The organism is Thiomonas sp. X19, assembly GCF_900089495.1.
GTDB lineage: Bacteria > Pseudomonadota > Gammaproteobacteria > Burkholderiales > Burkholderiaceae_C > Thiomonas_A.
This window is the reverse complement of sequence record NZ_LT605203.1, coordinates 4,229,806-4,342,066: the sequence shown is the minus strand read 5'-3', so window position 1 is coordinate 4,342,066 and position 112,261 is coordinate 4,229,806. Positions and strand designations below refer to the sequence as shown.

The following is a 112,261-nucleotide window of genomic DNA, read 5'->3' as shown; positions in this document are numbered from 1 at the left end:
ACCATCCTGGTCTCGCCCAGCCGCGTGCAGTACATGGACGTGTCGCCGGCGCAGATCGTCTCGGTGGCTGCATCGCTCGTGCCCTTCCTGGAGCACGACGACGCCAACCGCGCGCTGATGGGCGCCAACATGCAGCGCCAGGCCGTGCCGGTGCTGCGGCCCGAAAAGCCCTTCGTCGGCACCGGGGTCGAGCGCGTCACCGCGGTCGACTCGGGGACTGCCGTCACCGCCTTGCGCGGCGGCGTGGTCGACTATGTCGACAGCGCCCGCATCGTGGTGCGCGTGAACGATGTGGAAACCCTGGCCGGCGAAGTCGGCGTGGACATCTACAACCTCATCAAGTACCAGCGCTCCAACCAGAACACCAATATTCACCAGCGCCCCATCGTCAAGCGTGGCGACATCATCGCCCGCGGCGATGTGGTGGCCGACGGCGCGTCCACCGACCTCGGTGAACTCGCCCTGGGCCAGAACATGCTGGTGGCCTTCATGCCCTGGAGCGGCTACAACTTCGAGGACTCGATCCTGCTGTCCGAACGCGTCGTGGCGGAAGATCGCTACACCTCCATCCACATCGAGGAGTTGAACGCCGTCGCCCGCGACACCAAGCTGGGCTCGGAAGAAATCACCCGTGACATTCCCAATCTGTCGGAAAGCCAACTCGCGCGGCTGGATGAGTCGGGCATCGTCTACATCGGCGCCGAAGTCGAAGCCGGCGACACCCTGGTCGGCAAGGTCACGCCCAAGGGCGAGACCCAGCTCACGCCGGAAGAAAAGCTGCTGCGCGCCATCTTCGGCGAGAAGGCCTCCGACGTGAAGGACACCTCGCTGCGCGTGCCGTCCGGCATGTACGGCACCGTCATCGACGTGCAGGTGTTCACCCGCGAAGGCATTCAGCGCGACAAGCGCGCCCAGCAGATCATCGACGACGAACTCAAACGCTACCGTCTGGACCTGAACGACCAGATGCGCATCGTCGAGGCCGACACGTTCGACCGTATCGGCAAGCTGCTGATCGGCAAGCCAGCCACCGGCGGGCCGAAGAAGCTGACCAAGGGCACCGTGGTCACGGCCGAGTATCTGAAGGAAGTGGACCATTACCACTGGTTCGACATCCGCCCGGCCGACGAAGCCGTGGCGCAGCAGATCGAGCAGCTCAAGGATTCGCTGGAGAAGCGCCGCCACGAGTTCGACCAGATGTTCGAAGAAAAGCGCCGCAAGCTGACCCAGGGCGACGAGCTGCCCTCCGGTGTGCTGAAAATGGTGAAGGTGCACCTCGCCGTGAAGCGCCGCCTGCAGCCTGGCGACAAGATGGCCGGACGTCACGGCAACAAGGGCGTGGTCTCCAAGATCCTGCCCGAGGAAGACATGCCTTACATGGCCGACGGCACGCCGATGGACATCGTGCTCAACCCGCTGGGTGTGCCTTCGCGCATGAACATCGGCCAGATCCTCGAAACCCATCTGGGCTGGGCCGCGCATGGCCTGGGCGACCGCATTGGCGACATGCTGCGCAGCCACGTCAAGGCCACCGAGATGCGCAAGCTGCTGGGCTCGCTCTACAACTTCAGCGGCAAGCAGGAGCAACTCGATCAGTTGTCCGACGCTGAAATCCTGGAGCTGGCCGACAACCTGAAGCAGGGCATGCCTTTCGCCAGCCCGGTGTTCGACGGCGCCTCCGAAAAGGAAATCGACCAACTGCTGCAGATGGCCTATCCGGACGAGGTGGCGCAGCGTCTCAAGCTCACCGCCTCCAAGAAGCAGGCCATGCTGTTCGACGGCCGCACGGGCGATGCGTTCGAGCGCCCCGTCACCATCGGCTACAAGCATGTGCTCAAGCTGCACCACTTGGTGGACGACAAGATGCACGCCCGCTCCACGGGCCCGTACTCGCTGGTGACGCAGCAGCCGCTGGGCGGCAAGGCGCAGTTCGGCGGCCAGCGTTTCGGCGAGATGGAAGTGTGGGCGCTGGAAGCCTATGGCGCGTCTTACGTGCTGCAGGAAATGCTGACGGTGAAGTCCGACGACGTCAACGGCCGCACCAAGGTCTACGAAAGCATCGTCAAGGGCGAGCACTCGATCGAGGCGGGCATGCCCGAGTCGTTCAACGTGTTGATCAAGGAAATCCGCTCGCTGGGTCTGGATATCGAACTTGAGCGCAACTGATCGACTCGCCTCCCGGGCCGGCGTGCCCGGGATCGCACCCCTGATTTGCGCCTTAGCCTTACTGACACACAGGATTTGGAGGTTCGCATGAAAGCCTTACTCGATTTGTTCAAGCAGTTCCAGAAGGACGAGCATTTCGATGCCATCAGCATCGGCCTGGCATCGCCGGAAAAGATTCGTTCCTGGTCGTTCGGGGAAGTGAAGAAGCCCGAGACCATCAATTACCGCACCTTCAAGCCCGAGCGCGACGGCCTGTTCTGCGCCAAGATCTTCGGTCCGATCAAGGACTACGAGTGCTTGTGCGGCAAGTACAAGCGCCTGAAGCATCGCGGCGTCATCTGCGAGAAATGCGGTGTCGAAGTCACGCAGAGCAAGGTGCGCCGCGACCGCATGGGCCACATCGAGCTGGCCTCGCCGGTGGCCCACATCTGGTTCCTGAAGAGCCTGCCCTCGCGTCTGGGCATGATTCTCGACATGCCGCTGCGCGACATCGAACGCGTGCTGTATTTCGAGGCCTATGTCGTCACCGACCCGGGCATGACCCCGCTGACGCGTCGCCAGGTGCTGTCGGAGGACGAGTACACCGCCAAGCGCACCGAGTTCGGTGACGAGTTCGTCGCCTTCATGGGCGCCGAGGGCATTCGCGACCTGCTGGCGCATATGGACCTGGAGCAGGAAACCGGCGAGTTGCGCGGCGACCTGCAGGGCTCGGACACCAAGGTCAAGAAAAACTCCAAGCGCCTGAAGGTGCTGGACGCGTTCCGCAAGACCAACTCCAAGCCCGAGTGGATGGTGCTGACCGTGCTGCCGGTGCTGCCGCCGGACCTGCGCCCGCTGGTTCCGCTGGACGGCGGCCGCTTCGCCACCTCCGACTTGAACGACCTGTACCGCCGCGTCATCAACCGCAACAACCGCCTGCGCCGCCTGCTCGAACTCAAGGCGCCGGAAATCATCGTGCGCAATGAAAAGCGCATGCTGCAGGAAGCGGTCGATTCGCTGCTGGACAACGGCCGCCGCGGCAAGGCCATGGTGGGCCAGAACAAGCGCCCGCTGAAGTCGCTGGCCGACATGATCAAGGGCAAGGGCGGCCGTTTCCGCCAGAACCTGCTGGGCAAGCGCGTCGACTACTCCGGCCGTTCGGTCATTGTCGTCGGCCCCACGCTCAAGCTGCACCAGTGCGGCCTGCCCAAGCTGATGGCGCTGGAACTGTTCAAGCCCTTCATCTTCAACCGCCTGGAAGCCATGGGCGTGGCCACCACCATCAAGGCGGCGAAGAAGGAAGTCGATTCGCAGACCCCCATCGTCTGGGACATCCTGGAAGAGGTCATCCGCGAACATCCGGTGATGCTCAACCGCGCGCCCACGCTGCACCGCCTGGGCATCCAGGCGTTCGAGCCGGTGCTGATCGAGGGCAAGGCCATTCAGTTGCACCCGCTGGTCTGCGCCGCCTTCAACGCCGACTTCGACGGCGACCAGATGGCCGTGCACGTCCCGTTGTCGCTGGAGGCGCAGATGGAAGCCCGCACGCTGATGCTGGCCTCCAACAACGTGCTGTTCCCGGCCAACGGCGAGCCCTCCATCGTGCCGTCGCAAGACGTGGTGCTGGGCCTGTATTACGCCACCCGCGAGCGCATCAACGGCAAGGGCGAAGGCATGGTGTTTGCCGACATCGGCGAAATTCATCGCGCGCTGCAGTCCGGCGACCTTGAAATCACGGCCCGCGTCAGCGTGCGCCTGACCGAGTACGAGCGCGACAAGGCCACCAAGGCCCTGACGCCCAAGACCTCGGTGGTGGAAACCACGGCTGGCCGTGCGCTGCTGTCGGAAATTCTGCCCAAGGGCCTGCCGTTCAGCGTGCTGAACAAGGCGCTGAAAAAGAAGGAAATTTCGCGCCTGATCAACTCCTCGTTCCGCCGCTGCGGCCTGCGCGACACGGTGATCTTCGCCGACAAGCTGCTGCAGTCGGGCTTTGCGCTGGCCACCCGCGCGGGCATTTCCATCAGCGTGGATGACATGCTGATCCCGCAGGAAAAGCACGCCCTGATCGCCCACGCCGAAAAGGAAGTCAAGGAAATCGAGCAGCAGTACGCCTCCGGCCTGGTGACCCAGGGCGAGCGCTACAACAAGGTGGTGGACATCTGGGGCCGCACCGGCGACGAAGTCGGCAAGGCGCTGATGAACCGCCTGGCCACCGAGCCCGTGACCGACCGCCACGGCAAGGAAGGCCGCCAGGAGTCGTTCAATTCCATCTACATGATGGCCGACTCCGGTGCGCGCGGTTCCGCGGCGCAGATTCGCCAGCTCGCCGGCATGCGCGGCCTGATGGCCAAGCCTGACGGCTCCATCATCGAAACCCCCATCACGGCCAACTTCCGTGAAGGCCTGAACGTGCTGCAGTACTTCATCTCCACCCACGGCGCGCGCAAGGGCCTGGCCGATACGGCGTTGAAAACCGCCAACTCCGGCTACCTCACGCGCCGCCTGGTGGACGTGACGCAAGACCTGGTCATCACCGAGCAGGACTGCGGCACCACCCACGGCGTGGCCATGCGTGCCTTGGTCGAAGGCGGCGAGGTCATCGAGTCGCTGCGCGACCGCGTGCTCGGCCGCGTTGCCGCCACCGACGTCACCAGCCCCGAGACGCAGGAAGTCATCATTCCCGCCGGCGACATGCTGGACGAAGACCTGCTCGACATGGTGGAAGCCGCCGGGATCGACGAGATCAAGGTGCGCACTCCGCTCACCTGCGAAACCCGCTACGGCATGTGCGCCAAGTGCTATGGCCGCGACCTCGGCCGTGGCGTGCTGGTGAACACCGGCGAAGCGGTTGGCGTCATCGCCGCGCAGTCCATCGGCGAGCCCGGCACCCAGCTGACGATGCGCACCTTCCACATCGGTGGCGCTGCATCGCGTGCCGCCGTGGCCTCCAGCGTGGAAGCCAAGAGCGCGGGCACGGCACGCTTCACCGCCACCATGCGCTACGTCACCAACTCCAAGGGCGAGCAGGTGGTCATCTCCCGCTCCGGCGAGGTGTTGATCACCGACGACTACGGCCGCGAGCGCGAGCGCCACAAGGTGCCTTACGGCGCCCTGCTGTTCGTCAAGGACGGCTTGGCGATCAAGGCCGGCACGCCGCTGGCCAACTGGGATCCACTCACCCGCCCCATCATCACCGAGTACGCCGGGCGCGTGAAGTTCGAGAACATTGAAGAAGGCGTCACCGTCGCCAAGCAGGTGGACGAGGTCACCGGCCTGTCCACCCTGGTGGTGATCGATCCCAAGCGCCGCGGCTCGGCCAAGGTCATCCGGCCGCAGGTCAAGCTGCTCAACGAACAAGGCCATGAAGTCAAGATTCCCGGCACCGAGCATGCCGTGGCCGTGGGCTTCCAGGTCGGCGCGCTGATTCAAGTGCGCGACGGCCAGGACGTCGGTCCCGGCGAAGTGCTGGCGCGCATCCCGATGGAAGGCCAGAAGACCCGTGACATCACCGGTGGTCTGCCGCGCGTGGCCGAGTTGTTCGAGGCGCGCTCGCCCAAGGACGCCGGCATGCTGGCCGAGATCACCGGAACCGTGTCCTTCGGCAAGGAAACCAAGGGCAAGGTCAGACTGGTCATCACCGACCTCGACGGCCAGAGCCACGAGTTTCTCGTGCCCAAGGAGAAGACCATCCTCGTCCACGAAGGCCAGGTCATCAACAAGGGCGAACTGGTGGTCGACGGCTCGGCCGAGCCGCAAGACATCCTGCGTCTGCTGGGCGTCGAAGCCCTGGCGCGCTACATCGTCGACGAAGTGCAAGACGTCTACCGCCTGCAGGGCGTGAAGATCAACGACAAGCACATCGAAGTGATCGTGCGCCAGATGCTGCGGCGCGTCGAGATCAAGGATTCCGGCGAGAGCGAGTACATCACCGGCGAGCAGGTGGAGCGCTCCGAAGTGCTGCAAACCAACGCCAAGCTCACCGAGCAAGGCAAGGTGCCCGCAACCTTCAACAACATCCTGCTCGGCATCACCAAGGCCAGCCTGTCCACCGACAGCTTCATCTCCGCCGCCTCCTTCCAGGAAACGACACGCGTGCTGACCGAAGCCGCCATCATGGGCAAGCGCGACGAACTGCGCGGCTTGAAGGAAAACGTCATCGTCGGCCGCCTGATTCCCGCAGGCTCCGGCATGGCCTTCCACCAGGCCCGCAAAGCCAAGGAAGTGCTCGACCACGCCGAACGCACCGCCCAAGCCGCCGCCGAACTCCAGGCCCTGGAAGACAGCGGCTCAGCCCAGGCCGGTGAAGAAGCCAGCCTCTGATCCCACCCGGACAAGCGCACCATCACCCGACAAAAGATGCGCCAAGTTCCGATTCAGGGTATACTTACAGGTTCCAGACGCGGGGTGGAGCAGCCTGGTAGCTCGTCGGGCTCATAACCCGAAGGTCGCAAGTTCAAATCTTGCCCCCGCAACCAAGATTTCTTGAATAAAGCCAAGCACTTAGCGGTGCTTGGCTTTTTTGTTGCCCGCTGCTTTTTGGGCCATGGCCCATCGTTGGCCCAAACTTGGCCCGACTCTAGCCCACTGCTTGTTCGATCAACCGATCAAGATGACCTTCGCTTCGCCGAAGGCTTTGGCCCATCAGCCGCAGGAGCTGATGCTTCTAGGTAGGCCTCCAAGGCGAGCCGCACGACATCCGAGCGCGACGGGATTTTTCCCATCTCCGGCAGCAGATCAATACGTTTCTTGTCCAACAGCTCCATCAGGTCCGGAGGCAATCGCACATTGATCTGCAGTCTGTCCATTTGATCTCTTCTCACAAGTGTGGCGAAAGCATAACAGCGTCTACACAAAAGACATTGACATGCCACGCTACTTGTCTACACTGTAGTCATTCGCACTTCGCGATGTAAAGACAGGAGGATCACCATGAGCTTGACTTATTTAACAACGGACGAACTCTCAGGGCGTATCAAGTATGACGCCCGAACGATTCGCGAGCGCCTGAAAGATGCTGTACTTCTGGAGGGGACCCATTACATCCGTCCATTTGGCGGGCGCAAGATCCTTTACATCTGGGAGCGAATCGAAAGCGACATGCGATCGAATTCGACCCTCGAAATCCCGATGGCAAATGGCGGTGTGTGCCATGGGTAGCATCCGAAAGCTACAGGCGACCGGGAAGCTTTTTCTCGACTTCCGCTATCACGGAGGTCGGTGCAGGGAATACACCGTTCTCGACGACACGGCCAACAACCGCAAGAAGCTCGAGCGCCTACTCGAACGCATCGAGCGCGACATCCAACTCGGCCGCTTCGAATACGCGGCCTATTTCCCCAATAGCCGGGCATTGACGGCAACACCCAAGCCTCCGGCTTCGCTGGCAGCAGGAGTGGCCCGCGCTTTGGCCTCTGTGGAGCCGGTCGCAGCACGCCACGCACCCACCCCCACGTTTGCCGATTTCGCCCAGCAATGGATGCAGGAAAACGCCGTGCAATGGCGCCGCTCCTATCAGCGCACGGTGGCCGACATCGTCGCCGTGCACCTTGCTCCGCCTTTTCAGGAGCGGGAGGTCGGAAGCCTCTCGCGCGAAGAACTTCTTGCCTTTCGGTCGAAACTCGCCAAAGTACCCGGCCGAACCAAGCAAACCCTCTCACCACGCCGGATCAACGCCATCATGAATGTGATGCACGCCATCCTGAACGAAGCCTCCGACCGCTATAAGTTTACGTCGCCCTACTACAACATCAAACCCCTGAAGATCGCCAAGAGCGATGTGCAGCCCTTCACCCTGGAGGAAGTGCGCTCGCTCATCCAGAGCGTGCGCGAGGACTTCCGCGACTACTACACCGTGCGCTTTTTCACAGGGCTGCGCACTGGCGAGATCGACGGACTGAAGTGGAAGTACGTGGACTTTTCCCGCCGGCTGATCCTGGTGCGCGAGACCATCGTGGCCGGTGAACCCGACGAAGCCACCAAAACGATTGAGTCCAACCGCGAGGTGCAGATGAGCCAAGTGGTGTTCGACGCCCTGCAGCGGCAATTTCAGCGCACGGGGCCGCTCAAGCTCTGGGTCTTCTGCAATAGCGAAGGCCAGCCACTCGACCACAACAACGTGACCAAGCGGGTCTGGTATCCAATCCTGCGCTTTCTTGGCTTGGATCCCAGGCGACCTTACCAATCACGGCATACGGCGGCGACGCTGTGGCTGGCGGCCGGCGAGAACCCGGAGTGGATCGCCCGGCAGATGGGACATACCTCGACCGAAATGCTGTTCAAGGTCTACAGCCGCTATGCGCCATGCGGCTCATTGCTGGCGCCCAGGCCGTGGGCCGCCAGCGCGTACTTTCGACCCGTGCGCGCGCTTATTGCAACGGCACAAGCTACGCAATCCATGTTGCGCGAAACCGAACCGATGGAAGACAACCCTGCCCAGGATTGGGCATGGTGCGCCGCCAAGGAACTGCTTGCCATGCAACCCAGCTAATCGCGCTGTGTTTCGCCGTGCGCTGAATCCATCCAGCAGCGCACCAGCGCTGCGCAAACCATCCACGGAGTTCCACCATGCACACGCCATTTTTAGTCCTTGCCGCTTCGCTTTTGACCAAGCTTGCGGCCATCTTTTTTGTGATTCTCGTTGCCGAGATTTTCCTGATTTTTTCGCCGTTTGTCTGGGTCTTGGGCACGGCGGCCCACTTGCTTGTGTAGCGCATTGCGCCACACGGTGAATACACACAGCAGCCGCACCCGCGCTGCGTTTTCCAAACCATTGAAAGGTTCAAATCATGAAAAAGCAACTCTCGATTCTTGCTCTTGCCATTGCTTCAACCCTTGCCCTCGCTTCGGCTTCGCACGCTGCGCAGGTATCCGCTGGCGCAGGCTTGACCTACGGCCAAATCGACGGGCTGGGCCTGCACAACGTCAGCGCGTACGGCATCACCGCAGGCGTGGGCGTCACGGGTTCGCCCGCAGGCATTCCGCTTGCCGCAACCGCAAGCATCACCCGCTTGCGCGGCGGTGGCGTAACTGAGCAGCAAGCCGACGCTTCGCTGGCTTATGTGTACAGCCCCCGCGCCGTGCCAGGGCTTGCGCTGATGCCGACTGTGCAAATAGGCCACGACGCCCTGATCGGCGGCGCAGCCACTTCCCACGTTGCTGCGGGCCTTGCAGCCAGCTATCGCCTTGGTCGCACTTCGCCGTGGGCTCTGAGCGCAAGCTACCTGCGCGGCGAGACCATTGACGGCGGCGCGTGCGGGGCATGCGGCACAGGGCCTTATCAGGCGGGCAGCCTGGCGGTGAGCTACGCCCACCCACTCGGCCTGCCTGGCAGTGCCAGCCTTGCTTACCAGCGCACACGCTGGCTTGCGGCAGGCGCGAGCGCCGGCATGGGTGACCAATACGTGCGCTCAAACGAAATGACCGCAGGCTACGAACAGACGTTCTAAGCCCGCTCCAAATTAAGCCCGCCCCATCGTGACGATGCGGCGGCCTTTTGCATGCCCGTGGACAACCGACGTGCAAGCCAAGGTTGCTCGGTTGCCCACCGTCACACCGCGAATTTCGCCGCGCGGTGAATGGATCAAGACCACAGGAGCTTGAACCATGCAACCCAAATTCATCGTCGCCGCTGCGCTTGCCGCAGCACTGCCCATTGCCGCCCACGCCGCCGCGCTGGGCGCTTGATATTTCGACCACGAGCTACCCACCAGGCAGTGGGCGCGGGACTCTCTGAACCAGGACAACCCCGGCCTCGGCATTGAGTACCGTTACAGCCCCGACTGGGGAGCAACCGCAGGCTTCTACAAAAACAGCTACAGCCGCACCAGCGCTTACGCCGCAGCCACCTACACGCCGCTTCACATCAGCCTGCCAGCGGGCTTCACGCTTGCCGCAGGCGGCCTTGCGGGCGTCATCAGCGGCTACACCAGCGCCGACGCGCCAGGCAGGCCATTGCTTGCCGCAGCACTGGTGCAAGTGCGCAGCGCAGGGGGCTACGGCATCAATCTTGTTGCAGTCCCAAACATGGGCCGCAGCGCGGGCTTTGTTGGCCTGCAGCTTGTGGTGCCGCTCGGCTGATTCGCGCGGCGCGGAATGCATGGTGAATACCCACACACAAGGAAAATGATGAAAACCAACCCGATGAGCAGGACCGGCTCTCAACCGCATCGGGGGATCTTCCTGCTCTTGGTCTAGGGCCTCCCTTCCGCGCAAAGGACGGGGAGTCCCACGGCGCTCATCCTGGCATCAAGCGTGCAGTGGAAGCGAAGTTGCGGGTGCGCAAGACCCGCAAGGCTCAAGCACAGCTATGTTTTGTCGCCGCGGGGCAGCATCGTTGCCGTCATTGGGCAGCGTGCGGGTCCCGCTAGGCCTGCCACGAAATCCTCGCATATGCCAGGCAATGCGCCCCTTGCGAGCCTAGCGGAACCGCCCGTCTCGTCAGCGCGGCCAGGCGGGGGTGGGGGGCAAGCTCAGGGCTGAGCGGGCTTGGCCGGGGCCGGGGGTTTGGGGAAATAGTTTTTTTCGGCGAGTGCTTCGTACAGGGGCGGGGTGAAGACGTTGGCGATGCGTGAGGCGAGGAGGGCGGTGGCCATCATGGGGATGACCATGCCGGTGCCGTTGGTCATTTCCATGACGATGACGAAGGCGGTGAGGGGGGACTGGGTGACGGCGGCGAGGTAGCCGGTCATACACAGGGCGATGAGGGCGGGCATGGGCGCCCAGGCGAAGGCGGCGTGGATCCACTGGGCGAGTCCGGCACCGATGGACAGGGAGGGGGAGAACAGGCCGCCGGGGATGCCGGCCATGTAGCTGACGACCATGGCGGCCCATTTGGTGATGGCGTAGCCTTCGCTGAGGGGCGCGGTGCCGTCGAGCAGGTGCCGGGCCTGGTCATAGCCGCTGCCCCAGGTCTGGCCCCCGGTGCCCACGCCCAGCGCTGCGATGGCCAGTCCGATGACCAGCGCATACCGCAGGGGCTTGTGCGCGCGCCAGACCTGCAGGGGCTGTGGCATCCAGACTTCCCATCGCAGCAGCGCCCAGTTGAAGGCGGCGCCCAGCAGGCCGCAGGCGATGGCGGTGAGCACGACCGGCAGGACGAAGGCGATGTGGAAGTTCTGCGGCACGTTGAGTTGGCCGAAGTACAGGTAGTTGCCGGCCAGCGCCAGCGAGGTCAGGCCGGAGAAGACCACGGCGGTGATCATGGTGCCGTTGGTGCGGCTCTCGAAGTCGCGCGCCAGCTCCTCGATGGCGAAGATGATGCCGGCCAGTGGCGTGTTGAAGGCTGCCGACAGCCCCGCAGCGGCTCCTGCGAGCAGGAGTTGGCGCTCCAGGCGCGGGGTGCGATACGGATAAAAGCGACGCGTCTCGGCCATGATGGCCGCGCCGATGTGCACCGTGGGCCCTTCGCGGCCAATGGTCATGCCGCCCAGGAAGCCGAGCAGCGAGACCACGAGCTTGCCGGCGATGACGCGCAGGCCGAAGAGGCGGTGCATGAGGGTGTCGTCGGGTGGGGCGTGCAGGGCGGCGATGACTTGCGGGATGCCGCTGCCCTCGCTGCCGGAGAACCATCGGCGGGTCAGGAACACGGCCAGCACGGTGAAGGCGGGCGTGATGAGAAACGCCAGCCAGGGCCGCCCGGCAATCCAGCCCAGGAAGAGCTCGTAGGCATCGTTGCTCCACTGCGCATACAGCACCGCCACCAGCCCCACCAGCAGCGCGCCGCCCCATGGCAGGCCAAACTGCAGGAACAACCGCCGCGAACGCGTCTTGGCCAGGCGCATCCACGCGCGCTTACGCAATGCGCGGTGGGGCGTTGTGGCCACTTCGAGATGTTGCTCCATGGGTGCGGGCCCTAACGCCATGTTTAGGCCCCGAGCTGGATAATCTGCTTCAGATCGTGGGCAATCTGGTCCGGTGGCGTCGCTTCGGTTCCAATGAGTTGACCGCGTCCTTTTTCATCAAAAACGTAGATCGCTGCGCTGTGCGTCACGGTGTAATTGCCTGCCCGATCCGGCTTGCCATACGAGTATGCCACGTGGTAGCGGCTAGCAAGCGTTTTGATTTGCTGTGGTGACCCCGTGATGCCACGAGCTTCGGGGCTGAAGGCGGTGACGTACGCGCGGAGAACAGGCCCCGTATCGCGATGCGGATCAACGGTGACAAAAAGGATGCGCACGTCCTTGGCTTCCGGGCCGAGGAGTTGGATCGCGCGCGCCATGTGGGCCATGGTCAGCGGGCACACGTCCGGGCAGTGGGTATAGCCAAAATACATGAGGACGACTTTGCCGAGGTAATGACTTGCGGAGATGTGCTGGTGGTCTGCCGTTTGCATATCCCTGAACTGCAGCGGTGCCATCTGGGGCCCAACGTAATCCATATCCCAATGCAGCGGGCGTCGGCTGCAGGCGCCAAGCGTCAAACTCGCTGCAAGCGCAGCAACCCAAACGATGTGATTTTTGATCATGCCAATGCCTTGGACTCCGGTGTGGCAACCGCACAGCACGTGCGACGCGTCGGCGCCTCGCGGGTGCATCCTCTTTTCAGGCGACGCATTCCGCGGCGGCGTCAATGTGCTCGCTTGGTCGGCGGCTGGATAAACAAGGCCACGACGAGCCAGATCAGTGACAGAGCCGCGCATGCCAGAAAGACGCCCTCAACCGACCAGGCCTTTGCAATCCATCCCCCCAACGCGCCACCGGCAAACAGGCCAAGAGATTGTGCGGTGTTATAGACGCCGAGCGCGAGCCCTTTGCGGGCTGGCGGCGCGGTGCGCGACACGAGCGAAGGAATGAGTGCCTCCATAACATTGAATGCCACGAAAAAGAAAAAAAGCGCTGCGATCAGTGGAACAGGCTGCGTATAGCCAAACGCGAACCCCAGCATCGTCAGCACCATGAGGGCTACGGCGCCAATGAAAACCAGGCGCATGTGGCCACGGCTTTCCGCCCAAATGATGCCCGGCACGGCCACGATGAACGAACCCAGTGTCACCGGCAGGTACACCATCCAATGGTGTTGCACCGCGATTCCGGCGCGATGCACCAAGGCGAGCGGCACGACCACGAACATGGCGACCTGGGTGAAGTTGACCACGAAAATGCTGAAATGCAGGCGCAGCAGGGCAGGGGTGAACACCGAGTCGCGTGGCGCCGAGCCGCCAAGCTCTTCCGCGCGCGAGCTCATCGGGACGTCGGGGACCACCCACTTGATCACGGCAATGGCAATCAGCGCCAGAATACCGGTGAGGACAAACATGCCCGGCACGCCCATGACGTGATAGAGCAGCGGAGCGGCGACCAGCGAAACGATGAAGCTCATTCCGATGGTCATCCCGACCATGGCCATCGCCTTGGTGCGGTTCTCGTCTCGCGTGGAGTCCGCGATCATCGCCGAAATGGCGGCAGAAATGGCCCCCGCGCCCTGGACGGCTCGGCCAACGATGATGCCATCGAGCGTGTGCGACGCTCCAGCCATGAAGGAGCCAAGCGCGAAGATCACCATCCCGAACATCATCACCGGCTTGCGTCCAAACCGGTCGCTGGCAATACCGAAAGGAATTTGCAACGCTGCCTGGGTCAGGCCATAAATGCCCAGCGCAAGGCCCACGAGGAGGTGATCGTCGCCGCCGGGGAGGGTTCTCGCATAAATGGCAAAAACCGGAAGGATCAGAAACAGTCCCAGCATACGCAGGCCATAGATGGACGCCAGCGTCATGCTGGACCGGCGTTCCTGCGCAGTCATCGGGGTTCGAGATGTTTTCTTGAGCGATTGGGACGGGTTCGTGGTGGACATCAGACGGGTGGGTTCAGCTGTTTAGTGGCGAGGGCGCACGGCGGCACGCCAATCGGAATTGATTAGCGCGAGCCGAATATTGTTCATTCTTTTCTGGTAACACGTTGCAAGAATTTAAGGCCAATGGTCAACGACCGATCCGCGAGCGAATGCTGGCATTCGACGCAGGTGCGATATTGGCGCGCCATGTCTCATTGGCTTGAGACGGGTGTTTCGCTCAAGCCCTTTCTTGTGTGCCAAACCCCATCCTCACAGGGCTCGGCGTTTGAGAAGGCCAAGGAAATTGCGGTGGCGCGGCACGCTGTGCTCGAAATGCCTGTAGACGAGACGCTTCGTCCAGTCCGTCAGCACGGACCATGCGATCGAGTAGCCCCAGATCAGCGCGATCTCGGGCCAGGAAATCGGCGCAATCAGGCCAAACCCCCAGGCGCACAACAGTGTGGCGGCGAGCTTGGTCAGCACCGCGGACCAGACCATGATGGGTGCCGGGTAGGGCTTGCGCCAATAGGCCTGCCGCGTTCGCGAGACAAATAGCGTGAGGTGCCCAGCCACGGCCATCTTGAGAAAGATGTAGGTCTGCACCTTGGGGATGGGCAGGTGCAACCAGTCCAGCGCCAGGTACAGCATCAAGAAGCTGCCCGCTGTGCCAGTCAGACCCATCACAGTGGACACGGTCAGCACTTGGCGCATGTCCCATCGAACGGGTTGCGGATCGACTGCTGTGCGGTCATAGGCAATCGTCATGATCGGCACATCATTGAAGAAGGCCAGAAGAATGATCATCACCGCGGTGATCGGGTAGAAGTTGTAAGCCAGCATCGCCAGCACCACGAAGACCATAATGCGAATCGTCTCCGTGATGCGGTAGATCGCATAACTGTTCATGCGCTCGAAAATGCGCCGCGCCTCCTCGACGGCCTTGACAATGGTGGACAGGCCCGGGGCGGTGAGGATGAGTGCTGCCGCAGCACGGGCCGCATCGGTCGCGCCGGACACGGCAATCCCCACGTCGGCCTGCTTGAGCGCGGGCGCGTCGTTGACTCCATCGCCCGTCATCGCCACACGATGCCCAGCATCCTGCAGGGCTTTGACAATGCCATATTTGTGCTCGGGAAAAACTTGCGCAAAGCCGTCTGCGGCGACAACCTGATCGGCAAGGCTGATCCCAGGTTGACTTTGCGCACCAAACACCGCGTCTGCAGCCACGATGTTTCGCCCGATGCCGAGTTGCCCCGCAATCTCGCGCGCGATCGCCACGTTGTCCCCGGTCACCATCTTGACCATGAGACCATGCTGCTTTGCATCGCCAATGGTGTGCGCCGAGTCGGCGCGGGGCGGGTCGAACAGTGCCAGAATGCCGTCAAGCTGCCAGGGTCCCTCGGCGACGCGCGTTGCCACGCCGAGGGTTCGAAAGCCCTTGCTTGCCTGTGCATCGATCCACGTCTGAGCCCGGGTTCGCGCCTCGGCATCGGCCTGGACCAGATTCAGCATCACTTGCGGTGCCCCCTTGCTCGCCGTGATGCGTTGGCCTTGCGCATCCACCCATGTTCCCTCGCTGCGCTTGCCCACCGGATCGAAGGGCTTGAAGTGCTGTGCGACGTATCCATCCGGCACGTTCTTGATCGCCAGCGCTGCGTAAATGGCGCTGTCGATTGCATCGCCGTTGTCGCTCTGGCTGGCAAGCGCAGCATGCAGGTTGAGTTCTTCGGCCGTGCCTGCCGTCATCAGGATCGGTTCGCCCAGTGTGAGCCTGTTCTGTGTCAGCGTGCCGGTCTTGTCCGTGCAAAGAACGTCCACGGCCGCCAATTCCTCGATGGATTCCAGGCGCGACACGATGGCCTTTTTCTTCGACAGCGCAAGGGCCCCCAATGCCATGGTGACCGAGAGGACAGCAGGCATGGCCACCGGAATGGAGGCCACGGTGAGGATCAGCGCAAATTGCAGAAGGTCCAGCCAAGGTAGGCCGCGAGCAAGTTCGACCAGCACCAACAAGGCAACCAGGCCAAGACTGACGTAGATCAGATAGTCGCCGATGCTGAGCACGGCTTTCTGGAAATGGGAGATGGAGCCGGCCTTCTGCACCAGTGCGGCCGTTTTCCCCAGATATGTGCGCGCACCGGTGGCGAAGACCAAGCCGACCATTTCGCCTTGCTTGGCAATCGAGCCCGAGTACACAACGTCGCCCGCCTTGCGATCGACGGGCAGCGACTCGCCGGTGAGCGCCGATTGATCGACGCTCAGATAGTCACCCTGCAAGAGCTTGAGGTCTGCCGGCAGGATGTCGCCCAGACGCACGCGTACCAGATCGCCCACGACGAGTTGGGCCGCATCGATCTCGACCCACTGGCCGTCACGTCTCGCGCGGCACTTCAGGGCCAGTTGTTTTTTCAGTGCGTCCAGCGCGCTCGAAGCCTTGTATTCCTGCCAAAACCCCACGGCTGCATTGAACAACAGCAGCAGCACGATGACGGCGAAGTCTGTCCAATGGCGCACGAGTGCCGACAGCAACGCGGCGATTTCGATCATCCATGGAATCGGCCCCCAAAAATAGTGCAGCAGCTTTTTGAGCAGACTCTCCTTTGCCTCGGGGAGGCTGTTCGCGCCGAAACGGCTCAGGCGCTGCTGCGCCTCGTCCTGGCGCAGTCCGTCGAGACTGCTGCCGAGCTGTTGAAGGATGGCTTCCGAAGACAATTTCTCCGCGCCCTTGGCATCAAGCACATCAGTCTGCGGGTCCATCGTGGCCTCCTAAGTTTGGGAAGCGATCCATCGGCGCAAGTTGGATCGCAGTGGCATTGCGTCGTATTTGGCAGCCATGCTCGAAAACAGATCGTCGGCCGGGATGGCGACCCTGGTTGGCGCGACCCAGGTCGGACCGAGCGCACCCCTCGACGGTTCGCTCCAAGAAGCCCTGTGTTCAGGCCGGTGACGAATGCAGCGCCGCTGATTCAACGACTGGCTTATGCTAATCGGCGATGGGATTCTTGGGCTTTTAGCCAAGTCTTGTGGTCTGGAATGCGATTGCCGCAGATCCCGATCAAGGACGCGCGCGCCGGCGTGGCAGATCAAGGCACCAAGCCGCGGCGCACTTGAGCACTTGAGCCATCGTTCTCGATGCCAGGCTCCTGATCACGCTCGTGAACGTCACGCAACAAGACATTTCAGCAATAAAGGTGGGGACGAGCATTGGCTGGTGACCCAACGCCAGCCTTCAAGCCCGCCGCGTGCGGGCTTTTTTATGCGCGCCGCTTGCACATGGAATCTGCGCATTGCGCCCGCCGATGAATGCAGTGAGCAGCCGCATCCCGCGCGCTGCAAAGCTCACTCTCGCGAGGTTACACAATGAGCAAACACAAGAAGTACCAACAGCAGGGTTTCACCCTGATCGAGTTGATGATCGTGATTGCGATCATTGGCATTCTGGCGGCTATCGCCATCCCCATGTATGGCAACTACACCACCCGATCGAACTCTGGAAGGATCAGCCATTCTGGGAGCGCCGAGACGTCGACATCAGTCTCAACGGCATGCGCGTCAAGGTGTTTGACGAAGGCAAGGGTGTGGTGCACGTGGGCATGCCCACGGACAAGATATCCACCATGGCCGTCAAGGCAGCCGATTTGACGGTGCGCCACAAGGGGAGGGAGCTGGACTGGAGCGCAGCCCACAGGCAGCTCGATTCCGTCGTGGGTCGTGTCTACACGGTGTTCAACGCCGAGCAGTGCACGGACCTGAAGATCGAGCCGCTGAAGACGCCCGACAACAAGATCCCGGTCGTCGACCGTGCCGAGCAGTTGATGACGGCGATGCGGGAAGATGGCGTCCGCTTTGCCACCCATCCGCAGCATGCCTTCTACTCGCCCAAGCGCGACGAAGTCTCCCTGCCGCCGCGCGAGTCCTTCAAGTCGGTCGAGGGGTACTACGGCACGGCGTTGCATGAGATCGGTCACGCGACGGGCGCCCAGCAGCGCCTGAACCGTGAAGGCATCACGGGTGGCCACCGCTTCGGCTCCGAGGGCTATGCCAAGGAGGAGCTGCGCGCCGAACTGTTCAGCACCTTCATGGCGGCCGAGACCGGCATTCCCCATGATGAAGAGCAACACAAGGCGTACATCCAGTCCTGGGCCAAGGCCCTGAAAGAGGACAAGAACGAAATCTTCCGGGCAGCGGCGGAAGCCGGCAAGGCGGTGGACTACGTGTTGGGCAAAGAGCAGGACTTGCTGCACAAGATCGATCGCATCTATGGGCAGCTTGTCGGGCCGGATACGGTGGATTTGTCGAAGGCACCTCACGAACTGACCTTTGCCGAGTTCGCTGACATTGCCCATGCGGAAAAGCTCGGGCCGGGCTACGGTCGGCAGTGGGAAGTGTTTTACGGCAGGCAATCCCTGGGCTTTGCTGATGGGCCGGCCATCGAGGGGGCGTACCGCCAGGCACATGAGCGCGAGGTGAACAACGCGCTATATGACAACCGGTCTGGTGCCTTCAGGCCGAACGACGCCGCGCCCAAGACCCTGCCACCGTCGCATGTCCTGGCGGAATACCCGGATCTGCAGACCAAATTTGCAGAGGTCATTGCGCAGAGCCAGCCTGCTGAAGCGAAGCCGATCGCCAACGCGCAGGCACAGGTCGATGCGCCGGCCGTCAGCGGAGACAGTGCGCCCGGTCGATCCTTGTTCTGGCGCAAAGTCAGCAACGTCGAGGATCTCTGCGATGGCTTGGTGACGCTGCCTGGCGCCGGGCAGCAAGCAGCCGCCAGGGTCCGTGTCGTGGAGGACAAGAAACTGTCCTCTTCGGACTACGACAAGTTCACCGCCGACTTCTTTGCCTCCCAGTCCTGGCTGGACGGCAAGGGCGGCATGGACGAGGACGGCACGCGCCACGTCATCCAGGTCACCGCTCAGGATCGGCAGACTCTGCATATCGATCCGCAGGGGCATGACTACGCCCGGTATGTCGGCATTCCTGAGGCGGACGTGCAGCGCGTGATGGGCAGCCGGTCATTCGTTGTGGCGGAGGTGAAGTCCACTCAGACGCTCCAACCGGCTTCGGCAGCCGGCGCCGACATCCCCCAGTTGACTGCTGACTCCCGAAGTCAAGAGCCAGTGCAAGGACAGGACGGCCCGCGCGAGATTCCAGCACAGGTTGCTGAGAAATCACCGAAGGCGCCCCAGCGCCAGTCAACGCGTCGGTCCGCGGGCCGGGGCCGCTGACGCGCCCAGCGTCAGGTTGCGCAAGCAACAGCCGTAGCGTGCAACCGGACTTCCTCCCCGTCCACGGCGGGTTTCCTTGGCCGGCATGCACGCCGTCTGGCCCACGTCACGGGGGACCTTCGATCTGAGGAACGAACACCATGACTTCACCGACAAACGGGCTGTATCACATCCCCAAGGCCCAGAAAGACATCACGCGCTTCGTCTTCGCGGGGCTTGGCCTGTTCGCCATGATCGTGCTGCTGTCCTGCTGGGCAGCGACCGAGTACGCCGCCTGGGCGCTGGGGTTTGTTGCGGCATTGGGCAAGCCGATGCTGGAGCCCGGGGTCTACTTTCCGTTCGACGTCCTGGTGTGGACCTGGAAGTTCAACAGCCTCGACTACGGCACGGCCGTCATGGCAATCTTCGAGCGCGCCCACATCATCATGGGTGTCGGCGGCTTCTTCTCGCTTGTGCTGCCCGTTGCCTTGGCATTCCGGCGCACGCGCAAGGCCGAAAGCGAACGCAATGATCTCCACGGCTCGGCTCACTGGGCGCTGCCAGAGGAGGTGCTCGAGGCCGGCATTCTGCCGACCGACAAGAACAAGGGCGGGGTGCTGTTCGGAGCCTGGGAGCACAGGGGCAAGGTGCAGTACCTGCGCCACAAGGGGCCCGAACACATGATGGTGTTCGCGCCGACCCGGTCCGGCAAGGGTGTGGGGATCGTGATCCCGACCCTGCTGTCCTGGGACAAATCGGTGCTGGTGCTCGACATCAAGGGCGAGAACTGGGCACTGACCAGCGGATTTCGCCACAAGCTTCTCGGCCAGAGAACCCTCAAATTTGACCCGACGAGCACCGATTCCGCACGGTTCAATCCCCTGCAGGAGATCCGCATCGACGGCAATCTGGTCAAGGATGTGCAAAACATCGCCACCATGATCGTCGACCCCAACGGCGAGGGCTTGAAGGATCACTGGGCCAAGACCGGTTTCGACCTCATGACCGGCGTCGTCCTGTTCGTTCTGCTGTGCGAGCCGCCGCAGGGCGAGAACAAGGTCGACCGGTGCATCGCGACCGTGCTGGGCATCCTCTCGGATGGCGGGATCTTCCGGAAGGAGGCCGAGAGCAAGGCCCAGGCGCAGGCCCAGAGCGAAGGCGGCAAAGACGGCGACGTCGTCGAAGGCGCCAGGGCAGTGATTGGCTACATCCGGGACATCGCGCACGCGATGCTCGAGAAGGGAAGGTTGGCCGAGCGGCAGGAAGAGCACGACGCCCGCCACGCGGGGTGGATGGCCGTGGCCCAGGCCATGCAAAGCTGGCTGAACAAACCCGACAACGAGGCCGGCAGCGTCCTGTCCACGGCGCTGTCCTTCCTGTCGCTGTACCGCGACCCGATCGTGGCCGAGAACACCCGGGTTTCGGACTTCTCACTGGAAAGCCTGATGGGAGGAAAAAATCCCGATGGCCACGCCGTGGCCCCGAAGACATCCCTTTACCTGGTCGTCCCGCCTAGCGACAAGGATCGCCTCAAGCCACTGCTGCGCCTGGTCATCAGCCAGGTGGTGCGCAGGCTGACCGAGGGGATGGATTTCGAGATGGGTGGCATGGGCAAGAGCCGATTTCCCCACAAGCTTCTGCTGCTGATCGACGAATTCCCCAGCCTGGGCAAGTTGGAAATCTTCCAGGAGGCCCTGGCTTTCATTGCGGGGTATGGCCTGAAAGCGCTGCTGATCGTGCAGGACCTGACGCAGCTGAACGCCGCCTATGGCAAGGACGAGTCGATCGTCAGCAATTGCCACATCCGCGTGGCCTATGCGCCGAACAAGGTCGAGACGGCCAAGCTGCTGTCCGAGATGGCCGGCCAGGCGACGGTCACGCACACACAGCGCCAGTATTCGGGCAACCGGCTGGCGGTGGTGCTGCAGAACGTCAACACCAATGAGCAGATCGTGCAGCGGCCGCTGTTGACCGCCGACGAATGCATGCGACTGCCGCCGGAGGACGAACTCGTGTTCGTCGCCGGCTTCGCGCCGGTGTACTGCCAGAAGATCAAGTATTACCAGGATCCGGCACTGGCCGAGCGCATCAAGTTCGACCCGAAGAAAGTCCCAACCGGGAGAGGGCAATGACACGTCCCCACTTCCGGCTGGAGCCCATCGTGGATCTGGTCAGCGACGAGACCCTGGGGTTCGAGCTGCTGGCCGGTGCCGATCGGTGCCCGGACTGGACTGATGATGGCTGGCGGACGTGGTACGCCCGCATGGCCGATCTCTTTCGCGACCACATCCCGGCATCCGTCCGCGTTTTCGTCAACGTGGATGCTCACCAGGCCCTTGATCCCGCCATCGTCGAAGGTCTGCTGGCCATCCCGGGCCGGGATCGGCTGGTGGTGGAGTGGACCGAGCACATCCGCCCAGGACTCCACGCCGCGGACTTTTGCGAAGCATCAGCGTGCGCCTTTGCGCGACTGACGCAAGCCGGCTTTGCGCTGGCGATTGACGACGTCGGTTCGGGCTATGACGGCATCGGCCGCGCTCTGCAGGTACGCCCTGCGTTTGCCAAGCTCGATATGTCGCTGACCCATCTTGCCCGGCGTGTCGATCCGCGCTTCCTGCGGGATCTCCATGATCTCTTTGAAGGCGTCGGCGCCCAGGTCATCGCCGAAGGGATCGAATCGGCGGGCGACCTGGAGCGGGTGCGCGCCGCTGGCATTCGCTATGGCCAGGGGTACCACTTCACGCGCGGGATGGAACGCACTGCGATGACGGGCGTGCTCGATGTCTCATGACCTTGTCCGTTCGATCCCGGCGCGGGGCGCATTGCGCATCGGGCGCATCGACCAGCGAGAGCGTGCTCGTGACCTGTCAGCGGCGGGAGGGCGGTGGATGCCGCAGGCCGCACTGCGGCACTCAGGGCTGCAGCTCGTTGAGCGTCACGCCCAGCGCCGATGCGAGGGCTTTGAGAGTCTTGGCCACTCCGGTCCGCTTGCCCGTCTCGATCTGGCTGAGATAGGCCTTGCTGATGCCGGCCTTCTCGGCCAAAGCGTCCTGGGTGAATCCGCGGTATTCGCGCCAGGCCTTGACAGGATGGGTCCCGTCCAGGATGGCATGCGCGACCGCGCCCGGCACCCGGAATCCATCGTCGGCAGCTTTCACGGCATCGAACAGGGCAACGTCATCCAGGCTCTCGGCGGCACGCATGAGCCGCGCAAACAGCTCCATCGGAACCACGGCATATTCCCGCTTCCCGTTGCGTTCGATGAATTGAATCGTGCTCATGGGTATGCACCTCCTCGTGGGGCAACCGCCAGGATCATCACCACCAGGCGGTCATCATGAATCTCGTAAATCACGCGCCAATCGCCGACGCGCAACCGATAGCCAGGGCGCCCCTGCAGCTTCTTCACGTTGTTGTTCGGTCCGTGGGGCGCAGCCGCCAACTGCTCGATCTTTTCGCGCACCGTCGTCGCCAGATTGCGCGGCATGGCTTTGAGGCTCTTGAACGCTTCGCGGCTGTATTCGATCGAGTACATGGGCCAATGTTAGCGGAATGCAAACATTTCTGCAAACTCTATGGCGGTTCCCCGGCGATCAAGGCGACTCCATGAATGCTCGATTGATCCGCCGGGCGAGTCGGCGGCGCACCGCGCACTGGGGGCGCCTGGCGTTGCCGTTTGCCGTGATGGCAGGCTCTGTGCTCGCTGCAGACCTCGCCTTCTGGGGCGGCTGGCGGCTCAACCTCACCGAGAGCGAGCCCCTTGGCTGGTACCGGCTGCATGCTCTGAAGGATGGAGAGACGATCCATCGCGGAGCATGGGTTGAACTCTGCCCGCCCGTGTGGGTGACGCCGCGCGCTTTTCCGTTCTACCTGTCAGGCGACTGCCCGGGCGGCGGCATGCCGATGTTGAAGACCGCGGTCGCCATACCGGGCGATCACGTCGTGGTGAACCTGCGTGGTGTCTGGATCAACGGACGTGAATTGCCCAACAGCGGCCAGCTGCTGCGCTCGGGCAAATATCCGTGGCTGCAGTTGCCCCACCAGCAGAGGAGCTTGACGCTGGGTCCCCGGCATTACTGGGTCTACGGCAGCGGCGCGACGCCGGCGCTTGCCGCCCAGAGCTTCGACAGTCGGTACTGGGGACCGATCACCATCGCTGAGATCCGGCGAGTCGCCGGATAGCGCTGCTTCAGCGCGTGTGCGTCTTCACCCATTCGCGCATGGCTTCATTCACGCGCGTCTGCCAGCCCTTGCCCGTGCCTTTCAGCGCGTCGAGCACATCAGCATCGAAGCGAATCGTGGTTGGAATCTTGGGGCTGGCCAGTCTGGGCCGACCCATCCGTCGCATTTGTGCGAACTCCGCATCCGTGACTTCGTGGGCGTCCGGGTCAGCCGCAATTCCTGCGTTGATCGCTGCGTCTTCTTCGGGGGTGGGCACGATCAGGGTGCGGCCACTCCTAGTTTTGATCGTTTGCTGCATAGAGCTTGACCTCTCTCAAATTCGCCTTGCGCAGGCTGATGATGCGGCGCCCATCGGTGCGATCCGTGAACACCACGCAAAACAGTCGCCCGGTTGCATCAGGAACGAACCCAATCACGCGCAACTCGCCGTACTCGCGCCTGGAGTCAGGCTTGGCGAGCAGCCCGCCCCAGTCCATCCGTTCTGCCAATGACAGGGACAACCCATGTTTGGCCTGGTTGGCGCGGTCTTTGTCTGGGTCGAACGTGATGCGCATGGCACTTATTGTATTAACAAATTCTCTTCGCCGCACTGCGACAACCATCGCCGCCCCCTCCTGCAACCAGACGCGCAATCCAGGTATGCGCGCTGGGTTGCGCATGTCACCCCTCTCGAAAGGAGCTCCTGATGAAACCGATTTTTAAGAGACTCCCGCCCGCCGCCGCACGCCGCATGGCCCTGGCCAGCGCCGTGTTCGTGGCCACGATGGCCGATGCCTTCGCCTCCGGTGCGGGTGGCCTGCCGTGGGACGGTGCCATCTCCACCCTGCAAAACGATCTGACCGGACCGGTGGCCACTGGCATCAGTGTGATCGCCTTCCTTGCGGCCGGCGCGTCCCTGGTGTTCGGTGAAGAGCTCGGCGGCATCGCCAAGAAGGCGCTGTATGTCGTCCTGGGCGTGGCCTTCATTGTCCTGGGAAACAAGTTCCTGGCCGTCCTGGGCCTGACGGGCGCGATGGTGGCGTGAGCGCATGCATTCGACTTCGGCAGGAAACCGGTAAATGCTGAGGTATTGGCCCAAAGGCGCAGGTGGCCGCCCGCCCCCCTGTGATAGTCGACCATTGCCACCGACAGCTGCTCGATTCCGGCGACGATGCTGATTGCATAGCGCAGGAAAGTCAGCCCCGGGGCGGTCGGCGTCACGCCTTTTTTGTTGCGCAGCAGCAGGATGCTGCCGATATGGCCTTCCAGCTCGGCCAGCCGCTTGCTCGCGGCCGGCAGGCTGATTGCCATGTGCTCGGCGCCCAGCGTAAGGCTACCCGCCTCAACAGCGGCAACAAACAGCCGCAGTGTCGTCAGGTCAAAGCGGGCCGGGTTGATCGCGTGTTCCATCGTTTATAGATAAGGCCCCATAAAATATGAACTTTCTGCAAGCTTCTTGATCCATTGACCATGGAAAAAGAAAACGCAAGAAAGCAAACACTGGAGCAACTTCATGAGCGGCGCAAGCAAGTCGTGAGGTTGTACAAGCGGGGCATCAAGATCATGCAGATCGTGGACATGACGGGGCTGAGTTACCCGCCCGTTCGAGCGGCCATCGACTTGTACGAGGCCGGCGGCTGGAGCGCCATCCGACCGACTCGGCGGGGACGCGCCAGAGGCGACGGTCGGGTGCTCAGTCAAGCGCAAGAAGAGACGATCCAGCGCATGATCATTGACACGCGTCCCGAGCAACTCAAGATGGACTTCCATCTGTGGAGCCGCGCTGCGGTGATGCAACTCATTGAACAAGAGTTCGACATCAAACTGCAGGTGCGCAGCGTTGGAAAGTACCTCACCCGCTGGGGCTTTACGCCACAAAAGCCGATCAAGCGAGCCTACGAGCAAAGCCCCGCGGCGGTGCAGGCTTGGCTGGAGGGCGAATACCCCGCCATCGAGCAGCGCGCCAGGGCTGAGGGCGGGGAAATCCACTGGGGAGACGAAACCGCGCTGGTCAACACGGACGTGCGCGGCAGAAGCTTTGCCCCTGCGGGCAAAACACCGGTGGCGATGGCGGTGGGCGGGACGCGCCAGAAGCTCTCGATGATCGCCACGGTGACCAACCAGGGCAAGACCCGCTGGATGATCATCGACGAGGCGTTTGATGCCGACAAGTTGATTGAGTTCTTGCAGGCCTTGATCAAGGATGCGGGCAAGAAGGTATTCCTGATTCTGGACAACCTGAGGGTGCATCACAGCAAGTTGGTGAAGGCTTGGGTGGCCTTGCATCACGCGCAGATCGAGCTGTTTTACCTGCCCAGTTACAGCCCCCAACTCAACCCTGAGGAGAGGCTCAACGCCGATCTCAAACAGGAAATGGGCAAACACGTGCCGGTGCGAACCAAGGCCAAATTACGCGAAGCTGCGAACGACCATATGGCGATGCTGGAACAAAACCCGCAGCGTGTGATGCGCTACTTCCAGGACCGGCGCGTTCGCTACGCTGCTTAATACTTCATAGGGCCGGAGCAATAGTTAACCAATGGTTAAGGATAGGTCAACCACTTTCGAATCGACAACAGGGTTCTCCCCCTAAGCTGCGACCAAATCGGTTGGCGTGGCCACGCACGGCCGGGACCTGAGTCACAACAAAAGGAGGAGATAATGGACGCGAATGAGATGGCGGCGGCGCAGCCCGCCCCGACCCGCTGGAACGCCGGACTGACGGCAATGCATTGGCGGGTGCTCACGGGGGGATTCCTCGGTTGGGTGTTCGATGGCTACGAGGCCATCGCGTTGGTCATGGTCCTGGTGCCGATGCTGCATTCGCTGCTCACGCCGGCGCAGCTGGCCTCGTTTCCGGTGTATGCCGGCACTGCGATCGGCATTACGCTGCTGGGGTGGGGCCTGGGCGGGCTGGTCGGCGGCATACTCGCCGACTACATCGGGCGCAAGCTCTGGTCGGTGTTCCTGTATGCGGTGTTCTCCGGCCTGACCGCGTTCGCCGACAGCTTTGTGACGCTGTGCGCACTGCGCTTTCTCACTGGCCTGGCGCTCGGCAGCGAGTGGAGCACGGGCATCTCGCTGCTTGCCGAGACTTGGCCGCAAAACGCGCGCGCCAAGGGCGCCGGTTTCCTGCAGTCTGGCTTCGGCTGGGGCACTCTCCTGGCCTCGGTGGCCTGGTATGTACTGTCGACCACGCATCCGCTCGGCGCACAGAGTTGGCGCCTGATGTTCATCCTCGGCGCACTGCCGGCGCTGTTCGTCCTGTACCTGCGTCGCGGCATCAACGAGTCGGAGAAGTGGCGCGAAGCGGTGCGCGAGCGTCGCTGGGGTCCCACCGAAGCCAGCACGTGCAGCGGCGACAAGACACCCCGGCGCCCGTTCTCGCTGGCCCAACTATTCCGCGACCCGGTGGCACGCCGACGCACCATCATCACCACGGTGCTGTCGATCGTCACCACTGTGGGTTGGTGGGCCATCTCGAGCTGGCTGCCCATCTACACCATCGGCCTGGCCAAAGCACAGGGCCTGGCTGGTGCCCCGGTGTGGGGAGCGAGGGTGTCGATCTCCTACACGGTGGGAGCGATCGTGGCCTACATGATCGCCGGATTCATCGCCGACGCCATCGGCCGGCGCGTCTTCATATTTCTGACCTTCGTCGGGTGCTTGATCACCACGGTCATCACCTACAGGTTCACCCATACCGTGGGGACGATGATGATCGTGGCTCCGATCAACGGCTTTTTCACCCTCGGATGCGCCTACGTATGGATGGCCATCTACCCGGTCGAGCTGTTCACCGCTACCGTGCGCTCGACGGCTATTAGCGTGGTGTTCAACGCCGCGCGGCTCATCGCCTGGGTGTTTCCCATCATCGCCGGCACGCTGATCCACTCGTTCGGCGGCATCAGCCAGGCCGCGCTGATCATGGGCTCGGTGTACGTGCTGGGTTTGGTGCTGCCGTGGATGCTGCCGGAGACGGTGGAGAGCGGTCTGCCGGATTGAGCGCCTCGCGTTGGCGAAGTCGACGCGGTCCGTCGGTTAATCATTGGTTAAGCATGCGTCGAGGGGTCGGTGCTCGACGCAACTCCCTTTCCGAACGCCTTCCATCATGCAAGAACAAGCCACTGTCGCCGGGCCTGGCGGACCCCTCCCATTGGCTGGCGTCCGCGTCGTCGAGCTCGGCACGCTGATTGCCGGACCCTATGCCGCTGCGCTGCTGGCCCAGTTCGGCGCCGAAGTGATCAAGATTGAGTCGCCCGGGCTCGGTGATCCGCTGCGTTACTGGCGCAAACTGCACCAGGGCACGTCCCTGTGGTGGTACGCGCAAAGCCGCAACAAGAAGTCGCTCACCGTCAATCTCAAGCACCCCGACGGGCAGCGCATCGTGCGTGAACTCGCGGCAACCGCGGACATCGTGATCGAGAATTTCCGCCCCGGCACCCTGGAGCAGTGGGGGCTGGGCTGGGAGGACATGCACCGCATCAACCCGTCGCTGATCATGGTGCGCGTGTCCGGCTACGGCCAGACCGGCCCGTACAAAGACCGCCCGGGGTTCGCCGCCATCGCCGAGTCCATGGGCGGGCTGCGCCACCTGGTCGGCGAGCCCGGGCGTCCCCCTGTGCGCACCGGCGTCAGCCTGGGCGATACCCTGGCCTCGCTGTACGGCGTGATCGGGGCGATGATGGCCATGCACCACCTGAAGGTCAACGGCGGGGGCGGGCAGTTCATCGACGTCGCGCTATACGAAGCCGTGTTCGGGATCATGGAAAGCCTGGTGCCGGAGTATTCCGCCCAGGGCTTCGTGCGCGAGCGCAGCGGCGCCACGCTGCCGGGCATCGCGCCGTCGAACACCTATCTGTGCCGCGACGGCCGCTACGTGATCATCGCCGGCAACGCCGACAGCATCTACCGCCGGCTGATGCACGCCATCGGCCGCAGCGATCTGGCCGACGACCCGCAACTGGCGCGCAACGAGGGCCGCGTGCGCCAGGCCGAGATGCTCGACGAGGCCATCGGCGCGTGGACCGGAGCCCACGACCTTGAGCATGTGCTGCAGGTTCTGGAGGCGGCCGAGGTGCCCAGCGGGCACATCTACACCGCGGCCGACATCCATGCCGACGCGCATTACCGCGCGCGCGAGATGATCGAGCCCCACACGCTGCCCGACGGCCAGCAGGTGGACTTCCCCGGGGTCGTGCCCAAGCTGTCGCAAACCCCCGGCCGCACGCGATGGCTGGGGCCGACGCTGGGCGAGCATACCGAGCAGATTCTCGAGGAACTGGGTTACGGAGCCCAGGCGCGCGGGCACTTGCGCGCCGCGGGTGCAATCTGAAGGAAATCCGACATGCTGCAAGCAACCCAGGGCAAACGCCTGTACATCCAGGAAGTATCGGTGCGCGACGGCTTCCAGATCGAGCCCGTGTTCGTGCCCACCGCCGACAAGATCGCGCTCATCGACCGCCTGTCGCGCAGCGGCCTGGCGAAAATCGAGGTGACTTCCTTTTCATCGCCCAAGGCCATTCCGGCGCTGGCCGACGCGGCCGAGGTGATGGCCGGCATCGTCCGCGTGCCCGGGGTCGAGTACGCCGCGCTGGTGCCCAACGCCAAGGGCGCCGAGCGCGCGCTGGCCTGCCGGGTCGATGAACTCAACATCGTGATGTCGGCCAGCGAGAGCCACAACCGCGCCAACCTGCGCATGGCCCGGGAGCAGTCGCTGGCGCAGTTCGCCGACATCGTCGCGCTGGCGCGCGGGCGCAGCGAGATCAACGCGTCGCTGTCGACCGCCTTCGGCTGCCCGTTCGAGGGAGAAGTCGGACAGGCCGAGGTGCTGCGCCTGGTCGAGCGCATCGCCACCCTGGGCATCCGGCGCCTGACCCTGTGCGACACCACCGGCATGGCCCACCCCGTGCAGGTGCGGCAGCTCTGCGCAGCGGTGATCGCGCGCCATCCGCAGATCATGCTGACCGCACATTTCCACGACACCCGCGGCATGGGCCTGGCCAACGTGCTGGCCGCGCTCGAGGCCGGGGTGGATCGCTTCGACGCCTCGCTGGGCGGCCTCGGCGGATGCCCGTTCGCGCCGGGCGCCAGCGGCAACGTGTGCACCGAGGACATGGTGCACATGCTGCAGGCCATGGGCTACGCCACCGGCGTGGACCTTGGCGCGCTGATCGAATGCTCGCGCACGCTGCCCGGCTTGGTCGGCCACGACGTTCCCGGCCAGGTGGCCAAGGCCGGGCCGTCGAGCCGGCGCTACCCGCTGCCCGAGGGCGCCGGGCAGCCGCGCCTGGCGGGCGCCGCGCCGGTTTGCGGGGCGGCCGCGGCATGAGGGCGCAAACACTGTTCGACAAGCTCTGGCAGCGGCACCTCGTGCCGCTCGCCACGGATGCCGATCCCGAAGCGCCCAGCCTGCTCTACATCGACCGCCACCTGGTGTACGAGGTCACCAGTCCGCAGGCCTTCGAAGGCCTGCGCCTGGGTGGGCGCAAGCCCTGGCGCGCCTCCACGGTGCTGGCAACGGCCGACCACAACGTGCCGACCACGGCACGCGAGCGCGGCGTGGCCGGCATCAGCGACCCGCTGTCGCGCAGGCAGGTCGAGCAACTCGGGCGCAACTGCGCCGAGTTCGGCATCACAGAGTTCGGGCTCGGCGATCGGCGCCAGGGCATCATCCACGTCATCGGCCCCGAACAAGGCGCGACCCTACCCGGAATGACCGTCGTCGCGGGCGACTCGCACACCAGCACCCACGGCGCGTTCGGCGCGCTGGCCTTCGGCATCGGCACGTCCGAGGTCGAGCATGTGCTCGCCACGCAGTGCCTGTCGGTGCGCCGCATGAAGACCATGCTGGTGCGCATCGACCCGGCCCTGCCCTGGGGAGTCAGCGCGAAGGACCTGGCCTTGCACATCATCGGCCGCATCGGCACTGCCGGCGCGACCGGCCATGCGATCGAGTTCGCCGGCGAGGCCATCTCGCGCCTGTCGATGGAAGGCCGCATGACCCTGTGCAACATGGCCATCGAGGCCGGAGCCCGCGTGGGCCTGATCGGCGTCGACGACACCACCATCGACTACCTGAAGGGACGCCCCTACGCGCCTTCCGGAGCGCTGTGGGCGCGCGCCGTCGACGACTGGCGCGGTCTGCGCAGCGACGATGGCGCAGCCTTCGATGCGCGCATCGACATCAACGCCAGCCAGGTGCGACCGATGGCCACCTGGGGCACCTCGCCCGAGATGGTGGTGCCGATCGACGCCCTGGTGCCCGACCCCGCGCGCGAGAGCGACCGCGCCAAAGCCGCCGCTATGACCCGGGCTCTCGCGTACATGGGCCTGCAACCCGGCACACCCATGCGCGACATCGTGCTCGACAAGATTTTCATCGGTTCGTGCACCAACTCGCGCATCGAAGACCTGCGCGCCGCAGCCGCCGTGCTGAACGGCCGCCGCATCGCACCCAACATCCGCCAGGCACTGGCCGTGCCTGGCTCCGGCCTGGTCAAGGCGCAGGCCGAGGCCGAGGGCCTGCACCACGTGTTCCGCAACGCCGGTTTCGCCTGGCGCGACCCGGGCTGTTCCATGTGCCTGGGCATGAACGACGACCGCCTTCAGCCCGGCGAGCGCTGCGCATCCACCTCGAACCGCAATTTCGAAGGCCGGCAGGGCACGCTGGGGCGCAGCCACCTGGTCAGTCCGGCGGTGGCGGCTGCATCGGCGCTGGCCGGCAGGCTGGCCGCACCCGGCCCTTGGAGCCCGCTCTGATGCAAGCCTTCACCGTGCTGGACGGCCTCGTGATGCCGCTGGACCGCGCCAATGTCGACACCGACGCGCTGATTCCCAAGCAATTCATCAAGTCCATCGAACGCTCGGGCTTCGGCCCCAACCTGTTCGACGAATGGCGCTACCTCGATTCCGGCGAGCCCGGCCAGGACCCGGCGCAGCGCCGGCCCAACCCGCAATTCGTGATGAACCAGGCGCGCTACGCCGGCGCGTCGATTCTGCTGGCGCGGGAGAACTTCGGCTGCGGGTCGAGCCGCGAGCACGCGGTCTGGGCGCTCGACAACGCAGGTTTCCGCGCCGTGATCGCCCCGAGCTTCGCCGACATCTTCTTCGGCAACTGCTTCAAGAACGGCGTGCTGCCCATCGTGCTCGACGCGGCGCGGGTCGACGCCCTGTTCCAGCGCGTCGAGGCGCATCCCGGCTGGCGCGCGCGCATCGACCTGAGCGCGCAGACCCTCGCCACGCCGGAGGGCGACGTGTTCGGATTCCCCATCGACGCCCACCGCAAGCACGCCCTGCTCGAAGGGCTCGACGACATCGCCCTCACTCTGGCGCAGGCCCCGCACATCCGCGCCTACGAGCAGCGCCGCCGCGCCAGCGAACCCTGGCTGTTCCAGACCTGACACCCACCACACTCCCCATGCACCCATGAGTCAACTATTCACGGCATTCCGGCTCGGCGAACTCGAGCTGCCCAACCGCATCGTCATCGCCCCGATGTGCCAGTATTCCGCCGAAGACGGCTGCGCCAGCGACTGGCACCTGATGCACCTGGGCCAGCTGGCCATCTCAGGCGCGGGCCTGCTGATCCTCGAGGCCACCGCCGTCGAGCCGGCCGGGCGCATCACGCCGCAGGACCTGGGCCTGTGGTCCGACGCCAACGAGGCCGCGCTGCGCCGCGTGCTGGCCGCGGTGCGGCGGCACGCACCGATTCCGATCGGCGTGCAGCTCTCGCACGCCGGGCGCAAGGCCTCGAGCCGCGCCCCCTGGGAGGGCGGCTCGCTGCTGCGTCCCGACGAAGGCGGCTGGGACTGCGTGGCGCCGTCCGCGGTGCCGCACGGCGACGCTGAGCCGCCGCCGCACGCGCTCGACGCCGCCGGCCTGCAGCGCATCCGCCAGGCCTTCGTCGACGCGGCGAAACGCGCGGTGCGTCTGGGGCTGGATCTGATCGAGCTGCACGCCGCGCACGGCTACCTGCTGCACCAGTTCCTGTCCCCGTTGTCGAACCGTCGCGACGACGCCTACGGCGGCTCGCTGGAAAACCGCATGCGCTTCGTGCTCGAAGTGTTCGACGCGGTGCGCGCGGCCGTGCCCGCGCGCGTGCCCGTCGGCGTGCGCTTGTCGGCCACGGACTGGGTCGACAACGGCTGGGACCCGGCGCAAAGCGCGGCGCTGTGCGCGGCGCTGGAGCCGCGCGGCTGCGCCTACGCCCATGTCTCCAGCGGCGGGCTTTCGCCGCGGCAGGCCATCACCGTCGGCCCGGGCTACCAGGTCGGCTTCGCCGAATCGATCCGGCGCCACGTCAGCATGCCGGTGATCGCGGTGGGCCTCATCACCGAAGCCGAGCAGGCCGAGGCCATCGTTGCCGACGGCCGCGCCGACCTCGTCGCGCTGGCGCGCGCGATGCTTTATGACCCGCGCTGGCCCTGGCACGCTGCGGCGCGCCTGGGCGCACAGGTCACCGCGCCACCGCAGTACTGGCGTTGCCAGCCTTCGGCACACAAGGCCTTGTTCGGTTCGACCCGCGTCGGCCAGCGATGAGTCGACTTGCCGGCCCCGGCTAGGTGGGCGGCATGTGCCGTGTTGTTGTTGAAGTTTTAGAAAGAGGTAGTAGTGTCCGGTTAAATCTCGAACAGATTCAATTGGTTAGCGATCGAGACCAGTTCGGGTTGGGTGCGATCGGGCTGCAAGGCGCATGAAAGCTGGGTTTTCTCGAAAACCGAGACCGACAGAATCTGTAGACATGTGTAGAGCGAGGCATCGAGGTGAAGCTCCTGTTTGATGATGGCAATCAGCACGTAGGTGGCGATGGCACACCAGATTTGCGTTTTCACCGCGTTCTCGCTGGTGCCCAGAAAACGCTTGATCCGCAGATGCTGCTTGATCCATTTGAAGAAGAGTTCGACCTGCCAGCGGCTCTTGTAGAGTGCGGCGATCGTCAAGGCTGGCAGGCTCGTGTTGTTCGTCAGGAAGATCAGCGTCCTGCCCGATTCGGGGTCTTTGAAACGAATGCGGCGCAGATGCTCGGGATAGTCCCGGCTGGCGTAAAAGCCGTTGAAGCGGATGCTCTGATCGCAGATCACCCCCGTGCTGCGGTCGGTGGCAGCCGAGTACACCCGCCGCGCGTCCATGCCCTTCTTGGCTCGCGTGATGAAGAAGGCGCCGGCCTGATGCAGTGCATACAGCCGCGCGAAATCCACGTAGCCCCGGTCCATCACGTAGAACGCTCCAGCCTCCACGGGCAGGACGTCGAGCACGTTGACATCGTGCAGTTTGCCGTCGCTGATGTGAATGAAGGCGGGAATCGCCCCACGCAAGTCCAAGAGCGTGTGCAGCTTGATGGCGGCCTTGGTGGAGCGAAATGGTGCCCAGTCGAACAAGCTCAGGCACAGATCGATGGTGGTGGAGTCCAGCGCGTAGACCGTGGCGTCGAGCCCCAGGTCCGAAGGCTCCTGCGCATACAGCGCCCGTGCCCGGGCGATCAACCGCTGCGCCAGCGCGTGATAGATGCGCCAATCGCGCTGAGTCAACGCATCGGACAGCGTGGAGCGCGCAGGCACAGCTTTGATCCCCATGTGGAACAGCTTGGTCTGGTTGGCCGCCAGACACGCCTCGATGTCGCGCAGCGATTCGCGCCAGGTGAGTTGCGCGAACGCCAGGACGCGAAACACATCGGCGCACCCCAGCGTACGCACACCGGCATCGCCCTGGTGCCGCTCGATGATGCGACCAAACGTCTTCCATGGCACAAACTCCATCACCTGCGCAAACAGCGTCTTGCCGATGTTCATGCATCACCTCGGGTCGTGCAAACCCGTCAGCATCGCAAATCGGCAAACCGAAATTCAAATCGTGGACACCCATGAATCGCTCAAAACCCGCGTCAACATTGGCTCGGCGGCTCGCTGACATCCAATCAACCGGACACTACTGAGAAAGAGACATGATTCCAGTGGATGTGACAAAAGCCGCTCACTGTTTTTGCAGCAGCACCCCCATCAGCCGCGTCCCCCGTCCCGCCAATCGTGTTCAGCAGCGCATTTGCGCCCCTGACGGTGGGCATGGCTGTTGGCGCCGATGCCGATTTGAGCCATGCTCCGGGTTCGCGGTGAGCCGGTAGGAACGCGCTGAAATTCAAGCCTGATGCCGCGCAGCTCGTTTGCCATGGATCGGTCGACGATCGGCATGTAGCTCAATCGGGATCGGCGCCCACAGCCCGATAGTCTGTGCGGCCGTCTGCCGCAGTCCAAGTGACAAGAATTGCATTCACGTACGTGGCGAAGTGACACGAATTGCCCGTGCCAATGCGCTGCTCGACGCCAGCCTCAAAATCGGCAGTGCAGCGCCGCGCCAGGTGTGAAGCTTTGGGTTGCGAGTCTCCGCAAAAAAGCTCGGCGTTTTCCCGCCTCATCAATTCAACGCTTCGGCCGGCACTCGGCTTGCGCACTCCTGGTCTTTTGATTAATGCAAGTAGCACCCATCGCGACGTTGGCACGCGACTGCGGCATCGCTACTGGCGCCCCATGAAGGACGGCCGCACAATGCCAAAACGGAGCGCACTTGGCGCTGCAGATCGCGAGGAGTCAAGCATGAAGCCCGATTTCATGATCCAACGAAAGTTAATGGTTCATCATCAGCTTGCGAAGCGAGGGATCACAGACCCCTTGGTTCTTGAGGCGATGTTGGCCGTTCCGCGTGAGGACTTCGTGCCTGAAGCTCTGCGGGCATTTGCCTACGATGATGCGCCCCTGCAGGGGCCGGAAGACAACCCGTTTTCTCAACCCTATCTAGTAGCGCAGATGATTGCTGCCTTGGAGCTGAAAGGCGGCGAGATCGTGCTGGAGATTGGCGCCGGTGCGGGTTACAGGGCCGCCGTGTTGTCACATATCGCCAAAGATGTCTACTCGGTCGAGCGAGTCGCGCAGCGTGCTGAGAAGGCAGCGACCGCCTTGATCCAGCATGGTTTTCGCAACGTCCATGTTTTGCATGCCGACGGGATACATGGCTGGCCGGACCATGCGCCATTTGATGCAATCTTGGTCGCAGCAGGAAGCTCGTCAATTCCTAAAGCTCTGGAATCACAGCTCCGCATTGGAGGCCGATTGGTGATCCCAATCGGTCGAAGACAGGAGGTTGAAGAGTTTGTCCGCATAACGCGCCTCTCCGAGGGGGAGTTCAAACGCGAAAGCGTTTCCAGTCTTTGATGAATGGATGGGACCCGGTGTCGCCGCTGCAGGAACTTTTGTCATCGGCTTGTTCTTTTTGCCCGAGACACCAAAGATCGCGACATCGACGCAGCGAGTTGATCACAGCGTGGCCAGCGCCGCGGCTGCGGCGTCGGCTCTCAAGGAAGCGCTGGGCCGTCCCGAGTTTCCTTGACCCCAAGGGGGGCGGGTCGGCGAGCCGACTCTGGAGGCGCACAAAAACGGCGCTCCATCAGGGCGCTGTGGGCGGCGAAGGGTTGTCTACGAGGTTCTGGGCGATGAGTTCCACCAGACTGAGAACGGGCTTGTCCCATGCGGTTTGCTCCGCGCCTGCCAGGAAATTGAGTCGGCAACTGCCGCAGGACGTGACGACGGCTTGCGCGCCACTGTTGTCCACCTGCGCCCGTTTGATGGCAAAGGCCTGCGCCCGCAGCGGAGCCGCGCGGTTGATGAGGAAACCGCCTGCGCCGCCGCCGCAGCACCAGTTCATTTCTTCTGTATCGCGTGGTTCGCGCAACTCGGCACCTGTGGCGCGCAGGGCCACACGCGGCTGCTCGAACACGCCGCCGTGGCGGCCAAGTTTGCATGCATCGTGGAACATCAGGGTTTGATGGGCATCGCCGCGCAGCGGCAACTTGCCTTGCTCCACCAACTCGCCGATCAGTTCGGAAATGGCCAAGACACGGAACGGAAGCGGCTCGCCATGCACCTCGGCGCCTTCCCAGCGCAGCGCGGGATAGGCATGGCCGCACTCCGGCACGATGACCATCTCGGCGCCAACCTCAATGGCTTGGCGGATCACGGCTTCGGAAGCCTTTTTCTGCGTTTCTTCCACGCCGGAGAGCAAGCCGAAGTTTGCGGCTTCGTAGCCATTGCTGCGCAGGGTCCAGTCCAGTCCTGCCGCGTTGAGCACGCGCGCCGTGGCTTCAAGGGCGTCCTGGAACAGCAGGATGTCGAGCACCGTGGTGAGCATCAGCACCTTGGCCTTGGGCTTGTCGAGATGCACGGTGACGCCACGGTTGCGCACCACCTCGACGGTTTGGGCAAGGTGGCCGGCGTCCGCACCGAACACCGTGCCGCGCGCGTCTTGCTCACTTTGCACGGCGCGCAGTTCATCCGGCGCGAGTCCGGCGGCGGCAAGGGCTTCCCGCATGACGTTCACGCCGCGGGCGATGTTGATGCCCATCGGGCAGACCATGCTGCAGCGCCCGCACTCGGTGCAACTATCGAAACACAGCGCCTGCCATTCGCGCAGGTCATCGGCGTCCACGTCCTGGGTGAGTGGCTTCCACAGCCAAGACAGGGGCGCAACCTCGCGCCGCCAGATGCGGCGCAGTAGTTCGAGTTTGTGGGTTGGAATGAGATCCGGGTCGTCACTTTGCACGCTGAACTGACAGGCATCTGCGCAATAGCCGCAACGCACGCAGGACTCCAAGTCGACGGCGAGGCTGCGATCCATTTTTTCCAGCATGAACGTCTTGGCGCGCTTGACGCGCTCCGCGTCCGGCATGTCAATCTTGGGCGCCTGCTCCGCCAAGTGGCTGATGGCGTTGCCGAACTGCACATACATCTCACGATTTATCATGCCCGAACTCCCCGGCGCGCCATGAAGGCACCGAACTGGGCGCGGCCCCAAAACCAGCTCACGGTGTGAAACAGCTTACCGAACGGGAACCACACCAGGAGCAGCTCCAGCGCCATGAGGTGAATGGCCAGCCGTGTCGGGTCAGCGGAGTACCCCTGCGCCGCGTAAGCGCTGGAGGGTTGGTCGATCAATGCCATGCCGGTAAAAATCACCAGGAACAGCAAGCCCCAGGAGATGTAGTCGTCGGCGCCCGAAATGCGGCGCAGCGTGGGGTCCATCAGGCGCATAGCGAGGGCCATGAACAGCGAGATGATGGTCACGCCAGCGGCGAGATACATCACAGCATCCGGCAAGGCGGGCCAGGAGACGCCGAGATGACGCTGCAGAAAGGCAATATGCGGCGCATAGCCGAACACGATGAAGGCCAGTCCGACGTGATAGAAGTAGGGGTTGAGCGTGGCCAATGTGGGGCTGGACCGGGTTCCGGCACGCGGCAGCATGTGGCGCACCACCGTCATCCACACGGCGCCCTGCACATGCACGCGGCGGGGCGCGGAAGCCAGAGGCTTGGTCGGGCGGCGGATCAGGCCGACAGTGCGCCACAGTATCCCGATCACGAAGATCAGCACGCTGATGGCCAGAAGCGCGCCGCGCGCCAAGTTCAGCAGTTCCATGAAAAATTCCTTTGCTTTGCAAGGTTTTTCATACTAGGCTAGAGATTCATCAAGCGCAAGCGTGAATTAATTTGCGTATCCATATGCGTTGATGCCAAATAATTCCGCATTGAAGCAGCCGAATGTTGGACTACAGTGCAGCGAAACAAAATGCCAGCACACGTCGGTTTGTACACAGGAGACGCAAATGCATCCTAAAAAATCGGCACCTCAAGGCTTGGAAAGTGCGGCCCCTATCAAGCGCAGATCGATGTTGCTAGGGGTGGGTGGCGTTGCTGCGGCGGCCCTAGGAGGCTGTCGGACTTGAACCCGAGCGAATCCGATTGATCAGTGCGACGCGTTTTTTTTGACAGCGGCGCGCTGATCGAACGCTCTCGATGGTTGGCGAGACACTGTGAGGGCACATGGGGCGGCCTGGGGACTCGGTTTTGGCGTGGTCGGGGCGCACTATTGCCCTCACGCGGCTCGCAGGACGTGCATGCGCTTGATGTTCCAAGCCATGGTCACCAAGCTCCATTCGCCTTGTGCCTTGGCCAGCCCGCGCATGCTCATCTGGCGCCAACCCATCACTTGCTTGATGATGCCGAACACCGGCTCCACTGTCTGCTTGCGCAGGCCGTACAGGGCTCGGCCTGCTTGCGTGCCCAGGCGGTGTGCCATCTGCACGAGCGGATCCGTCGTCTGGGGCTCGGGCACATCGGGTGCAAAGCGCCCCATCACCGGCGTGTGATGCGACTCCCGCTTGAGCGCCAGCAGCGGCTCGATACCCGCGTCGTTGCACGCGATCACGTTGGCTTGGCTGAAGAAGCCGTTGTCCGTGATGAGCGTGTGCACCTCGCCCAGCACCGCGGGTAACGCTTGGATCTGCTGCAGCGTAGGCACAACTTCGCGCTTGTCGTTGGATGCCTGGCTCACATGCTGGGTGATCACCATCATCGTCGCGATGTCCACGCCGGCTTGTGCGTTGTAGCTTTGCTCGAAGCCCCCACCCGACACGGGCATGATGCGCGACTCTTCATCCGTGAGGTTGACCTGATCGCTGCTCCGGGGGCCGGCCTCTGGCGGCTCAGGGTCCTTGCCGCGCGGCTTCTTGCCCGCCTCGCGCTGGGCTTGGCGCTTGGCGGTCTTGGCCTCGTACTCCTGCTGCTCGACCTGATGGCGTTCGCTGGCGCGCTGCTCGATCTTGGCCTTGGCCTGCGCGATTGCGCTCAAGCGATCTGCACGCAGGGCGATCTCCGCCGGCACATCCATGCCGTCGGGTACCGTCGCGCGGTCGCTGTTCTCTGCCAGCGCCAGCAGCGTTTGTACTTCCTGGCGCAGCTGCGCCTCGATCTTGTTGGCATGAGCCCACGACAAGGCCTTGTGCTTGCTGGCGTTGGCGTCGATCTTGGTGCCATCCAGCGCGATGTGTCCGAGCTTGAGCAGCTTCATCTCGCGCGCCAGAACCAGCACCTGCACGAACAGTGCCTCCACCTCCTTCAAGAAGCGGCGGCGGAACGTCGCCAGCGTGTCGTGATCGGGGTGGGTATTGGCCGCAACAAAGCGGAACGCCACCGAGTCGTAGGTCGCCCGCTCGATCTTGCGGCTGGAGTGCACGCCGTTGGCGTAGCCGTAGATCAGCAGGCCCAGCAGCACCGCCGGATGGTGCGCCGCCGAGCCCCGGCCTGCGTACTGTCGGGCCAGATCGCCCAGATCAAGCTGCTCGATGACTTCGACCACGAAGCGCGCCAAGTGATCAGTGGGCAGCCATTCGTCCACCGACGGTGGCAACAGATATGCGGTGTCTCGGTCAACAGGGACGAAGCGGCTCATCGGCTCGGGCTCTCGGTTGTGCAGCAGCAATTGTCTCGGATAGCGTCTTCATCCGGAAGACCGCAAAGTCCGACAGTCTCCTAGCACGGGTATCTTGCAAGGTCAGGTTGCCATTGCTGCTCAAGACCAGATTGCCTTGCAACGCTGCCAGCCGCCCAGTGCTGTTGATACCCACGCCCTGCTCGGTGGCCACCATGGAAATCTGGTTGGCATACATACCCCCGAGGTTGCGGATGTCGATGGCAAACAGCGGGGCAGCCCCGGTGCCGGTCTGTGGGGTGGCCTGCAAGGTCCCGTCGAAAACCTGGTTGGCGCCGGTCAGCACATGCAGGTCCTGTGCCCACACCCCACCCTCGATCACCACGCTGCGCGCCAGCAGATCCAGGCGCTCCAGGTTGGCCGCGGTCAGGCCCTGGCTGCCCACGTCGATCTGGCCCTGGCGGACATCAAAACCTTGCAGCCCGCCGCCCGCGCCGAGTTGTGGCGTCCCCGTCGTCAGGGTGGCGCGCGCCGTGTTGAGAAAGCCGCAGCCATTGCAGGTGATGCCGTTGGGGTTGGCAATGACGATGTTGGCGCTTTGCCCGGCCACCTCGATGGTGCCCAGCAACTGCGAGGGGTTGTTGGAGACGACCTGGTTGAGAATGATGCGTGCCGGAGTGGTGCCGAGGAGCGGGTTGCCTGCAATCCACCCACCGAGCTGTGTGCTGACGTTGCCGGCACTGTTGTTGAGGATCAGCCCGTTGTTGTGGACATTGAACTGGCTGTATTGGTTGTTCGACACCCCTGCCACGCTGGGCGGGGCAATGTCGACGATGGGCACGCCGTTGCGCGCCCCATCGAGCAGCGGATGAGCATTGGCCGAGGCATTCGGGGCAACCACGACGCCAGGAGTTGCGGCGTAGGCGGGAATCGCCGCGAGCAGGCTCTGACCCAGATAGATGCACAGCACCAAGCGCAAAACCATGCGCTTGCATCCACGCGCGGCCTGAGTCGCCATAGCGAGTTGCGGCTGGGTGAAGCCGGCGGCAGGGGCAAGGACGGCGTGGCGGGTACGGTTCATGATGGAACGCTCGGCTGTGAACTGGGGTTAGAAGCCCGCAGTCACGGACAGATAGAGATTGAGGTGCTTGGTCGCGAAGCCGGCGGGGCGAACCACGGGGGTGCCCAAACCCGCATCGAACTGCAAGCGGCCCGTCTGGCCGCGCAGCCCGATGACGGCTCCGGCGAGTTTGGCACCCACCAGGTTTGCGGCGCTGGGCCCCCACACCCGACCGAAATCGAGCCCGACATAGGCCGCGGTGCTCCAGCCCGGGAAGAGCGCGACCGGGCGGGACAGATCGTTGCGCAGGAAGTAGCCGCTTTCGGCAAGCAGCACGGCGTTTCCGTCAAAGCCGCGCACGCTGTAGCGGTCTCCAACGGAGATCTGATCTTCGCTGACCAGGGTGTCCGGCGTGGACTGGCCGTGGAAGGTCGCGCTGTAAACCCAGGGCTGTGCGCCCACCTTGATGGGTTGGCGCAAGCTGAGGTTCAGCCCCCAGATCTGCGGGCGCAGGGTCAGGCCACCTTGAGATGCGGTGGGCCAATCATCCTGGGCTCCGAAGCTGCCAATGCCATGGCGGTAGTCGAACTGCGCCGAGACCAAGCCGCCAGACGACAGCAACGACTTGATGCTCGCCCCCATATCCACATTGGTCGTGGCGCGCCGTTGCACCAGCAACTCCACATCATCGAGATAGCCACTGGCCTTGCGGATGAACACTGCCCCAAAAACCCCGAATTTGCTCGACGCCGTGCGCCAGATGGTGCGGTCCCACTGGAGCCGGGCGGTTTGGCTGGTGCCGCTGGAGAGAAACTGCGCCGTCGTTCCCTGCACCAGCTGCGCATAACGCACCGTGCTGCCGCTCAGGGTGAAGGTGTTGTATCCCCAGGGAATGCTGTAGCTCAGCCCCAGGCTCTGGGTGCGGTGGCTTGATGCGGGATGTTCGACATTGCTGCTGGCCGTCAGGCTCAGGATGTCGTTGAGGCCGAGTGGGCCGTCCAGCGAGAGGGCGCCGGAGAGTTGCGAACGCCCCAAATATTGGCTGCCGGAGTTGTCCAGAGAGAGGCCGCCATGCAGGCGTTGAGCCAGGGAGGCGCTTTGGCGCTGAAGAACGATGATGCTGGAGTTGGGGGCGGGGCCGGGCTCCAGCAAGGTGTGGACCGACTGGCTGGGCAGACGTCCCATATGCTCGATGCCCTGTTCCAGGTCCCGGATGTTCAGAATCTCGCCGGGGCCGCTCGGGAAGGCGTTGCGCCAAGTACCCCAATCGGTATCCGGTTGGCCGCTGTCTGCGCGCACCATGCGCACGCTGGCCACGGTGCCCACGTCGAGATGAATATCCAGCAGGCCCGATGCCAGGTTCTGGGGTGGAAAACTCACCCGGCTGGTGATGTAGCCCAGGCTGATGAGGTGGTCGTCAAGAACACGGGCAATCGTTGCCAATCCTTGCGTGCCAACGCACTGGCCCAGGACGGGTTGAACGTCCTGGGCCAACCAGTTCAGGCGCTGGGCGTGTGCACCACTGAAACGTATGGTGTCGATCCAGAAGCAGGGCGCTTGATGGGGCAATGTTGTGAGAGTGGACGTCGCTGTAGCGGGCCGCAGATGCTCGGGAGGAGCCGCCAGGAGGCGATGAGCCTCCTGGCGCTGTTCCTGCCGCAGCACCCCTTCGGAGCCGACGTCGAGCGTGGTGGAGGACGCTGTCTGCGCCTGCGCGGCAGGTGCGAGTCCAGTCGTGAGTCCGAATAAACCAGCTAACGCCCAGCCTGGCGTGCGTCGGCGCATGCGGGCGCAGATGCTGGCGGTCAAAATTGGCAAGCCCACTTGCCCTCCCCTGAGTGCCATGTTGTTACACAAGTCGATTAAATGTATCTTTGTGTAATTAATGTAGGGCAAGGAGCCGTGAGATGTCTATTTCAAATTCGAATCAACATTCGAAAATGCGACATTCATGGCTTGGTGCTGCCAACAAAACCTTGGAATCGTGAAATAGTTCACATTCACGTTGGTCATCATGGGGGTGGGTTGCAGGTGAAAAACCAGACGCAAGCGATCGAAAAGTCCGGAAACTGGGATCTGAGACCGGCCGTTCACGCTTTGATGCCGTCGTCATCTAGCGCTGGAGGCGGGTCAGATCGGCCTCGTCCCCCTCAGTGTGAGGGCCAGTGTCGTAGACTCGGACGAGGGTTTTGGATGGGGCAGCGATGGTTCGAGGAGAGCGGGAGCGTCAGCATCGGTTCCGGCTTTGGGCCTTGCTCACGGGACTGGCGACGCTTTGCTGCCTCACTGGTTGCGCCTACACGGCCATGCCCAATCTTCGCGGCGCAGTGATCGACTCGGTCACCAAGGCGCCGATAGCCGGTGCGGTCGTCGACGTGTATGGCAGGGACGGCGTAGCGGAGCATGTGATCACCGATTCCCGAGGCTTCTTTGCCCTCAAGGGGGAGATCCACGACTGGGGGGCCGCCGGGACGTAAGGAGCCGAAGTTGCGCTTTCGCGTGTCAGCTCGGTGCTACCAGACTGTCGAACTGTTCCAGTACTTCCCCAGCTTCAATTCGCTCACCCCACCGAGGATCCAGCCGACGGAACTGTCACCCGCATGTCCGAAACCGGCGCAAACTGCGGTTCATTGATCGTGGCAGTCTGCTTCTGGCTGGTTCCGACCACCCTCCTCCGACTGCGTGGAGCAACGTCGCGCACAAGCCATTCAGCACGGCCGAGGTCGAATGGCTTGTGCTGCGCTACTCGTGGCTCGCCGAACCCCATCCACACGCCTTTTTATGATGCAGGTTTCGGCCTCTCCATTCACACATGACCACCCCACCTCAACCCCCATCCGACCTCCCCGCCCGCAGCGTGCAAGCCGTCTGGCATCCCTGCACGCAGATGAAGCGGCACGAGGGTGCGCCGCCGCTGGAAATCGTGCGGGGAGAAGGGGTGTGGCTGATCGACGCGCAGGGCAGGCGCATTCTGGATGCGGTGAGTTCCTGGTGGGTGAACGTGTTCGGTCACAACCAGCCGCAGATCAAGGCGGCGATTGCGGCGCAGATGGACCGCATCGAGCATGTGATGCTCGCCGGCCTGACGCACGCCCCGGTGGTGGAGTTGTCGGAGCGCCTGCTTGCGCGCACCGGCCTGGGCCACGCGCATTACGGCAGCGACGGCGCCAGCGCCACCGAGATTGCGCTGAAGATGAGCGCGCATTACTGGCGCAATGGCGCCCGGCCGCAGAAGAACCAGTTCATCGGCCTGGCTGGCGGCTACCACGGCGAAACCGTGGGCGCGCTGGCCGTGACCGACGTGCCGCTGTTGCGCCAGAGCTACGCGCCGCTGGTGCGCGTGGCCGCCACCGTGCCGGTACCCGACGCCCGCCGCAAGCCCGCGCAACTGAGCGAAGCCGAATGGGTGGAGCATTGCGCCGCCGCGCTGGAGCAGCACCTGCAGGAGCATGCCGAGCGCACCGCCGCGCTCATCGTTGAACCGCTGGTGCAATGCGCTGCCGGTTTCGTGTTCCATCCGCCTGCCTACCTCGCCCGTGCGCGCGAGCTGTGCACGCAATACGAGGTGCATCTGGTGGCCGATGAAATTGCCGTGGGCATGGGGCGCAGCGGCCGTTTTCTTGCCTGCGAGCAAGCGAACGTGCGGCCCGACTTCCTCTGCCTGAGCAAGGGTCTGACCGGGGGCTACCTGCCGCTGTCGGTGGTGCTCACCACCGACACGGTGTACGCCGCGTTCTACGACGACGATGTCGCGCGCGGCTTCCTGCATTCGCATTCCTACACCGGCAACCCGCTGGCCTGCAGCGCGGCGCTGGCGACGCTGGAGCTTCTCGACGACGCCCGCCTCGCCGCCAACCGCGACCTGGCCGCGCGGCTCGACGCCATCTTCGCCCCGCTGCACGCCCATCCGCGCCTGGCGCATGCGCGGCACATCGGCCTGATCTGGGCCTGGGACGTGACGGACGCCCCGGCCGACTTCGCCCGCCGCTACGCCGCCGCGGCGCTGGCACGGGGTGCGCTGTTGCGCCCCATCGGCAACACGCTGTATTTCATGCCGCCTTACGTCATCGACGAGGCCGCCGCCATGCACTTGCGCGACGCCGCACTGGGGGCGCTGGATGCGGTGCTGATGGAATCGCGCGCGCCAACACCGAGCCCCCTGCACGACGGCACCGCAGTCACGCCACAAGCCGCGCTGCCATGAAGCGGCGAGCTTGCCATCCGGCACCGCGGGGGGATACGCTCCCCGGCATCCATCGCCCCACCCCATGGCACAACGGACAGGAACCGCGATGAACGACCGCCCTGCACCCGCCTGGTTCATCGCCGGCACCGACACCGAAATCGGCAAGACCCTGGTGGCCTGCGCGCTGCTGCACAAGCTGCGCGCGAAGTTTCCGCGCGTGGTCGGCGCCAAGCCGGTGGCGGCGGGCCTGGAGCCTTCCGGCGTGAATGCCGATATGCGCGCGCTGCGCGCCGCCGGCAATGTGCCCGTGCCTGCCGAACTCGACAACCCCTATGCCCTGGCCGAGCCGGTGTCGCCCCACCTGGCGGCCCGGGCCGAGGGCAAGGTCATCGACCTGCATCGCATCGCCAGCAGCGTGGCGCAGTTGCGGACGATGGCCGACGCCGTGGTGGTCGAGGGCGTGGGCGGCCTGCTGGTGCCGCTGTCCGACACCGCCGACGGCGGCGATCTCGCCCGCCTGCTGCGCCTGCCGGTGGTGCTGGTGGTGGGGCTCAAGCTGGGCTGCCTGAACCATGCGCTGCTGACGCAGGAAGCCATCGCCACGCGCGGCCTGCATTTCGCCGGCTGGGTCGGCAACCAGATCGACCCAGCCATGCTGCGCGCCGACGACAACCTCACCACCCTGCGCAGCCGCCTGCGCGCGCCCTGCCTGGGCGTGATCCCCCACATGGCCACCCCCGATGCCGCGCAAGCCGCGAGGTTTTTGGAGTTGCCGACGTGAAGCAAAATCCTGAGGAATTTTCGAGCGCTCGGTGCGCCATGCAGCCCACCCGGCGCAAACCCGGGGCACGCTCAGGAAGCACCTTCGCCATGCGTCACCTGCGTGCGTTCGGCTTCTGGCTCGTGATCCTCGCATGGGCCTTCCTCAATGGAGGCTTTCATGAACTGGTGTTGACCCCATGGCTCGGATCATCTTGGGCGCCACTGGCGAGCGGCCTCCTCCTGAGCCTGTTCATCTTCATGACCGCGCATGTGGCCGTCCCGAGACTGAGTCCAACCCATTCAGGTCAACTCCTGGCTGTCGGATTCATGTGGCTTTTGCTCACACTGTGCTTTGAGTTCGTCTTTGGCCGCATCATTCAGGGCAAGTCCTGGACAGCATTGCTGCACGCCTACGCATTCGAAGGCGGGAACGTCTGGCCTCTCGCGCTGCTTGTGGTTCTCCTCGGGCCCCTACTTGCCGCTCGCCTCAGAGGGTGTGAATGAATCCGGCGTGGCCGAGCAGGGCGCCCAAATGGTTCCAATCAAGGCGCCAAGCACAGCCGTGCCTGACGGCACGGCACGCATTGGCAACGCCGAGTGGGGCCGTTTGGGCGGGATGAGCGGGCATGGTGGATTTGTTCACACCCTCTCAGGTCAGCCCGTGACAGCAGGACCAAGACCCGATGCCTGACGCTCATCTCAAGACAAGGCCCTATGACAGGGGCACTGTGCCTTGTCAGCATCCCCAACCCGAAGCGCCATGCCGCCGAGGCCACCTTCTTGCACTGACTCTTTTCCACTTCCCATGCCGCTTGACTTCTCCGCCGACCTCGCCGCCCTCGACGCCGCGCACCTGCGCCGCAAACGCCGCGTGGTGACGCAATACGACGGCGCGCATCTGACGGTGGACGGCCGTGCCATGCTGGCGTTCTGCGGCAACGATTACCTCGGCCTGGCGCAGCACCCGGCGCTGATCGAGGCGGCGCAAAACGCCGCGGCGCGCTGGGGCGTGGGCGCCACGGCGTCGCCGCTGGTCTGCGGCCACAGCGCGGCGCACGAGGCGCTGGAGCAGGAGCTTGCGGCCTTCGTCGGCTTGCCGCGTGCGCTGTATTTCTACGCGGGTTTCCCGGCCAACGTGGGCATCGTTCCGGCGCTGGTGGAGCGCGGCGACGCGGTGTTTTCCGATGCGCTGAACCACGCCTGCCTGATCGACGGCGCCAGGTTGAGCCGCGCCGAAGTGCAGGTGTACGCCCATGCCGATGTCGATGCCCTGGACAAGTTGCTGGCGGCAAGCCGCGCCCGCCGCAAGCTGGTGCTGACCGACGCCGTGTTCAGCATGGACGGCGACCTCGCCCCGCTGCGCGCCATGCTGGCGCTGTGCGAGCGCCACGGCGCCCTGCTGCTGATCGACGACGCCCATGGCTTCGGCGTGCTCGGCCCCGAAGGGCGCGGCACGGCGGCGCACCTGGGCCTGCACAGTCCGAACCTCGTCTACATGGCCACGCTGGGCAAGGCCGCGGGCGTGGCGGGCGCCTTCGTCGCCGGCGACGATGCGGTGGTGGAGTGGATCATGCAGCGCGCGCGCAGCTACATCTTCGCCACCGCCGCGCCCGCCCTCATCGCCGAGACCCTGCGCTCCAGCCTGAAGCTGATTGCCGCCGAGAGCTGGCGGCGCGAACGCCTGCGGACCCTGGCGGCGCGGCTGCAATCGAGCGCTGCGCACTTGCCCGACGGCTGGACGCTGGGCGCGTCCAGCACCGCCATTCAGCCCATCCTGATTGGCGACAACGCCGCCACGTTGGAGGCCATGGCGGCGCTGTGGCGCGACGGCCTGTGGGTGCCCGCCATCCGCCCGCCCACCGTGCCGCCCGGCACCGCGCGCCTGCGCATCAGCCTGTCGGCCGCGCATACGGCGGAGGACGTGGAGCGACTGATTGCAGCGCTGGTGCGGCTACAGGCCACTGCCTAGGAGGCTGTCGGACTTGAACCCGAGCGAATCCGATTGATCAGTGCGACGCGTTTTTTTTGACAGCGGCGCGCTGATCGAACGCTCTCGATGGTTGGCGAGACACTGTGAGGGCACATGGGGCGGCCTGGGGACTCGGTTTTGGCGTGGTCGGGGCGCACTATTGCCCTCACGCGGCTCGCAGGACGTGCATGCGCTTGATGTTCCAAGCCATGGTCACCAAGCTCCATTCGCCTTGTGCCTTGGCCAGCCCGCGCATGCTCATCTGGCGCCAACCCATCACTTGCTTGATGATGCCGAACACCGGCTCCACTGTCTGCTTGCGCAGGCCGTACAGGGCTCGGCCTGCTTGCGTGCCCAGGCGGTGTGCCATCTGCACGAGCGGATCCGTCGTCTGGGGCTCGGGCACATCGGGTGCAAAGCGCCCCATCACCGGCGTGTGATGCGACTCCCGCTTGAGCGCCAGCAGCGGCTCGATACCCGCGTCGTTGCACGCGATCACGTTGGCTTGGCTGAAGAAGCCGTTGTCCGTGATGAGCGTGTGCACCTCGCCCAGCACCGCGGGTAACGCTTGGATCTGCTGCAGCGTAGGCACAACTTCGCGCTTGTCGTTGGATGCCTGGCTCACATGCTGGGTGATCACCATCATCGTCGCGATGTCCACGCCGGCTTGTGCGTTGTAGCTTTGCTCGAAGCCCCCACCCGACACGGGCATGATGCGCGACTCTTCATCCGTGAGGTTGACCTGATCGCTGCTCCGGGGGCCGGCCTCTGGCGGCTCAGGGTCCTTGCCGCGCGGCTTCTTGCCCGCCTCGCGCTGGGCTTGGCGCTTGGCGGTCTTGGCCTCGTACTCCTGCTGCTCGACCTGATGGCGTTCGCTGGCGCGCTGCTCGATCTTGGCCTTGGCCTGCGCGATTGCGCTCAAGCGATCTGCACGCAGGGCGATCTCCGCCGGCACATCCATGCCGTCGGGTACCGTCGCGCGGTCGCTGTTCTCTGCCAGCGCCAGCAGCGTTTGTACTTCCTGGCGCAGCTGCGCCTCGATCTTGTTGGCATGAGCCCACGACAAGGCCTTGTGCTTGCTGGCGTTGGCGTCGATCTTGGTGCCATCCAGCGCGATGTGTCCGAGCTTGAGCAGCTTCATCTCGCGCGCCAGAACCAGCACCTGCACGAACAGTGCCTCCACCTCCTTCAAGAAGCGGCGGCGGAACGTCGCCAGCGTGTCGTGATCGGGGTGGGTATTGGCCGCAACAAAGCGGAACGCCACCGAGTCGTAGGTCGCCCGCTCGATCTTGCGGCTGGAGTGCACGCCGTTGGCGTAGCCGTAGATCAGCAGGCCCAGCAGCACCGCCGGATGGTGCGCCGCCGAGCCCCGGCCTGCGTACTGTCGGGCCAGATCGCCCAGATCAAGCTGCTCGATGACTTCGACCACGAAGCGCGCCAAGTGATCAGTGGGCAGCCATTCGTCCACCGACGGTGGCAACAGATATGCGGTGTCTCGGTCAACAGGGACGAAGCGGCTCATCGGCTCGGGCTCTCGGTTGTGCAGCAGCAATTGTCTCGGATAGCGTCTTCATCCGGAAGACCGCAAAGTCCGACAGTCTCCTAGGAGCGATCCGTGTGGACGCCAGCCGCTGCACCCTGTGCCTGAGCTGTGTGGGCGCTTGTCCGTCGGGCGCGCTGGCGGACAACCCGGAGGCGCCGCAACTGCGCTTCATCGAAAAAAACTGTGTGCAGTGCGGACTGTGCGTCAAGACCTGCCCGGAAGATGCCATCCGCCTGGAGCCGCGTCTGCTCTGGGGCGCGAAGCGCAACGATCCACAAGTGCTCAACGAAGCCCAGCCCTGGCGCTGCGTGCGCTGCGGCAAACCCTTTGGCACGGTGCAGGCCATCGAACAAATCGCGGCCAAGCTGGCCAGCCATCCGGCGTTTTCCGGTGCGGCAGCAGAGCGGCTGAAAATGTGCAGCGACTGCCGGGTGATCGACATGCATACCCGCGCAGATTCCACCATCCACGACCTGCCCTAAATCATGTCCGCATCCAAGCAAACGGAACACCACGACGTGGAACTGGTCGAGCCTGGCAGCAGCGAAGACGCAGAGCGCGCCGACCTTTGGGGCTTGCTCGCACTTCTTTTCATCGCCCCGCCGCAACAGGACGTGCTGTCGCAACTGCATGGCATGTTGGTAGACACCGAGATGGAGAACAGCACCCTACAATCTGCCTGGTGCCAGTTGCTGCGCACGGCAGCGGCAACGACACCCGCGCAGGTCCGCGACGAATTCGAGACCCTGTTCGGCGGCACGGGGCGTCCGGCGGTGTATGTCTATGGGTCGTTCTACCTCGCCGGGGCGCTGCACGAAAAGCCGCTGGCCCGTCTGCGCGCCGACTTACAGGAACTCGGGCTGACGCGTCGCATCGACCTTGGCGAGACTGAAGACCACTTCGCCATCCTTGCGGAAACCATGCGCTTCCTCATCAACGGGGATGACCCGGCGGTGTGCACCCTGAGTCGCCAGCGCGACCTGTTCCAGCGCCACATTCACCCCTGGGGCGCCCAGATGTGTGTAACCATTGAGGGCGACCCTTCAGCGCACTTCTATCGCGCGCTGAGCGTGTTCACCCGCGAATTTCTGAAAGTCGAGCAGATGGCGTTCGATATGTTCGACTATTGATTCGACCCTAAAACAGTGTCATGCTGCGCAGATCTGATGCGCCACGTTGTGGCACCTTCGTCCCATGCCAAATCTCGCGGTGAAATGCCCCGGATTTTGTGGTGGCTTGTTGACCATTGTGATCTGGCCGCCTAACAGACGAATGTCCGCTCTCGCTTGCAGTGCGGTCAACTGACGGGCCAAGGCTGACTGTCTGCTCAGGTTTAGGGTTGTCCGATGCCTGCCCGCGCATGAAGACGATCTCACGCGGACCTCGGGCTGAGGGTAGGCGTTGGACAAGCCTCCAGGGAGGAAACCGCGGCGAGTGTGGCAGCGGCGGTTGAAGCCGATGCCGCTATGGGAATTGTGGCGGCGAGGTGACCGGTGATCGCGCTGAGCGGGCCGGATCGCGTGGCGGTGAACCGGAGCGGATGCGCAGGTGGGCGCCTTTGCGGGCCCAGATGCGGGTGGCACGACAGATGCATTGGGCGGGTTGGGCGTGGGCATGCCATGCGGCAGCGCATCGGGCGCCTTGCGCGGGCAGCCGATGGGTGGTGCGATGCTGACGCGCGCCGGCGGTCATGGCGCGCCCGCCGCAGGAGGAGCGCGGATCGTCGTGCCGCGCGGCACGACCTCGACGATGAGCAGGGGGCGACCGCAGTGCCAGCAGACGAAGCTGGGCGGGCGTGTGACGGGCGTCTCGCAGGCGACAGGCTGGGCGCTGGCGGCGGGCGGCTGCAGCAGCAGCTTGCGCACGGCGGCGAGACTGGCCCGGCGATTGCCGTTGGCCAGCAAGCCATAGTGGCGCATGCGATGCAAGCCGGTGGGCAGCACATGCAGCAGGAAGCGGCGCATGAACTCGGCGCAGGCCAGTGTCATGACCTTGCGACGCCCGCTGCCCTGGGCACGATAGTCCTTCCAGCGGAAGGTGACGCCGCGCTCGTCCACGCGGAGCAATCGGCTGTTGGAGATCGCCACCCGGTGCGTGTAGCGCGACAGGTAGGCCAGCACGGCCGCGGGGCCGGCGAACGGGCGTTTGGCGTAAACCACCCACTCGCACCGGCGCAGCGGCGCGAGCAACTGGGCGAAGGCGCGCGCGTCGGCCAGCGCGGCGTGCTCGCCGAACAAGCGCAATCGCCCGGCCCGGTGCAGGTGCCGGAGTTCTTCGAGGAAGCGTCTCCGGAACAAGCGCGAGAGCACGCGCACCGGCAGGAAGAGTCCGGGGCGGCAGGCGCGCCAGGTGCCGTCAGGCGCCAGGCCACCGCCGGGCACGATGCCGTGCACATGGGGATGATGGGTCAGCGCCGAGCCCCAGGTGTGCAGCACGAGCGTGGCGCCGATGCGCGCACCGAGGTGTCTCGGGTCGGCGGCGATGGTCAGCAGCACCTCGGCGGCAACGTCGAACAGCAACGCATACAGCGCGGCCTTGTTCTGGTAGGCGAGGTTGGCGATGGGAGCCGGCAGCGTGAAGACGACATGGTAGTAATCCACCGGCAGCAGATCGGCCTGGCGGGCCTCCAGTCAGCGTTGCGCGGCGCTGCTCTGGCACTTGGGGCAATGCCGGTTGCGGCAGGAGTTGTAGGAGACCTGGTCGGTACCGCAGCCTTCGCAGCGCAAGACATGTCCCACCAGCGCCGCGCTGCGGCACTGTTCGATAGCCGACATGACCTTGAGTTGCCCCAGGCTCAGGCGGTCATGCTGGGCCTGACGCCAGGTCGGTCCATAGGTGCGGAAGATGTCGGCGACTTCCAGGGCGACACGCCCCACGCCGGCGCCCCTACGCTGCCGGCAATCGTTCCAGCGGGCTGATCACCTGGCGCAACAGTTTGGTGGCGACGTGGGCGTAAATGGTCGTCGTCTCCAGCTTCTTGTGCCCGAGCAGCACCTGGATCACGCGGATGTCGACCTTCTCCTCCAGCAGGTGGGTGGCGAAGCTGTGGCGCAAGGTGTGCATCGACACCCGCTTGTCGATATGCGCAGCCTAGGCTGCGGCGTGAATGGCGCGGTTGAGTTGGCGGGTGCTCAGCGGATCCGTCGGATCGAGACCGGGAAACAGCCAGCCGCCGGGCAGGATCTTGCCCTGGGCGTGCCCCACACGCCACCACGCACGCAGTCTCTCCAGCAGCACCGGCGAGAGCATCGCATAGCGATCCTTGCGTCCCTTGCCCTGCTCGACGCGCAAGGTCATGCGCTGGCTGTCGACGTCGCCGACCTTCAGCGCGCAGACCTCGCTGACGCGAAGCCCCGCACCGTAGGCCACCGACAGGGCCGTGCGGTGCTTCAGGTTCGGTGCGCAGGCGATCAGCCTGGAGACTTCCTCGGGGCTGAGCACCACCGGCAGCTTGGTGGGGGCCTGCGCACGGGTTGCATCTTGGCCATCAGTTCGGCGCGGCCGAGCGTGACGTCGAAGAAAAACTTGAGCGCCGTGTGCGTCGCGTTGATCGTCATCGGCGAGGCGCCCTGATCGACCAGATCCAACTGAAACCGCCGCAGGTCCTCGACGGTCGCGGTGTCGGGCGAGCGCCCGAGATAGGCTGCGAGCCTGCGTACGCCGCGCACGTAGCTCGTCTGCGTCTTGGCCTCGAGCTTGCGCATGCGCATGTCGTCGAGCATGCGCTGACGCAGCGGCGAAACAACGGGATCGGTTGAGTTCATGGTGCTTCTCCTGTCAAAGATCGAGGCCGATTGCCTCGATCTCCAACATAGGAATCACCACGCCTGCGAGCCAGCCCAACCCACTCCCGAGCGCCTACCGCGCGAGCGGTTTAGTCCTTGGCCGACTTGCTGCCACTGGCCGACGTTGCTCATTGGCACCATCGGGATGAATTGGACCACGTCGCCGTCTGTCGAACAGAATCACTGTTCGACCGCTGCCGCGTAGGAATCGCCGTGGCCGAGCTCTCAAATACGTGAGATTCTTGTGCTTCGCTAACGAGGACCACAGTCCGCACAGTCCGCACAGCCGCACAGCCGCACAGCCGCACAGCCGCACAGCCGCACAGCCGCACAGCCGCACAGCCGCACAGCCGCACAGCCGCACAGCCGCACAGCCGCACAGCCGCACAGCCGCACAGCCGCACAGCCGCACAGCCGCACAGCCGCACAGCCGCACAGCCGCACAGCCGCACAGCCGCACAGCCGCACAGCCGCACAGCCGCACAGCCGCACAGCCGCACAGCCGCACAGCCGCACAGCCGCACAGCCGCACAGCCGCACAGCCGCACAGCCGCACAGCCGCACAGCCGCACAGCCGCACAGCCGCACAGCCGCACAGCCGCACAGCCGCACAGCCGCACAGCCGCACAGCCGCACAGCCGCACAGCCGCACAGCCGCACAGCCGCACAGCCGCACAGCCGCACAGCCGCACAGCCGCACAGCCGCACAGCCGCACAGCCGCACAGCCGCACAGCCGCACAGCCGCACAGCCGCACAGCCGCACAGCCGCACAGCCGCACAGCCGCACAGCCGCACAGCCGCACAGCCGCACAGCCGCACAGCCGCACAGCCGCACAGCCGCACAGCCGCACAGCCGCACAGCCGCACAGCCGCACAGCCGCACAGCCGCACAGCCGCACAGCCGCACAGCCGCACAGCCGCACAGCCGCACAGCCGCACAGCCGCACCCCCTGCAACCTCCTGCGCAATCCAGGTAAGGGCTTAGGCCCAACACCGATGCACAGGAGGAATGATGGCGGAAGCCAACCCCTATTTGAACGCGCGCCGCGAGTGGGATGAGCGCTATGGCGATGCACTCGCCCGCGCCAGGAGCTGGCGTTACGCGGCGATTGGCGCATGGGCTGTCGCCGCGATCGCCGTCACGGGCGTCGTCTTCCTCGGCGCCCAGTCCAAGATCAAGCCCTACGTGGTGGCGATCGACAAGATGGGCAACCCGGTCGCCATGGCGCAACCCGTCTCGGGCGGCGCCGTTGACCAACGGATCATCGAGGCGCAGGTCGCCAACTGGATCTGGAACGCCAGGACCGTCATCCCGGATGCTTCGGCACAAAAGACGCTGATCCATCGCGTCTACGCGATGGCGAGCAGCGACACCGCCGCCTATCTCAACGGCTACTTCAGCAAGCATCCGCCGTTCGGCGACTTCACGGTGAGCGCCAACATCACCAGCATCCTGCCAGTGAGCAAAGACACGTGGCAGGTCGGCTGGGATGAGGTCCGGGTGAACGGCGGGCAGCCGCAGCCGGTGGAGCACTGGAAGGCCGATGTCAGCACGGGGATCGACCCCAAGCTCGCCGAGAGTCCGCAGATCATGCTGGACAACCCGCTCGGACTGTTCGTCAAGAACGTGACCTGGACGCAGGTCTTCTCCAAAGGCCAGTAAGGAAGCCGCCATGAAATTCTTCCCCTACGCACTGGTCGTGCTTGCCATGCTGGCCAGCTCCGCTATGGCCATGCCGAGCACGACGACGATTCACCTGATCGGCACCCCGGACAAGGGACGCACCAGCGACCAACTGGTCCATGGGGTCGCTCCGGTCCCGCTCTCGTCGAGGGCTACGGAGGACGCCAGCCAGGAATGGCTGCAAACCGGGATTGCGCCTTCTCTCGTCGGCACGAATGGTCAGGTGATGTACGCCTACGGCCAAAGCCGGCCCACGATCACCTGCGCACCTCTCCACATTTGCGTCATCAACCTGATGCCCGGGGAGCACATCACCAACATGTCCATCGGCGATTCGGTGCGCTGGCTCGTGCAATCGGCCGGCGCCGGCGACCGCCCCGTGGTGGTGGTCAAGCCCACGGCTGCCGGTCTGGTGACCAACCTGGTGGTCACGACCGACGCCGGGCGGGTCTATTACATGACCCTGGTGAGCGACGCCCATGACTACGTGCCGCTGGTCGGCTTCTACGACCCGCAGCAGCTGGTGATCAACATGCGGCAGCAGGCAGCGCAGGCGAGGGCGGCTGAGCAGGCCAGGCTCGAGGTCAGGAAGAAAGCCGTGGTTGCTCCCATGAGCAGCATCAACCCCGCAAGCCTGGACTTCGACTTCACGTGCAAGGCGGATGACGGCCATGCCGATCTTGAGAACGCAGATCTGAAGCCCGTGCGCATCTTCGCAGGGGGCGGGCACACCTACCTGCAGATGCCGCCCGACATGAAATACACCGACGCGCCCGCCGTGTTCAACGTCACCAACGGCCGGACTGAGCTGATGAACAGTCGCCTGGTGCATGGCTACTACATCATCGATGGCCTGCCGCAGACGTTCAAACTGGTCGTCGGCGTCGGCAAGGATGCCCGCAGCGTGACCTGCCGGCATGGCCAGGCAGGGGGTGGTGGCTGGTTTTCTGGGCGGTGAGGGCGCGTCATGACTGAAGCCATTCAAGACGACAAACCCCTGGACGAAAGTCTGCTCAACCAGGACCTCAACGGCGCCGCGGCGCCCAAGAAGGGAGTCCTGAGCATCAAGGGAACGCCGCGCGAAGGCGGAGCGCGCCTGAGCAAGAACTTCAAGAAAATCGCCTTCATCGGCGGCAGTGTCGTCGTCGGTGGGATGGTGATCGGCATTCTGACGGCCGGAAACAAGAGCCAGCCCGCTGAGAGCTCCGGGACGACCGCCATGGTCGGGCAGACATCGCCGGACGTCGCTGCCATGCAGCGCGCGGCTCAGCAGCATTTGGGCGGGCCTGTGGCGGCGTCATCCGATCAAACCGGCAACGCCGCATCTGCGCCCGTCGGCGCAGCCAGCAGCCCGGGCGCGCCTTTGACCCGCCCGAACAACCCCGGCGCGGCATTGCACGCCAGTGGCGAGCCGTCGCAACTTACGCCGGCGCAGAAGTACCGCCGCTGGCTGGTCGAGCAGCACTACAAGGATCTGGAAGGCGCGGTATTGGCGGACCAGACTGCACACTTGGCCAAGACCAGCACGGGGAGCGTGGGAATGCTGAGCGGCATCCAGTCCGAGACCCCGGCACCATCGCAGGCCAACGGACTGCGCAACCTCACGGCTCTGGCTGCAACGCCCCAGGGCGCGGCTGATCCAAACCTTCAGAAGGCCCTGGCGGCACTTCAGGCCGCCTCGAGTATGGCTGGCGACGCCCAGAGCCCGCAAGCCCAGAACAAGGCGTTCCTGGTCAGGCAGGAGCACAAGGCGTCCAATGGCTACCTCGATGCGGCGGCGCAACCGCCCATCGGCAACCATGAACTGTTTGCCGGCGCCGTCATCCCTGCAGTCATGCTGACCGGCATCGACAGCGATCTGCCGGGCACGATCACGGCGCAAGTGCGGCAGACCGTCTATGACAGCCTCAATCCGGACGTGGTGCTCATTCCCCAGGGCACTCGCATCATCGGCGAGTACAGCAGCGACGTGGCCTATGGACAGAGCCGCGTGCTGGTCGCCTGGAATCGGTTGATCTTCCCCAACGGCGCCATGATGGATCTGAAAGGGATGAGCGGCACGGACGGGGAGGGCCGGGCCGGATTCCACGATCAGGTCGACAGCCACACCATGAGGATCTTTGACAGTGCCGTCTTGATGAGCCTGCTTGGTGTGGGCGCGCAGCTGAGCCAGCCGCACAACGCCGGCGCCCTCAACACCCCGTCTGCGAGCCAGCAGGCGGCCTCAGCCCTGGCTCAGCAGATGGACAACGTCGGCACCAACCTGCTCAACAAGAACCTGAGCATCCAGCCGACGCTGACAATCCGGCCGGGCTACGTATTCAACGTGCTGGTGAATCGCACGATGATCCTGCCGCCTTATCCGGGCCCGTAAGGCGGCGCCCAGGGCATGTAACATGGCATGAAATATGGCATCGACGAACTAAGTGCATGAAAACAAACGATAAATTGATTCCCCTCTCTCCGCCAATGATTGCCTAAGCTATTGATTCGCAAGCATAATTTTTGCGATTCAGCGGTTCACTTTCCGGGTTGTTGTACTTTTTGTTGTACACACGCCATTCGACGCCAGGCTTCCGCGACGTTGTTTTTCGACGTTTTCGGAGTCCATCAAATGGTGTACATGACCCAGCAGCGCGGCGCTTATTTCTTCCAGATGCGCGTGCCGCGCAAGCACCGCGCCGAGTTCGGCGAACTCATCCGCGTACAGCTCAACACCCATGACCGTGAGGTCGCGCATCCTGTCGATGAGCCTGGCCGCCCAGTGGCTGGCACGGTTCTCGGGTTTGCAACTGCCCGCCGGCGTTGTCGGGGTAAGCGGCAGTCTTGACAGCCAGCCTGCGGCGGATCTGCCGAGCCAGGCGCATCACGACGGCTTTGCGGCGGTACCGCCCACGCAGGCGCTGCCGGACATTGCCAGCCCCCAGGCTCCCAGAGAACAGACCTTTGTCGCGTTGTTCGAGTATTGGCGTATTGGCGCGACCTCAACCCCAATAGGGTGACGGGTGACGCAGATGCCGAGCTTGCCGCTGACCGTGCCTTGCCCGTTTCCCGGGCGCGCAGGTAGTCTGCGTAGAGTTCCACGTGCTGCGTCGTCAACGCCTCCACACTCTTGCCGTCCAGGATGGCTTCGAGGTCGTCAGCAATCTCTTTTTGTATTTGCCGCATGTTTTGAGATTGCGCTGGCCGCCCTTGATGCTGGCCCCAATGCCCCAGGCATTGCAGCGGGGAGTGCCCCGTCAGCGCTTGCAGCTGCAGCGCGTCCTCGGCGCGGGGCTGCGACTCCACGACGGTGGCCTCGCCGGCCAGCACGGGCCATCCAGGCGTCGACCACCTTCCCGCGTGTGCTGTTGCTGCTGCCCACCAAGCTGCGTCGGTCACCAGTGGACTCGGTCACCAGCGTAAAGCGGTGCCGACCTTGCATGCGCTCCAGACCCCCCAAGGCCTCCGTGTCCGCGCCGGGTCTGCTCTCGGATGGTCTTGCGCACGGCCTCGAACTGCACCCTGACAAGACCCACATCGTGTACTGTCAGGACATCAATCGACGGGCTGACTATCCGGTCGTGCAGTTCATCTTCCTTGGCTATCCCTTCAGGCCGCGCAAGGCGGTCGACAAGTGCAGCCGGGTCTACGTGAACTTCGCGCCGGCGGTCAACGTCCACGCCTGCTCGGCGAACAAGGCCGAGACGTTCAAGTTCGACGAGCTTCAGGTGGCGCTGCACGGGCGCAGCTTCAAGGTTGTTGCGCGCAAAGTCAAAATGAGCCACTTCGCGCGAAGTAAAGCTGAACCATTTGTTCGCGTAGAGCTGCCATTGCCTCAACCGAGGCAACTCCCATGGTCGCCCCGGTCGGCCGTCAGTTCTTGCGCATCGGACAGGTGCGAATCCCGAGCACCGCGTACAGCGGGCAGAACCCCACAGCCCCGGCCACCAGCGGCACCACGCCAATCCAGCCCCATACGCCGATCACGTGGGTCAGTGTCAGGGCGATGAGTGCAAGACCGGCAATCACGCGCAGGGCGCGGTCCAGGGTACCTTCGTTCACAGTCATGGTTGTGTTCCTCCAAATGTTGATGTCGAGCCCGACGGACTCTGCATCCATCATTGCAGAATCCTGATACTCCCGGGAATACCAGAAACCCGGACGCGGTTAACGCATCCTGAAACACGACTGGCCGGGCGTGAGTGACACAATGGCCCGGTTCCCGCCTTACGATTCCACGATTCCCCCATGACTGCAGACGACCTCAAAACCCAATTCCGCCAGCAATCCCAGGCAGCGCTGAGCCTGAACACCGCCTACATCGGCGTGGTCAGCGGCCTGTTCAGCACCCTGCACAGCCTAGGCACCGCGCCTTCGACGGCCCTGGCCGAGGCAGCCAAGCTCGACCCTGGCTACGTCCTGCGCTGGTGCGACGCCGCCTATGCCTTCGGCTACCTGGATGTCGACGGTGAGGCCTTCCGCCTCACGCCGATGGGCGAGGCCATGCGCCCCGAAGCGCCCGACACCCTCATGCCCATGGCCGTGCAATCCGTCCTGTCGGCGCACATGGCCGAGCGGGCCGCGGGCCTCATGCGCACCGGCGAGCGGCCGGGCGAGCAAGTTCTGGCCGAGCGCGAGACCGTGCTGCCCTGGTTCGGGCCGATGCTCGAGGCCAATTTCGCGCCGATGTTCGAGCGCACCATCTGCCCGGCAGTTCCGGCATTCGCTGACGTGGACGCCCGCGGCGGACTCGCCGTGGACCTGGGCTGCGGCAATGGCTGGTATTTGCGCGCACTGGCGCGGCGCTGCGGCAAGCTGCGGGGCCTGGGCATCGACGGCTTCCAGGAGAACATCACCCAGGCCCAAGCCCTGGCGGCGCAGGACGGCTTGGGCGAAAGGCTGCGCTTCATCCACGGCGACATCCATGCGCTGGCCCTGGACGAACCCGCCGACCTGATTGCGATGAACCGCGCGCTGCACCATGTGTGGGAAAAGGACACCGCAACCCTGTTCGCCTGGCTGCGCGCCAACCTCAAGCCGGGTGGCTACGTCGTCATCTGGGAGCCGGCCTGGCCGGCGGAGCGCACGGCCTTGCGCGAGCCCAGCCGCAAGGCGCTGGCGTTCCAGAACTTGAGCGAGCACGTCCAAGGCAACCATTTCCTGCGGCCCGACGAAATCCAGGCGGCCTTCGCCCAAGCCGGCATGCCGTCGCAGGTCCACCTCTTCGCACAGGGCAACGAGGCCGTGGTGGTGGCGCAGCGCTGAATTCAGCCGACAGTCGGCTGCTGCTTGTCCTGAGGTTCTGACTCCAGCAGCTGCGCCCCTTCGAGCCTTGCGGCGCGCACATCAAAAGTCAGCAATGGGCTGTGCCCCGCTTGGTTGACCAGGGCCACACGCATGCAGTCGGCAAAATCCGGCGAGCCCTCCTGCTTGAAAGACCACAGGGCTTGTTCCAGTGCCGGCTCGCTCTGGAATTCCAGCTCGGTTGCGCTCAGCAATGCATCCAGGGCTGCGGTCACGGATGGCTTGTCCAGGCGATAGCGGGAGCGCAGCACCCACTCCGTTTCGAGCAGCACGGTGACTGGCACGAACAGCTTCTCGTCCTGCTCCAGGGCCGACTGCAGAACTTTCGCGACGGCAGCGCTTTGCCTGGCATCGTCGTCCATCAGCCAGCGCACCAGGACGTTGGTGTCGAGCGCGGCCATCAAGTCGAGCCCAGGCTCATGTCCTCAATCGAAACCGTTGTGCCGGGGGCTGGCTGCAGCATGCCCTTGAGCTCCAAGATGGACTTGGTTTTGGCCCGGAGCACCACGGTTCCATCGGGCATGGGCGTGAATGTGAGCCGGTCATGGGCATGCAGACCCAACGACCGCCTGATGTCGACCGGGACAGTCACTTGGCCTTTGCTCGTGAGCATCCCAAGCCCCTGGGGGCGCCCGGCGTTTGCGAAGAAACGATCTTTGGGCTACAAGGTGAACGGCAGTGCCGAGATGACCGACAAGTCATTGGTGCGAGCCTGCGGCGTTGTAGGACGCCGTGAGGTGAGCCCGCTCGTGAGCATGGTCCGGGAATCGTCGGCGACAGTGGTGAGCACAGCGATGTGCATCCCGTTTGAGAGATCGAGTCGAATTCGACGACTCCCATGGCGCTGCCGTTCGTTGACAATCTTGGAGCAAACGATGGCGATGCGCAAGCGAGATGATGATCTGGTCTTCCCCAACGCGGCGGGTATCGACGTAGGAGGGTCGAGCCACTGGGTGGCGGTACCCCGGCAAGCCTGCGACGAACCGGTGCGCGAGTTCGGTGCGATGACCGACGATCTGCACGCCATGGCCGACTGGCTGCTCGCGTGTGGGGTCGACACCGTGGCGCTGGAGTCCACCGGGGTGTACTGGATCCCGGTGTTCGAGGTGCTGGAGCAACGCGGCTTGACGGTGTTTTTGGTCGATGCGCGGCAGATGAAGTATGTGCCTGGGCGCAAGAGCGATGTGCAGGACTGCCAGTGGTTGCAGAAGTTGATGAGCCTGGGGTTCTTGCGCGCGGCGTTCCGCCCGACCGATGAGGTCTGTGTGGTGCGTGCCGTGGCCCGTCAGCGCGACGTGCTCTTGGCCGAGCAGGCCAGTTGGGTGCAGCGCATGCAAAAGGCGCTGGTGCAGATGAACATCCAGCTCACCGAGGTTCTGACCGATGTCATGGGACTGACGGGACAAGCCATCATCCGCGCCATCGTCGCTGGCGAGCGCGACCCCAAGACGCTGGCCCGGTATCGCAACGCTCGTNTGCGTTTTCTCATGAGCATCCCAAGCCCCTGGGGGCGCCCGGCGTTCGCGAAGAAACGATCTTTGGGCTACAAGGTGAACGGCAGTGCCGAGATGACCGACAAGTCATTGGTGCGAGCCTGCGGCGTTGTAGGACGCCGTGAGGTGAGCCCGCTCGTGAGCATGGTCCGGGAATCGTCGGCGACAGTGGTGAGCACAGCGATGTGCATCCCGTTTGAGAGATCGAGTCGAATTCGACGACTCCCATGGCGCTGCCGTTCGTTGACAATCTTGGAGCAAACGATGGCGATGCGCAAGCGAGATGATGATCTGGTCTTCCCCAACGCGGCGGGTATCGACGTAGGAGGGTCGAGCCACTGGGTGGCGGTACCCCGGCAAGCCTGCGACGAACCGGTGCGCGAGTTCGGTGCGATGACCGACGATCTGCACGCCATGGCCGACTGGCTGCTCGCGTGTGGGGTCGACACCGTGGCGCTGGAGTCCACCGGGGTGTACTGGATCCCGGTGTTCGAGGTGCTGGAGCAACGCGGCTTGACGGTGTTTTTGGTCGATGCGCGGCAGATGAAGTATGTGCCTGGGCGCAAGAGCGATGTGCAGGACTGCCAGTGGTTGCAGAAGTTGATGAGCCTGGGGTTCTTGCGCGCGGCGTTCCGCCCGACCGATGAGGTCTGTGTGGTGCGTGCCGTGGCCCGTCAGCGCGACGTGCTCTTGGCCGAGCAGGCCAGTTGGGTGCAGCGCATGCAAAAGGCGCTGGTGCAGATGAACATCCAGCTCACCGAGGTTCTGACCGATGTCATGGGACTGACGGGACAAGCCATCATCCGCGCCATCGTCGCTGGCGAGCGCGACCCCAAGACGCTGGCCCGGTATCGCAACGCTCGTGTCAAGGCCAGTGAGACGGAGATTGCCAAGGCCTTGACGGGCAATTGGCGCGATGAGCACCTGTTCGTGCTGCGCCAGGCGCTGGCGATGTATGACGACATTGCCCGGCACCTGGGCGAATGCGACGCCAAGCTGCAAGGACTGCTGAGCCAGCTTGGCGCGGCCAAGGTCGATCTGGGCAAGACGCCTCGTGCAGGCAGCAAGCTGCGCGCGCAGTTCGACGCACGCCAGATTCTGGCCAACTGGGCCGGCGTCGATCTCACGCGCATCAACGGCCTGGGTCTGGCTGCGGTGATGAAGATCCTCTCGGAGGTCGGCCCCAACCTGAGTCGCTTTGCCAACGTCAAGCACTTCTGTTCTTGGTTGGGGCTGTGTCCGGGCACGAAGATCAGCGGCGGCAAGGTGCTGTCAGCCAAGACCCGGCGATCCGCCAATCGGGTCAGGCAGGCGCTGAAGATGGCCGCGATGAGCCTGTCGCACAGCGACTCGGCCCTCGGCGCGTTCTACCGCCGCTTGTCGGGCCGCATGGACAAGCCGCGTGCCAATACCGCCACCGCGCACAAGCTGGCGCGCATGGTGTATTTCATGCTGACGCGTGGCGAGGCGTTCGTCGATCAAGGCCAGCAGCGCTATGAAGATCAGCAGCGCGAGCGCTCAATCGTCGCCCTCAAGCGCCGCGCCGCTGCCCTTGGCTTCCAGATCCATCCAAACCCGGTGCCAGCATGAAACCGGCCTTCAACCCATTTTGTTTCTTGAGAGGGTGGCTTCAGACATGGTTGTTTCCTTACGAAGGCCTTTATTGTAAGGCGCTCGGCGTGTCAAATCAACGAACGTGAAGCGCTGCGCCTGCTCGCTGCCATGCAGCCGACTGCAAAACATGCAGTGGCCACCCCAGCGAGGTGGTTGCGCCCTTTGGCGAGGTTCGTGAGCAAGCGCGCATGCAGCAAGTCCGCCAGAGGCATCGGCCGCGTCGTCGGTATGCGTGGCATTTGAATCAGGGCGGGGTATGGGCTGCAATCGCAGCCCTCACAGCGTGCAGCGCGTAACGCTGTAACCGCGTAACGGAGAGCCATTGGCCGAGGGCTGGTTACGCCGTTACACGGCTACACCGTCACGCATACACGAAAACATCAACACCCAGACAGGGTTTGGTGCTGCAGCCCGGCGTGGGGTTTCGACCTTTGTTCTGCTCGCCATCCCCAGCGGCACCAACTTGCGCCGCTAAGCTACGCCACACGAAAGTGGCAACAACGCAAGACCAAGCCGCCAGCCGCACCAAGCGCGGCTACGACCCAGGGGAGCTGATGAGCTACATCGACCGCAATCTGCTGACCAACGAGCAAGTCCTGCACCGGGCGCACCTCAGCCGTGTCGTGTTCGTCTCACCGTCCCTGCTCCTCCTCCTCGGTCTCGCCGTCCTCGCGCTCGACGGCGATGTCGCTGTCATCGGCGTCATCCTCCTGTTCGCAGGCTTGGCTGGTTTGCTCAGCGCCTTCATCCGTTACAAGACCTCTGAATTCGCGGTGACGAACAAGCGCGTCATCATGAAAGTCGGCTTGATTCGCAGAACGTCCGTGGAGATTGTGCTCAGCAAGGTTGAGAGCATCACAGTCGACCAGGGGATTGCCGGGCGAATTTTCAACTTCGGCTCGATTGCCGTGGTCGGCACAGGCGGAACCCACGACCCGTTCCATCGCATCGCCGCGCCGCTGCGGTTCAGGCGGGCGGTGCAGGAGCAACTGGCTGCGTAGCCAGTCGAGCTCGCAGCGGCTTTCCATGCTGCCGCAACCTTGCACTCTCATCAACCCCCACCGGATGGCACGACGCGCTGCCTGCCCCGGGCGATGGTGTCGAGCGCCAACGCTGCCAACGCCGCGGTGCACATGGGCTTCATCTGGGGCACGGCCATCGCCACTTTGCTCCATGCCATGCTTTGGCATGCATCCACCGATGCACGTGGCCGAGGAGGGGTGCTGGAGCGCATCCACCGTGGGGGCCCTTGTTGCTACATTGAAATCGTCGCGGAGCACGTGGTCCATGGCGTTGTACTTTCGGCTTTGAACTGTCTACCAGCGCCCTGAACGCTGCAACGCGGCACGGCCTTGAGCCAAGCGCAGAACCCGCAGGCACATTGCCGATCGAGCCGATACGGATGCCACGAATCGCTCACTGATGCTGCAAAGCAACAAAACGGTGATGGCACTTGAAATGTGGCCAGGAGGTGCTAGATTAGGGTTAACCCTAATCGCAATGAAAGGCTCCTCACGAGGGAGAAACATCATGAGCACGTTCAAGCAGTTTCTGCAAAAGATTTTTTCAGGCCTCGAATCGCAAGAGCAGCTCGACGAGGACTATCTGGCTCAGTCCGTCGATGTCTGTGACCTCGAGCGCCGCATCCACCAGCTCGAGTATCGCGGCACGGCGCGCGAGAGTTTTCCGCTGCACGCCTCGATCCCCGGGCTTCATCATCGGCGGGCGCTGTGGTAAGCGCCCGCACTCCTGGCCGCCGCGCGCAATCGCCGGCGGCGTGGGCGCAGTTGGGCGACTGCGCACCACTCGTGTCTGCAGCCAAGGCGCTCCTGCGAGCGCCGTTCGATGCGATGCGCGAGCAGTACGCGAGCGCAGTCCGGGCGGGTTTCATCGAGCGCTCGCTGCTGGCCTCGGCCCGTTTCGAGCACAAGCTGGGCGCCCTCGAGCGTGCGACGCTGGGCCCCTGGGCGCGGCGGGTTTGAGCTTCACCGTTCGCGGCCCTGGCGGCCGCGATGCGCGCGATGAACTTGTTCAGCGTCGCCCTAAAGTCCTTTTCGTCATGAGGGTATGAACAATCGTTCGTTGGCATGCGCCGGCGGAACGCCTAGCCTTCCGGGAAGGCTGTCAGTTCGTCAGCCGCACAACCCCAGGAGAGACATCATGAGTTTGCGCATTGGCAGCACGGCCCCCGACTTCACGGCGGAGACCACGGAGGGCACGATTCATTTCCACGACTGGATCGGCGACAGCTGGGCCTTGCTGTTTTCCCATCCGAAAGACTTCACCCCCATCTGCACGACGGAACTGGGCACGGTCGCCCGGCTCAAGCCGGAGTTCGACCGCCGCAACTGCAAACTCATCGGCCTCTCGGTCGACCCCGTCGCCGGGCATCGCCTGTGGGCCCAGGACATCGCCGAGACCCAGGGCATGGCGCCCAACTACCCCATCATCGGCGACACCGACCTGAACGTGGCCAAGCTGTACGACATGCTCCCGGCCGATGCGTCGGGCGCCGCCGATGACCGCAGCGCCGCCGACAACGCCACGGTGCGCAGCGTGTTCTTCATCGGCCCCGACAAGAAAATCAAGGCCATGCTGGTCTACCCGATGAGCAACGGCCGCGACTTCAACGAAGTGCTGCGCCTGCTGGATGCCCTGCAGCTCACCGCGAAGCATGGCGTCGCCACTCCGGCCAACTGGCACCCGGGCGATGACGTCGTCATTCCCACCTCCATCAGCGACGAAGCCGCGAAGCAGAAATTCCCCGGCGGATGGAAGACGCTCAAGCCCTATTTGCGCGTCATGCCGCAGCCGAAGTGAGCGCGGCCGGGCATGCCCGGCAAGGGCAGCGCCGTTCGGGGCGGCGCCTAGAATTTGGGCGCTCCGACGGATTCCGCCCCCTCCATCCCGACCCATGCCCACCTGGACCACCTACCTCATCTTCGTCGGCTTTGCCTTGGCCGCGTCCTTCACGCCCGGGCCGGCGGTCATGCTGTCGATACACAACGCCATGCACTACGGCTGGCGGCGCGCCCTGTGGTCGTCCTTGGGCAACGTCTCGGGCCTGCTGGGCCTGGCCACGCTCAGCGCCCTGGGGCTCAACGCCGTGCTGCAGACCTCCGCACTGGCCTTCACCCTGGTCAAAGTCGCAGGCGCCACCTACCTCATCTGGCTGGGCATGCAGCAATGGCGCAGGGCGCGGCAGGCTTCGCCGCAAGCGCTGGCCACCGTGCCCGGCGAGGAGCGGGCCGACCATCATCCGCGCAAGCTCTACGCCAAGGGCGTGACGGTGGCCTTGACCAACCCCAAGGCCATCGCCTTCATCGCCGCCTTGTTCCCGCAGTTCCTCAGCGCTTCGCGGCCGATGGGGCCACAGTACGCCGTGCTGACGGCCACGTTCATGGCCATCTCGCTGCTCGTGCTGAGTCTCTATGCGGGGCTCGCCGTGCTGACGCGCAGGCGCCTGAACACCTGGTTCGCCTCGGGCTGGCCGCAGCGCGTTTCCGGGACGGTGTTCTGCGCCTTCGGCGTGGGCCTGCTGCGCCTGCACCGGCCGTGACGCTTGGACGCAGGCCGCCAGCCTCGGCGCTGGCGACTTCGATGGCCGTCCAGCCCGGTTGGGCGCGCACCTGGGCAAGGCGGGCGTTTGCCGCTGTTGGCGGCGGGGCCGACAACTTGCGCGCTGGCGCGACAAAAATTGTCAGTCCCTGACCGGAATTGTTGCTGCTGGCGCTGGTGCGGAGGCGCGAAGCGTGAACGGGTTCACGAAATGCAGGCCGCCGCGGGCTGGCACAGATGCTGCTCCTATCGGCATGCCCCTCAGGGGGGACTGTTCACCAACCCATCGCGGACCGGCGTCAACACCGGTGATTCTCAGGCGCGGAGTCCGCGGCTTTGACACTTCTAGGAGCTCTCAGATGAAGAAGCAACTGCAACAAGGCTTCACCCTGATCGAATTGATGATCGTGGTGGCCATCATTGGTATTTTGGCGGCGATTGCGATTCCGGCGTATCAGAATTATGTGATTCGTGCGCAGGTGACGGAAGGCATGTCGCTGGCTGATGGGGTCCAGACTGCTGCTGCAGAATACTACACCAATCGTGGAGTATTCCCATCAAGTAATACATCGGCTGGCGTGGCCTCTGCAGGTTCCATTACAGGCAACTATGTCTTAAGCGTTGGTTTGAGTGCAGGTTCGGCAACAGGTGGCCTCATCACTGTGACATTTAACTCCACCAAAGCGAACAAAGCAATTCAAGGCCAAACGCTGTTGCTTTCTGCTGTAGTCCCAACCGGCAGCGGTTCGATTCAATGGATTTGTAAGGCAGGTACTATCAGCAAAAATTATCTTCCTTCTTCTTGCACCTAAATCGCCTTCTACGGGACTTTAACCCGCCGCAAGGCGGGTTTTTTCTTTATTTACCCCACCGCTCCCTCTGGGAAAGAGAGGGGAAAGGGGGACAGACCCCGTTTTCACGTTTTAAGAGGGGAAAGGCGGACAGATCCCGTTTTCACGTTTTCAGTTACCGTTTTCAGTTATCCTCGCCGCATCGTCGCTCTCCATCGCCTCCCCATGCCACGGCGCCCACGGCTCACGCTGTCCCATGTCCCGCTGCATCTGATTCAGCGCGGCAACAATCGGCAGGCGTGCTTCTTTGCCGATGAGGACTACCGTGCTTACCTCGACTGGCTGCTGGATGCAGCGCACAAGACCGACTGCCGCATTCACGCTGATGTGCTGATGACCAATCATGTGCATCTGTTGCTGTCCTCCGACCATGCGGCTGCGCCCGGGCTGCTGATGAAAACCCTCGGCCAGCGGTATGTGCAATATGTCAACCGCACCTATCGGCGCACCGGTACGCTGTGGGAGGGCCGGTTCCGCTCCAGTCTGGTGCAGCAAGATGGGTATTTCCTGGCTTGCCAGCGCTATATCGAATTGAATCCGGTGCGGGCGCGCATGGTGGAGCATCCGGGCGATTATCGCTGGTCGAGTTACCGCAGCAACGCGCAAGGCGAGGAGGATGCGCTGATTCAGGCGCACGCCGTTTATACGGCCTTGGGCGCGAACACCGCCGAGCGGCAGGCGGCGTATCGTGATTTGTTCCAATTCGAGCTCGCACCCGGACTTGTGGATGAGATTCGCGCCGCCCTGCATGGCAGTCATGCCCTCGGTGATGTGCGGTTCGCCCAAGAATTGCAACGGACACTCGGACGCCGCGCCATACCTGGAATCCCGGGCAGACCGAAACCGCCCTCCCAACATGGGGTCTGACCCCATTTCGGAAAAAAGGGGGGACAGACCCCATTTTTTGTGGATCGCGGCGCTGTCGGCCATCCTCCTGCTCGGCCTGCTGGCGTATTGGCCGGGATTGGCCGGCGGGTATGTGTTCGACGATTTCGGCAATCTGGTGGACAACGCCGCGTTCGCCCAAACGGCGCTTCACGCCCACTTCTGGCGCGCCATCTGGAGCGGCCATGCCGGGCCACTGGACCGGCCGCTGTCGATGCTGAGTTTTGCGGCGCAAATGGAGTTCACCGGCATGAACCCATGGCCGCTGAAGCTGGGCAATGTGCTGCTGCATCTGTTCAACGGCTGGCTGGTGTGGCTGCTGTCGGCGCGCGTGCTGGGGTGGCTGGAGCGCGGCTCATCAGCAGCGCGTCCAGGCGGATGGCTGGTGAGCGCGCCGACCCTGGCCTTGTTGGTCACCGCCGCCTGGGTGCTGGCTCCCATTCAGCTCACCGCCGTGCTGTACGTGGTGCAGCGCGAGGAGGCGCTGGCGTCGTGCTTCGTGCTCCTGGGTCTGCTCGCCTACTGGCATGGGCGCATGCGGCTGATCGAGGGCAGGCGCGGGGCCATGGCCTGGATTTGGGGCAGCCTGGCGCTGGGCACGGTGCTGGCCGTGCTGGTGAAGGAAACCGGCGTCATGCTGCCCGCCTACGCCTTCGTGCTGGAGTGGGTGGTGCTGCGCGGGGCGCTGACGGCGAACGTGCATGCGCCCACCCCGAATCGCCCGGCCATCAGCCCGCTGATCCCCGTTTATCTCGTGCTGCTGTTCATCCCCGGCGTACTGGGACTGGCGTGGCTGCTGCCGAGCGCACTCAATGGCTCGGCCTACGCGGCGCGGCCTTTCACCTTGAGCGAACGCCTGCTGACCGAAGGCCGGGTGATGGTGGACTATCTGCGCTGGATCGTCCTGCCCACGCCGAATGCGCTGAGCCTGTATCACGACGATCTTCGCGTCTCCACCGGCTGGCTGTCGCCCTGGACCACGGCGGCGAGCTGGGCGTTTCTGGCCGCATTGCTGGCGGCTGCGCTGTGGCTGCGCAAACGGCTGCCGCTGTTTGCGTTCGGCGTGCTGTGGTTCTTCGCCGGGCAGTCGCTGCTGTCCACCTTCGTGCCGCTGGAGCTGGTGTACGAGCACCGCAACTATTTGCCGGACTGGGGCGTGTTCCTCGCGTTCTTCAGTCTGCTGTTCACATGGCGCCCGCCGGACAAGGAACGCCGGGGCACATTGCGCCTGCTCACCGTGGGCGGCATGGCGGCGCTGATCGCGCTGTATGGCCTGTTCACCGTGCTGCGCGCGCAGGTCTGGGGCGATCCGTACCGGCTGGCGTATTTCGAGGCGACCACGCACCCCCGGTCGCCCCGCGCCAGCTACGACCTGGGGCGGATGATGCTCATCATGGCCAAGGGCACCGACAGCACGCTGTTCCAGTTCGGCATGCGGCAGATGGAGCAGGGCGCGCTGCTGCCCGGCGCCGACCTGCAACCCCTGCAGGCGCTGGTGTTCATGGCCGCGAAGAACGGCCTGCCGGTGCAGCCGCGCTGGTGGACCGAGATGCGCCACACCATCGCCACATCACCCATGAGCGCGGAGGACGTGGGCTCGCTCTACAGCCTGATTCAGTGCGGCATCAACGGCGTGTGCCGCTACACGTCCGGCGACTTGCAGCAGCTCGGCGGCGTGATTGCTTTTGCCGTGCGGCGCAACCCGAACCGCCCCGACCTGATCACGCTCCAGGCCAACTTCGCCGCCAACCTGGTCCACGACAATCCGCTGGCCTACCACCTGATGCTGCGCGCCGTGGCGCTCGACCCCGGCAAGTACGACTACTGGAAGAATCTGGTGGTGATGCAAATGGCGGCAGGACTGTATGGCGACGCCGGCCATGTGCTGGAGCGCATGCGCGAGCTGGACCGGTTGGGCATCCACCGGGATGAGATACGCAAGTTGGCGGGGGAGTTGGCAGAGAAGGCGGACGGAAAATCGGCGCTTGGACACGCCGCAGCCAAGCCACCACATACGCACACAACCCTCGCAGACGCGACAGCCAGCGAGTGATAATGTGCACACCATGAACGCCAGCCAAGTAGCCGAAATCCTTGCTCTGCCGCTGCAGGAACGTATTCGCCTTGTCGAGCTGATTTGGGACAGCGTGGCCGCCATGCCTTTGGCGCACGAACTGTCACCCGAAGTGCAGGCCGACTTGCTGGAACGTCTGCGTGTCGATGAAGCCGAGCCGGACGCTGCTGGATACTCTTGGGATGATGTGAAGCAGCGCTTGCGTGACGGCACATGGCGTTCCGTCTGAGCTTTTCCGCCCGTGCGCTCAGCGACATCGGCGCGGCACATGACTGGTATGCCGCGCAAGCCTCCGGCCTTGGCAATGAGTTTCTCGCCGCAGTGGATCTGCAAGTCGAGCGCCTGAAGCAAGCCCCTCATCTGTACGCGGAAGTTCTGCCCAGGGTGCGGCGAGCGTTGCTGCCGCGCTTCCCCTCTGGCCTCTTTTTCGCCCTGCGGGGCAATGACATTCGCATCCTGGCCGTCTTGCATCAAGCGCGAGGTCAACGCGCCTGGCCAACAGGGCGCTCAGGAGCCAGCGAATGATGCGGCGCACCCCGATCGCAGCCGCCTCCGAACAATCAGCACTTCTACAGCGCTCGATGTGGCGTCCTCTCCTCGCCCTCGCCGCCCTGTTGGCCATCGCCTGGCTGGCCTACTGGCCGGGGCGCAACGGCCCCTTTTTGTTCGACGACTATTCCAACCTCGCCACGCTGGGGGACTACGGCCGCATCGATACCTGGTGGAAGGTGGCGGCCTTCCTCACTTCGGGCTTCGCCGGGCCGACGGGCAGGCCGCTGTCGCTGGCGACATTTCTGCTCGACGCGCGCAACTGGCCCGCTGCGTCCGAACCATTCAAACTGACCAATGTCGCCTTGCATCTGCTCAACGGCGTGCTGCTCGCGGGCTTGAGCGCGGCATTGGCACGCGCACTCGGCATGGCGCGCAGGCCAGCGGCCTGGGCCGGGGTGCTGGCCGCGGGGCTGTGGCTGCTCGACCCGTTTTGGGTTTCCACCACGTTGTACGTGGTGCAGCGCATGACCATGCTGGCCGCCACCTTCGTGTTCGCCGGGCTGTGGGGCTACGCGCATGGGCGGGCGCTGCTGGGACAGGGGCGCAAACGTGCGGGCTATGTGTGGATGAGCGTGTCGCTGACGCTGGGCACGCTGCTTGCGGTGCTCAGCAAAGAGAACGGCGCGCTGCTGCCGCTGCTGGCCTGGGTGCTGGAGGCGCTGGTGTTCGACCGCAACCACGCCGCGTTGGAACAGGGCGGGCGCGCGTTTCTGGCCTGGCGCTGGGCGTTCATCCGGCTACCGGCGCTGGCGGTGCTGGCTTACCTGGCCCTGTACCTGCCTGGGCTGTGGACAGGCGCCACCGCCGGGCGCGACTTCACGCCGCTGCAACGGCTGCTGACCGAAAGCCGCATCGTCTGGACGTATCTGGGCGACATCTGGCTGGCGCGCACGCACGATGGCGGCTTGTTCCACGACGACATCGTCCTGTCCACCGGGCTGCTGCAGCCGCTGTCCACACTGTTTGCGGTGCTGGGCATTCTGGCGCTGCTCGTGTTCGCTGCGCTGTCGCGCTGGGCGCGGCATCCGGTGGTTGCCGCGGCGGGCGCGGCGGTGGGGTTTTATCTGGCAGGGCAGGTGATGGAGTCGACCTGGCTGCAACTGGAACTCGCCTTCGAGCATCGCAACTATCTGCCTGCGGGGTTGATGTTCTTCCCGCTGGCGCTGGCGCTGGTGCGGGCCCTCCCCAATCCCCATCCCGGCCCTCCCCACGCGTGGGGAGGGAGCGTTCTTACCTCCCCCACCGGTGGGGGAGGTCGGGAGGATGATGTCGCTTCACCACGCCCCAGCCGCTGGCCGCTTTGGCTCGCCATCGCCCTGCTGGCGCTGTTCGCACTGCAAACCGCGCGCCGTGCGGAAGTCTGGGGCAAGCCTTTTCAACTGGCGCTGGTGTGGGCGCATGAACACCCCGACTCGCCGCGCGCGCAAGGCTATCTGGCCAATGAATGGACCCGCGTGGGCAACAACCCCGAAGCCGCCAGGCTGCTGAGCGCCGCGCTGCAGCAGCATCCGCACAGCCTCATTCTGCTCATCAACCGTGCCGGCGTGGCATGTGCCCAAGGCGAGGCCCCAACCGGCCTGCGCGCGGCCTTGTTGCAGGCCGCAGGCCATGCGCGCCTCACCGACAACGTGACCCAATACCAGTTCGGCAAGCTGCTGGACGGCATGGGCCAGTGCACCGCTTTCGGGCCGGACTTCGAGCTGCGGCTCATCGACACCGCCCTGCGCAACCCGCAGGCGCAAGACGCAACGGTGCGGCGCGATCTGCTGCACCGCCTAGCGCTGCGCGCCCTGGCACACAACGACGTGCAGCAGGCCTACACGCTCGACTTGCAAGCCTTGCGCCTGCCCGACTTGCCCGTGGGCGCGCGCCTGCGGTTTTCAGTGGAACTGGCAAGCGCCGGACAGCAGCAACTGGCGCTCGATCTGCTCAACGCCGTGCCTTCGCCGTTGGCACGCATTCGCGGCTGGAGCATGGCCGCCATCCACCAGCGCTGGTTGCGGCATGTCGGCTTCTATCAGCACAGCGAAGCGCATTTGCGCAAGGTGCTCGCCGCAGAAATCGCGGCGAAAGCGCCACCGCCTGCCGCACGATAATGAACCGATTGCCAGCAAGCCGGAAGGATTTGCCATGACCGCCGCCGTGAAATGTGCCATTGACAAAGCCCCGCGAGCGCGCCGGTGTAGCGCCAGCGAAATGCCGCCATCGGGCCTTTGGGCGGATTGACCATGCTTCTGACCCGGCCGGAAACCCTTGGCCTGCCCGCCGACCCCGTTGCGCAAGCCGCCCGCCTCTCCATCATCCTCCCCGCCCGCAACGAGGCGGGTGCGGTCGGCAGGACTGTTGCGGGCATTCGCGCGCTCTACCCCGAGGCCGAAATCATCGTGGTGAACGACGGTTCCACCGACGCCACCGCAGCCGTTGCCGAGCAGGCCGGCGCGCGCGTCATCAGCAAACCCTACGGCATGGGCAACGGCGCGGCCATCAAAACCGGCGCGCGCGCCGCCGGCGGCGAGGTGCTGGTGTTCATGGATGCCGACGGCCAGCACGACCCCGCCGACATCCCCCGGCTGCTCGCCAAACTCGCCGAGGGCTACGACATGGCCGTCGGCGCGCGTGGCGATGGCTCCCAGGCCAGCGTCGGGCGCGGCCTGGCCAACGGCCTGTACAACCGCCTCGCCACCTGGATGACCAACCACGAGGTCGCCGACCTCACCAGCGGCTTTCGCGCCGCACGGGCCGCCAAGTTCCGCGAATTCATCCACCTGCTGCCCAACGGCTTTTCCTACCCCACCACCTCGACCATGGCGTTTTTCCGCAGCGCCTACCCGGTGGCCTACGTGCCCATCGTGGCCGCCAAGCGCGTGGGCACCAGCCACATTCGTCCCCTGCGCGACGGCGTGCGCTTCCTGCTCATCATCTTCAAAATCGCGACGCTCTATTCGCCGCTCAAACTGTTCGCCCCGGTGGCTGCGAGCTTCTTCCTGCTCGGCCTGGGCAACTACGCCTACACCTTCACCATCGGCCACCGTTTCACCAATATGAGCGCGCTGCTCATGAGCGCTGCGGTCATCGTCTTTCTGATCGGCCTGATCTCCGAGCAGATCACCAACTTGACCTACAAGCGGGACGGGTGACAGTGCCCGCGTCCAGCGGTAGACTTAGTCAAGCAACTTAGCTAAGGTGATCGCCATGCCCCAAATCGTCAACGTCCACGACGCCAAAACGCATCTCTCGCGGCTGATTGACCAGGCGCACGCAGGGGAAGAAATCATCCTGGCCAAAGCGGGCAAACCGTATGCGCGGTTGATGCCACTGGCAAAGCCCGCCAAGCGCCGCCTGGGCATTCTGCAAGGGCATGTGGACGACACCTTTTTCGACCCCCTGCCGGAGGAGGAACTGAAGGCCTGGGAAGCATGAGGCTGCTGCTCGACACCCACATTTTCCTCTGGGCCGTGCTGGAGCCCGAGCGCCTGCGCCCGCACCTGCGCTCGCTGCTTGAAGACCCCGACAACGCCCTGCTGGTGAGCGCGGTATCGGCCTTCGAGATCGCCACCAAGCACCGGCTGGGCAAGCTGCCTGGCGCTGCAGTCCTGCTCGATCAGTATGCCTTGACCCTGCGCGAACTCAGTGCCAGCGAACTCCCCGTCACGACAGCGCACGCACTCAAAGCCGGAAGCTGGAACACGCCCCACCGCGACCCGTTCGAGCGCCTGCTGGCCGCACAAGCCAGTGTCGAGCAACTACCACTCGTCAGCGTCGATGCGCTCATGGCAGAGTTCGGGATTGAGATCGTTGCATGAGTTCAGCGTTCTGCCCTCCACTTTCCCCGAGCCATGGGGTGCTTGGGAACGACAGGTCGTTGCCGAACATGAAGTTCACACCCAACCCATGAGCCGCAAGGTCGCCCAAAACGCCTTGTGGAATGTCAGCGGGCAACTGGTTTCGCTGGGCGTGGGGCTGGTGGCGCTGCCCATCCTGCTGCACGCGCTGGGCGCGGCGCGGCTGGGCGTGTTCACCCTGGCGCTGGGGCTGATCGGGTTTTCCGGGCTGTTCGATCTCGGCCTCAGCCGGGCACTCACGCAAACCGTGTCGAGCAGCCTCGGGCGGGGCCGTTCGCGCGGGCAGGTGGCGGCGCTGGTGTGGCGCGTGATTGGCCTGCTCGCCGGGTTCGGCGTGCTGTGGCTGGTCGTGTTGTGGTGGGCCGCGCCGTTTCTGGTGGGCCGGCTGTTTTCGCTCAGCGGCGAGATGGCGCGCGAAACCATTTTCGGCTTGCGCGCGCTGGCGCTGTCCATCCCGTTCGCGCTCGCCGCCACCGGGGCCATGGGCACGCTGGAGGGCTTGCAGCAATTCCGCCTGCTCAGCCTGTGGCGCATGCCGATGAGCCTGCTGCAGTTCGGTCTGCCGGTGGGGGTGGCGCTGATCCGCCCCGACGTCGGCTGGGTGATCGCGGCGCTGGCCGCCACGCGCGTGGTCTGGCTGCTGCTGTGGCTCACGCAATTGCATCGCCAGTTGCCGCGCGAACCCGGCGTCACCGCGAGCCGCGCCGACCTGCGCCACGCGCTGCGCTTCGGCGGCTGGTTGTCGCTGAGCAACCTCATCGGCCCGCTGATGGTCTATGCCGACCGCTTCTACCTCGCCAGCCAGTTTCCGCCGGCGGTGGTGGCGTATTACACGGTGCCGTTCGATACCGCGTTTCGCGCCACGTCGCTGCCACAAACCGCAATGAACGCGCTGTTCCCGGCGCTGGCCGAAACCCAGTCGCGGCCCGAAGCCTCGACGCGGCTTTTGGCCCTCGCCATCCGTGCCGTGGTGGTACTGGTGTTGCCCGTGGTACTTGTCGGCGCAGTGTTCGCGCACCCGTTGCTGACGCTCTGGCTCGATGCAAGTTTTGCGGGCCCGGCCACACCGGTGCTGCAACTGTTGCTGATCGGCATCTTCCTCAACAGCGCCGCGCATCTGCCCTATGCCCTGCTGCAAGCGCATGGCCGCTCGGACCTGACCGCCAAGCTGCACCTGCTGGAACTGCCGGTGTTCGCCGTGCTGCTGGTCGCGGGCGTGCATGCGTTCGGCATCACCGGCGCGGCGCTGGCGTGGACGCTGCGCGTGACGCTGGATGCCGCGCTGCTGTACTTCACCGCCTGGTGGCGGCATCGCGCGCAGCGCGCGGCGCTGGCGCGTGGTGTGGGCCTGCTGTGCCTGGCGGCCGGCGCGCTGCTGTGGGTGGTTTATGCGCTGCATGGCCAAGCGCAACTCGCGCTCACCGTCGTCCTCGTCGCGGCCTGTGCGTTCGCGGCGCTGCGCATGCTGCGCCTCACCCGGCTGGGCACCCACAAGGAAATCACGCCATGAGCGAAACCCCACGCCCCTGGCCACAGGCTGACCTTGAATCCGTGCCGCGCTGCCCGGTGTGCGGCAGCGCCGAGCGCGTCCTGCTCTACAGGGGGCTGACCGATCGCGTGTTCTGCGTCGCTGATGGCGCGTGGGATTTGTACCGCTGCGCGCAGTGCGCCAGTGGTTATCTCGACCCCAGGCCGACACCTGAGAGCATCGGTCGCGCCTACGCCGGCTACTACACCCACGACGCCGAGGATCATCCCATCGTGCGCCGCAAGGGCCGCATCCGCAGCCTGCTGCACGACTTGATCAACGGCTATCAAAACCACCGCTACGGCCTGCAGCGCAGCCCGGCGTTGCCGATCGGGCGCTGGCTGTTGCCGCTGCTGCCGTCGCTGCGCACGGCGGCCGATGCGGAATGCCGCCATCTGCCGCCGCTCCCAGCAGGCGGCGGGCGCTTGCTCGATGTGGGCTGCGGCAATGGTGGTTTTCTGATGCTGGCCCGGCAAGCCGGATGGCAGGTGGAAGGGCTCGATTTCGACGTTGGCGCGGTGCAGGTCGCACGCTCGCGCGGACTGGAGGTGCATCACGGCGGCATCGAGGTTCTGGGCGGGCGCAGCGCCTGCTACGACGTGATTACCCTGTGCCATGTCATCGAGCATGTGCATGACCCCGCTGCCACCTTGCGCCACTTGCATGCATTGCTCAAGCCGGGCGGCGTGCTGTGGCTGGATACCCCGAATTTGGCCAGCCTCGGCGCCGCCCGGTTTGGGCCGCACTGGCGCGGTCTTGAAACGCCACGCCATCTCGTTTTGTTTTGCCCTGCGTCCATGAGCGATGCATTGACGAAAGCCGGATTCCATTCGCTGCGCCAATACTGGCGCGGCTTGTCGTTGTTCAATGTTTTTGCGCCTAGCGAGGCGTTGGCACGTGGCGAATCTGCGAATGATGCCAGCCACCAAGGCCGTCCCCCGCTGCGCGATGCGCTCGCCGAGTTGCGCGAAATGGCGCAGCCCGCGCGCCGCGAATTCATCACCCTCTCGGCGCGCAAGTAAACCGCATGCAGCCATCCGCCAGCAGCAGGGTGTTCGCCGTGGTCGTGGCCTATCTGCCCGACACCGAAGTGTTGCGCGACCTGCTCGATGCACTGCTGGCGCAGACCTCGGGCGTGTTCGTGGTGGACAACACGCCCGCGGATGACCGCCGCGTGGAAACGCTGTGCGCGGCGTTTGCGCAAGACCCGCTACGGCTGATCCGTCTGGGAAGCAACCTCGGCATCGCCCATGCGTTGAACGTGGGCATCGACGTGGCATTGGCCGCAGAGGCCACGCATGTGCTGCTGAGCGATCAGGACAGCCTGCCCGCACCCGACATGGTGGCCGAACTGCTGCGCGCGCAGGATGCGCTGACGCGCGCGGGGCGGCGCGTCGGTGCCGTCGGTCCCACGTATACCGACCGCCACACCGGCATCACCTTTCCATTCCAGGCCGAAGTGCCGGGCAAGTTCTTCTACGGCCACCGGCGAGCCGATGCCACGCATCCCACCATCGAGGCGTTGACGCTGATCACCTCCGGCACCCTGATTCCCGCGCCGGTGCTGCGCGAGCTCGGGCCGATGCGCGAGGATTTTTTCATCGACCATGTGGACATCGAATGGAGCCACCGCGCGCGTGCCGCGGGTTTTTCACTGTTCGGCGTCGGCGCGGCGGTGATGTTTCACAGCATGGGCGAGCACGCGCTGCGGGTGTGGTATTTCGGCTGGCGGCAAGAGAGCGCGTACAGCCCGGTGCGGGTGTACTACCGCATCCGCAACTTCGTGGCGCTGTGCCGCCTGCCGTCCATCCGCTGGCGCTGGAAGTTGCGCAATGGCTGGTACTGGCTCGGTTTTGTCTATACGCAAACCGTGTTCGGCCAGCAGCGCCTGGCGGCTTTGCGCATGGCTGTGCGCGGACTCTGGGACGGCCTGCGGGGACGCATGGGGCCGTGGCGGGGGTGAGGTGGGGCGCGATGGGTTGATCCAGCGCCTGTGAAGCCGAGGAGCACGACTGGTTCTGCCGAAAGGGTTCGGCCTTACCTCGGCGGCAACGGCAGCACGCGCAGGCGGGTACGGCTCGTGTCGACCGTGAGCAACGCGCCTTGTTCCATCTCGGATGTCATCTGCCGCAGGGCGATGACGACCAGCGTGCCAATCACGCCCGGGCTGACATCCTCGGCGCGAATTTGCGCCACGCTGGGTTTGTCGCCATGGGTGGCGGCGAGAATCGAGCTGAAGTCCAGATCGTGCGTGAGCACAACCCAGTTGTGTTCACGCGCATACGCCATGATTTCGGCGTCTGGCGCGTTGTTCGGCCCCACTGTTGACCCGTGCGGCCTTGATTCGCGCGTCGGCCAACAGGTCGATCCAGCGCGGCGACAGGTTCATGTCGACAAGCAGCTTCATGCAGTCGCCAGCGTGACCTCGCGTTCTTCGGCTCGCCATGCGGCGTAGCGCAGCGCCTGCATGATGTCCTCGCGCTCCAGGTAGGGAAAGTCGGCGAGGACTTCATCGACGCCGTGGCCCGCGCCGATCTGGCCGACGATCATGCCGACCGTGACGCGCATCCCACGGATGCACGTCTTGTCGCCCATCACTTCGGGCTGTTGGGTGATGCGATCGAGCTGTGCCATGACTTGCTCCTCCTCAAAGTCCGCTCTGATGGTAACGGGTTGCGTCTGTTTTTCCGTGCCGCAGCGCGGTTGCGGCGGCGCGCGTCGGGCCGCTACGCGCCATGGTGCGCGCATTATGAGCAGGCAGGATGGACGTTGTCAGAAATATTGACGTCAAGCTGTCGCAAGCCGGGCGAACTGGTTTCGTGGCAACAGATGTTTGAAGTCGGCATCGAAGCTGACCAGGCGCTCGCCTTGGTGCATGACGGCGGCGGCGAGCCAGGCATCGGGCACGGCATTGGCGCTCAGCGCCTTGCCGGTGCACAGTTTGCGCAGGGCGTGCCATTCCCCGCCCAGGGTCGGCTGCAGCACTCCCGGCGAGGCGAGCAGGGCATCAAGCATGGGTGTCGGCTGGACAAACACTTTCGGATGCGTCACCAGCCGCAGGAAACTCGCAATCACCAGGGTTGCAACGTCAAAAAGCCTGTCTGGAGGAAATCGTGCGTGGAGACTGAGCTGCGCGCGGGTTTAACGAATTTCTGGTGCGCCGTGGCGCAGCAGCATGCGAAGCTTGTGCGGCCACCAGCGGAAACGGCGCATGTAATGCCAGCCTGAAAGCGACTTGCGCGCGCGCAAGTCGCGCCGCAGCGCCAGGATGTTGCCGTGCTGCCGCCAGAGATCGGGAAGGATCGCTCCGTAGATGCGCCGCACCTTGCCGCGCCCCGCACCACTCAGCCATAGAAATACGGCTTCCACACCCAGCAGCAGCGCGTGGAGGGGCAGCAGGATCAGCAGCGCCCACATGGGGTAGCACAGCAGCATCGCCGCGGTCTTGTTGCGCTCGCTGAGGGCGCGGCGGCGTGCGGTGGTTTTGAGCTTGTCATCCACCACCTTGCCGCCTCCGAGATTCTTGCCGATCCAGTGATCGAATCCGGGTGCATCCAGAACGCGTGTGGGGTAGCCCAGCAGGCGCGCGGCCTGGCACAGGTAGATGTCCTCGGCGATCGACTCGAACCAGGGCGGAAAGCCGCCCACGGCTTCCCACACCGTGCGTGGCACCCACAGGCACGCGCCAGTCGCTGTGGCGACCTCATGCGTACCGATGGTGAACACCGGGATGGGGTTCATGAACAGGTCCAACTCGTAGCCGCGATCCACCAGACTGCCATCATGGAGGGTGTATTGCGGCAGGCCGAGCACGGCGGGATGCGATGTCCTCTCGGCTTCGCGCAGCAAGGCATCGAGACTGCCCTGGCGCAGCGTGGCATCGTTGTTGAGCAGCAGCAGGTAACGCCCTCGTGCTGCAGCAGCCATGCGGTTGTTGCTGAGGCAGAAGCCGACGTTGTCGTGGCTTTCGATGACCCGCACGTCGGGATAGCCGCTGCGCACCAATGCGAGCGATGCGTCGTTGGATGCATCGTCGTGCAGCAGCACCTCGAAGCTGCATTCGCAGTGCTGTGCGTATACCGATTGCAGGCAATCGCGCAGCACGCCCTCCCCGTTGTAGTTGGGAATGCAGATGCTGATGTCAGGCGGCGTGGTCGCGGCTTCGGTCATGGCTGCGCCTTGTGTGCTGCAAGCAGCCGTTGCAGCGCCGGACAGAGCTGTTGGGTGATGGTCTGCACCGAAAGCCGCTGCCGATAAAGCATTTGGCCGCGCTGGCCGATGGCGGGTAGTGCATCGCGATGCGCAGCACACCAGCGTAGGGTGCTGGCGAGCGCGGCGGCGTCGGCCTGCGGCACCAGCAGGCAGTTGTCCTTGTCGATGAAGCCTGAGGCTTCGTCGATGGCGCCAATGACCGTGGCCTTGCCCAGCGCGAGGCTTTGCGAGGTTTTGCCGGTGACCACGCGCCGCGCTTGCGGCGTGCCGCCGAACGGCCCGCCCAGGCATACATCGGCACGCGGAATTTCAGCGCCAACCAGTTCATCCAGCGGCACCCAGCGCCGATGGGCGTAGTGCGTGACGCCCCGTGTGGCGCACAGACGATGCAGGCGCTGTGCTTGTCTGGCGCTGCCGCCGACAAAGTCGAATCGGATCGGCAAATCAGCCAGTTTTGCCGCGGCGGCGATGATCACATCGATGCCGTGCAAAGGCAGCATCGAGCCGTAGAACAGCACACTGAGGGGCGCATCGGCGGCGGCAGGCGTGGCGGCTAAATCGGCAGACGCATTCGCCTCCACCGCACCCACGGGAACGGCCAGCAGTTTGTCTTGCGGCAGACCAAATTGCCTGACGTAGAACGCCACATGCTGTTGTGTGTCGGTCAGCACCAGGTCGGCGCGTCGCAAGATGCCGCGCTCGAACCGGTGCAATAGCGGCGCGAGCAGTCGGCCCAGAAAACCTGCCTTGTTTTCCTCGCGCAATGCGGCTGAGGGAGACATCAGCGCATCAAACACCAGCGGTTTGCCGCGCGTGAGCCAGCGCACTGGCCAGAACATCTCGTGACCACGAAACCCCAGTATGTAAATATCCGGCGCGGGTGTCTTGCGCAGTTGGCGCAGCGCGCGCCAAGTTTCGAAATAGCGCGCCACGCCGGAGCTGTGATTGCGCGCCAACAGCAACTCGATGCCGGAGCAGTTGCCCAGTGCGCGCTGCAGGCTCAGGCTGCGGATGTAGTTGGGGGCACGGTAGGCGAGAACGTAGGCGACCCGCAAAGCGCGCTTGTTGGTCGTGATGGTCGGGTCGGTGCCACTTTCAGCGTGGTCAATCATCGGCTTTGCATACGCTTGGTGGCTATTCAGGCACGGCGCCTTGCCGGCACATGATTTCCCGACGGCCCCACGCCCCACGCCTCAAGCGGCAGGTCGTGCTCCAAGGCCAGGGCGCGGAGTTCAGCCACCGTATGCGCCTTGCACCAGCGGGCTATGGCCGCGTGGCTGGGGCCGCCGGCGACGGTGGCGAGTTGGGCGGCGAAGTGCGGCTCCAGCGCTGCCAGGGCGACCAGGCCGTCGCGGCAGGGGTGCACGGCGTAGCCGGGCAGGGCGCCGCCGAGCAGGCCGCCGGCCAGGGTGAGGCCGGCGCCGTGGGGCAGGGCGGCGAAGCTGGCGGCGTCGGCCAAGGCCACTTGCAAGTGCGCGCCAGGCACGCCGGGCGCGACGGGGGATGCGTTGCTTGTGGTCCCGCCGCCGCGGCGCGCCGCGGCTTGCATCAACGCCCCCATGGCGGCCTCCACCGTGAGCAAGGCGCCGGTCATGTCGGCCAGCAGCGTGGGCGGCAGGCGCGCAGCGTCGATGAGTCCGGCTTGGGCCTGATAGGTGAGGTCGTGGCCGGGCAGGTTGGCGCCACGCCCGGTTTGGCCGACGATGGCCACGGACGCAAGCGAGGGATGGTCGCGTCGCAGGCGGCGCTTGCCCAGCCCCAGGCGTTGCAGCGCGGCCGGGCGGAACGAGGTCAGCAGCAGGTCGGCATCGCGCAGTTCCTGCTGCAAGGCGTCCTGTCCCGCCGGGGTCTTGAGATCGAGTGTGCGCACCGCGACGCCACGGTGCATGGCGCGATACAGCGGCGGGCACATGGCCCGCATCGGGTCGCCGGACGGGGGTTCGATCTTGCGCGCTTCGGCCCCCAGGGCGTGCAACCTGGCGAGGGCTGCCGGGCCAGGCAGGTTGAGCGCCACGCTCAGCACCCGCAGGCCCGCAAGGGGTTTGAAACCGCTCGGATGATGGGGCTTGAGCGCGTCAAGACGCCGGTTGCGGGCGCTTGCAGTGGGTGGGGAATTCATGGGCGCAGGCTTTGGAGCATGCGCCCATCATAGGCATCCGGGCGGCATCGGCGCCGCCCGGATGGGGCCATGAAGGCAGCCCGCTCAGTCCGCGTTCGCTCCTTCGACGCTGTTCTCCAGCACGGCGCCGGTTTGGGCGTCGATGCCGACTTCATGGGTGGCGTTGCCGGCCTTGATGTCGAACGAGTAGCGCAGGCCGGTGCCGCCTTTTTCCTTCTCCAGTTCCTCGTCGGCAACGGTGCCGTTGGGGATTTGCTTGAGCGCGGTGGCGCGCGCCTGCTCCAGCGTGACCTTGGCGTCCTTGCTGTATTGCTGGCCGTCGAAGGCATAGGCGGAGGCCGCGGCTGTGAGCCCGCCAACGGCGAGCAGGGCGGATGCGATGAGGGTACGGGTTGTTGCCATGATGAAACTCCTTGCTGGATAGGGGTGCCGGCTGGAGCCGGCACACCGCAAACCGTTTGCGGCTGGGAAGGAGTGTCGAGGCTTGGCATTAGCCAGTCCTGAGCATGGACTGAGCAGGAACTGAGGGTGCTCGCACCCGCGATTGGGCAGGGCGGGTATGGCGTGGGCAAGCGCCCGGCGGCCCTATTGAGCGCCCCCAGGGTCGGCTCGCCGACCCGCCCCCCCCGTGGGGGTCAAGGAAATTTGGGGCGGCCCTGCGTTTCCTTGAGAGAGCTCCAGAATTGGCAACAAACTCGAAGCGACGCACAAAGCTCCCCCTCCCCATGCATGGGGAGGGTTGGGGTGGGGAGGGGTTCAGACTGTCCCGGATTGGGGAAACATCAAGAGTGCGTGCCGCGCTGGATCAGCTCGATCTTGTAGCCGTCCGGGTCTTGGACGAAGGCGATGACGGTGCTGCCGCCCGCAACCGGCCCGGCTTCGCGCGTGACCTTGCCGCCGGCGGCCTTGATGCGTTCGCAGGCGGCGTAAACGTCGTCCACCCCGAGGGCGATGTGGCCATAGGCGCTGCCCAGTTCGTAATGGTCGACGCCATGGTTGTAGGTCAGCTCGATTTCGGCCTGCTCCGGGTTGGCGGCGTAGCCGACGAAAGCCAGGCTGTACTTCTGCTCGGGGCGCTCGGTGGTGCGCAGCAGCTTCATGCCGAGCACGCGGGTGTAGAAGTCGATGGAGCGCTGCATGTCGCCGACGCGCAGCATGGTGTGGAGGATTTGCATGATGAGTATGGATTGATGGGTTCGATGGCGGGGAATGGACGCTGCGCCGCTGTGCGGCACGCACCGCTGTTTGTAGCACCGCCCGCCGGATGGCGCAGCGGCGCTTGCCGGCCGTGGCGCTGGCCGGCTTCGGCGCCTGGGTCTTGCAGCAAGGCCTGGTTGGATGACGGTTGAACCGGCGGCTTGGGCGCCGCCGCAACCTCACTCCCAGGGGGGCAGCAGGCTGTGCCGCAGTTCGCTGCGGGCGGTTTGCCACTCGGGGAACAGCTCGCCCACGGTTTGCCAGAAGCGCGGGCCGTGGTTCATTTCGCGCAGGTGCGCCACTTCGTGGGCGACGACGTAATCGACGATGGCGGGCGAGAAATGCAGCAGGCGCCAGTGCAGGCGCAGCGTGCCGCAGGCGGTGGCGCTGCCCCAGCGGGTGGAGGCCGAGGTGAGTTTGATGGCGCGCACCGCCACGCCGAGTCGTTGCGCGAAATGCGCGGTGCGCTGCTGGAACAGGGCCATGGCTTCGCGCTGCAGCCAGGCCTGGGCGGTGTCGCGCACGCGGCGGGCGTCGCTGTCGGCAGGCAGCGGGAGATGCAGTTCGCCGGCGTCGTCCTGCAGGCGCGCGGTGCTGCCGTCGGCGCCCAGACGCAGGGTGAGGGTGCGGCCAAGGTAGGGCAGGCGGCCGCCTTCGCGCCAGTCGATGCGCGTGGCTTGTTGCGCGCGGTGGCGCTGCTCGCGCAGGCCATGCTGGCGCACCACCCAGGCGGCTTTGTCGGCCAGCGCGCTCTGCACCTGTCCCAAGGCCACCCAGCGCGGGGCGCTGACGACGATGCCCTGGTCGTCGATGCGAATGCCGATGGAGCGGCGGCTGGCGCGGCGCAAGGTGTAGTCGAAGCGGTGCGTGCCGTCGTCGTAGCGCCGCGTCGTCGGCGGTGTCGGCTCTTGCGGTGGCGCGATGCGGGGCGGTGCGGACGGCGGCGCCGGCTGGGATGCGAGAGGTGGCGCCGCAGCCGGTGCGAGGGGTGTTGCCAGCGGCGCGGGCACTTCACCCGAAGGGCGCGGCCGTAGCGGGTCGGGGCGCGGCAGCGGCGGCCGTGTGGCGGGCGGCTGGATGCTGGGGGGCTCGATGGCGAGAATGGCCAGATCCACCCCTTCGAACAGGCTGAGTTGGCGGCTGGGCTCGGTCTTGTTCTGCATGCGGGTCAGCTTTGTTGCACGCTTGTGGCGTAGGCCTGCGGGTCGAGCCGGCGCATCTCGGCCTCGATCCAGGTTTCCACTTCGGCCATCAGGTCGGCCGGGGTGCGGCCCACCGAGGCAATGGGCTTGCCGATGGACAGGTCGATGATGCCCGGGCGCTTGATGAAGGCCTGGCGCGGCCAGCAGCGTGCGGAGGTCACGGCAATGGGCACCACCGGCGCGCCGGTGGCCACCGCCAGCTTGGTGCCGCCGAGTCGGTACTTGCCCTGGGTGCCGCGCTCGGTGCGCGTGCCTTCGGGAAACATGATGATCCAGTTGCCGCGCTCCAACAGCGCGGCGCCCTGTTTTCCCACCCTGGAGAAGGCCTCCGTGGGACGGCCGCGGTCGATGTGCACCATGTCCAGCCGGCCCAGCGCCCAGCCGAAAAAGGGCACGTAGAGCAGTTCGCGCTTGAAGACGAAACTCAAGGGCCGCGGCATCATCACCGGCAGCGCCAAGGTTTCCCAGGCGGACTGGTGTTTGACCAGCAGGATGAGCGGGCCGTCGGGCAAATGCTCCATGCCCTGCACGCGTGGCTGCATGCCGCAAATGACGCGCGCACCCCAGAGCGACAGTTTCACCCAGACCATGCACAGGCGGTACAGCGGCGTGCCGCGCACGGCGATGGACATGAGCACCGCAGCCGTGCCGATGGGAATGACCGTGACGATCAGCCAGGCCATGTAGGCCGCCGAGCGCAGCCAGAGCGTGAAGGTGATGGGAGACTGCGCCGGGCTGGCGGGTTGCTGCGGCGTCTGCGGTTGCTGGGGTGTCGGCGGCGCGGGCGGGTGCGCGTCTGCGGGGGCTGGCAGCGTCATGCCGCGACCTTCACCGGTTCCGCCAGCAGCCAGGTGGCGAAGGCGGCCAGGTTGTCGTGCGCCAGCGCATCCTCGGGCAGGGTTTCGCTCGCCAGCGTGCGCTCGCCCTTGCCGCTGCGCACCAGATGCAGGCTGCAGCCCAGCGGCTGTGCGGCTTGCAGGTCGCGCAGCGTGTCGCCCACGGCGGGCACGCCGGACAGGTCGTCGAGCCCGTAGCGCTTGGCGATGTCCTGGAGCATGCCGGGCTTGGGCTTGCGGCAATGGCAGTGGTCTTCGGGCGCGTGCGGGCAGAAAAAGATGGCGTCGATGCGCCCGCCCGCCGCCGCCAGCGCCTTGTTCATCTTGAGGTGAATGGCGTTGAGCGTGGCCATGTCGAACAGCCCCCGGCCAATGCCCGACTGGTTGCTCGCCACCACCACGCGCCAGCCCTCGCGGTGCAGCCGCGCGATGGCGTCCAGGCTGCCCGCAATGGGCACCCATTCGTCGGGCGACTTGATGAAGTCGTCGCGGTCTTCGTTGATGACGCCGTCGCGGTCGAGGATGATGAGTTTCATGGCGCCATTGTCCCGCAGATGTTCAAGCCGCAAGGCGCGACAGGTCGGCCACGCGGTTCATCGCCGCCTGCAGCCGCGCCAACAACGCCAGGCGGTTGGCGCGCAAGCCGGGGTCGTTGGCGTTGACCATCACGGTGTCGAAGAAGGCGTCGATTGGGGCTTTGAGCCCGGCCAGAAGCTTGAGCGCGACGGTGTAGTCGCCTTGCGTGTAAGCGGCCTCGGTTTGCGGATTGATGGCGGTGAGCGCCTGCACCAGCGCGATCTCGGCGGGCTCAACCAACAACTTGCCGTCCACAAGGCCGCTGCCATCCTTGACGCCCTCGGATTTCTTCAGAATGTTGCTCACACGCTTGTTCGCTGCTGCCAACGCTTCGGCTTCGGGTAAGGCGGAGAAGGCGCGCACGGCCGTCAGGCGTCTCGGAACTTGGGCAAGGATCTGGGGCTTGAGCGCCAACACGGCGTCGACTTCCTGCGCGACCCAACCTTGCTCGCGCAGCAGGTTAGCAAAGCGGTCGAAGATGAACTCCTGCAGAGCCGCGCCGGGATCGGAAAAGCTGGGTACTTGAGCGAAAGCCTCGCTGGCCTCGCTGAGAAAGATGGTGAGCTCGATGCCGTCGCCGCGATCCATCAGCATGCGGATGACCCCAAGCGCGTGCCGGCGCAGCGCGAAGGGGTCCTTGTCACCGCTGGGCTTCTCGCCGACGCCAAACAAGCCGACCAGTGTTTCGGCCTTGTCAGCCAGCGCCACGGCAAACCCCACATCGCTGCGCGGTAGGACGTCACCGGCGAAGCGCGGTTTGTAGTGGTCTTCGATGGCCTCGGCCACCAGTGGATTTGCGCCGTCATGCAAGGCGTAATAACGGCCCATGATGCCTTGCAGCTCCGGGAATTCGCCCACCATGTCGGTGAGCAAATCAGCCTTGGCCAGAAGTGCGGCACGGTCAACGAATTCAGGATCGGGCGGTAACACGATGTGCATCGCAATGCTGCGCGCGATCGCCCGCACCCGCTGCACCCGCTCGCCCTGCGACCCCAGCCTGGCGTGATACACCACCTTGCCCAGCCCCGGCACGCGGCTTTCCAGCGTGCGTTTGCGGTCCTGGTTGAAGAAGAACTGGGCGTCGGCCAGGCGCGGGCGCACCACGCGTTCGTTGCCTTCGATCACGGCGCTGGGGTCGGCGGGGCGGATATTGCTCACCACCAGAAACTGGTTGGTCAGCTTGCCCGCGGCGTCGAGCAGCGGAAAGTATTTCTGGTTGGCCTTCATCGTCAGGATCAGGCACTCCTGCGGCACGTCGAGGAAGGCGCGGTCGAACTGGCAAAGCAGCACGTTGGGGCGCTCGACCAGGGCGGTGACTTCGTCGAGGAGCGCGGCGTCGTCGATCGGGCGCAGGTCCGCGCCCGCCTGCTGTGCTGCGGCTTGCAATTGGCGCTCGATCTCGGCGCGGCGCTCCTCGAAGCTGGCAATGACTGCGCCTTGCTCGCGCAGCGTGGTGGCATAGCTGTCGGCGTTGGGTAGCACGATGGGGTCGATCAGCGCCTCGAAGCGGTGGCCGTGGGTGCTGCGCCCGGACTGCAGGCCCAGCGCCTCGACCGGCACCACGTTGGCGCCGTGCAGCGCCACCAAGCCATGAGCGGGACGGACGAACTTCACCGTGCTCCAGCCATCCAGCAACTGGTAGGCCATGACCTTGGGGATGGGCAGTTTGGCCAGCGCCTCGTTCAACGCTGTTTGCAGGCCAGCGGCCAGGGTGCTGCCTGCGGCGACGGTGTCGATGAACAGGGTCTCGGCCTTGCCTTCGCCTTCGCGGCGCAGTCGTGGCACGGCAGCGGCGTCCAGCCCGAGGGCGCCGAGTTTTTTCAGCAGCGCGGGGGTGGGGGCGCCGCGGGCGTCGAGGCCGACGGAGGCGGGCATGAGCTTTTGCGCCACGGCCTTGTCCGCCGCCTTCGGGCACACGCCGGTGATGTGCGCGGCCAGGCGGCGCGGGCTGGCGTAGGGGGTGACGATGCTGTCGGCAGCGGCTAGCCCTTGGGCGCGCAGCGCGGCGGCCAGGCACTCGGCAAAGGCGCGGCCGAGCAGCGGCAGGGCTTTGGGCGGGAGTTCTTCGGTGAAGAGTTCGACGAGGAGGTTGGAAGCGTCAGGCATCAAGGTCAATCCAGTCCAGCCCCAGCGCGGGGGCGTTGCGTTGCATGTCGAGATCCAGGGTCAGCAAATGGGTGGCGCCGCTGCGACGCGCGACAACCAGGTGCAGGGCATCCCCCGCGCGCAACTTGGTATGGGCATCCGCGCACAGGGCCGCGGCATCCGTGAAATCCTGGCTGTCCACCGGCAGCATCTGCACTCCGGCCCGTGTCCATTGCGCGTAGCGCTGCAACAAGTCGGCGGTGAGTTCGGGCTGGAATTCGCCGCGCCGGCTCTTGATGCTCAGCGCGCTGGCCAGTTCTGCCCGGGTCCACAAGGCGGTGAGCAGCGCGCCGGATTGCACCTCGATCCAATCCGCGAGCCGCTGTGCGCTGGGTTCGCGTGCCAGCAGGGCGATCCAGACGCTGCTGTCCACATAGATGCGCCGGGCTTGGGGCGGGAGTGTCATCAGTAGCGGCTCAGTTCGTCCTTGCTCACCGGGCGGGTCATGGGCATGCGCTGGTGCAGTTCGCGCAAGGCATCGACCAGAGCTTTGCGGGTTTGGGTCACACCCTGCGCGTCCTTCTCCTGCAGAGCCAGCAGGCGCTGCCCCAGTTCCTGGGTGCTCAGGCTGCTGCCTTCGGCCACGCCGAGTTCGCGCGCCAGCTTGGCCGGCAGGCGCAGGGCGAGGCTGTTGCCCCATTTGGCGATGTGCAATTCCATGGCGCTGCTCCAAGGTGACGCGTTCAATGTAGATACGCGTATCTACATACTAGGTGGTCGATCAGGCGGATGCTGGCCATCAGGCCGCTTTTTTCTGCGCCAGTTGCGCGATCACCTCGTCGGCCCAGGCTTTCGGCGCCATGGGAAAGCCCAGGCGGGCGCGGCTGTCGAGATATTCCTGCGCCACGCCGCGCGCCAGGTTGCGGATGCGGCCGATGTAAGCGGCGCGCTCGGTGACGGAAATGGCGCCACGTGCGTCCAGCAGGTTGAAGCTGTGCGCGCACTTGAGCACCTGCTCGTAAGCGGGCAGCGCCAGCTGCGCCGTCATCAGCGCCTTGGCCTGCTTTTCATGCGCGCCGAAGGCGAGCAGCAGGAAGTCCACGTCGCTGTGCTCGAAGTTGTAGGTGCTCTGCTCGACCTCGTTCTGGTGGAACACGTCGCCGTACTTCAGCAGGGTTCGAGCGAGAACACCGCCGGGCCGCCCCAGGGTGTTCTCACCCCCTTGTGGGGCGGAGCCCGCCAGCGGGCTCGCGGGGGCTGTCGATCTTCCAGCCACTTCGGTTTCGGTCCACACCAGGTCGTACACGCTTTGCACGCCCTGCAGATACATGGCGAGGCGCTCCAGGCCATAGGTGATTTCGCCGGTGATGGGCTTGCATTCCAGGCCGCCGACCTGCTGAAAGTAGGTGAACTGTGTGACTTCCATGCCGTTGAGCCACACCTCCCAACCCAGGCCCCAGGCGCCGAGGGTGGGGTTCTCCCAATCGTCCTCGACGAAGCGGATGTCGTTTTGCTTCAGGTCGAAGCCCAGCGCCTCCAGGCTGCCGAGGTACAACTCCAGAATGTTCTCCGGCGCGGGCTTGAGCACCACCTGGTACTGGTAATAGTGCTGCAGGCGATTGGGGTTGTCGCCGTAGCGGCCGTCCTTCGGCCGGCGGCTGGGCTGCACGTAGGCGGCCTTCCACGGTTCGGGGCCGATGGCGCGCAGGAACGTGGCGGTGTGGCTGGTGCCCGCGCCCACTTCCATGTCGTAGGGCTGCAGCAGGGCACAGCCCTGGTTCGCCCAATAGTTTTGCAGCGTGAGGATGAGGTGTTGGAAGGTGAGCATGGGAAGCACCAGGAAACCGGCAGATTGTAGGAAGCTGTACAAGAAAGCCGTTGCCGTCAGCCACGGGCTTGATCGGCCCCCTGGCGCCGACTTCACGGCATGCGTTTGCGTGCCAGCAGAGTTGCCACGCCAAGCGCCAGCAGGCACAGCAGCACGATGGGCGCGTAGCTCCAGCGCGAGGCCATCCAGGCGAAGGGCGTGGTGCCGGCATAGCCTTGCACCCGGCCGGCGAGCACGCCCACGGTGAAGGGCTGCAGCATGGCCAGCACGCGGCCGTCGGCGCCGATGATGGCGGTGGCGCCGGTGTTGGTGGCGCGGATGGTGGGGAGCTGGAATTCGAGCGAGCGCATGCGGGCGATTTCCAGATGCTGCGGAATCACGATGGTGTCGCCGAACCAGGCCAGATTGGTGAGGTTGGCGATGATGTTGGGCGCATGCGCCGGGTTGCGAAAGCGCTGCGCGAGCTGCTCGCCGAACAGGTCTTCGTAGCAGATGGTGGGCGCCACCTTGTCGCCGTGCACGACGAAGGGCGGCTGGTCCAGCGTGCCGCGGGCGAAGTCGCCCAGCGGCATGTTCATCAGCCGCACGAACCAATGGAAACCATAGGGAATGAATTCGCCGAAGGGCACCAGATGCGCCTTGTCATAGCGGTAGGGGGCCGGGGCGCCGAGGCCGAGGATGCTGTTGGTGTACTGGTCGGCGCCGCGTGTCAGCGGAATGCCCAGCAGCGCCTGGGCGTGGTGCGCCTTGAGAGCCGCGGTGATGGCGCTCAGGTAGTGCGGCGGCAGGTCCTCGGGCAGCACCGGCACACCGGTTTCGGGGGTGACGATGAGGTCGGCGCGCAGGCTGGAGAGCCAGTCGCCGTACATGTTCAGCGTCGGCCCCAGGCGCTCGGGCTGGAACTTCTCGCTCTGCGGCACATTGCCTTGCAGCAGCGCCACGCTGATGGGCTGGCCGATCGGCTGGGTCCAGCGCTGGTGGGTCAGCTGCTGGCCGGCCGCGGTCAGCAGCACCAGCAGCGCCACCGCCAGCGCCGCGCCGCGCACGCTCACCTGGGTGAGCAGCGCCAGCAGGGCGGCGGCCAGCGCGGCGGCGAAGTCCACCCCGTACATGCCGAGCAGGGGGGCGTAGCCCGCCAGCGGGTTACCCACCTGCGCATAGCCCAGCGCAGCCCAAGGAAAGCCGGTGAACACCGTGCCGCGCAGCACTTCCGCCAGGGTCCAGGCGGCGGCCAGTGCCAGCGCCGCGCCGGCGCCGCGTGCGGCGTGCCACGGTTCGCGCGAGGCCGGCGGCGCCAGCGCCGCTGCCAGGGCGCAGGCCAAGGCCGGGTAGATGGCGAGGTAGGCTGAAAACAGCAGCACGGCCCCGCCCGCCAGCAGCGCCGGCATGCCGCCATACACCGCCATGCTGATGTACAGCCACCACAGCCCACCGGCGAACCAGCCGATGCCGAACAGCAGCCCGAGCCAGGCGCCGCGTTTGGCGCGGGCGATGGCCGTGCTTGCCGGTGCGCGCCACAGCAGGGCGATGAAGATGGCCAGAATGAGGATGGAGAAAGCGCCGAACTTGGGCCGCCCGAAGGTCTGCGCCAGCGCCAGGCCAAGCCACAGGGCCAGCAGGGCGGCGGACAGGCCGCGCCAGCGCGCGGCAGCAAGGTTCGGTTTCAGGGCCGGGTTCCTTCCGACAAGCGGCGCCGGCCGCTCCAGATGGCCCAGACGCCCAGGCCGATCCAGCCGCCAACACAGGCCAGGAACAGACCGGGCTGCCCCGCGCGGTGGATGAACGGGCTGGCGTTGAATAAGGGCAGCGCGGTGACGCCGAAAGCCGCGCCGACGAGGCAGGCGAGCAGGATGATGGCGCCGAGCAGGATGCGCACGCGCGCCCGCCAGCGGCGGATATGCGCAGGGTGATCGGGCAGGGTGCGGCGTTGCTCAGGCATAGGGATCGGCGATGCCCAGCGTCAGCAGCAGCGCGCGCTCGGTGGCTTCCATGCGCTCGGCGTCGGCTTCCAGTTCGTGGCCCCACCCCATCGCGTGCAGCACGCCGTGCACCACCATGTGCGCGTAGTGGGCGGCCAGGTCTTTGCCCTGCTCGGTGGCTTCGCGCGCGATCACGGCGTCGCACAGCACGATGTCGGCAGCGGGCGGCCAGGGCTGGTAGTCGAAGGTCAGCACATTGGTGGCGTAGTCCTTGCCACGGTAGGTGCGGTTGAGTTCGCGGCCTTCTGCGGCATCGACGAAGCGCAGCGTGATTCGCGCGGGTTCGATGGGCGCGGGCTTGGCCTTGCGCAGGCGGGCGTTGGCCGGGCCGCAGCGCAAGGCGGCACGCACCCAGCGCTGCAGCTTGTGGCGGGGCAGCGCGCTGCGGTGCGTGCCGCTGGCGAATTGCACCGACAGCTGCAGCAGCGGAGCGGCGGTACGCAGGGCTTGCATGTGTCCGTTGCGCTTTAGTTGGCGGTTTTGGCGCGCCGGGCCGGCTTGCGCTGCGCAGGCGCAGCCGCAGCTCCGCCCTGCGCCTGGCTCTCCGCCCGCTCATAAGCCTCTACGATGCGCGCCACCAGCGGATGGCGCACCACGTCCACCGTGGTGAAGCGGGTGATGGCCACGCCGCGCACATCCTGCAGAATGCGCTCGGCCTGGGTCAGCCCGCTGAGTGCGCCGCGCGGCAAATCCACCTGGCTCAGGTCGCCGGTGATGACGGCGCGCGAGCCGAAGCCGATGCGGGTGAGGAACATCTTCATCTGCTCCGGCGTGGTGTTCTGCGCCTCGTCCAGAATGATGAAGGCGTTGTTCAGCGTGCGCCCCCGCATGAAGGCCAGCGGCGCGATCTCGATCGTGCCGCGCTCGAACAGCTTTTGCGTGCTCTCGAAACCCAGCAGGTCGTAGAGCGCGTCGTACAAGGGGCGCAGATAGGGGTCGATCTTCTGCGCCAGGTCGCCGGGCAGGAAGCCCAGGCGCTCGCCGGCCTCCACCGCCGGGCGCGTCAGCACCAGGCGCTCCACCGCATTGCGCTCCAGCGCGTCCACCGCGCAGGCCACGGCCAGGAAGGTCTTGCCGGTGCCGGCCGGGCCGAGGCCCACGGCCAGGTCGTGGCCGAGGATGCTGCGGATGTACTCGGCCTGGCGCGGCGTGCGCCCGTGCAGATTGGGGCGGCGGGTGTGCAGCACGGGCTCGTCGGCCGCGGCCTGCAGGTTCGGCTCCTGGCCTTGCGCGGCCTGCGTGAGTTCGAGCTGAATGTCGTCCAGCCCCAGCGCCTTGTCGGCGCGCAGCCACAGGGCTTGCAGCAGCGCCTGCGCGGAGCGGGCCCGCGTGCCTTCGAGCGTGAAGCGCTGCTCGCGGTGCCGGATGACGATATCGAAGGCGATTTCGATTTGCCGCAGATTTTCGTCCAGTGGCCCGCAGAGATGGGCGAGGCGGACGTTGTCGGGAGGCGAGAACTGCTGTTTGAGAATCAAGGATGTCAGCTGGCAAAAGTGGCGTCGCCACGCTGGGCGACATGGCCGCAATTGTGCGACATGCGGGCGACAAGCGGGCCAAGGCGGGCCGATGTTGGGGAACGCGCACACATCGCGCGCGCGATGTGGAGCGCCTGGCGCTGAGATTGGGACATTGACCTCAGCGCACACATCGCGCGCGCGATGTGGAGCGGGCCGGCATCATCCCTACAATGCGGGTTGACAAATCTCGAATGCGGTTTGTGTAAGCGCTCCGAGCTCCCAGGCCACCATTCAAGCACATGCCCCAAGCCCAACGCTGCACCCTGATCGTCGAAGACCTGGCCGAGTCGCGCACCGCCATGGCGCGCCTGCTGAGCTAGGTGCTGCCCGAGCTGCCCGTGTGCGAAGCCAGCACCCGCGCCCAGGCCGAAAGCCTGATTCGCAGCCGCACCATCGAACTGGCGCTCATCGACTTCGGCCTGCCCGACGGCAGCGGCCTGGACGTGTTGCGCACGCTGCACGCCGCCCAGCCGCAGGCGCGCGCCGTGGTCATCACCATGTTCGACGACGACAACCATCTGTTTCCCGCGCTGCAGGCCGGCGCTTTTGGCTATGTGCTGAAAGACCGGCCGGAAATCGAGCTGGTGGCGCAGCTGCGGCGCATCCAGGAAGGCGAGCCGCCGCTCAGCTCCTCGGTGGCGCGGCGCATGCTGATGCATTTCGCCGCGCTCAAGGGCCACGCCGGTACGCCGAACGCATCGGGCGCAGCCGATGGCGAAACGAAGTGGGGCCGCCGCGTGACCGACGCGGGCGGCACGCCGCCGGCCGGTCCGCACGATCTGACGCACCACCTCAGCCCCCAGGCCAGGGCGCGGCACGGCATGGTGGAGGAGCCCGAAGTCATTCTCACCGAGCGCGAAACCGAGGTGTTGCAACGCGTCGGCAAGGGCTACACCCTGCCGGAAATCGCGTTGCAGCTGGGCTTGTCGCGCCACACCGTGGCCGATTACGTGAAGCAGATCTACCGCAAGCTCGACATCTCCTCCCGCGCCGAAGCCGCGCTGGAAGCAGCGCGCCGCGGTCTGGTCCGCTGAGCGCTGCGGCTCCAGCCATGCCTGCGCAGGGCTGGACAGCGCGAAGGGTCTGCCGGCCTACGAGCCGGCCGCCTACCGGCGCTGCGGCTCCAGCCATGCCTGCGCAGGGCTGGACAGCGCGAAGGGTCTGCCGGCCTACGAGCCGGCTGCCTCAATATCCCCATAGCTTGTTCGTCCGTATCACTCTGCACACCACCTATGCGCCCATCCATCTGTCACCTGAACGGCGTTGACCTGCCGCTGGACGAAGCCCGCGTGCCGGTGCTGGACCGCGGTTTCATCTTCGGCGACGGCGTGTACGAAGTGGTGCCGGCCTATGGCCGCGTGCCGTTTCGCTTCGACGAGCACATCGCCCGCCTCGGCCGATCGCTGGGCGAAATCGGCATGCGCGATCCGCTCGGGCACGAGGCGTGGGCCGCGCTCCTGGCGCGCCTGCTGGCCGGCAACGACCCGGCCGATCAGTGCATCTACATCCAGGTCACGCGCGGCGTGGCACGCCGCGACCACGCCTTCCCCAAGGACACGCCGCCCACGGTGTTCGCCTACAGCTTCCCCTTCCCGCATGTGCCCGAGAGCCTGCGCCGGCAGGGCGCGGCCTGCATCACCCTGCCCGATACGCGCTGGCTGCGTGCCCACATCAAGAGCATCGCCCTGCTGGGCAATGTGCTGGCGCGGCAGGCTTCGGCTGAAGTCGGGGGGCAGGAAACCATCCTCGTGCGCGACGGCTGGCTCACCGAAGCCTCGGCGTCCAACGTCTGGGTGGTGCGCCATGGCCGCCTCGCCTGCCCGCCGATGGACAACCTCAAGCTTGCGGGCATACGCGTTGGCCTGATGGACGCCCTCGCCGCCACCGCCGGCGTGCCGCTGGAGCGCCGCCCGGTGGCCGAGTGGGAGTTGCGCTGCGCCGACGAAATCCTGCTCACGTCCGCCACCAAGGAAGTGCTGGCCGTGACCACGCTCGACGAGCGCCAGGTGGGCACGGGCAAGCCCGGGCCGGTGTATGCCGCGCTGCATGCGGCGTATCAAGGCGCAAAGCAGCAGCAGACCGATTAGCAGCCGAACTCGCAGGACAAGTCGCGTCGCCGCCGAGGGCAGCGGCGCACGCCGGTCGTCTCCTGCGCATTCGGTGCGCACTCGGCGTGCACCCAATCGGAGCGTCGCCCACAGACAACGCGCTGGCGGCATGGCGGTTGGGGGTAATACGGCCAGGGTCCGCTGCCCGGCGTCATCTGCGGGACAATCGGCCCATTCCGAACCACCAGTGGCCGTGCCGCGCGCAGGCGCAAGCCCAGCCCCAACTCCCACATGAACACCAAGATGTCCGCAACCCTGCGCAGTGTCAAGCTGGATGGCGACAGCCTGATCGTCTACCCGAGCGATTTCCCCATCAAGATCATGGGGCGCAACGCCGATGGCTTCGCCGAGACCATCGCCGCGCTCGTGCGCGAGCACGCTCCCGACTTCGATCCCGCCACCATGGAGTTGCGCCCCTCCAGCGGTGGCAATTACCTCAGCTGCACCTGCACCATCCGCGCCACCAGCCGCGCCCAGCTCGACGCCCTGTACCAGGCGCTCAGTTCGCATCCGATGGTGGCCGTGGTGTTGTAAGACTCGGCGGATTCATGGCCTGGCATCCGAGATCTGGCGCTGGCATGCAGCAATCGGTTTGCGCGCAATCTTCAAGAGCGACCGGCCGCACGCTCCCGACCCTGTCGGTTTCGTTTCCGCTGGTCGCTTCGGCATCCCACCCAAGGTCGACTTGAGCGCGCTGCAGCCTCTACCCCCGTCCACCCTCGCGCCGCCTGTCGCCCCGCGTTTCACCGAGGCGCTGCTGTTCTGGCTCAAGCTCGGCTTCATCAGCTTCGGCGGCCCGGCCGGGCAGATCGCGGTGATGCACCAGGAGCTGGTCGAGCGCAGGCGCTGGATTTCCGAACGGCGCTTCCTGCACGCGCTCAACTACTGCATGGTGCTGCCCGGGCCGGAGGCGACGCAGCTCGCCATCTACATGGGCTGGCTGCTGCACCGCACGCGCGGCGGCATCGCCGCCGGGGTGCTGTTCGTGCTGCCTTCGCTGTTCATCCTCATCGGCCTGAGCGCTGTCTACATGGCCTACGGCAACCAGCCGCTGATGCTGGGCGTGTTCGCCGGGGTCAAGCCGGCGGTGGTGGCGGTGGTGGCGTTCGCAGTCTGGCGCATCGGCTCGCGCGCCTTGAAGAACGGGGCGCTGTGGCTGATCGCGGCGGCGGCCTTCATCGCCATTTTCGCGCTGGGCCTGCCGTTTCCGGCCATCGTGCTGAGCGCCGGGGTGGTCGGCTGGATCGGCGGACGCATCATCCCGGGCAAGTTCCAGATCGGCGGCGGCCACGCCGCGGCGCACGCCGCATACGGCCCGGCGCTGATCGACGACGCCACGCCGACGCCCGCGCACGCCCGCTTCCGGCCCTGGCGCCTGGCCGCGTTGCTGGCCATTTTCCTGGCGCTGTGGGCCGTGGCTTTCGCGCTGCTTCCCGCTGGCACGCTGCGCGACATGGGACTGTTCTTCACCAAGGCCGCCTATGTCACCTTCGGCGGCGCCTATGCCGTGCTGCCTTATGTCTACCAAGCCGGGGTCGAGCATTTCCACTGGCTCACCGGTCCGCAGATGATCGACGGCCTGGGCCTGGGCGAGACCACGCCGGGGCCGCTGATCATGGTGGTGGCCTTCGTCGGTTTCGTCGGCGCCTGGACGCACCAGGTGTTCGGCCCGCAGTCGCTGCTGCTGGCGGGCGCGGCGGGCGCCGTGGTGGCCACCTTTTTCACCTTTCTGTCCTGCTTCCTGTTCATTCTCGCCGGTGGCCCGCTGGTGGAAGCCACGCGTGACGACCTGCGCTTCACCGCACCGCTCACCGGCGTCACGGCGGCCGTGGTGGGTGTGGTGCTGAACCTGGCGGTGTTCTTCGCCTGGCATGTGTTCTGGCCGCAGGGCGCCGGGACTGCGCCGTTCGCCGGTGGCTTTCAGTGGTTCGATGCGCTGCTGGCGCTGGCCGCCTGGCTCGCGCTGTGGCGGGGGCGTGCGGGCATCATGACGGTGGTGCTGGCTTGCGCCGCCATCGGCCTGGTTCACACGCTGATGGTTTGACCGCCCCCAGGGCCGGGCTGCGCCCAGTCCGCCCCCCGTGGGGGGCCAAGGAAACTTGGTGCGGCCCGGCGTTGACTTGAGCGTGCCCCCGGATCTGCCGCTTCGCGTCATGCCCACCGAGGGGCATGAGAAAACTTGGGGGCGGCCCGGCGTTTTCTCATGCGGAAATGGTGATGCCCCTGCTGCCTGACGGCACTGCACCGCAAGCCCGCCTGCTGTTGCTGGGGCGTGCCTTGATGGACGGTTTTGTCGCAGTGCCGCTGCTGGCGCAGCGCGGCATGTTCGCGCTGTATGCGGTGGTTGGCGTCGGCGTGTGGCTGCTGCACCTGCGTTTGCCCAGGGTGCATGAAAGTGCCCAGCCGCCGCCAGCTTCACCGCCGTGCCGCGCAGCCTGGCCGCCGCACTCGGCCCGACCCTGGCTGGCGCCATGCTCGGCGCAGGCTGGCCGACCCTGCCGCTGCTGGCGACGTTTCGGCGCGTACGCTTGCCGCGTTGACGGCCCGCGCCAGGGAACACGCGCTGCCGATGCAGGCGCCGTGCGCATGCCGCTCCTCGCGCCTGCGGTGATGTTGGCAGGCTCGGGTTTGCCCTGTAGCATATATTCGTTCATTCGTTAGAATGATCAATATGCAAAACCGCGAACTCAAGAACCACCTCTATGAGCAGGTCGCCCGTATCGGGCGTGCCGTATCCAGCCCCAAGCGCCTGGAGTTGCTGGAACTGCTGGCGCAGGGTGAAAAGCCGGTGGAGGCGCTGGCGCGCGAAGCCGCCATCGACATCAAGCTCGCCAGCGCGCATTTGCGCGTGCTCAAAGGCGCGCAACTGGTGCAGGTGCGACAGGAGGGCAAGAGCCGCATCTACCGTGTCAGCGGCGCTGACGTGGCCGCGCTGTGGGTGGCGCTGCGCAGCGTGGCCGAAGCCCATGTGGCCGACCTGCAGGTGGTGATGCAGCGGCTGTTCGCCGGGCCGGAACGGCTGACCCTGGAGAGCAGCCACACCCTGCTCGACAAGGTGCGCAGCGGCGCGGCGGTGCTGATCGACGTGCGCCCCGAGGCCGAATACCGCACCGCGCACCTGCCCGAGGCACGCTCGCTGCCGCTGCCCGAACTGGAGGCGCGGCTGCGTGAATTGCCGCGCGACAAGGACATCGTCGCCTACTGCCGCGGGCCGTTCTGCGTCATGTCCGACGCCGCGGTGAAGCTGCTGGTGCGGCGCGGATTCCACGCCAGCAAGATCGCCGAAGGCGTCGCCGAATGGCAGGCTGCCGGACTGCCGCTGCATTCGCTCGACGCCTGATCCACGACAACCGGCATGCAGGAGACCGCGATGCAAACGATCTTGTTCATCCTCAACGACCCGCCCTATGGCACCGAGCGCAGCTACAACGCCTTGCGCCTGGCGGTGACCCTGGCGGTGACCCTGGCGGTGCAGCCGGAGCGGCAGGTGCGCCTGTTCCTGATGGCCGACGCGGTGCTCTGCGCCAAGAGCGGGCAGAAGGTGCCCGCGGGTTACTACAACATCGAAACCATGCTGGCCAAGGTGGCGCAGCGCGGCGAAGTGGCTTTGTGCGGCACCTGCATGGATGCGCGCGGCCTGCAAGACACGGAGTTGATGCCCGGCTGCCGGCGCTCCACGATGGTGGAGCTGGCGCAATGGACGGGGCAAGCCGACAAGGTCCTGGTGTTCTGACAACTGAAAAGGTGTTTCTCATGTTTTTCAAACAACTGGCGACGCGCGACGCGAGCCTGTCTTATTTTTTCGGCTGCGGCGGGCTGGGCAAGGCGGTCGCGGTGGATGTGGTCGAAGGCGATGAGCCGTGGTTCATCGACGAGGCGGCGAAGGCGCAAGTCAGCATCACCCATGTGATCGACACCCATGTGCATGCCGACCACGTTTCGGGCGGACGCGCGCTGGCGCAACGCCTCGGCGTGCCGTACTGCCTGCACGAGAACGCGCGCGACCTGGTGCAGTTCGACTTCGAGGCCTTGCATGACGAGCAGGTCATCGCCGTCGGCAATGTGCTGGTGCGCGTGCTGCACACGCCCGGCCATACCCTGGACAGCGCCTGCCTGCTGGTGAGCGACAGGCGCCGCAGCGAAGCGCCCTGGTTCGCCCTCACGGGCGATACCTTGTTCGTCGGCGCGGTGGGCCGGCCCGACCTGGCCGGACGCGGGCGCGAGATGGCGGCGATGCTGCACGACAGCCTGCACGCCAAGCTGCTGGCGCTGCCCGCCGAGCTGGAGATTTTCCCCGGGCATCAGGCGGGAAGCGCCTGTGGCGCGGGGCTGTCGGGCAAACCCTCGTCGACCATCGGTTTCGAGAAGCGCTGGAACCCGGCGCTCGGCCTGCCGCGCGCGGAGTTCGTCGAGCTGCTGCTCGGACAGATTCCGCCGCGCCCGGCGGAGATGGAGCGCATCGTCGCCGTCAACACCGGCCAGCTTGCGACCGCATAGCGGCCCGCCCCCTCACCCACCCGCCAGCCCAGCCATGCTCGCCCATCTCGGCACCACCCATCCCGCCGCTGCGGCGGCGCCCGAGGAACATGTCCAGGGCATCCGCATCAACCTGCATCAGTTCATCTGGCAGGCCGTGCAGGTGGCCTTCGTCGGCATGGTCATCGGCATGGAGCGCAATGTGCTGCCGGTGGTGGCGGGACAGGATTTCGGCGTGCCCAAGTCGTCCTTCCTCTACCTGATGAGCTTCGTCATCTCCTTCGGGCTGGTGAAGGGCATGCTCAATTTCGTTGCCGGTCGCTTGTCCGAGCGCATCGGGCGCAAGCCGGTGCTGGTGATGGGTTGGCTGGCGGCCATCCCCATTCCGCTGCTCATTTATTTCGCACCCAACTGGTGGTGGGTGGTGGTGGCCAATCTGTTCCTCGGCGTGAACCAGGGGTTCGCCTGGAGCATGACCGTGACCAGCAAGGTGGACATCACCCGCGCCGAGCAGCGCGGACTTGCCACCGGCATCAACGAGTTCGCGGGCTATGCCTCGGTGGGCTTGGCGGGCATCGTCACCGGCTATCTCGCCTCGCTCTACGGCCCGCGCCCCGCGCTGCTGGGCTTCGCCCTGCTGGTGATTGCTGCGGGCCTGGGCACCGCGCTGCTGTTCGTGCGCGAGACCCTGTCTTGGGCGCGCGCCGAGAGCAAGCGTCACGCCGACGGCAAGCACACCGGTCTCAAGCCGCACTTCGCCGAAGGCCTGCCCGCGCATCCGACCTCGCTGCAGGTGTTCACCTTCGTCTCGTTCCGCCACGTCACCTTCTCGGCGCTGTGTCAGGCCGGGGTGGCCAACAAGGTCGCGGACACACTGCTGTGGGTGCTGTTTCCGCTGTATCTGCATGGGCATGGCCTGAGCGTGGTGGACATCGGCTGGGTCACCGGGGTGTACGGCCTGGTGTGGGGTGCATCGCAGTTATGGACCGGGCCGCTGTCGGACCGCATCGGCCGCAAGCCCACCATCGTCGCCGGGCTGTGGCTGCTGGCGCTGGGCGTGGCTTCCGTCACTCTGGTGATGGGTGTGGCCGCGTGGCTGACCGCCGCCGTGGTGATGGGCGTGGGCATGGCGCTGCTGTACCCCAACCTGATTGCCGCCGTGGCCGACATCTCGCATCCGAACTGGCGCAGTTCGTCGCTGGGCACCTACCGCTACTGGCGCGACACCGGCTACGCCCTGGGTGCATTGATGCTGGGTTCCATCGCCCAGGCCGCCGGGCTGATCGCTCCCGCGTTCTGGTTCACCGCTGCGCTGCTGCTGGCCTCAGGCCTGTGGGTGTTGTTGCGCGCCGAGGAAACCCATCCACGCCTGCATACTGTCTGAGTTCGATCCAACCTCAGCGGGGCCGCGGGTTGCACGCACAAAATTTTGAGGAGACCATGCCATGACGGCGATGACGGAATTGCTCATTGGCGCCTTTGCCGCCGCAGCGGTGCTGGGCGCTTCGGCCCAGGCCACCCGGTTTTGCCCGCAGGGCGGCTTGCGTGAAACCCTGCTGGAGCGCAAGCCGACGCGGCTGGCGGCCTACGGCGTCGCGGTCGGCGCGGCGCTGGTGGCGGTGGCGCTGCTGCAGCTCGCGCTCGGCCAGACGCTCATCCCCAGCCGCCCGGCTTACACCGGGCCTGAACTGCCGTGGGGCCGCTATGTGCTGGGTGGCCTGCTGTTCGGCGCCGGCATGGTGCTGGCACGCGGCTGCCCGCTGCGCACCCTGGTGCGCGTGGGCCAGGGCAGCCTGCAGGCCGTGCTGGTGCTGGCGGTGATGGGGTTGGCCGCGTACGCCATGAGCCGCACCTCGCTCTACGGCCTGTGGTTCGCGCCGTGGATCGACGGCTGGTCGCTCGATCTGCGTCGTTTCGGCCTGGCGCACCAGGATCTCGCCACCGTCCTCGGCTTGGGCAGCACCGGCGCGCATGTGGTGCTGGGCCTAGTCCTCGGGGCCATGGCGCTCGTGCTGTGCTGGCGGGCGCTGCCCTTGCGCAAAAGCTGGGGCTTGTGGCTGGGCGCGGTGCTGATCGGCGTGGTGGTGGCTGCGGGCTACGCCCTCACCGCCGGGCCCATCGGTCAGCGCGCGATCGAAGACGCCTCGTTCATGGGCCAGCCGCCGGACGGACTGGGCGTGCAGTCCTACACCTTCGCCGGGCCGCTGTCGGATGCGGTGTATTTCCTGCTGCACCCATCGAGCCAGACCACCACCTTCGGCGTCATGGCGGTGGCCGGCGCGCTGCTCGGCGCCTTGCTGGCGGCGCTGCTGCGGCGTGACTTCCGCCCGCAAGGCGTGGCCGGTTGGCGCGAGGGCGCACGTCAGTTGTTCGGCGCGGTGCTCACCGGCGGCGGCGCGGTGCTCGGCCTGGGCTGCACCGTGGGACATGGCTTGAGCGGGGTGTCGGTGCTGTCCATCGGCTCGATGCTGGGGCTGGCGTCGATCTTCACCGGCGCCTGGCTGGCCATCCGTCTGGAGGCCGGTCGTCGCGTTGCGCCGCTGGCGGGGGCTCCGGGCTATACGGCGGCATCGGGAGGCTGACAGCATGCGACGCAACGTATCCATCGGCACAAGCTTTCTGCTTGCGGCGCTGTGCGGCCTGCCCGCCGCCCGCGCCGCCACACCCGCTTCAGCGTCTGCCCCAACTCAAGCCTCCACCCCTGCGGCCGCAGCCAGCGCCGCGCAGCCGAACTGGGCCAACCATCGCCATGCCTTCACCGTGCGGCTGATCCAGCTCAGCCCGGAGGGCGTGCGCGGGTTCTACGAGAACATGGGCTATCCGCAGCCGGCAGTGGCGGCCATCGCCCGGGTCTGCGTGTTCGGCACCTTCATCCACAATCGCGGCAAAGTGCCCATCAGCTACGACGTGGCCGATTGGCGTGCCGTCACATCAGGCGGCCGGCAACACGCGTTGATCACCAAGACCGACTGGCTGGCCCGCTGGAAGCCCGACGGCATCAGCGCGGACTGGTCCATCCTGCCGGCGCAGCAAACCCTGCAGCCCGGCGATTGGGCGCAAGGCTTCACCACACTCGACGTGCCGCGCGGCACGCGCCTCACCCTGCACTACTCCTGGAGAGAACATGGAACCCTGCACCACGCCCGTCTTGCTGGACCGCAATGCGCCAGCGATGCCCAACCCTGAACGCAGGCGTCTGCTGACGAGCCTGGCGGCCTGCGGCCTGGGTGCCTTGACCAGCCGTAGCGCGCTGGCGGCCGGCACGACGCCCGATCAGGCGCTGAGCATCGTGCAGCCGCCGCGCCCGGCCCCCGACTTCACGCTTCCCGACCTCGACGGCAAGCCGCACCGCCTGTCGGACTATCGCGGCAAGGTGGTGCTGGTGAATTTCTGGGCGACCTGGTGCCCGCCCTGCCGCGCGGAAATGCCGTCGATCGAGCGGCTGTATCTCTCGCTCAAGAACAAGCCATTCGCGGCGCTGGCGCTGGACCAGGGCGAGAGCCTGAACCAGGTGTTCGCCTACATGGGCCAGCTCAGTCCCTCGCCCACCTTCCCGGTGTTGCTGGACAGCAAGAGCGCCGCCGCCCATGCTTTCGGCGTAATGGGCATCCCCACCAGCTACCTGATCGACCCACGCGGCAACATCGTGCGCCAGGCCGTGGGCGGGCGCGATTTTGACACGGCGGCGATGCGGCGGGTGATCGAGCTGCTCATGGCGTAATCTCTGCGCTTGCCGCGAAACAGTGCGGGCAGGCCAGTTCCTTCTTCACCCTGCAGCCGCCAGCCAGGCGTCGGGGACATGACGCGTATGCAAGACACGCGTATGCAAGCTGAAACCTCGAATCCTGCAGCTGGCGAGCCCTTCCAGGCTGCCGTCGTCGCCTTGCGCCAGCAGTTGGCGCAAGGCGACGACGGCCAGGCTGCGCTGCTCGACCGCCTGGTCATCGCCCTGCTCACCGGCGGCCACCTGCTGGTGGAGGGCCTGCCCGGGCTGGCCAAGACCACCGCGGTGAAGGCGCTGGCGGACGCGGTGCCTGCCGGTTTCCAGCGCATTCCATTCAGTTCACCCCCAACCTGCTGCCCGGCGACTTGAGCGTCTCAAATGGGCTCGCTTGGCTCAAAACCAGGATGTCGAGGGCCTCAATCAGCTATGGGAGCAACTGCGCGGGCGCTATCCAAGCCATGCCTGGCAGGCGCACACACACACATTAAGAGCCTGGCTTGAACAGCAAGCTGAGACCCGTGCCCAGCGTCGCCAAGGAACTGAACGCTCTGCTTGTGCGCGCCGGGACTCAGCGTTACGGTCCTAGCCAATCACGCCAGTGAGCAAGTGCGACAGCTTTGGACCCCGATGTACAGAGGATGAGGTCGGAGTGTCGTGGGAAAACTCCCGCAAGGAAGGCGGGCGGAGGAGAGTCGAATGACACGCGTGCATGGCCCCCGCTCACCTGCTTGCCAGAGAGCAAGGCACTTCTGTTGCGAAAAGGTGTTGACACGGCCTAGGCCGTGGTGCACAATTTCGCTCTTGCTGCTTTTCGCTGGTTCTCAAAAAACCAACAAAGCTGCGAGCGGGTTTCAAGGCAGCAAGGTTTGAAGTTCTCTGTTTCTGACAAAACCTTATGCTTGACTCGGGAATAAAAGTTGTGCAAGAATATCGATTCTCCGCTGCAAATGCAGCAGCCGCAAAAGCGGGTTCATTAACAAAAAGCAGCCGATAAGTGTGGGCGTTTGACCGGATTGCAAAATACGAGTTAAACGCTCATAAAAGAAGTACGGAGAAATCCGTAGTTCCTGAATGAGTTGGCCTTAATTGGCACCAAGATTGAACTGTAGAGTTTGATCCTGGCTCAGATTGAACGCTAGCGGCATGCCTTACACATGCAAGTCGAACGGCAGCACGGGGGCAACCCTGGTGGCGAGTGGCGAACGGGTGAGTAATGCATCGGAACGTGCCCATTGATGGGGGATAACTGCGCGAAAGCGTTGCTAATACCGCATACGACCTACGGGTGAAAGCAGGGGACCGCAAGGCCTTGCGTCGATGGAGCGGCCGATGTCGGATTAGCTTGTTGGTGAGGTAAAGGCTCACCAAGGCGACGATCCGTAGCTGGTCTGAGAGGACGACCAGCCACACTGGGACTGAGACACGGCCCAGACTCCTACGGGAGGCAGCAGTGGGGAATCTTGGACAATGGGCGAAAGCCTGATCCAGCAATGCCGCGTGTGGGAAGAAGGCCTTCGGGTTGTAAACCACTTTTGGCAGGAAAGAAATCGTTTGCGATAATACCGCGAATGGATGACGGTACCTGCAGAATAAGCACCGGCTAACTACGTGCCAGCAGCCGCGGTAATACGTAGGGTGCGAGCGTTAATCGGAATTACTGGGCGTAAAGCGTGCGCAGGCGGTTGGAAAAGATAGATGTGAAATCCCTGGGCTCAACCTAGGAATTGCATTTATGACTATCCGACTAGAGTACGGTAGAGGGGAGTGGAATTCCGCGTGTAGCAGTGAAATGCGTAGATATGCGGAGGAACACCGATGGCGAAGGCAGCTCCCTGGACCTGTACTGACGCTCATGCACGAAAGCGTGGGGAGCAAACAGGATTAGATACCCTGGTAGTCCACGCCCTAAACGATGTCGACTAGTTGTTGGACGGGAAACTGTTCAGTAACGAAGCTAACGCGTGAAGTCGACCGCCTGGGGAGTACGGCCGCAAGGTTAAAACTCAAAGGAATTGACGGGGACCCGCACAAGCGGTGGATGATGTGGTTTAATTCGATGCAACGCGAAAAACCTTACCTACCCTTGACATGTCTGGAATCCTGAAGAGATTTAGGAGTGCTCGAAAGAGAGCCAGAACACAGGTGCTGCATGGCTGTCGTCAGCTCGTGTCGTGAGATGTTGGGTTAAGTCCCGCAACGAGCGCAACCCTTGTCATTAGTTGCTACGAAAGGGCACTCTAATGAGACTGCCGGTGACAAACCGGAGGAAGGTGGGGATGACGTCAAGTCATCATGGCCCTTATGGGTAGGGCTACACACGTCATACAATGGACGGTACAGAGGGTTGCCAACCCGCGAGGGGGAGCTAATCCCATAAAACCGTTCGTAGTCCGGATTGCAGTCTGCAACTCGACTGCATGAAGTCGGAATCGCTAGTAATCGCGGATCAGCTTGCCGCGGTGAATACGTTCCCGGGTCTTGTACACACCGCCCGTCACACCATGGGAGTGGGGTTTACCAGAAGTAGTTAGCCTAACCGCAAGGAGGGCGATTACCACGGTAGGCTTCATGACTGGGGTGAAGTCGTAACAAGGTAGCCGTATCGGAAGGTGCGGCTGGATCACCTCCTTTCTGGAATAGCTTGAAGGTCAAGCGCTCACTCTTATCGGCTCGGCAGCCTGCAACAATATTTGCGGTGATTGGTGGCGTTTCATTGCGGCCCTCCTGGGTCTGTAGCTCAGCTGGTTAGAGCACCGTCTTGATAAGGCGGGGGTCGTTGGTTCGAGCCCAACCAGACCCACCACCCTACCATTGGTGTGATTCATCTGGGGGTGTAGCTCAGCTGGGAGAGCACCTGCTTTGCAAGCAGGGGGTCATCGGTTCGATCCCGTTCACCTCCACCATCAAACGCAAGTGCGTTTAATTTTTGTTGCGCATTTACGTTTGATATTAATCAATAGGCTGCGTTCTTTAACAATTCGAAAAGCTGATAATTGCATTTGTATATGCATTTGCGATTGCATCAAAACTTTATCAACTTACCATTGCTTTGACTTAAGTCAAAGTTATAGGATCAAGCGACTAAGTGCATACGGTGGATGCCTTGGCGACTACAGGCGATGAAGGACGTGGAAGCCTGCGTTAAGCTGCGGGGAGCTGGCAATCAAGCTTTGATCCGTAGATGTCCGAATGGGGAAACCCACCCGCAAGGGTATCTTCTGCTGAATACATAGGCAGATGAGGCTAACCGAGTGAACTGAAACATCTAAGTAACTCGAGGAAAAGAAATCAACCGAGATTCCGATAGTAGTGGCGAGCGAAATCGGACCAGCCTGTACGTTTTAGCATGAATATCAGGGGAACACCTTGGAAAGGGTGGCCATAGTGGGTGATAGCCCCGTACCTGAAAATATCTGTGTGGAACTAGGCGTACGACAAGTAGGGCGGGACACGTGACATCCTGTCTGAACATGGGGGGACCATCCTCCAAGGCTAAATACTCGTAGTCGACCGATAGTGAACAAGTACCGTGAGGGAAAGGTGAAAAGAACCCCGGGAGGGGAGTGAAATAGATCCTGAAACCGTATGCATACAAAAAGTCGGAGCCCGTAAGGGTGACGGCGTACCTTTTGTATAATGGGTCAGCGACTTACATTCAGTGGCGAGCTTAACCGAATAGGGAAGGCGTAGGGAAACCGAGTCCGAACAGGGCGTTCAGTCGCTGGGTGTAGACCCGAAACCGGATGATCTATCCATGGCCAGGATGAAGGCTGGGTAACACCAGCTGGAGGTCCGAACCGACTAGTGTTGCAAAATTAGCGGATGAGCTGTGGATAGGGGTGAAAGGCTAAACAAATCCGGAAATAGCTGGTTCTCCTCGAAAACTATTTAGGTAGTGCCTCGTGTATCACCTTCGGGGGTAGAGCACTGTTTTGGCTAGGGGGTCATGGCGACTTACCAAACCAAGGCAAACTCCGAATACCGAAGAGTGTCAGCACGGGAGACAGAGCACCGGGTGCTAACGTCCGGACTCAAGAGGGAAACAACCCAGACCGCCAGCTAAGGTCCCTAAATATAGCTAAGTGGGAAACGAAGTGGGAAGGCTTTGACAGTCAGGAAGTTGGCTTAGAAGCAGCCATCCTTTAAAGAAAGCGTAATAGCTCACTGATCGAGTCGTCCTGCGCGGAAGATGTAACGGGGCTAAGCTATATACCGAAGCTGCGGATGTGCGTAAGCACATGGTAGAGGAGCGTTCCGTAAGCCTGTGAAGGTGTTCTGTAAGGAATGCTGGAGGTATCGGAAGTGCGAATGCTGACATGAGTAGCGTTAAAGGGGGTGAAAAGCCCCCTCGCCGAAAGCGCAAGGTTTCCTACGCAACGTTCATCGGCGTAGGGTGAGTCGGCCCCTAAGGCGAGGCAGAAATGCGTAGTCGATGGGAAACAGGTTAATATTCCTGTACCACTGTCCAGTGCGATGTGGGGACGGAGAAAGTTAGGTTATCCGGGTGTTGGATGTCCCGGTTCAAGCAGGTAGGCGTGCTCCTTAGGCAAATCCGGGGGGCTTAGCTGAGATGTGATGACGAGGCGGCTTGCCGCTGAAGTAGCTGATACTCTGCTTCCAAGAAAAGCCACTAAGCTTCAGCTGGACATGACCGTACCGCAAACCGACACTGGTGCGCGAGATGAGTATTCTAAGGCGCTTGAGAGAACTCGGGAGAAGGAACTCGGCAAATTTGTACCGTAACTTCGGGATAAGGTACGCCCCTGGTATGTGACGCCGTACAGGCTGAGCAGAACGGGGCCGCAGTGAAAAGGTGGCTGCGACTGTTTATTAAAAACACAGCACTCTGCAAACACGAAAGTGGACGTATAGGGTGTGACGCCTGCCCGGTGCCGGAAGGTTAAGTGATGGGGTGCAAGCTCTTGATCGAAGCCCCGGTAAACGGCGGCCGTAACTATAACGGTCCTAAGGTAGCGAAATTCCTTGTCGGGTAAGTTCCGACCTGCACGAATGGCGTAACGATGGCCACACTGTCTCCTCCCGAGACTCAGCGAAGTTGAAATGTTTGTGATGATGCAATCTCCCCGCGGAAAGACGGAAAGACCCCATGAACCTTTACTGTAGCTTTGCATTGGATTTTGAACAGACCTGTGTAGGATAGGTGGGAGGCTTTGAAGCCGGGATGCTAGTTCCGGTGGAGCCAACCTTGAAATACCACCCTGGTGTGTTTGAGGTTCTAACCTTGGTCCTTGAATCAGGATTGGGAACAGTGCATGGTGGGCAGTTTGACTGGGGCGGTCTCCTCCTAAAGCGTAACGGAGGAGTTCGAAGGTACGCTAGGTACGGTCGGAAATCGTGCTGATAGTGCAATGGCATAAGCGTGCTTAACTGCGAGACTGACAAGTCGAGCAGATGCGAAAGCAGGACATAGTGATCCGGTGGTTCTGTATGGAAGGGCCATCGCTCAACGGATAAAAGGTACTCTGGGGATAACAGGCTGATACCGCCCAAGAGTTCATATCGACGGCGGTGTTTGGCACCTCGATGTCGGCTCATCTCATCCTGGGGCTGTAGCCGGTCCCAAGGGTATGGCTGTTCGCCATTTAAAGAGGTACGTGAGCTGGGTTTAAAACGTCGTGAGACAGTTTTGTCCCTATCTTCCGTGGGCGCTGGAAGCTTGAGAGGGGCTGCTCCTAGTACGAGAGGACCGGAGTGGACGCACCCCTGGTGTACCGGTTGTCACGCCAGTGGCATCGCCGGGTAGCTATGTGCGGAAGAGATAACCGCTGAAAGCATCTAAGCGGGAAACTCGCCTCAAGATTAGGCTTCCCTGGAGACTCGATCTCCCTAAAGGGTCGTTGAAGACTACAACGTTGATAGGCTGGGTGTGGAAGCGCAGTAATGCGTTGAGCTAACCAGTACTAATTGCCCGTGAGGCTTGATCCTATAACTTTGATTTAAGTGTGATGTAATCGCAAACAGCTTTTCGAATTGGGTTGCACGTCTCCATGACTGTGCGCCGACAAGTTACGCCTGATGACCATAGCGAGGTGGTCCCACTCCTTCCCATCCCGAACAGGACAGTGAAACACCTCAGCGCCGATGATAGTGCGCATTCGCGTGTGAAAGTAGGACATCGTCAGGCACACCATCTATCCCGGCCATTTATTGAATGGCCGGGCTTTTGTCATGTTTTGAATAATTCATAAGTTCTTCCTAAAAGGGATCACTATGCCAACCATCAATCAGTTGGTTCGCCAGGGCCGTGCAGCTGAGACGCTCAAGTCTAAAAGTCCTGCCATGGAAAATTCCCCGCAGCGCCGGGGCGTGTGCACACGTGTGTATACCACGACCCCCAAGAAACCGAATTCCGCACTGCGTAAGGTTGCAAAAGTGCGTTTGACAAATGGTTTCGAGGTGATCTCCTATATCGGCGGCGAAGGGCACAATCTTCAGGAGCACTCAGTTGTTCTGGTGCGTGGTGGTCGTGTCAAGGATCTTCCTGGCGTCCGCTATCACATTGTCCGTGGCTCTCTCGATTTGCAAGGCGTGAAAGATCGCAAACAGTCGCGGTCAAAATATGGCGCCAAGCGCCCGAAAAAATAAGTATTGATCGTCCCTCCTGTTCAGCCCTGATATTGGGTTGAGTAAGTGCTTCACAACTGTGAAGTCTGGGCTTGGCCCAACTGAAAAAGGAACTTAAATGTCACGTCGCCGTGTAATCGCTAAGCGCGAAATTCTCCCCGATCCAAAATTCGGCAATCTCGATGTCGCCAAATTTATGAATGTGGTCATGCTTTCTGGCAAAAAAGCCATCGCCGAAAGTATTGTCTATGGTGCTTTCGAGACGATTCAGGCGAAAAGCGGCAAAGACCCCGTTGAGGTTTTCGCGTTGGCGCTGAGCAATGTGAAGCCTGTTGTTGAGGTTAAATCCCGGCGTGTCGGTGGTGCTAATTACCAAGTTCCTGTTGAAGTGCGCCCCCAGCGTCGCGCGGCCTTGGCTATGCGCTGGATCCGCGAGGCGGCTAAAAAACGTGGTGAGAAATCCATGGCCCAGCGCCTGGCTAATGAGCTGATGGAGGCCTCCGAGGGCCGTGGCTCTGCCATGAAGCGTCGTGACGAGGTTCACCGCATGGCTGAGGCAAACAAGGCTTTCTCCCATTTCAGGTTCTAATTTTCGGGGCATATGATGGCTAGAAAGACTCCTATTGAGCGATATCGGAATATCGGTATTTCCGCGCATATTGATGCCGGCAAAACCACGACGACCGAGCGCATTCTGTTCTATACCGGCGTTAATCACAAGATTGGCGAGGTGCATGATGGCGCCGCCACGATGGATTGGATGGAGCAGGAGCAGGAGCGCGGCATCACCATCACATCAGCCGCCACGACTTGTTTCTGGAAGGGGATGGATCTGTCCCTCCCTGAGCATCGAATCAACATTATCGATACTCCAGGCCACGTCGATTTCACAATCGAAGTTGAGCGCTCCATGCGCGTACTTGACGGCGCATGCATGGTGTATTGTGCCGTGGGCGGTGTTCAGCCCCAATCTGAAACAGTCTGGCGTCAAGCTAACAAGTACAAAGTTCCGCGCCTCGCTTTCGTTAATAAGATGGACCGCACGGGAGCCAATTTTTTCAAAGTCTATGACCAGATGAGAAGTCGGCTTAAGGCTAATCCTGTGCCTGTCGTTTATCCCATCGGGGCTGAAGAGAATTTCATAGGCGTCGTTGACCTTCTCAAAATGAAGGCAATTATCTGGGATGAGGCGTCTCAGGGCATGAAATTTGAATATCAAGCGATCCCTACGGAGTTGCTTGGGGAAGTCGGGAAGTGGCGCTCAAATATGATTGAGGCTGCGGCCGAGGCTAACGAAGATCTGATGAATCGTTATCTCGAGTCGGGTGAATTGACTGAGGAAGAAATTAAGCAGGGCTTGCGCGCGAGAACAATCGCGGGTGAAATCCAGCCCATGCTTTGCGGAACAGCATTCAAGAACAAGGGCGTGCAGCGCATGCTGGATGCTGTGATTGATTTTCTCCCGTCGCCTGTTGATATTCCGCCTGTTCATGGTACAGATGATGATGAGGCAGACACGCAGCGACGCGCAAGTGATGATGAAAAATTTTCTGCACTTGCATTTAAGTTGATGACCGACCCCTATGTGGGGCAATTGACTTTTATT

106 protein-coding genes, 3 tRNA genes, 3 rRNA genes and 6 pseudogenes (2 of these 118 running past the window's edge) are annotated in these 112,261 nt (G+C 64.4%); 73 read left to right on the top strand and 45 right to left on the bottom strand.

Annotated elements, in window-relative coordinates; genetic code table 11:
* From rpoB to THIX_RS21225, 3 genes are all read left to right on the top strand, one after another.
* Positions 1–2,166 carry the 3' portion of a DNA-directed RNA polymerase subunit beta gene (rpoB, locus tag THIX_RS21235; RefSeq protein ID WP_112487795.1) on the top strand. It extends 1,938 nt beyond the left edge of the window, so only the last 2,166 of its 4,104 coding nucleotides appear in the window; its start codon lies off the left edge, out of view; it ends in the stop codon at positions 2,164–2,166.
* A gap of 87 nt (positions 2,167–2,253) precedes the next feature.
* Positions 2,254–6,465 (top strand): DNA-directed RNA polymerase subunit beta', encoded by a 4,212-nt coding sequence (rpoC, locus tag THIX_RS21230; RefSeq protein WP_112487794.1) that lies wholly within the window; start codon positions 2,254–2,256, stop codon positions 6,463–6,465.
* 78 nt (positions 6,466–6,543) lie between these two features.
* Positions 6,544–6,620: transfer RNA gene (locus THIX_RS21225), tRNA-Met, on the top strand.
* 129 nt (positions 6,621–6,749) lie between these two features.
* Here the strand turns inward: THIX_RS21225 and THIX_RS21220 are convergent.
* Positions 6,750–6,950 (bottom strand): ribbon-helix-helix domain-containing protein, encoded by a 201-nt coding sequence (locus tag THIX_RS21220; protein ID WP_079417550.1) that lies wholly within the window; start codon positions 6,948–6,950, stop codon positions 6,750–6,752.
* Between the two features lie 124 nt (positions 6,951–7,074).
* Here THIX_RS21220 and THIX_RS21215 point away from each other — a divergent pair, with 124 nt between their 5' ends.
* From THIX_RS21215 to THIX_RS21205, 4 genes are all read left to right on the top strand, one after another.
* Positions 7,075–7,302: a hypothetical protein gene (locus THIX_RS21215; protein WP_031407420.1), complete on the top strand. Its 228-nt coding sequence runs from the start codon at positions 7,075–7,077 to the stop codon at positions 7,300–7,302.
* Positions 7,295–8,632, top strand: a complete 1,338-nt coding sequence (locus THIX_RS21210) for a site-specific integrase (protein WP_112488537.1) — start codon at positions 7,295–7,297, stop codon at positions 8,630–8,632. Before THIX_RS21215 ends, THIX_RS21210 begins: the two co-directional genes overlap by 8 nt.
* A 77-nt stretch (positions 8,633–8,709) precedes the next feature.
* Positions 8,710–8,853, top strand: coding sequence for a hypothetical protein (locus THIX_RS23640; protein ID WP_158540974.1), 144 nt, complete (start codon positions 8,710–8,712; stop codon positions 8,851–8,853).
* Between the two features lie 77 nt (positions 8,854–8,930).
* Positions 8,931–9,590: a hypothetical protein gene (locus THIX_RS21205; protein WP_112487793.1), complete on the top strand. Its 660-nt coding sequence runs from the start codon at positions 8,931–8,933 to the stop codon at positions 9,588–9,590.
* A gap of 1,023 nt (positions 9,591–10,613) precedes the next feature.
* Here the strand turns inward: THIX_RS21205 and THIX_RS21200 are convergent.
* From THIX_RS21200 to THIX_RS21185, 4 genes are all read right to left on the bottom strand, one after another.
* Positions 10,614–11,984 (bottom strand): chloride channel protein, encoded by a 1,371-nt coding sequence (locus tag THIX_RS21200; protein WP_233224670.1) that lies wholly within the window; start codon positions 11,982–11,984, stop codon positions 10,614–10,616.
* Between the two features lie 23 nt (positions 11,985–12,007).
* Positions 12,008–12,607 (bottom strand): SCO family protein, encoded by a 600-nt coding sequence (locus THIX_RS21195; RefSeq protein WP_112488536.1) that lies wholly within the window; start codon positions 12,605–12,607, stop codon positions 12,008–12,010.
* Between the two features lie 101 nt (positions 12,608–12,708).
* A complete protein-coding gene (locus THIX_RS21190; RefSeq protein WP_233224669.1) occupies positions 12,709–13,935 on the bottom strand; it encodes an MFS transporter in 1,227 nt (408 codons plus the stop codon).
* A gap of 249 nt (positions 13,936–14,184) precedes the next feature.
* Complete coding sequence (locus THIX_RS21185) at positions 14,185–16,671, bottom strand: plasma-membrane proton-efflux P-type ATPase (protein ID WP_112487790.1); 2,487 nt, start codon at positions 16,669–16,671, stop codon at positions 14,185–14,187.
* A gap of 603 nt (positions 16,672–17,274) precedes the next feature.
* Between THIX_RS21185 and THIX_RS25020 the strand changes: the two genes are divergently transcribed.
* The 4 genes from THIX_RS25020 (at position 17,275) to THIX_RS21165 (ending at position 21,915) form a co-directional block, all read left to right on the top strand.
* A complete protein-coding gene (locus THIX_RS25020) occupies positions 17,275–17,556 on the top strand; it encodes a prepilin-type N-terminal cleavage/methylation domain-containing protein (protein ID WP_112487789.1) in 282 nt (93 codons plus the stop codon).
* The gene (locus tag THIX_RS21175; protein ID WP_371412971.1) at positions 17,460–19,145 is read left to right on the top strand and encodes a zincin-like metallopeptidase domain-containing protein; all 1,686 of its coding nucleotides are present in this window, start codon (positions 17,460–17,462) and stop codon (positions 19,143–19,145) included. Before THIX_RS25020 ends, THIX_RS21175 begins: the two co-directional genes overlap by 97 nt.
* A gap of 140 nt (positions 19,146–19,285) precedes the next feature.
* Positions 19,286–21,256, top strand: a complete 1,971-nt coding sequence (locus THIX_RS21170) for a type IV secretory system conjugative DNA transfer family protein (protein ID WP_112487787.1) — start codon at positions 19,286–19,288, stop codon at positions 21,254–21,256.
* A 29-nt stretch (positions 21,257–21,285) separates the two neighbouring features.
* Positions 21,286–21,915: an EAL domain-containing protein gene (locus THIX_RS21165; RefSeq protein ID WP_158540973.1), complete on the top strand. Its 630-nt coding sequence runs from the start codon at positions 21,286–21,288 to the stop codon at positions 21,913–21,915.
* A 121-nt stretch (positions 21,916–22,036) separates the two neighbouring features.
* Here the strand turns inward: THIX_RS21165 and THIX_RS21160 are convergent, their stop codons facing one another.
* Both THIX_RS21160 and THIX_RS21155 read right to left on the bottom strand, forming a co-directional pair.
* The gene (locus THIX_RS21160) at positions 22,037–22,405 is read right to left on the bottom strand and encodes a helix-turn-helix domain-containing protein (RefSeq protein ID WP_112487785.1); all 369 of its coding nucleotides are present in this window, start codon (positions 22,403–22,405) and stop codon (positions 22,037–22,039) included.
* Positions 22,402–22,659, bottom strand: coding sequence for a type II toxin-antitoxin system RelE/ParE family toxin (locus tag THIX_RS21155; protein ID WP_112487784.1), 258 nt, complete (start codon positions 22,657–22,659; stop codon positions 22,402–22,404). The genes THIX_RS21160 and THIX_RS21155 overlap by 4 nt, the downstream gene beginning before the upstream one ends.
* A 71-nt stretch (positions 22,660–22,730) precedes the next feature.
* On the opposite strand from THIX_RS21155, the gene THIX_RS21150 reads away from it, so the two are divergent.
* The gene (locus THIX_RS21150; protein ID WP_112487783.1) at positions 22,731–23,306 is read left to right on the top strand and encodes a S26 family signal peptidase; all 576 of its coding nucleotides are present in this window, start codon (positions 22,731–22,733) and stop codon (positions 23,304–23,306) included.
* Positions 23,307–23,313: 7 nt separating this feature from the next.
* Here THIX_RS21150 and THIX_RS21145 read toward each other — a convergent pair whose 3' ends face one another.
* Together THIX_RS21145 and THIX_RS21140 are read right to left on the bottom strand one after the other, a co-directional pair.
* The gene (locus tag THIX_RS21145) at positions 23,314–23,604 is read right to left on the bottom strand and encodes a BrnA antitoxin family protein (RefSeq protein ID WP_112487782.1); all 291 of its coding nucleotides are present in this window, start codon (positions 23,602–23,604) and stop codon (positions 23,314–23,316) included.
* Positions 23,582–23,860: a BrnT family toxin gene (locus THIX_RS21140; RefSeq protein WP_112487781.1), complete on the bottom strand. Its 279-nt coding sequence runs from the start codon at positions 23,858–23,860 to the stop codon at positions 23,582–23,584. Before THIX_RS21140 ends, THIX_RS21145 begins: the two co-directional genes overlap by 23 nt.
* Before the next feature lie 131 nt (positions 23,861–23,991).
* Between THIX_RS21140 and THIX_RS21135 the strand changes: the two genes are divergently transcribed.
* Complete coding sequence (locus THIX_RS21135; protein ID WP_112487780.1) at positions 23,992–24,330, top strand: TrbC/VirB2 family protein; 339 nt, start codon at positions 23,992–23,994, stop codon at positions 24,328–24,330.
* A gap of 215 nt (positions 24,331–24,545) precedes the next feature.
* Here the strand turns inward: THIX_RS21135 and THIX_RS24450 are convergent.
* Positions 24,546–24,695: pseudogene (locus THIX_RS24450) on the bottom strand (LysR family transcriptional regulator); the annotation flags it as partial.
* Positions 24,696–24,755: 60 nt separating this feature from the next.
* On the opposite strand from THIX_RS24450, the gene THIX_RS21125 reads away from it, so the two are divergent.
* The 7 genes from THIX_RS21125 (at position 24,756) to THIX_RS21095 (ending at position 32,825) form a co-directional block, all read left to right on the top strand.
* Complete coding sequence (locus THIX_RS21125; protein ID WP_112487779.1) at positions 24,756–25,793, top strand: IS630 family transposase; 1,038 nt, start codon at positions 24,756–24,758, stop codon at positions 25,791–25,793.
* A 153-nt stretch (positions 25,794–25,946) separates the two neighbouring features.
* Positions 25,947–27,290, top strand: coding sequence for an MFS transporter (locus tag THIX_RS21120; protein WP_112487778.1), 1,344 nt, complete (start codon positions 25,947–25,949; stop codon positions 27,288–27,290).
* Between the two features lie 106 nt (positions 27,291–27,396).
* Entirely contained in the window at positions 27,397–28,620 is a 1,224-nt protein-coding gene (locus THIX_RS21115; RefSeq protein ID WP_112487777.1) for a CaiB/BaiF CoA-transferase family protein, read from the top strand.
* Positions 28,621–28,632: 12 nt separating this feature from the next.
* Complete coding sequence (locus THIX_RS21110; RefSeq protein WP_112487776.1) at positions 28,633–29,616, top strand: hydroxymethylglutaryl-CoA lyase; 984 nt, start codon at positions 28,633–28,635, stop codon at positions 29,614–29,616.
* A complete protein-coding gene (gene leuC, locus THIX_RS21105; RefSeq protein WP_112487775.1) occupies positions 29,613–31,046 on the top strand; it encodes a 3-isopropylmalate dehydratase large subunit in 1,434 nt (477 codons plus the stop codon). The genes THIX_RS21110 and leuC overlap by 4 nt, the downstream gene beginning before the upstream one ends.
* A complete protein-coding gene (leuD, locus tag THIX_RS21100; protein WP_112487774.1) occupies positions 31,046–31,687 on the top strand; it encodes a 3-isopropylmalate dehydratase small subunit in 642 nt (213 codons plus the stop codon). The genes leuC and leuD overlap by 1 nt, the downstream gene beginning before the upstream one ends.
* 25 nt (positions 31,688–31,712) lie before the next feature.
* Positions 31,713–32,825, top strand: a complete 1,113-nt coding sequence (locus THIX_RS21095) for an NADH:flavin oxidoreductase/NADH oxidase (protein WP_112487773.1) — start codon at positions 31,713–31,715, stop codon at positions 32,823–32,825.
* Positions 32,826–32,905: 80 nt separating this feature from the next.
* On the opposite strand, the gene THIX_RS21090 is transcribed toward THIX_RS21095, so the two are convergent.
* Positions 32,906–34,075: an IS4 family transposase gene (locus THIX_RS21090; protein WP_112484535.1), complete on the bottom strand. Its 1,170-nt coding sequence runs from the start codon at positions 34,073–34,075 to the stop codon at positions 32,906–32,908.
* Positions 34,076–34,873: 798 nt separating this feature from the next.
* Between THIX_RS21090 and THIX_RS21085 the strand changes: the two genes are divergently transcribed.
* Positions 34,874–35,488: a protein-L-isoaspartate(D-aspartate) O-methyltransferase gene (locus tag THIX_RS21085; protein WP_112487772.1), complete on the top strand. Its 615-nt coding sequence runs from the start codon at positions 34,874–34,876 to the stop codon at positions 35,486–35,488.
* A gap of 232 nt (positions 35,489–35,720) precedes the next feature.
* Here THIX_RS21085 and THIX_RS21080 read toward each other — a convergent pair whose 3' ends face one another.
* The 5 genes from THIX_RS21080 to THIX_RS21060 form a co-directional block, all read right to left on the bottom strand.
* Positions 35,721–37,073 carry a (Fe-S)-binding protein gene (locus THIX_RS21080; protein ID WP_112487771.1) on the bottom strand — a complete coding sequence of 451 codons (1,353 nt, stop codon included), beginning with the start codon at positions 37,071–37,073 and terminating at the stop codon, positions 35,721–35,723.
* A complete protein-coding gene (locus THIX_RS21075) occupies positions 37,070–37,747 on the bottom strand; it encodes a hypothetical protein (protein WP_112487770.1) in 678 nt (225 codons plus the stop codon). The genes THIX_RS21080 and THIX_RS21075 overlap by 4 nt, the downstream gene beginning before the upstream one ends.
* Before the next feature lie 456 nt (positions 37,748–38,203).
* A complete protein-coding gene (locus THIX_RS21070) occupies positions 38,204–39,559 on the bottom strand; it encodes an IS1182-like element ISThsp16 family transposase (RefSeq protein ID WP_112484377.1) in 1,356 nt (451 codons plus the stop codon).
* Positions 39,537–40,619 (bottom strand): filamentous hemagglutinin N-terminal domain-containing protein, encoded by a 1,083-nt coding sequence (locus tag THIX_RS21065; protein WP_112487769.1) that lies wholly within the window; start codon positions 40,617–40,619, stop codon positions 39,537–39,539. Before THIX_RS21065 ends, THIX_RS21070 begins: the two co-directional genes overlap by 23 nt.
* Before the next feature lie 27 nt (positions 40,620–40,646).
* Positions 40,647–42,383: a ShlB/FhaC/HecB family hemolysin secretion/activation protein gene (locus THIX_RS21060; protein ID WP_112488535.1), complete on the bottom strand. Its 1,737-nt coding sequence runs from the start codon at positions 42,381–42,383 to the stop codon at positions 40,647–40,649.
* 521 nt (positions 42,384–42,904) lie between these two features.
* Between THIX_RS21060 and THIX_RS23240 the strand changes: the two genes are divergently transcribed.
* From THIX_RS23240 to bioF, 5 genes are all read left to right on the top strand, one after another.
* A complete protein-coding gene (locus THIX_RS23240) occupies positions 42,905–43,075 on the top strand; it encodes a carboxypeptidase regulatory-like domain-containing protein (RefSeq protein WP_146748650.1) in 171 nt (56 codons plus the stop codon).
* Between the two features lie 335 nt (positions 43,076–43,410).
* Complete coding sequence (bioA, locus tag THIX_RS21050) at positions 43,411–44,802, top strand: adenosylmethionine--8-amino-7-oxononanoate transaminase (RefSeq protein WP_112487767.1); 1,392 nt, start codon at positions 43,411–43,413, stop codon at positions 44,800–44,802.
* An 88-nt stretch (positions 44,803–44,890) separates the two neighbouring features.
* Positions 44,891–45,565 carry a dethiobiotin synthase gene (gene bioD, locus THIX_RS21045; RefSeq protein ID WP_112487766.1) on the top strand — a complete coding sequence of 225 codons (675 nt, stop codon included), beginning with the start codon at positions 44,891–44,893 and terminating at the stop codon, positions 45,563–45,565.
* A complete protein-coding gene (locus THIX_RS21040) occupies positions 45,562–46,050 on the top strand; it encodes a hypothetical protein (protein ID WP_233224668.1) in 489 nt (162 codons plus the stop codon). Before bioD ends, THIX_RS21040 begins: the two co-directional genes overlap by 4 nt.
* Before the next feature lie 301 nt (positions 46,051–46,351).
* Positions 46,352–47,515 carry an 8-amino-7-oxononanoate synthase gene (gene bioF / locus THIX_RS21035; RefSeq protein ID WP_112487765.1) on the top strand — a complete coding sequence of 388 codons (1,164 nt, stop codon included), beginning with the start codon at positions 46,352–46,354 and terminating at the stop codon, positions 47,513–47,515.
* Between the two features lie 166 nt (positions 47,516–47,681).
* Here the strand turns inward: bioF and THIX_RS21030 are convergent, their stop codons facing one another.
* On the bottom strand, positions 47,682–49,037 hold the full coding sequence (locus THIX_RS21030; protein WP_112484377.1) for an IS1182-like element ISThsp16 family transposase: 1,356 nt from the start codon (positions 49,035–49,037) through the stop codon (positions 47,682–47,684).
* A gap of 74 nt (positions 49,038–49,111) precedes the next feature.
* Here THIX_RS21030 and THIX_RS21025 point away from each other — a divergent pair.
* A pseudogene (locus THIX_RS21025) lies at positions 49,112–49,540 on the top strand (4Fe-4S binding protein); the annotation flags it as partial.
* A 3-nt stretch (positions 49,541–49,543) separates the two neighbouring features.
* On the top strand, positions 49,544–50,188 hold the full coding sequence (locus THIX_RS21020) for a molecular chaperone (protein WP_112487764.1): 645 nt from the start codon (positions 49,544–49,546) through the stop codon (positions 50,186–50,188).
* A gap of 558 nt (positions 50,189–50,746) precedes the next feature.
* Here the strand turns inward: THIX_RS21020 and THIX_RS21015 are convergent.
* Positions 50,747–51,934, bottom strand: a pseudogene (locus THIX_RS21015) (IS91 family transposase).
* Between the two features lie 10 nt (positions 51,935–51,944).
* Positions 51,945–52,822: pseudogene (locus THIX_RS21010) on the bottom strand (tyrosine-type recombinase/integrase).
* 1,034 nt (positions 52,823–53,856) lie between these two features.
* Between THIX_RS21010 and THIX_RS21005 the strand changes: the two are divergent.
* The 3 genes from THIX_RS21005 to THIX_RS20995 are packed head-to-tail and all read left to right on the top strand — an operon-like array spanning position 53,857 to position 56,902.
* Positions 53,857–54,507: a VirB8/TrbF family protein gene (locus tag THIX_RS21005; protein ID WP_112488533.1), complete on the top strand. Its 651-nt coding sequence runs from the start codon at positions 53,857–53,859 to the stop codon at positions 54,505–54,507.
* Positions 54,508–54,517: 10 nt separating this feature from the next.
* The gene (locus tag THIX_RS21000; RefSeq protein WP_112487763.1) at positions 54,518–55,486 is read left to right on the top strand and encodes a TrbG/VirB9 family P-type conjugative transfer protein; all 969 of its coding nucleotides are present in this window, start codon (positions 54,518–54,520) and stop codon (positions 55,484–55,486) included.
* 9 nt (positions 55,487–55,495) lie between these two features.
* Positions 55,496–56,902 (top strand): TrbI/VirB10 family protein, encoded by a 1,407-nt coding sequence (locus THIX_RS20995; RefSeq protein WP_112487762.1) that lies wholly within the window; start codon positions 55,496–55,498, stop codon positions 56,900–56,902.
* 138 nt (positions 56,903–57,040) lie between these two features.
* Here the strand turns inward: THIX_RS20995 and THIX_RS23235 are convergent, their stop codons facing one another.
* Positions 57,041–57,250, bottom strand: coding sequence for a hypothetical protein (locus THIX_RS23235; RefSeq protein WP_158540972.1), 210 nt, complete (start codon positions 57,248–57,250; stop codon positions 57,041–57,043).
* On the opposite strand from THIX_RS23235, the gene THIX_RS20990 reads away from it, so the two are divergent.
* Positions 57,249–57,530 carry a hypothetical protein gene (locus THIX_RS20990; protein ID WP_112487761.1) on the top strand — a complete coding sequence of 94 codons (282 nt, stop codon included), beginning with the start codon at positions 57,249–57,251 and terminating at the stop codon, positions 57,528–57,530. The two genes, THIX_RS23235 and THIX_RS20990, sit on opposite strands and share 2 nt — an antisense overlap.
* Before the next feature lie 375 nt (positions 57,531–57,905).
* On the opposite strand, the gene THIX_RS23865 is transcribed toward THIX_RS20990, so the two are convergent.
* Both THIX_RS23865 and THIX_RS20980 read right to left on the bottom strand, forming a co-directional pair.
* On the bottom strand, positions 57,906–58,349 hold the full coding sequence (locus THIX_RS23865; RefSeq protein WP_199195342.1) for a hypothetical protein: 444 nt from the start codon (positions 58,347–58,349) through the stop codon (positions 57,906–57,908).
* Positions 58,350–58,383: 34 nt separating this feature from the next.
* Complete coding sequence (locus THIX_RS20980; protein ID WP_112488532.1) at positions 58,384–58,578, bottom strand: DUF2892 domain-containing protein; 195 nt, start codon at positions 58,576–58,578, stop codon at positions 58,384–58,386.
* 180 nt (positions 58,579–58,758) lie between these two features.
* Between THIX_RS20980 and THIX_RS20975 the strand changes: the two genes are divergently transcribed.
* A complete protein-coding gene (locus tag THIX_RS20975; RefSeq protein WP_112487760.1) occupies positions 58,759–59,775 on the top strand; it encodes a trans-aconitate 2-methyltransferase in 1,017 nt (338 codons plus the stop codon).
* Between the two features lie 2 nt (positions 59,776–59,777).
* Here THIX_RS20975 and THIX_RS20970 read toward each other — a convergent pair whose 3' ends face one another.
* Together THIX_RS20970 and THIX_RS24680 are read right to left on the bottom strand one after the other, a co-directional pair.
* Positions 59,778–60,215, bottom strand: a complete 438-nt coding sequence (locus THIX_RS20970; RefSeq protein ID WP_112487759.1) for a type II toxin-antitoxin system VapC family toxin — start codon at positions 60,213–60,215, stop codon at positions 59,778–59,780.
* Positions 60,215–60,427, bottom strand: coding sequence for a type II toxin-antitoxin system PrlF family antitoxin (locus THIX_RS24680; protein ID WP_112487758.1), 213 nt, complete (start codon positions 60,425–60,427; stop codon positions 60,215–60,217). Before THIX_RS24680 ends, THIX_RS20970 begins: the two co-directional genes overlap by 1 nt.
* Before the next feature lie 262 nt (positions 60,428–60,689).
* On the opposite strand from THIX_RS24680, the pseudogene THIX_RS20960 reads away from it, so the two are divergent.
* From THIX_RS20960 to THIX_RS20950, 3 genes and pseudogenes are all read left to right on the top strand, one after another.
* Positions 60,690–61,289: pseudogene (locus tag THIX_RS20960) on the top strand (IS110-like element ISCARN20 family transposase); the annotation flags it as partial.
* A gap of 282 nt (positions 61,290–61,571) precedes the next feature.
* Complete coding sequence (locus tag THIX_RS20955; protein WP_086558138.1) at positions 61,572–62,897, top strand: IS110-like element ISCARN20 family transposase; 1,326 nt, start codon at positions 61,572–61,574, stop codon at positions 62,895–62,897.
* Positions 62,898–63,475: 578 nt separating this feature from the next.
* On the top strand, positions 63,476–63,922 hold the full coding sequence (locus THIX_RS20950) for a PH domain-containing protein (protein ID WP_112488531.1): 447 nt from the start codon (positions 63,476–63,478) through the stop codon (positions 63,920–63,922).
* Positions 63,923–63,972: 50 nt separating this feature from the next.
* Here THIX_RS20950 and THIX_RS24675 read toward each other — a convergent pair whose 3' ends face one another.
* Positions 63,973–64,101, bottom strand: coding sequence for a hypothetical protein (locus THIX_RS24675; protein ID WP_256359996.1), 129 nt, complete (start codon positions 64,099–64,101; stop codon positions 63,973–63,975).
* Positions 64,102–64,451: 350 nt separating this feature from the next.
* Between THIX_RS24675 and THIX_RS20945 the strand changes: the two genes are divergently transcribed.
* The 16 genes from THIX_RS20945 to THIX_RS20870 all read left to right on the top strand — a co-directional run bounded on the left by THIX_RS20945 (position 64,452) and on the right by THIX_RS20870 (position 78,174).
* A complete protein-coding gene (locus tag THIX_RS20945) occupies positions 64,452–64,658 on the top strand; it encodes a DUF3563 family protein (protein WP_112487757.1) in 207 nt (68 codons plus the stop codon).
* Positions 64,659–64,729: 71 nt separating this feature from the next.
* Entirely contained in the window at positions 64,730–64,903 is a 174-nt protein-coding gene (locus THIX_RS20940; protein ID WP_233224667.1) for a hypothetical protein, read from the top strand.
* A gap of 178 nt (positions 64,904–65,081) precedes the next feature.
* Positions 65,082–65,741: a peroxiredoxin gene (locus THIX_RS20935; RefSeq protein ID WP_112487756.1), complete on the top strand. Its 660-nt coding sequence runs from the start codon at positions 65,082–65,084 to the stop codon at positions 65,739–65,741.
* Between the two features lie 94 nt (positions 65,742–65,835).
* Positions 65,836–66,480: a LysE family translocator gene (locus THIX_RS20930; RefSeq protein ID WP_112487755.1), complete on the top strand. Its 645-nt coding sequence runs from the start codon at positions 65,836–65,838 to the stop codon at positions 66,478–66,480.
* A 358-nt stretch (positions 66,481–66,838) separates the two neighbouring features.
* Positions 66,839–67,291, top strand: coding sequence for a pilin (locus tag THIX_RS20925; protein ID WP_112487754.1), 453 nt, complete (start codon positions 66,839–66,841; stop codon positions 67,289–67,291).
* Between the two features lie 204 nt (positions 67,292–67,495).
* Entirely contained in the window at positions 67,496–68,197 is a 702-nt protein-coding gene (locus tag THIX_RS20920) for a transposase (RefSeq protein WP_112487753.1), read from the top strand.
* A complete protein-coding gene (locus THIX_RS20915; RefSeq protein ID WP_146748647.1) occupies positions 68,187–70,268 on the top strand; it encodes a tetratricopeptide repeat protein in 2,082 nt (693 codons plus the stop codon). Before THIX_RS20920 ends, THIX_RS20915 begins: the two co-directional genes overlap by 11 nt.
* Before the next feature lie 13 nt (positions 70,269–70,281).
* Entirely contained in the window at positions 70,282–70,518 is a 237-nt protein-coding gene (locus THIX_RS20910; protein ID WP_112487751.1) for an addiction module protein, read from the top strand.
* The gene (locus THIX_RS20905; RefSeq protein ID WP_112487750.1) at positions 70,503–70,814 is read left to right on the top strand and encodes a type II toxin-antitoxin system RelE/ParE family toxin; all 312 of its coding nucleotides are present in this window, start codon (positions 70,503–70,505) and stop codon (positions 70,812–70,814) included. Before THIX_RS20910 ends, THIX_RS20905 begins: the two co-directional genes overlap by 16 nt.
* The gene (locus tag THIX_RS20900) at positions 70,811–72,937 is read left to right on the top strand and encodes a hypothetical protein (protein ID WP_146748646.1); all 2,127 of its coding nucleotides are present in this window, start codon (positions 70,811–70,813) and stop codon (positions 72,935–72,937) included. The genes THIX_RS20905 and THIX_RS20900 overlap by 4 nt, the downstream gene beginning before the upstream one ends.
* A 132-nt stretch (positions 72,938–73,069) precedes the next feature.
* Positions 73,070–73,978: a glycosyltransferase family 2 protein gene (locus THIX_RS20895; RefSeq protein ID WP_112487748.1), complete on the top strand. Its 909-nt coding sequence runs from the start codon at positions 73,070–73,072 to the stop codon at positions 73,976–73,978.
* Between the two features lie 55 nt (positions 73,979–74,033).
* Positions 74,034–74,261 carry a type II toxin-antitoxin system Phd/YefM family antitoxin gene (locus THIX_RS20890; protein ID WP_112487747.1) on the top strand — a complete coding sequence of 76 codons (228 nt, stop codon included), beginning with the start codon at positions 74,034–74,036 and terminating at the stop codon, positions 74,259–74,261.
* Positions 74,258–74,644 (top strand): type II toxin-antitoxin system VapC family toxin, encoded by a 387-nt coding sequence (locus THIX_RS20885; protein WP_112487746.1) that lies wholly within the window; start codon positions 74,258–74,260, stop codon positions 74,642–74,644. The genes THIX_RS20890 and THIX_RS20885 overlap by 4 nt, the downstream gene beginning before the upstream one ends.
* A gap of 88 nt (positions 74,645–74,732) precedes the next feature.
* Entirely contained in the window at positions 74,733–76,193 is a 1,461-nt protein-coding gene (locus THIX_RS20880; RefSeq protein ID WP_158540971.1) for a flippase, read from the top strand.
* Entirely contained in the window at positions 76,190–77,233 is a 1,044-nt protein-coding gene (locus THIX_RS20875) for a bifunctional 2-polyprenyl-6-hydroxyphenol methylase/3-demethylubiquinol 3-O-methyltransferase UbiG (RefSeq protein ID WP_112487744.1), read from the top strand. Before THIX_RS20880 ends, THIX_RS20875 begins: the two co-directional genes overlap by 4 nt.
* Positions 77,234–77,238: 5 nt before the next feature.
* Complete coding sequence (locus THIX_RS20870; RefSeq protein ID WP_112487743.1) at positions 77,239–78,174, top strand: glycosyltransferase family 2 protein; 936 nt, start codon at positions 77,239–77,241, stop codon at positions 78,172–78,174.
* A gap of 74 nt (positions 78,175–78,248) precedes the next feature.
* Here the strand turns inward: THIX_RS20870 and THIX_RS20865 are convergent, their stop codons facing one another.
* The 20 genes from THIX_RS20865 to THIX_RS20775 form a co-directional block, all read right to left on the bottom strand.
* Positions 78,249–78,500: a DUF5615 family PIN-like protein gene (locus THIX_RS20865; RefSeq protein WP_233224666.1), complete on the bottom strand. Its 252-nt coding sequence runs from the start codon at positions 78,498–78,500 to the stop codon at positions 78,249–78,251.
* Positions 78,484–78,618 carry a hypothetical protein gene (locus tag THIX_RS24670; protein WP_256359995.1) on the bottom strand — a complete coding sequence of 45 codons (135 nt, stop codon included), beginning with the start codon at positions 78,616–78,618 and terminating at the stop codon, positions 78,484–78,486. Before THIX_RS24670 ends, THIX_RS20865 begins: the two co-directional genes overlap by 17 nt.
* On the bottom strand, positions 78,615–78,845 hold the full coding sequence (locus tag THIX_RS20860; RefSeq protein ID WP_112487742.1) for a DUF433 domain-containing protein: 231 nt from the start codon (positions 78,843–78,845) through the stop codon (positions 78,615–78,617). Before THIX_RS20860 ends, THIX_RS24670 begins: the two co-directional genes overlap by 4 nt.
* A gap of 153 nt (positions 78,846–78,998) precedes the next feature.
* Positions 78,999–79,226, bottom strand: coding sequence for a hypothetical protein (locus THIX_RS20855; protein WP_233224665.1), 228 nt, complete (start codon positions 79,224–79,226; stop codon positions 78,999–79,001).
* 126 nt (positions 79,227–79,352) lie between these two features.
* A complete protein-coding gene (locus THIX_RS20850) occupies positions 79,353–80,381 on the bottom strand; it encodes a glycosyltransferase family 2 protein (RefSeq protein ID WP_112487741.1) in 1,029 nt (342 codons plus the stop codon).
* Complete coding sequence (locus THIX_RS20845; RefSeq protein ID WP_112487740.1) at positions 80,378–81,535, bottom strand: glycosyltransferase; 1,158 nt, start codon at positions 81,533–81,535, stop codon at positions 80,378–80,380. The genes THIX_RS20850 and THIX_RS20845 overlap by 4 nt, the downstream gene beginning before the upstream one ends.
* A 26-nt stretch (positions 81,536–81,561) precedes the next feature.
* Positions 81,562–82,542: a CoA transferase gene (locus THIX_RS20840; RefSeq protein WP_112487739.1), complete on the bottom strand. Its 981-nt coding sequence runs from the start codon at positions 82,540–82,542 to the stop codon at positions 81,562–81,564.
* 84 nt (positions 82,543–82,626) lie between these two features.
* Positions 82,627–82,944, bottom strand: coding sequence for a PepSY domain-containing protein (locus THIX_RS20835; RefSeq protein WP_112487738.1), 318 nt, complete (start codon positions 82,942–82,944; stop codon positions 82,627–82,629).
* Positions 82,945–83,324: 380 nt separating this feature from the next.
* Positions 83,325–83,717, bottom strand: a complete 393-nt coding sequence (gene gloA / locus THIX_RS20830) for a lactoylglutathione lyase (RefSeq protein WP_112487737.1) — start codon at positions 83,715–83,717, stop codon at positions 83,325–83,327.
* 201 nt (positions 83,718–83,918) lie between these two features.
* On the bottom strand, positions 83,919–84,902 hold the full coding sequence (locus THIX_RS20825) for a M48 family metallopeptidase (protein WP_112487736.1): 984 nt from the start codon (positions 84,900–84,902) through the stop codon (positions 83,919–83,921).
* Between the two features lie 5 nt (positions 84,903–84,907).
* Positions 84,908–85,624, bottom strand: a complete 717-nt coding sequence (locus THIX_RS20820; RefSeq protein ID WP_233224781.1) for a 1-acyl-sn-glycerol-3-phosphate acyltransferase — start codon at positions 85,622–85,624, stop codon at positions 84,908–84,910.
* A 131-nt stretch (positions 85,625–85,755) separates the two neighbouring features.
* Entirely contained in the window at positions 85,756–86,313 is a 558-nt protein-coding gene (gmhB, locus tag THIX_RS20815; RefSeq protein ID WP_112487734.1) for a D-glycero-beta-D-manno-heptose 1,7-bisphosphate 7-phosphatase, read from the bottom strand.
* A gap of 22 nt (positions 86,314–86,335) precedes the next feature.
* Complete coding sequence (gene glyS, locus THIX_RS20810; RefSeq protein WP_112488529.1) at positions 86,336–88,459, bottom strand: glycine--tRNA ligase subunit beta; 2,124 nt, start codon at positions 88,457–88,459, stop codon at positions 86,336–86,338.
* Complete coding sequence (locus THIX_RS23635) at positions 88,452–88,904, bottom strand: type II toxin-antitoxin system VapC family toxin (protein ID WP_158540970.1); 453 nt, start codon at positions 88,902–88,904, stop codon at positions 88,452–88,454. The genes glyS and THIX_RS23635 overlap by 8 nt, the downstream gene beginning before the upstream one ends.
* Positions 88,904–89,158 carry an AbrB/MazE/SpoVT family DNA-binding domain-containing protein gene (locus THIX_RS20800; protein WP_199195341.1) on the bottom strand — a complete coding sequence of 85 codons (255 nt, stop codon included), beginning with the start codon at positions 89,156–89,158 and terminating at the stop codon, positions 88,904–88,906. Before THIX_RS20800 ends, THIX_RS23635 begins: the two co-directional genes overlap by 1 nt.
* Positions 89,159–89,237: 79 nt before the next feature.
* Complete coding sequence (gene glyQ / locus THIX_RS20795; RefSeq protein WP_112487732.1) at positions 89,238–90,266, bottom strand: glycine--tRNA ligase subunit alpha; 1,029 nt, start codon at positions 90,264–90,266, stop codon at positions 89,238–89,240.
* Positions 90,267–90,358: 92 nt separating this feature from the next.
* Positions 90,359–91,897 carry an apolipoprotein N-acyltransferase gene (gene lnt / locus THIX_RS20790; protein WP_371413025.1) on the bottom strand — a complete coding sequence of 513 codons (1,539 nt, stop codon included), beginning with the start codon at positions 91,895–91,897 and terminating at the stop codon, positions 90,359–90,361.
* 32 nt (positions 91,898–91,929) lie between these two features.
* Positions 91,930–92,205 (bottom strand): hypothetical protein, encoded by a 276-nt coding sequence (locus THIX_RS20785; RefSeq protein ID WP_112487730.1) that lies wholly within the window; start codon positions 92,203–92,205, stop codon positions 91,930–91,932.
* Positions 92,198–92,698, bottom strand: a complete 501-nt coding sequence (gene ybeY / locus THIX_RS20780; protein ID WP_112487729.1) for an rRNA maturation RNase YbeY — start codon at positions 92,696–92,698, stop codon at positions 92,198–92,200. Before ybeY ends, THIX_RS20785 begins: the two co-directional genes overlap by 8 nt.
* Before the next feature lie 14 nt (positions 92,699–92,712).
* Positions 92,713–93,720, bottom strand: coding sequence for a PhoH family protein (locus THIX_RS20775; protein ID WP_112487728.1), 1,008 nt, complete (start codon positions 93,718–93,720; stop codon positions 92,713–92,715).
* A gap of 380 nt (positions 93,721–94,100) precedes the next feature.
* Between THIX_RS20775 and THIX_RS24710 the strand changes: the two genes are divergently transcribed.
* The 21 genes and pseudogenes from THIX_RS24710 to fusA all read left to right on the top strand — a co-directional run.
* On the top strand, positions 94,101–94,796 hold the full coding sequence (locus THIX_RS24710; protein ID WP_305798546.1) for a response regulator transcription factor: 696 nt from the start codon (positions 94,101–94,103) through the stop codon (positions 94,794–94,796).
* Between the two features lie 198 nt (positions 94,797–94,994).
* Complete coding sequence (locus tag THIX_RS20760; protein WP_112487727.1) at positions 94,995–95,849, top strand: aminotransferase class IV; 855 nt, start codon at positions 94,995–94,997, stop codon at positions 95,847–95,849.
* A gap of 264 nt (positions 95,850–96,113) precedes the next feature.
* On the top strand, positions 96,114–96,404 hold the full coding sequence (locus tag THIX_RS20755) for a YbeD family protein (protein ID WP_112488356.1): 291 nt from the start codon (positions 96,114–96,116) through the stop codon (positions 96,402–96,404).
* A gap of 133 nt (positions 96,405–96,537) precedes the next feature.
* On the top strand, positions 96,538–97,914 hold the full coding sequence (gene chrA, locus THIX_RS20750; RefSeq protein ID WP_371413024.1) for a chromate efflux transporter: 1,377 nt from the start codon (positions 96,538–96,540) through the stop codon (positions 97,912–97,914).
* 355 nt (positions 97,915–98,269) lie between these two features.
* A pseudogene (locus THIX_RS25015) lies at positions 98,270–98,410 on the top strand (MFS transporter); the annotation flags it as partial.
* 131 nt (positions 98,411–98,541) lie between these two features.
* Complete coding sequence (locus THIX_RS20740) at positions 98,542–99,210, top strand: metalloregulator ArsR/SmtB family transcription factor (protein WP_112488526.1); 669 nt, start codon at positions 98,542–98,544, stop codon at positions 99,208–99,210.
* A gap of 30 nt (positions 99,211–99,240) precedes the next feature.
* Positions 99,241–99,603, top strand: coding sequence for a DsrE/DsrF/TusD sulfur relay family protein (locus THIX_RS20735; RefSeq protein WP_112488525.1), 363 nt, complete (start codon positions 99,241–99,243; stop codon positions 99,601–99,603).
* A 20-nt stretch (positions 99,604–99,623) separates the two neighbouring features.
* Entirely contained in the window at positions 99,624–100,367 is a 744-nt protein-coding gene (locus tag THIX_RS20730) for an MBL fold metallo-hydrolase (RefSeq protein ID WP_112487726.1), read from the top strand.
* Between the two features lie 34 nt (positions 100,368–100,401).
* The gene (locus tag THIX_RS20725; protein WP_112487725.1) at positions 100,402–101,730 is read left to right on the top strand and encodes an MFS transporter; all 1,329 of its coding nucleotides are present in this window, start codon (positions 100,402–100,404) and stop codon (positions 101,728–101,730) included.
* A 61-nt stretch (positions 101,731–101,791) separates the two neighbouring features.
* On the top strand, positions 101,792–102,928 hold the full coding sequence (locus THIX_RS20720) for a YeeE/YedE family protein (RefSeq protein WP_112487724.1): 1,137 nt from the start codon (positions 101,792–101,794) through the stop codon (positions 102,926–102,928).
* 4 nt (positions 102,929–102,932) lie between these two features.
* Entirely contained in the window at positions 102,933–103,532 is a 600-nt protein-coding gene (locus THIX_RS20715; RefSeq protein ID WP_199195340.1) for a hypothetical protein, read from the top strand.
* Positions 103,519–104,067, top strand: coding sequence for a TlpA family protein disulfide reductase (locus THIX_RS20710; protein ID WP_233224663.1), 549 nt, complete (start codon positions 103,519–103,521; stop codon positions 104,065–104,067). Before THIX_RS20715 ends, THIX_RS20710 begins: the two co-directional genes overlap by 14 nt.
* Before the next feature lie 78 nt (positions 104,068–104,145).
* Entirely contained in the window at positions 104,146–104,439 is a 294-nt protein-coding gene (locus tag THIX_RS20705) for an AAA family ATPase (protein WP_371412966.1), read from the top strand.
* A gap of 731 nt (positions 104,440–105,170) precedes the next feature.
* Positions 105,171–106,701, top strand: a 16S ribosomal RNA gene (locus THIX_RS20700).
* A 95-nt stretch (positions 106,702–106,796) separates the two neighbouring features.
* Positions 106,797–106,873 (top strand) — tRNA-Ile (locus THIX_RS20695).
* A 24-nt stretch (positions 106,874–106,897) separates the two neighbouring features.
* Positions 106,898–106,973, top strand: a tRNA-Ala gene (locus tag THIX_RS20690).
* A gap of 168 nt (positions 106,974–107,141) precedes the next feature.
* Positions 107,142–110,016 (top strand): 23S ribosomal RNA (locus tag THIX_RS20685).
* 86 nt (positions 110,017–110,102) lie between these two features.
* Positions 110,103–110,215 (top strand): 5S ribosomal RNA (gene rrf, locus THIX_RS20680).
* Together the 16S, 23S and 5S rRNA genes with 2 tRNA genes alongside form the textbook arrangement of a ribosomal RNA operon.
* A gap of 86 nt (positions 110,216–110,301) precedes the next feature.
* Positions 110,302–110,676: a 30S ribosomal protein S12 gene (gene rpsL, locus THIX_RS20675; RefSeq protein WP_112487723.1), complete on the top strand. Its 375-nt coding sequence runs from the start codon at positions 110,302–110,304 to the stop codon at positions 110,674–110,676.
* Positions 110,677–110,773: 97 nt separating this feature from the next.
* Positions 110,774–111,244 (top strand): 30S ribosomal protein S7, encoded by a 471-nt coding sequence (rpsG, locus tag THIX_RS20670; RefSeq protein ID WP_112487722.1) that lies wholly within the window; start codon positions 110,774–110,776, stop codon positions 111,242–111,244.
* 15 nt (positions 111,245–111,259) lie between these two features.
* On the top strand, positions 111,260–112,261 hold the 5' end (the start) of the coding sequence (gene fusA, locus THIX_RS20665; protein ID WP_112488523.1) for an elongation factor G. The gene runs 1,104 nt beyond the window's last position; the window shows 1,002 of its 2,106 coding nt (coding positions 1–1,002); its start codon is at positions 111,260–111,262; the stop codon falls past the right edge of the window.

Bases quoted from the DNA above. Each gene is read 5' to 3' on its own strand.
- THIX_RS20705 (WP_371412966.1), top strand. From the start codon at position 104,146: ATGACGCGTATGCAAGACACGCGTATGCAAGCTGAAACCTCGAATCCT.
- THIX_RS20740 (WP_112488526.1), top strand. From the start codon at position 98,542: ATGCAAAACCGCGAACTCAAGAACCACCTCTATGAGCAGGTCGCCCGT.
- bioA (WP_112487767.1), top strand. From the start codon at position 43,411: ATGACCACCCCACCTCAACCCCCATCCGACCTCCCCGCCCGCAGCGTG.
- THIX_RS20840 (WP_112487739.1), bottom strand. From the start codon at position 82,542: ATGAATTCCCCACCCACTGCAAGCGCCCGCAACCGGCGTCTTGACGCG.
- leuD (WP_112487774.1), top strand. From the start codon at position 31,046: ATGCAAGCCTTCACCGTGCTGGACGGCCTCGTGATGCCGCTGGACCGC.
- THIX_RS20710 (WP_233224663.1), top strand. From the start codon at position 103,519: ATGCCCAACCCTGAACGCAGGCGTCTGCTGACGAGCCTGGCGGCCTGC.
- THIX_RS20870 (WP_112487743.1), top strand. From the start codon at position 77,239: ATGCAGCCATCCGCCAGCAGCAGGGTGTTCGCCGTGGTCGTGGCCTAT.
- THIX_RS21085 (WP_112487772.1), top strand. From the start codon at position 34,874: ATGAAGCCCGATTTCATGATCCAACGAAAGTTAATGGTTCATCATCAG.
- THIX_RS21185 (WP_112487790.1), bottom strand. From the start codon at position 16,671: ATGGACCCGCAGACTGATGTGCTTGATGCCAAGGGCGCGGAGAAATTG.
- THIX_RS21080 (WP_112487771.1), bottom strand. From the start codon at position 37,073: ATGATAAATCGTGAGATGTATGTGCAGTTCGGCAACGCCATCAGCCAC.
- THIX_RS23240 (WP_146748650.1), top strand. From the start codon at position 42,905: ATGCCCAATCTTCGCGGCGCAGTGATCGACTCGGTCACCAAGGCGCCG.
- THIX_RS21190 (WP_233224669.1), bottom strand. From the start codon at position 13,935: ATGTCCACCACGAACCCGTCCCAATCGCTCAAGAAAACATCTCGAACC.
- THIX_RS24670 (WP_256359995.1), bottom strand. From the start codon at position 78,618: ATGAAGCTGCTTGTCGACATGAACCTGTCGCCGCGCTGGATCGACCTG.
- THIX_RS21200 (WP_233224670.1), bottom strand. From the start codon at position 11,984: ATGGAGCAACATCTCGAAGTGGCCACAACGCCCCACCGCGCATTGCGT.
- glyS (WP_112488529.1), bottom strand. From the start codon at position 88,459: ATGCCTGACGCTTCCAACCTCCTCGTCGAACTCTTCACCGAAGAACTC.
- THIX_RS21070 (WP_112484377.1), bottom strand. From the start codon at position 39,559: ATGAGCCGCTTCGTCCCTGTTGACCGAGACACCGCATATCTGTTGCCA.
- THIX_RS21115 (WP_112487777.1), top strand. From the start codon at position 27,397: ATGCAAGAACAAGCCACTGTCGCCGGGCCTGGCGGACCCCTCCCATTG.
- THIX_RS21000 (WP_112487763.1), top strand. From the start codon at position 54,518: ATGAAATTCTTCCCCTACGCACTGGTCGTGCTTGCCATGCTGGCCAGC.
- rpsL (WP_112487723.1), top strand. From the start codon at position 110,302: ATGCCAACCATCAATCAGTTGGTTCGCCAGGGCCGTGCAGCTGAGACG.
- THIX_RS20720 (WP_112487724.1), top strand. From the start codon at position 101,792: ATGACGGCGATGACGGAATTGCTCATTGGCGCCTTTGCCGCCGCAGCG.
- THIX_RS21140 (WP_112487781.1), bottom strand. From the start codon at position 23,860: ATGCGCATCACGTTCGACCCAGACAAAGACCGCGCCAACCAGGCCAAA.
- THIX_RS20880 (WP_158540971.1), top strand. From the start codon at position 74,733: ATGAGCCGCAAGGTCGCCCAAAACGCCTTGTGGAATGTCAGCGGGCAA.
- bioD (WP_112487766.1), top strand. From the start codon at position 44,891: ATGAACGACCGCCCTGCACCCGCCTGGTTCATCGCCGGCACCGACACC.
- rpsG (WP_112487722.1), top strand. From the start codon at position 110,774: ATGTCACGTCGCCGTGTAATCGCTAAGCGCGAAATTCTCCCCGATCCA.
- THIX_RS20835 (WP_112487738.1), bottom strand. From the start codon at position 82,944: ATGGCAACAACCCGTACCCTCATCGCATCCGCCCTGCTCGCCGTTGGC.
- THIX_RS20930 (WP_112487755.1), top strand. From the start codon at position 65,836: ATGCCCACCTGGACCACCTACCTCATCTTCGTCGGCTTTGCCTTGGCC.
- THIX_RS20785 (WP_112487730.1), bottom strand. From the start codon at position 92,205: ATGCCTGAGCAACGCCGCACCCTGCCCGATCACCCTGCGCATATCCGC.
- THIX_RS20925 (WP_112487754.1), top strand. From the start codon at position 66,839: ATGAAGAAGCAACTGCAACAAGGCTTCACCCTGATCGAATTGATGATC.
- THIX_RS21125 (WP_112487779.1), top strand. From the start codon at position 24,756: ATGGAAAAAGAAAACGCAAGAAAGCAAACACTGGAGCAACTTCATGAG.
- THIX_RS20980 (WP_112488532.1), bottom strand. From the start codon at position 58,578: ATGACTGTGAACGAAGGTACCCTGGACCGCGCCCTGCGCGTGATTGCC.
- THIX_RS21030 (WP_112484377.1), bottom strand. From the start codon at position 49,037: ATGAGCCGCTTCGTCCCTGTTGACCGAGACACCGCATATCTGTTGCCA.
- THIX_RS20990 (WP_112487761.1), top strand. From the start codon at position 57,249: ATGACCGTGAGGTCGCGCATCCTGTCGATGAGCCTGGCCGCCCAGTGG.
- THIX_RS20755 (WP_112488356.1), top strand. From the start codon at position 96,114: ATGTCCGCAACCCTGCGCAGTGTCAAGCTGGATGGCGACAGCCTGATC.
- THIX_RS20890 (WP_112487747.1), top strand. From the start codon at position 74,034: ATGCCCCAAATCGTCAACGTCCACGACGCCAAAACGCATCTCTCGCGG.
- ybeY (WP_112487729.1), bottom strand. From the start codon at position 92,698: ATGCAAGCCCTGCGTACCGCCGCTCCGCTGCTGCAGCTGTCGGTGCAA.
- THIX_RS20945 (WP_112487757.1), top strand. From the start codon at position 64,452: ATGAGCACGTTCAAGCAGTTTCTGCAAAAGATTTTTTCAGGCCTCGAA.
- THIX_RS21020 (WP_112487764.1), top strand. From the start codon at position 49,544: ATGTCCGCATCCAAGCAAACGGAACACCACGACGTGGAACTGGTCGAG.
- THIX_RS20970 (WP_112487759.1), bottom strand. From the start codon at position 60,215: ATGGCCGCGCTCGACACCAACGTCCTGGTGCGCTGGCTGATGGACGAC.
- THIX_RS20915 (WP_146748647.1), top strand. From the start codon at position 68,187: ATGGGGTCTGACCCCATTTCGGAAAAAAGGGGGGACAGACCCCATTTT.
- THIX_RS20850 (WP_112487741.1), bottom strand. From the start codon at position 80,381: ATGACCGAAGCCGCGACCACGCCGCCTGACATCAGCATCTGCATTCCC.
- THIX_RS20860 (WP_112487742.1), bottom strand. From the start codon at position 78,845: ATGGCACAGCTCGATCGCATCACCCAACAGCCCGAAGTGATGGGCGAC.
- THIX_RS20855 (WP_233224665.1), bottom strand. From the start codon at position 79,226: ATGCTTGATGCCCTGCTCGCCTCGCCGGGAGTGCTGCAGCCGACCCTG.
- THIX_RS20905 (WP_112487750.1), top strand. From the start codon at position 70,503: ATGGCGTTCCGTCTGAGCTTTTCCGCCCGTGCGCTCAGCGACATCGGC.
- THIX_RS21150 (WP_112487783.1), top strand. From the start codon at position 22,731: ATGAATGCTCGATTGATCCGCCGGGCGAGTCGGCGGCGCACCGCGCAC.
- THIX_RS20845 (WP_112487740.1), bottom strand. From the start codon at position 81,535: ATGATTGACCACGCTGAAAGTGGCACCGACCCGACCATCACGACCAAC.
- THIX_RS21090 (WP_112484535.1), bottom strand. From the start codon at position 34,075: ATGAACATCGGCAAGACGCTGTTTGCGCAGGTGATGGAGTTTGTGCCA.
- THIX_RS20730 (WP_112487726.1), top strand. From the start codon at position 99,624: ATGTTTTTCAAACAACTGGCGACGCGCGACGCGAGCCTGTCTTATTTT.
- THIX_RS21145 (WP_112487782.1), bottom strand. From the start codon at position 23,604: ATGCAGCAAACGATCAAAACTAGGAGTGGCCGCACCCTGATCGTGCCC.
- THIX_RS21155 (WP_112487784.1), bottom strand. From the start codon at position 22,659: ATGTACTCGATCGAATACAGCCGCGAAGCGTTCAAGAGCCTCAAAGCC.
- THIX_RS21175 (WP_371412971.1), top strand. From the start codon at position 17,460: ATGCGCGTCAAGGTGTTTGACGAAGGCAAGGGTGTGGTGCACGTGGGC.
- THIX_RS23640 (WP_158540974.1), top strand. From the start codon at position 8,710: ATGCACACGCCATTTTTAGTCCTTGCCGCTTCGCTTTTGACCAAGCTT.
- THIX_RS20725 (WP_112487725.1), top strand. From the start codon at position 100,402: ATGCTCGCCCATCTCGGCACCACCCATCCCGCCGCTGCGGCGGCGCCC.
- THIX_RS20800 (WP_199195341.1), bottom strand. From the start codon at position 89,158: ATGGAATTGCACATCGCCAAATGGGGCAACAGCCTCGCCCTGCGCCTG.
- THIX_RS21205 (WP_112487793.1), top strand. From the start codon at position 8,931: ATGAAAAAGCAACTCTCGATTCTTGCTCTTGCCATTGCTTCAACCCTT.
- THIX_RS21095 (WP_112487773.1), top strand. From the start codon at position 31,713: ATGAGTCAACTATTCACGGCATTCCGGCTCGGCGAACTCGAGCTGCCC.
- rpoC (WP_112487794.1), top strand. From the start codon at position 2,254: ATGAAAGCCTTACTCGATTTGTTCAAGCAGTTCCAGAAGGACGAGCAT.
- gloA (WP_112487737.1), bottom strand. From the start codon at position 83,717: ATGCAAATCCTCCACACCATGCTGCGCGTCGGCGACATGCAGCGCTCC.
- THIX_RS20875 (WP_112487744.1), top strand. From the start codon at position 76,190: ATGAGCGAAACCCCACGCCCCTGGCCACAGGCTGACCTTGAATCCGTG.
- THIX_RS20895 (WP_112487748.1), top strand. From the start codon at position 73,070: ATGCTTCTGACCCGGCCGGAAACCCTTGGCCTGCCCGCCGACCCCGTT.
- THIX_RS21005 (WP_112488533.1), top strand. From the start codon at position 53,857: ATGGCGGAAGCCAACCCCTATTTGAACGCGCGCCGCGAGTGGGATGAG.
- glyQ (WP_112487732.1), bottom strand. From the start codon at position 90,266: ATGCTCACCTTCCAACACCTCATCCTCACGCTGCAAAACTATTGGGCG.
- THIX_RS20920 (WP_112487753.1), top strand. From the start codon at position 67,496: ATGCCACGGCGCCCACGGCTCACGCTGTCCCATGTCCCGCTGCATCTG.
- THIX_RS21065 (WP_112487769.1), bottom strand. From the start codon at position 40,619: ATGAACCGTACCCGCCACGCCGTCCTTGCCCCTGCCGCCGGCTTCACC.
- THIX_RS20885 (WP_112487746.1), top strand. From the start codon at position 74,258: ATGAGGCTGCTGCTCGACACCCACATTTTCCTCTGGGCCGTGCTGGAG.
- bioF (WP_112487765.1), top strand. From the start codon at position 46,352: ATGCCGCTTGACTTCTCCGCCGACCTCGCCGCCCTCGACGCCGCGCAC.
- THIX_RS20820 (WP_233224781.1), bottom strand. From the start codon at position 85,624: ATGGCCTGGCTGATCGTCACGGTCATTCCCATCGGCACGGCTGCGGTG.
- THIX_RS21215 (WP_031407420.1), top strand. From the start codon at position 7,075: ATGAGCTTGACTTATTTAACAACGGACGAACTCTCAGGGCGTATCAAG.
- THIX_RS21075 (WP_112487770.1), bottom strand. From the start codon at position 37,747: ATGGAACTGCTGAACTTGGCGCGCGGCGCGCTTCTGGCCATCAGCGTG.
- THIX_RS20950 (WP_112488531.1), top strand. From the start codon at position 63,476: ATGAGCTACATCGACCGCAATCTGCTGACCAACGAGCAAGTCCTGCAC.
- THIX_RS20955 (WP_086558138.1), top strand. From the start codon at position 61,572: ATGGCGATGCGCAAGCGAGATGATGATCTGGTCTTCCCCAACGCGGCG.
- THIX_RS21160 (WP_112487785.1), bottom strand. From the start codon at position 22,405: ATGAGCACGATTCAATTCATCGAACGCAACGGGAAGCGGGAATATGCC.
- THIX_RS21060 (WP_112488535.1), bottom strand. From the start codon at position 42,383: ATGCGCCGACGCACGCCAGGCTGGGCGTTAGCTGGTTTATTCGGACTC.
- THIX_RS21110 (WP_112487776.1), top strand. From the start codon at position 28,633: ATGCTGCAAGCAACCCAGGGCAAACGCCTGTACATCCAGGAAGTATCG.
- THIX_RS20865 (WP_233224666.1), bottom strand. From the start codon at position 78,500: ATGGCGTATGCGCGTGAACACAACTGGGTTGTGCTCACGCACGATCTG.
- leuC (WP_112487775.1), top strand. From the start codon at position 29,613: ATGAGGGCGCAAACACTGTTCGACAAGCTCTGGCAGCGGCACCTCGTG.
- THIX_RS20735 (WP_112488525.1), top strand. From the start codon at position 99,241: ATGCAAACGATCTTGTTCATCCTCAACGACCCGCCCTATGGCACCGAG.
- THIX_RS20910 (WP_112487751.1), top strand. From the start codon at position 70,282: ATGAACGCCAGCCAAGTAGCCGAAATCCTTGCTCTGCCGCTGCAGGAA.
- THIX_RS20995 (WP_112487762.1), top strand. From the start codon at position 55,496: ATGACTGAAGCCATTCAAGACGACAAACCCCTGGACGAAAGTCTGCTC.
- THIX_RS20715 (WP_199195340.1), top strand. From the start codon at position 102,933: ATGCGACGCAACGTATCCATCGGCACAAGCTTTCTGCTTGCGGCGCTG.
- THIX_RS21120 (WP_112487778.1), top strand. From the start codon at position 25,947: ATGGACGCGAATGAGATGGCGGCGGCGCAGCCCGCCCCGACCCGCTGG.
- THIX_RS25020 (WP_112487789.1), top strand. From the start codon at position 17,275: ATGAGCAAACACAAGAAGTACCAACAGCAGGGTTTCACCCTGATCGAG.
- THIX_RS23635 (WP_158540970.1), bottom strand. From the start codon at position 88,904: ATGACACTCCCGCCCCAAGCCCGGCGCATCTATGTGGACAGCAGCGTC.
- THIX_RS20760 (WP_112487727.1), top strand. From the start codon at position 94,995: ATGCGCCCATCCATCTGTCACCTGAACGGCGTTGACCTGCCGCTGGAC.
- THIX_RS23235 (WP_158540972.1), bottom strand. From the start codon at position 57,250: ATGGGTGTTGAGCTGTACGCGGATGAGTTCGCCGAACTCGGCGCGGTG.
- THIX_RS21195 (WP_112488536.1), bottom strand. From the start codon at position 12,607: ATGATCAAAAATCACATCGTTTGGGTTGCTGCGCTTGCAGCGAGTTTG.
- THIX_RS21220 (WP_079417550.1), bottom strand. From the start codon at position 6,950: ATGGACAGACTGCAGATCAATGTGCGATTGCCTCCGGACCTGATGGAG.
- THIX_RS20900 (WP_146748646.1), top strand. From the start codon at position 70,811: ATGATGCGGCGCACCCCGATCGCAGCCGCCTCCGAACAATCAGCACTT.
- THIX_RS24675 (WP_256359996.1), bottom strand. From the start codon at position 64,101: ATGGCATGGAGCAAAGTGGCGATGGCCGTGCCCCAGATGAAGCCCATG.
- THIX_RS20935 (WP_112487756.1), top strand. From the start codon at position 65,082: ATGAGTTTGCGCATTGGCAGCACGGCCCCCGACTTCACGGCGGAGACC.
- THIX_RS20825 (WP_112487736.1), bottom strand. From the start codon at position 84,902: ATGCAGAACAAGACCGAGCCCAGCCGCCAACTCAGCCTGTTCGAAGGG.
- gmhB (WP_112487734.1), bottom strand. From the start codon at position 86,313: ATGAAACTCATCATCCTCGACCGCGACGGCGTCATCAACGAAGACCGC.
- THIX_RS21135 (WP_112487780.1), top strand. From the start codon at position 23,992: ATGAAACCGATTTTTAAGAGACTCCCGCCCGCCGCCGCACGCCGCATG.
- THIX_RS24680 (WP_112487758.1), bottom strand. From the start codon at position 60,427: ATGCTCACGAGCAAAGGCCAAGTGACTGTCCCGGTCGACATCAGGCGG.
- THIX_RS21210 (WP_112488537.1), top strand. From the start codon at position 7,295: ATGGGTAGCATCCGAAAGCTACAGGCGACCGGGAAGCTTTTTCTCGAC.
- THIX_RS20975 (WP_112487760.1), top strand. From the start codon at position 58,759: ATGACTGCAGACGACCTCAAAACCCAATTCCGCCAGCAATCCCAGGCA.
- THIX_RS21170 (WP_112487787.1), top strand. From the start codon at position 19,286: ATGACTTCACCGACAAACGGGCTGTATCACATCCCCAAGGCCCAGAAA.